Below are 95,391 nucleotides of genomic sequence, written 5' to 3' on the forward strand. Positions count from 1 at the left end.
CAAGCGCAACGCCCTCGAACCGGACGAGCTGATCCGGGCCGTGCACATCAAGAAGGCCGACGGGCCGCAGCAGTACTCCAAGGTCGGCACCCGCAACGCGATGGTCATCGCCGTCTGCGCCTTCGGCCTCGCCCTGCACCCCGAGACCCGCACGGTTCGCACCGGCATCGGATCGGCCGCCCCGACACCCGTACGGGCGAAGGAGGCCGAAGCATTCCTGAACGCCGCCCTCGAGGAGGGTGGGTTCTGGGACAGCCGCACCATCATCACGCCGTCCGTCGCCCAGCAGTTCGCCACCCTCGCCGCAGGCGCCTGCAACCCGATCGACGACGTGCGCGGCACCGCGAGCTACCGCCGTCACGCCGTCGGGATCATGGCCCGCCGCACCCTCGGCTGGGCCTGGGAGTCATACCGCGGCAACGGCCGCAGCACCGAAGGAGCCGCCTGATCATGCGTGTCAATTTCACGGTCAACGGCCGCCGCCACGAGGCCGACGACGTCTGGGAGGGCGAGTCCCTCCTCTACGTCCTGCGCGAGCGCATGGGCCTGCCCGGCTCCAAGAACGCCTGCGAGCAGGGCGAGTGCGGCTCCTGCACGGTCCGCCTCGACGGCGTCCCCGTCTGCTCCTGCCTGGTCGCCGCCGGCCAGGTCGAGGGCCGCGACGTCGTCACCGTAGAAGGCCTGGCCGACTTCGCCGCCCACCGCGCCGAGGCCCACCCCGGCACCGGCTGCGCCTCCGGCGCCTGCGGCACCTCGCTGGACCGGGCCAAGCGCTGGAAGGCCGAGCCCGCCGCGGGCGACGAGACCCGCGACACCGGCGAGCTCTCCCCGATCCAGCAGGCGTTCATCGACGCCGGAGCCGTACAGTGCGGCTTCTGCACCCCCGGCCTCCTGGTCGCGGCCGACGAGCTCCTGGAGCGCACCCCGCAGCCGTCCGACGCGGACATCCGCGAGGCGCTCTCCGGCAACCTCTGCCGCTGCACCGGCTACGAGAAGATCCTCGACGCGGTCCGCCTCGCGGCCGCCCGTGCGGAAGAGGCGGTCTGAGCCATGGGCGTCACCGGTTCCCCCACCAACATCAACCAGGGCAGCCGCACCAAGGGCGGCATCGGCGAGTCCACGCTGCGCCCCGACGGCATCCTGAAGGTCACCGGCGAGTTCGCGTACTCCTCGGACATGTGGCACGAGGACATGCTCTGGGGCCACACCCTGCGCTCCACCGTCGCGCACGCCGAGATCGTCTCCATCGACGTCTCCGAGGCGCTGGCCACCTCCGGCGTCTACGCGGTCCTCACCTACGACGACCTGCCCGCCGCGATGAAGAACTACGGCCTGGAGATCCAGGACACCCCCGTCCTCGCCCACGGCCGGGTCCGCCACCACGGCGAGCCCGTCGCGCTCGTCGCCGCCGACCACCCGGAGACGGCCCGCCGCGCCGCCGCGAAGATCCGGATCGACTACCGCGAGCTGCCCGTCGTCACCGACGAGGCGTCCGCGACCGCGCCCGGCGCCCCCCTCATCCACGAGGGCCGCGACGACCACCACATCGGCCATGTGCCGCACCCCAACATCGTCCACCGCCAGCCCATCGTCCGCGGCGACGCGGCCGCGGCCGAGGCCCGGGCCGACGTCATCGTCAAGGGCGACTACTACTTCGGCATGCAGGACCAGGCGTTCCTGGGCCCCGAGTCCGGCCTCGCCGTACCCGCCGAGGACGGCGGTGTCGACCTGTACGTGGCGACCCAGTGGCTCCACTCCGACCTGCGTCAGATCGCGCCCGTCCTCGGCCTGCCCGAGGACAAGGTCCGCATGACGCTCTCCGGCGTCGGCGGCGCCTTCGGCGGACGCGAGGACCTGTCGATGCAGATCCACGCCTGCCTGCTCGCGCTGCGCACCGGCAAGCCCGTGAAGATCGTCTACAACCGTTTCGAGTCCTTCTTCGGGCACGTCCACCGTCACCCGGCCCGCCTCCACTACGAGCACGGCGCCACCCGCGACGGCAAGCTCACGCACATGAAGTGCCGCATCGTCCTCGACGGCGGCGCCTACGCCTCCGCGTCCCCTGCCGTCGTCGGCAACGCCTCCTCGCTGGCCGTCGGCCCGTACGTCATCGAGGACGTCGACATCGAGGCCATCGCGCTCTACACCAACAACCCCCCGTGCGGCGCGATGCGCGGCTTCGGCGCCGTCCAGGCCTGCTTCGCCTACGAGGCGCAGATGGACAAGCTGGCCGCCCAGCTGGACATGGACCCGGTCGAGTTCCGGCAGCTCAACGCCATGGAGCAGGGCACCCTGCTGCCGACCGGACAGGTGGTCGACTCGCCCGCCCCGGTCGCAGAGCTGCTGCGCCGCGTCAAGGCCATGCCGCTGCCGCCCGAGCGCCAGTGGGAGAGCGCCGGCGAGCACGCCGACGTCCGCGCCCTGCCCGGCGGCCTGTCCAACACCACCCACGGCGAGGGCGTCGTACGCGGCATCGGCTACGCGGTCGGCCTGAAGAACGTCGGCTTCTCCGAGGGCTTCGACGACTACTCCACCGCCCGGGTCCGCATGGAGGTCATCGGCGGCGAGCCCGTCGCGACCGTCCACACCGCCATGGCCGAGGTCGGGCAGGGCGGCGTCACGGTGCACGCCCAGATCGCCCGTACCGAACTCGGCGTCGCCCAGGTCACCATCCACCCCGCCGACACGCAGGTGGGCTCCGCCGGATCGACCTCCGCGTCCCGTCAGACGTACGTCACCGGCGGCGCGGTCAAGAACTCCTGCGAGGCCGTCCGCGAACAGCTCCTGGAGCTCGGCCGCCGCAAGCTCGGCACCTACCACCCCGCCTGGGCGACCGCCGAACTCCTCCTGGAGGGCGGCAAGGTCGTCACCGACGGCGGCGAGGTGCTGGCCGACATCGCGGACGTCCTGGAGGACGAGGCGATCGACATCGAGCTGGAGTGGCGCCACCGGCCCACCGAGCCCTTCGACCTGCGCACCGGACAGGGCAACGGCCACGTCCAGTACTCCTTCGCCGCGCACCGCGCGGTGGTCGAGGTCGACACCGAGCTCGGCCTGGTCAAGGTCATCGAACTGGCCTGCGCCCAGGACGTCGGCAAGGCGCTCAACCCGCTGTCGGTCGTCGGCCAGATCCAGGGCGGCACCATCCAGGGGATGGGCATCGCCGTCATGGAGGAGATCATCGTCGACCCGGTGACCGCGAAGGTGCGCAACCCCTCCTTCACGGACTACCTCCTCCCCACCATCCTCGACACGCCGACCATCCCGGTCGACGTGCTCGAACTCGCCGACGACCACGCCCCGTACGGGCTGCGCGGCATCGGCGAGGCCCCGACCCTGTCGTCCACCCCGGCCGTCCTCGCGGCGATCCGGAACGCGACGGGTCTGGAGCTCGACCGGACGCCGGTCCGGCCGGAACACCTCACCGGCGTCTGACCGGGGCTCCGCCCCCACCGCTCTCCGGGCGGTGCGTGCCACCGGCGAACGTCACACTTCCCGGCCCGCACCGCCCGGAGGCCCAGGGTCCCGCCCCGCTCGCGGCCCCGAACCCCCCGCACCGGAACAGCACCACCCGTTCCGTTCCCTCCTGCATGAACAGTTCGTCTCGGGCCGTCCCCCGGGTCGTGCCGCCAGCGCAGTCATCCCAAATCCCGCATCTTGATTCTTCATCGCGGGTGCCCCTGTGAACCTTGGGAGTCAGGCATCATGACCCAGCAGTCAGTGCAGCCGAAGACCGGTGCGGAGGACGCGGGCCCCGGCTCGCGCGTTCCCGCCGGCAGATCGTGGCTCGACCGGTACTTCCACATATCCGACCGCGGTTCGACCGTGGCCCGGGAAGTGCGCGGCGGTGTCACGACCTTCATGGCCATGGCGTACATCCTTCTGCTCAACCCGCTGATCCTCGGCGGCAAGGACGTCGACGGCAATCTGCTCAGCCAGCCCGCCCTGATCACCGCCACCGCGCTCGCGGCGGCCGTGACCACCCTGCTCATGGGCTTCGTCGGCAAGGTCCCGCTCGCGCTCGCCGCGGGCCTCAGCGTCTCCGGCGTCCTGTCCTCGCAGGTCGCCCCCGAAATGACCTGGCCGCAGGCCATGGGCATGTGTGTGATGTACGGCGTGGTGATCTGCCTCCTGGTGGTCACCGGTCTGCGTGAGCTGATCATGAACGCGATCCCGCTCCCGCTGAAGCACGGCATCACCATGGGCATCGGCCTGTTCATCGCCCTGATCGGGCTCTACAAGGCCGGATTCGTCGGCAAGGGCACCGCGACCCCGGTGACCCTCGGCCCGGCCGGTGAACTCGCCGGCTGGCCGGTCCTCGTCTTCGCGGTCACCCTGCTGCTGATCTTCATGCTCCAGGCCCGCAACATCCCCGGCGCGATCCTCATCGGCATCGTCGTCGGCACCGTGGTCGCCTTCGTGATCAACAAGGTCGCGGACGTCGACCCCAAGATCTGGAGCAGCGGTCCGCCGGAACTCAAGGGCTCCGCGGTCTCCTCGCCGGACTTCTCGCTCTTCGGCGACGTCGACTTCGGCGGCTGGGGCGACGTCGGCGCGATGACCGTCGGCTTCATCGTCTTCACCCTGGTGCTCGCCGGCTTCTTCGACGCCATGGCCACCATCATCGGTGTCGGCACGGAGGCCGGGCTCGCCGACGACAAGGGCCGCATGCCGGGCCTGTCGAAGGCGCTGTTCATCGACGGCGCCGGCGGGGCCATCGGCGGTGTCGCCGGCGGTTCCGGGCAGACGGTCTTCGTCGAGTCCGCGACCGGCGTCGGCGAGGGGGCCAGGACCGGTCTGGCCTCCGTCGTCACCGGCCTCTTCTTCGCCGCCTGCCTCTTCTTCACCCCGCTCACCGCGATCGTGCCCGCCGAGGTGGCCTCCGCCGCTCTCGTCGTCATCGGCGCGATGATGATGCAGAACGCCCGGCACGTGGACTGGAGCGACCGCTCCGTGGCCATCCCGGTGTTCCTGACGGTGGTCCTGATGCCGTTCACGTACACCATCACCACCGGTGTGGCGGCGGGCGTCATCTCGTACGTCGCCATCAAGGCCGCCCAGGGCCGGGCCCGCGAAGTCGGCGCGTTCATGTGGGGCCTGACGGTGATCTTCGTCGTCTACTTCGCCCTGCACCCGATCGAGAGCTGGCTCGGCGTCAGCTGATCCGCCGCCCCACTCACCCGCCAAGGAGACCGAGATGCTGGACATCGCCGAAGAGCTCGACCGCTGGGCCGGGCAGGGACGCGATTTCGCCGTGGCCACCGTCGTCGCCGTCGGCGGCAGCGCGCCCCGCCAGCCGGGGGCCGCGCTGGCCGTCGACCGCGACGGCACGGCGATCGGCTCGGTCTCCGGCGGGTGCGTGGAGGGGGCGGTGTACGAGCTGTGCCAGGAGGCGCTGGAGGATGGCCTGACCCGCCTCGAACGCTTCGGCTACAGCGACGAGGACGCCTTCGCGGTCGGCCTGACCTGCGGCGGCGTCATCGACATCCTGGTGACCCCGGTCCGGGCGGATGACCCCGCCCGCCCGGTGTACGCCGCCGCGCTCGCCGCCGCCGTACGGGGGGAGGCGGCGGCAGTCGCCCGGATCACCGACGGGCCCGCCGAACTCCTCGGCCGACCGCTCCTGGTGCACCCCGACGGCCGTTACGAGGGCGGGCTCGGCGGACACCCCGAACTGGACCGCACCGCGGTGGCCGAGACCCGCGCCCTGCTGGACCAGGGCCGCACCGGCACCCTCACCATCGGCGCCGACGGCTCGCGCTGCGGGCAGCCCCTCACGCTGCTCGTGGAGTCCAGCGTGCCGCCGCCCCGGATGATCGTGTTCGGGGCCATCGACTTCGCCTCGGCCCTCGTCCGGGCCGGCAAGTTCCTCGGCTACCACGTCACGGTGTGCGACGCGCGGCCCGTCTTCGCGACGAAGGCCCGCTTCCCGGACGCCGACGAGCTGGTCGTGGACTGGCCGCACCGCTATCTGGCCCAAACCGCGGTGGACGCGCGCACGGTCCTGTGCGTCCTCACGCACGACGCCAAGTTCGACGTGCCCCTGCTGGAGGCGGCGCTCAAGCTGCCCGTCGCGTACGTCGGCGCGATGGGCTCCCGCCGCACCCACCTCCAGCGCAACGAACGGCTGCGCGAGGCCGGGGTCACCGAGCTGGAACTGGCCCGCCTGCACTCGCCGATCGGGCTCGACCTCGGAGCCCGTACGCCCGAGGAGACGGCCCTGTCGATCGCCGCCGAGATCGTCGCCGCCCGGCGCGGCGGCAGCGGCGCCCCGCTGACCGGCGCGCACACCCCGATCCACCACCCGGGCGGGCTGCCCCCGGCGGGGCGCATCGGCTCGGTGGCCTGAACTCGCCCTCGTAGCACCGCGTCCGCGACCGGCGGTTAGCCGCCACGGCACATTCGCGCCAGGCGCGGACCGCCCCGCGGCGGCCGGTTTACCGGTAGATCATCACCCATGACTTTCTCCCCCTCCACCGCGACCGGCCGGGCGAGACCCGCACGCGCCGGGCGACGCACCCTCGTCATAGCCACCGCCGCCGCCCTGATGAGCGGCGCGCTGCTGCCCCTCACGGGCGCTGCGTACGCCGCCCCCGCTTCCCCCACCGCGGCAACCACCCCCGCCGCGGAGCCCGTTCACCGCTACGACATCACCCTCGTCACCGGTGACGTCGTCCACTACGCCGACGGCGCGGGCAAGCAGGACACCGTCACCGTGGACCGCCCCGAGGGCGCGACCGGCGGCGTCCACGTCCAGCAGGCCGGGGACGACGTCTACGTCCTGCCCGACGAGGCGCAGAGCCTCCTCGCGGCCGGGAAGCTGGACCGCCGCCTCTTCAACGTCTCGGCGCTCGCGAAGATGGGTTACGACGACAAGAAGACCGGCGGCATCCCGCTGATCGCCACCTACCCCGCGTCCAAGGCCCGTTCGCTGCCCGTCGCCCCGCAGGGCAGCAGGACCGTCCGGCAGCTGGAGTCCATCCACGGCGCCGCCCTCAAGGCCGGCAAGGACACCGCCCGCGCCTTCTGGAACGACATCGCGCGCACCGCCACGGCCCGTTCGCTGGACAACGGCATCGCCAAGCTCTGGCTCGACGGCCGCGCCGAGGCCGCGCTCAAGGACTCGGTGCCGCAGGTCAACGCCCCGCAGGCCTGGGCCGAGGGCTACGACGGCAAGGGCATCAAGGTCGCCGTCCTGGACACCGGCATCGACGAGGACCACCCGGACGTCAAGGACCGCATCCTGGAGACGAAGAGCTTCGTCCCGGGTGAGGAGGTGGACGACAAGAACGGCCACGGCACGCACGTCGCCTCCACCATCGCCGGCTCCGGCGCCGCGTCCGACGGCGTCAACAAGGGCGTCGCCCCCGAGGCCGGACTGCTCGTCGGCAAGGTCCTCAGCAACGAGGGCTCCGGCGCCGACTCCGGCATCATCGAGGCCATGGAGTGGGCCAAGGCGGAGGGCGCCGACGTCGTCTCCATGAGCCTGGGCTCACCGGTCGCCGACGACGGCACCGACCCCATGTCCCAGGCCGTCAACACCCTCTCCGCGGACGGCGGCCCGCTCTTCGTGATCGCCGCCGGCAACGCGTACGGCGCGGGCACCATCGGCTCGCCCGGCTCCGCGGACCAGGCGCTCACCGTCGCCGCCGTCGACAAGCAGGACGGCCGCGCCGACTTCTCGTCCATGGGCCCGCTGGTGCGCAGCTACGGCCTGAAGCCGGACCTGTCGGCGCCCGGTGTCGACATCAACGCCGCCGCCTCGCAGTCCGTCCCCGGCATCGAGGGCATGTACCAGTCGATGTCCGGTACGTCGATGGCCACCCCGCACGTCGCGGGCGCCGCCGCCATCCTCAAGCAGCGCCACCCCGACTGGACCGGACAGCGCATCAAGGACGCGCTGATGACCTCGTCCAAGGTGCTGCCCGACTACACCCCGTACGAGCAGGGCACCGGCCGCCTCGACGTGAAGGCCGCCATCGACACGACCATCGAGGCCACGGGCTCCGTCGCGGTCGCCGCGTACGACTGGCCGCACAGCGCCTCCGACCCGGTCGCCGAACGCACCCTCACCTACCGCAACACCGGCACCGCCGACGTCACCCTCGACCTGGCGACGGACAGCGAATCGGACGCGTACACGCTGTCCGTGAAGCAGCTGACCGTCCCGGCCGGCTCCACCGCCGAGGCCGTCCTCACGCTCGACCCGTCGAAGGTCGACGCGGGCACCACGTTCTCCGGCCAGGTGATCGCCAAGGACGCCTCCGGCGCCGTCGTCGCGCACACCGGCTTCGCGCTCAACAAGGAGCAGGAGCTCTACGACCTCACGCTCCGGCTCCGCGACCGCTCCGGCAAGCCCATGGACGGCACCGTCGTCCTCGGCGCCCTCGGTGACCCGAACCTGTCGCCGGTCGCGGTGTCGGGCGAGACGACGCTCCGCCTGCGCCCGGGCAACTACACCGCCTGGGCCGCCGCCGACGTCAAGGGCGACACCGCCGACTCCAAGGCCGTCGCCTTCCTCGCGGCCCCCGAGATCATCCTGAACAAGCCGGTCACGGCCACCCTCGACGCCTCCAAGGCCCGCAAGATCAGCGTGAGCACGCCGAAGGAGAGCGAGACCCGGCAGCTGCGCTACGACATGGCGCGCACCTCACCGGACGGCACCGTCCTGCGCGACGCGTACCAGATCCCGCTGACGTACGACCAGCTGTGGGCGAGCCCCACCAAGAAGGTCACCCAGGGCGACTTCTCCTTCCTGACCCGCTGGCGCCAGGGCGAGAAGCTCATCGACCTGACCTCCGACGGCCGGGACGTCCCGGTCACCGCGCAGGGCGGCTCGGCGGTCGCCGAGGACAGCAGGGACAAGCTCCGCAGCGTCTTCGCGGGCAACGGCTCCGCCGCCGACTACAAGCGCGTGGACGCCAAGGGCATGGCCGTGGTCATCCGCGCCAGTGACACGGTGTCCCCGGCCGACCGCGCCGCCGCCGCGATCGCCGCCGGCGCCAAGGCGCTGTTCGTCGTCAACCGCGGCGACGGCCGGCTGATGGAGTCCTACGCCGACTACGGCACCCAGCTCCCCATCCCGGTGGCCACCGTGCAGCGCGTCGCCGGCGAGAGGCTGGTCAAGGCCGCGCAGCACGGCGAGAAGCTGACCGTCGAGCAGCACAAGTACGCCGGCTACGTCTACGACCTGGTCGACCGCCACGACGGCACCATCCCGAACCGCTCGCTCGCCTTCGACCCGGCCACCCGCGACCTGGCGAAGATCCAGAACACCTTCTACGGCCACCGCGACGTCGTCGGCGGAGGCTTCCGCTACGACATCCCCGAGTACGGCCCCGGGCTCGGCTTCGAGGAGTACGAGAAGTTCCCCGGCACCCGCACCGAGTGGGTCACCCCGCTGCCGGGCGCCTCCTTCTGGTACGAGAACCACTCGCAGTTCAACGAGGAGGGCAGCGACACCGCGCTGGAGGAGCGCGGCGGCGAGATGGACTACCGGGCCGGATCCACCAGCAAGGCCGACTGGTTCGCGCCCGTCACCCGGCCGCGCCTGGGCACCGCCTTCTGGGGCCCGAACCGCTCGCAGTACGGCGACATCCAGTACAACATCACCCCGTGGACGGACGGCGGCGCCGGGCACTCGGGCTCCATGCCGGACAAGGAGTACGACACCGGCAAGGTGACGGTCTACCAGGGCGACAAGGTGCTGGACGAGTCCCCGGGCCGGGCCGGCTACATCGGCGACCTGCCTGACGAGAAGCTGCCCTACCGCCTGGTGCTCGACGCCTCGCGCGACGCGGACACCTGGAAGACCTCCGTACGCACCCACTCGGAGTGGTCGTTCGTCTCGGGCGCCCTCGACCCGGAGGGTCCGTACCAGGTGGACATCCCGATGCTTCAGCTGGACTACGACGTCGCCACGGACCTCGCCGGTGACGTGCGGGCCGGGAAGTGGACCGAGGTCGGTCTGTCGTCCACCACGCAGGAGTGGCTGAACGGTGCCGTGAAGGCCACGAAGGCCCGCCTGTCGGTGAGTTACGACGACGGGAAGACCTGGAGCCCGGTGTCGCTCGACAAGGACCGGACGGGATCCTGGACCGCCCGGTTCAAGACCCCGAAGAAGGGCGCCAAGGCGGTCTCGCTCAAGGCCCACGCCGAGGCCGCCGGGGGCCTCGCGGTGGACCAGGAGATCATCCGGGCGTTCGGCCTGAAGTGACCCGCTGAACCCGCGTACGAGGCGGCCGCTCACCCCTTCCCGGGTGGGCGGCCGCCTCCGTGTGTCAGACCGTCTTCACCACCTCGGGCCCGGTCCGGACACCGGCGCCCCACATCGCCGCCGCGCACAGCAGCGCCGGGGCCGCCGCCAGCGCGCAGCACAGGGCGAGCGGCAGCCGGTCCACCAGCAGCCCGACCGCCGCCGTGCCGCCCGACGAGCCCGCGTTGAACGCGGTATTGACCCAGGCGCCCGCCCGGGTGCGCCGGGCCGCGTCCGCCGACTCGTCCGCGATCAGGTACGCGGTCGTGAGCGCCGGTGCGAGGAACAGCCCGGCCGCGCCGACCACGGCGATCAGCACGTACACGTTGCCCGCGAGACCGGCCGCCGCCACCGCGCCGGACAGCCCGGCGGCCAGCAGCGGCAGCCGCACCCCGAGCGGGGCCCGCCACCGCAGCGCCCCGTAGGCCAGCCCGCCGACGGCGCTCGTCGCCGACAGGGCGGCCAGCACCCAGGACACCGCCGACGCCCGGTGCATCGCCTCGGTGAGGGCCACCGCCAGCAGGTCGAGCGCCCCGAGGCAGAGCCCCACGGCCGCCGTCAGCAGCACGGCCCGCCGCAGCGCGGGCACGGCGCTCAGCCGCAGACCGGGCGCGGCCGGTCCGCCGGCCGCCGTGCGGTGGTCCGGCTTCCCGCGCGGCACGGCGGGCGAGGCCGCCAGCGCCCCCGCCCCCAGCGCGATCAGCACCGCACCGGCCAGCACGGCGGCGGCGGGCCCGGTCACCGTCACCGCGACGCCCACCAGCAACGGCCCGGAGACGTACAGCAGTTCCTCGGCCACCCCGTCCAGGCTGTACGCGCGGCGCAGCAGCTCCCGGTCGGGGACGAGGTCGCTCCACACCGTCCGCATGACCGGGCCGAGCGGCGGAGTGCAGACCCCGGCCGCCGTGGCGAGGACCCCGAGGACCACGGGGGAGGCGCCCGGCCGCCAGGTCACCAGGGCGAGGACGGTGAGCAGCACCGCGTACAGACCGGCCATCGGCGGCAGGGCGCGGCGCGCCCCGTACCGGTCGATCAGCCCGGCACGGGCGGGGGACAGGAACACACTGGCGGCCCCGAACAGGGCCATGACGGTGCCGGCGGCGGAGTAGGAGCCGGTGGCGTCCTTGACGGCGAGCAGCAGGGCGAGCGGGACGATTCCGTAGGAGAGCCGCCCGGTCAGCGCGGCGGCGAAGGCGCGCGCGGCGTGCGGCACGCGCAGGACAGCGACGTACGAAGGAGTGGACACGATGGTCTTCCTCGGGAGGGTGGCGCGGACTCGCCGCGCCACGGGTAAGCGGGGACACCGGAGCGCCGCACCCGGTACGCCGGGCGCGGTCTCGACGGGGTCCTACGCACGAGGAAGAGACACGCGGGCAAGGTAGCAGAGGTCCGGCTACCCGACTACCTCCGGATTGGCCGCCAGGATCTCCTCCGTGACCGCCCACAGCCGGGGCACGAAGCGCAGCACCCGGTCGCGGCGGGCGAGCAGGTCCGCGGTGTCCGCGATGCCGGTGAGGTCCGCGACGGCCTCCCGGAAGGCCGGGAGCCGGGCGGTGTGCAGCGCGGGCGCGTCCGCGGCCAGCACGGTGTGGCAGCGGGCGAAGGTCGCCAGGATCCAGAACACCGCCTCCCGGTGGTCGCCCCGGTCGACGAGCGCCCGGCTGCCGTCGACGGCGACGGGCCGCGCCCGCTCGGTGAGGTCACCGCCGAAGAAGAACGGCGTGCGCACGACGGGGACCGTGGCGTCGAACGTCCTTGTCAGCTCGGCGAGATGGTGCCGGACCAGCGGCGCGGACACCTCCGCGCAGCCCAGGAGCGCCAGCAGTTCCGGATACCGCGCCTGCTGCCCGTACGCGGTGAGCACGTCGCGCACGGCGGGGTAGCGCAGCCGGACGGTCGGGTTGCGCAGGGCGGCCACCAGCGGGAGGTGCGTGGTGACCCCGGTGGGGAAGAGCCAGGCCGTCACGCGGGTCGCGAACGGCTGCGCGGTGTCGAGGGCGGCGAGCCGGGCCTCGACGCGGTGCCGGGCGTCCAGGCACCGCCGCCGCACGTGGTCCCGCCGGGCGAAGCGCGGTGCGACGTACGCGTGCAGCGCGCGCAGCCGCCCCGTGGGGTCGTCGATGACGGTGTCCCGGCGGAAGCCGCCCGCCAGGTGGTACGCGCCCAGCACCGCTTCCGGGTCGGCCAGCAGGGACCACGGCTCGTAGGTGATCTCCAGCAGCGCGCCCCGGTGCGGGAGCTTGCCGGGCTTCGCCGGGGCCTCGGCCCCCTCCCTCACCACGACCACGTCCACGTCCGAGGAGACCGGCAGCTCGTCGTCGTCGGGCCGCCCGACCGTGGACCCGCTGAAGTACGCACCCAGGTAGCCCGGTGCGGGACGGGCGTGTGCGGCGACCCAGTGCGCGGCCGCGTCGCGCGCCTCTCCGACTCTCATCCCCGACTCCTATGCGCCGCTCCGGGGCGGCGTCAAGCGCGGACGGTAACGTCGGCGGCGTTCACCGCCCCGTCCCCGAACGCCCGGTGAGGTACCCGATGCGCAAGATCGTCTACTGGATGTCGATGTCCCTCGACGGCTTCATCGAGGGCCCGGGCCGGAACATCGACTGGCATACGGTGGACGAGGAGCTCCACCAGTACTTCAACGAGCAACTGGCCGGTATGGGCGGCATGCTGGACGGGCGCGTCACGCATGAGCTGATGGCGGGCTTCTGGCCCACCGCCGACCAGGACCCCGCCAACGAGGGCCCGATGGCCGACTTCGCCGTCATCTGGCGGAACATGCCGAAGTACGTCTACTCGCGGACGCTGGAGCACGCCGACTGGAACACCACCATCGTCCGCGAGGTCGTCCCCGAGGAGGTCCGGGCCCTCAAGGAGCAGCCCGGCGGCGACCTCTCCCTCGGCGGCGCCGACCTCGCCGCGTCCTTCGCCGCGCACGACCTGATCGACCAGTACCGCGTCTACGTCCACCCGGTCCTCATCGGCCGGGGCAAGCCGATGTTCCCGGCCGAGGAGACCCTGCGGCCCCTCCGCCTCACCGGCACCCGCACCTTCGGCACCGGGGTCGTGGAGCTCTGCTACGACCGCGCCGACCGCTGACGCCCCGGGGCGGGCCCGGGGCGCCACCGCTCCGTCAGCGGCCCGCCTGGAGGGCCGCCCAGGTGCCGGGGCCCACGATCCCGTCGGCCGTCAGCCCCCGCCCCGTCTGGTAGGAGCGCACCGCGGTCGCGGTCGCCGGGCCGAAGCTGCCGTCCGCGTCCACCGTCGAGCCCAGCGCCGCCGTCAGGGCGCGCTGGAGCCGCTTCACGTCCTCGCCCGTCGCGTCCTCGGCGAGCACCGGGGTCGCCCCGGCGGACAGCAGCGCGGTCCAGGTCCTGGCCCCCACGACCCCGTCCGCGTCGAGGCCGCGCGCCGACTGGAACGAGGTCACCGCCGCCGCCGTGGCGGGCCCGAAGCTGCCGTCCGCCTCGCCCGCCGCGTAACCCTGGTCGTTCAGCAGCCGCTGGAGGGCGGTGACCTGAGGCCCCGTCGAGCCGGACCGCTGGGTCGTGTACGTGGCGAAGCTCAGCCCGTCCCGGGTCTCGCCGCCCGTCCCGGTGCCCTTGACCAGCTCCATGTAGCGGTCCCAGTCCCAGTACGGGCCGGGGTCCGTGTGGTCGTTGCCCGGGGCCTCGCTGTGCCCGATGATGTGCGCCCGGTCCTTCGGGATGCCGTACTTGTCGCACAGCGACGCGGTCAGCGCGGCCGACGAGCGGTACATCGCGTCCGTGAACCAGGTCGGGTCGTCGATGAAGCCCTCGTGCTCGATGCCCAGCGCCGAGGCGTTGGCGCTGCGGGCGTGGTACGCGGTGTCGGCGTCCCGCACCATCTGGGTGATCTGCCCGTCCGACGACCGCACCACGTAGTGCGCGCTCACCTCGGACACGGGGTCCTGGAACCAACTGATCGAGCCCGCGTACGAGCCCTGCGTGACGTGGATGACGACCTTGTCGATCTTCGCGGTCCGGCCGGTGGTGTAGTTGTTCGGGTCGGCCGGGACCCAGAGCGCGGCCGGGTAGTCGGCGCTCCGGGCACCGATGTCCGCCGCCGGGACCCCGTCCCGCTCGGGGAAGACCGGCCGCCCGGGCACCGTGATCCGCTCGCCGTCCGGGGTGAGCGCGTCGAGCCCGTCGGCCAGGAAGGTGTAGACCGAGTCCGCGTAGAGCGCGGCGGCCGTGCCCCGCGTACCGCTGTAGCGGGCGACGGCCGGGTACCAGGCGTCGAGGTCGTCGCGGTCCGCCGCGTCGAGGCCCAGCCCGTCCGCGTAACCGCGCAGCAGGGCGGCGCCGCCCAGGATGTTGGCGGCGGTGTCGGTGCGCAGGGCGGCGGCCGGCTCGCCGGTGAGGGCGGCGGCGCGTTCCAGGGAGTGCCGCACCGGGTTGCTGACGAGGTGCATCACCCCGTAGCCGCCCGCCTGGCTGGGGTGTCCGGCGTGGCCGTCGAAGTGGGTCTCGCCGTACCCGACGGCGGCGAGCAGATCGCGCGGTACGTCGAACGCCTCGGCGGCCCGGGTGAACGCCCGGTCCATCGGGTGCGAGGGGTCCGCCGCCGCGAGGGCCGGGGTGCCGGTCGCGGCGAGGACGGTGGCGGTGAGGGCCGCGAGAAGGGCTGCGCGGGTCCGGGCGGTGCGTGGGGGCATGCCTGCTCCTGCTGTGTGGGGGAGGGCCGGCCGACGGGGCCGGGCGGCCGCGAAGCCTGCTCACGATAGAGAGCCGCCACGGGTATGACAATCAGCCCGCAGGCGTGTCGAAGCGCGTGCACTCCGGCGGAGTTGACGGGCTGTGAGCACACGCGCGCCGCGTGGGATTCGTACACCTGGACGGCAGCCCACCGCACGGGGGAACGCGGGCCGGGCCCGCCGCCGACAGGGCGTATAACAGAGAACTCCGGACCGGCCGGCGTCCCCGATGGCACTCACATCTCACGCGGCAAGGCGTCACCGCGTACGACAGCGGAGAAGCGCCCGATGAGCATGAGCACGGCAGACGAGATCAGCACCTTGCTGACGGCCAACTTCGGAACCGACCCCGTGGCGATCCGCCCCGACGTGCCCCTCAGGCAGCTCCGGCTGGACTCGCTGGCGCTGGAGGAGCTGCGGCTCCTCATCGAGGACCGGCTCGACGTCGACCTGGACGACGTCCAGCTCACCTCGCGCGACACCGTCGGCCAGCTGGTCGACGCCGTGCGCCGCAAGGCCGCCGCGTGACGGCCCCCTACCGCCTGCCGCCGTTCGCCGCGGCCGTCACCGGCATCGGCCTCGTCACCTCGGCGGGCGTCGGCGCCGAGGCCACCTGGCGTGCCGTGAACGACCCCGCGACCGCGCCCTGCGTACCGCACCGTCCCGAACTGGCCGGGCTGCCCTGCGACTTCATGTACAGCGTGACCGGCCTCGACACCCGGGCCGTGCTCGGCGTCGCCGCACACCGGCTGATGGACCGCTTCTCGCACCTCGCCGTCATCGCCGCCCGCGAGGCCGTCGCCGACGCGGGCCTGGACCCCGCCGTCTGGGACAGCGGCCGGGTCGCCGTCGTCATCGGCTCCGCCCACGGCGGCCTGCCCTTCTACGACGAACAGCACACCGCCCTCACCGAACGCGGGGCCCGCCGCGTCTCGCCCAAGCTCGCCCCGCTCACCGTCGTCAACGGCGCCGCCAGCAGCGTCGCCACCGACCTCGGCGCCCATGGCCCCAGCCAGGCCGTCTCCACCGCCTGCTCCTCCGGCACGGTCGCCATCGGCACCGCCCACCAGATGCTGCGCACCGGCGCCTGCGACATCGTCGTCGCGGGCGGCGCCGAGTCCGTCTGCTCCCGGCTCCTGATCGCCAGCGCCTGCCGCCTGAAGGCCGTCTCCACCCGCCTGGACGACCCGCAGGCCGCCTGCCGCCCCTTCGACACCCACCGCGACGGCTTCGTCGTCGGCGAGGGCGCCGGGCTCCTCGTCCTGGAACGCCCCGAACACGCCCGCGCCCGGGGCGCCACCGTCCGCGCTCACGTCACCGGCTACGGCTCGTCCAGCGACGCCTACTCGGCCGTCGCCCCCGACCCCGACGGGCTCGGCATCGAACGCGCCCTGCGCACCGCCCTCGCGGACGCCGGGACCGACCCCGCCGCCATCGGCCACGTCAACGCGCACGGCACCTCCACCGTCTCCAACGACCTGATCGAGACGGCCATGCTCCGCCGGGTCCTGGGCGAGCACCCCCTCGTCACCTCCACCAAGGCGATGACCGGCCACACCCTGGGCGCCGCCGGAGGCATCGAGACCGCGCTCACCGTCCTCGCCCTCCAGCACCAGCTCGTCCCGCCGACCGTCAATCTCGACGCCCCCGACCCGGACATCCCGGTCGAGGTGGTGAGCAAGGAGGCCAGGCCCGCCGCGTTCGAAGCGGCCGTCAAGACCTCGCTCGGCTTCGGGGGCCACAACGCCGCCCTCGTCCTCACCAGGTGACCGACGCCCATGACCGATGAAATCATCCGCACCCTCACCGTCGGCGGGTTCCGCTACCGCTACCGCGTCCTGCCGCAGCCCGCACCCCGCACCGAACCGGTCGTCGTCCTCGGCGGCGCCCTCCAGGGCATCCACGGCTGGCCGCAGATGGACGAGCACCTCGGCCCGCACGCCTCCGTGATCACCCTCGACCTGCCCGGCATGGGCGGCGCCGACCCGCTGCCGCCCGGCACCGGTGACGGCCTCCTGTGCGCCGCCGTCACCGGGGTCATGGACGACCTGGGCGCCGACCGGGTCAACCTCTTCGGCTTCTCCTACGGCACGTCCATCGCCTTCGGCTGCGCCCGGCGCGACCCCGGCCGGATCGCCCGCCTGGTCCTCGGCGGCGTACCGTCGCACCTCAGCGACGCCCAGCGCGACGACTGGAGCCGGGCCGTCGAGCGGCTGGAGGCCGGGGACGCGGATGGGCTCGCCGCCCTGACCGCCGAGGCGCTGATGTGCCTGGACCCCGAACGGCCGGTCCACCGGCGGGAGCTGGCCCTGCGCTACGTCCGCCGGTCCTTCGTGCACGCCCTCACGCATTCCCCGCACGCGGAGCGCTCGCTGCGCCGTTCCCTGGAGCACCGCCCGGACTTCTCCGGCGGGCTGACCGGGGTCCCGGCGCTCGTCTTCGCGGGCGAGCACGACACCGTGACCTCGCCGGAGCGCCAGCGGGCCTTCGCGGCGACGATCGAGGGCAGCCGCTTCCTGACCATCGGCGAATCGGACCACTGGGTCGTCCTGGAACGGCCCGACGACGTGGCGGACCTGGTGGCGCGCTTCCTGACCGACCGGCCGCTGGAACCCGCCCCCGCGCTGCGGCCGGTCGCCCCGCTGCCGCGCCCGCGCACGGAGGCGGTGGACGCGGTGCTGCCGCGGGCGGGCGGCTGAACCGCCCGCCCGCGGGCCGGATCAGTGGTGCCCGTGGTGCCCGCCGCCGTGGCCGTGGCCGTTCCCGTGGCCGTTTCCGTGCTCCGGGGAGTTCACGTCGACGCGGACGATCTGCGGGTCGTGGTCGCTCGCCTGGTCGGCGAACTCCGCGTTGATGTGCACCACGTCGTAGTCGAAGCGGCGCACGCCCGGGCTGGTCAGGATGTGGTCGAGGGTCTGCGAGTTGCCCTCGTACACATAGCTGTACTGCTCGTTCTTCGGCAGCGTGGTGATCAGCGGCTTGAGGACCTTGCCGTCGGTCAGCGCGCCGACGGTCGGCGAGAACGCGAAGTCGTTGAGGTCGCCGAGGACCACGACCCGCGCCGACTTGTCCGCCGCCAGCAGCGACTTGACGAAGGTGTTGACCTCCTTCGCCTGCTGCACCCGCTTGGTCTCCGAGCTGCGCACCGGCTCCTGGTAGCGGCCGTGCAGGGGCTGGTCGCCGCCCTTCGACGCGAAGTGGTTGCCGACGACGAAGACGGACTCCCCGCGGAAGCGGAACTCGCCGACGAGCGGCTTGCGGCTGTCGTCCCAGGCCGCGCTCGCGGGCGCGATCCGGCCCGGAGACACCGACAGCGTGACGCCCTTCCTCGTCTTCACGGCCGCGACCGGCGTCGTCGCGTCGCCGCCCGGACGGTCCACGAAGTCGACCCGCTTCGGGTTGAAGAGGAACACGTTGCGGATGTTGCCGCCGGGCTCGCCGCCGTCCTTCCCGTCCTGCGGGGCGACATAGCGCCACGAGTAGCGCGGGCCACCCGCCGCGACGATCGCGTCCGTGAACCGCTTCAGCGTGGCCTCGGAGCCCACCGTGCCGTCGTTGACCGCGCCGTTGTCGTCCTGGATCTCCTCCAGCGACACGATGTCGGGCGAGGAGAGGTTGACGGCGATGCCCTCGGCCAGCGTGTCGAACTTCGCCTGGTCGTCCAGCGCGTCGAGGTTCTCCACGTTGTACGTGGCGACCGCGAGCTCCTTGCCCTTCTGCTTGCGCGTGACCTCGCGCTTCAGGTGGTGGTCGGTGACCTTGCCGAGCGCGGTGGCCTGGAGGTTGTAGCCGCCGTACGAGTCGTAGTCCAGGACGCCCGAGGTGGTCCCGGCGAGCACGTCGCCCACGTTCGCGGTCGGCACCGGCGCGGCCGGGTCCAGCGAAACGACCTTGATCCGGCCGGTGTTCTGGTTGGTGTACGAGGCGTAGAGCGTGCCGCCGCGCCGGGTGGGGTTCTGCTTCGGCTCGACCGTCACCCAGACCTCGTGGTACTTCGTCGTCGCGCCCGTGACCCTGGTGTCGGCGATCTGGACCCGGGTGCCCTCCAGGGACTCGTACAGGTCCAGCGCGTACGTCGACGGCTCCAGGGGCAGCGCGTCGATCGAGCCGCCCCCGGCCGAGGGCACGTACTTCGACGGGACCGCCTTCGCGTCCAGCACCACCGGCGCGGGCAGCGCGTTGCCGGAGGAGACGACCGTGACCTTCGGGGCGGTGATCTCGGTGACCGACTGCGTGGTGGACGACGGGTAGTACTCGTCCACGGTCCCGCTGACCAGCACCGAATCGCCCACCTGGACGGCCGGGGCGGCGGAGCCGGTGTATACGAAGACGCCCTCGGCGGTGCGCGGGTCGGCGTCCGGGGCGGTGTCCTGGATCCAGAAACCGCGCGAACCCGAGGTGCGCACGGCCGTGACGACGCCGGGCACCCCGGTGACCGCCCGGCCGTCCAGCGGGGAGACCCGGGTGGTGCCCTGGATGTCGTGGATCCGCACGGTGCCGGGCTCGGTGGGGTTGCCCGGGTCGCCAGGGTCCTCGCCGCCGCCCGAGGTCTCACCGGCCGCGTTCACCGGGGAGGGGGTGCCCGCGGTCAGGTCGGTGGCGTTGTCGTCGGTGTCCGCCAGCGAGGCCGCGCGCGCCACGGAGGCGGTGGCCGAGGTGCCCTTGGCCGGTCCGCTGCCTTCCCGGACGACCGCGGTCCCGTAGCCGACCAGGTCCACGATCCGGGTGTCGGCGGCGCAGTCGGCGGCCGTCTTGCAGGTCAGCGGCGCCGTCCCGGAGACCAGGGCCACGGTGCCGGCCGTGGCGGACATCGCGACGGTGCCCGTGGCGTCCGGGGTGGGCAGGGCCACCGTGCCGCCGGTGCCCGCCGCCTCCGCGACGAGATAGCGGCCGCCCGGCGCGACGGAGCCGGTCAGCGCGGACACCTGCCACAGCGAGCCCGCCGACGGGGCGCCCGGCAGGTACTGGACGCTGAGCCCGTCCAGGCCGTACGCGGCCGAGCCGGCGTTGGCCAGCTCGATGAAGTCGCGGGTCAGCGTCGCACCGGAGTTCCCGCCGCCCCCGTACACCTCGGAGATCACGGCGGTCGCGGACGGGGCCGCGAAGGCGGCGGGCAGCGCGGTCGCCGAGAGCGTCACGGCTACCGCGCCGGCCAGCAGGGCGGAACGGGTGGTGGATATGCGCACGGAGAATGCCCCTCAGAGTGTGGTGAGGGAGCACAAGCTATGCGCGTAGAACAGGCGATGACAAGGCATCAGAGGTGAATTCCGGAAAACGTTCGGTCACGTCCGGAGCTGTCCAGGATGCGGCGATGGTTTGACCGGGTTGCGCCGGTCCGGCTACGTTGCGCGGCATGCAGCGATCCGCACATCTCACGACGCGGGGTCACATCGACCTCAAGCGGGTGTGCTCCGCCGTGTGTCACCGCGCCTGAGGCACCGAGCCCCGCGCCCTCCCGCGCCCCGGTCCCGTGCCGCGCCGACACCGCGCCCATCGCCGCCCCCGAGGTCTGGAAGACACGGTGAAACGTCTCTCCGCCCCCGCCCGCCGCCCCCAAGAGACCCGCACCACCCCGCTGCGCCGCGCCGACATACCGGCCGCCGTGCCCGGCCGCCGCCCGACCGGGACCGGCTCCGTCCTCGGCGCGATCCTCGACCACGGGCCCGTCGCCCGGTCCACGGTCGCCCGGCTCACCGGCCTCTCGCCCGCCTCCGTCAGCGGGCACGTCGGCCGGCTGCTCGCCCGCGGACTGGTCCGGGAGGCCGCCGAGACCGCCGGGCCCAAGGGGCTCGGCCGCCCGCACATCCCCGTCGAGATCGACACCGGGAGCTATCTGGTGGCCGGGGCCCACATCGCCGTCGCCCACTCCACCCTCTCGCTGATGGACCTGCGCGGCCGGATCGTCGCCGAGGACCGGCGGCCCCACGGCTCCACCGACCCCCACCGTCTCCTCGCCCAACTCGCCGACCGGCTGCCCCCGTTGGTCGCCGCGCACGCGGGCGGGCGGACCGTCCTCGCCCTCGGCCTGGCCACCGGCCACCGCGTCGACCCGGTCGACGGGGTGATCGTGGCGCATCCGCAGCTCGGCTGGCACGACGTCCCGGCCCGCGACCTGCTCGCCGCCGCGACCGGGCTGCCCGTCCATGTGGACAGCCACTCCCGCGCCCTGGCCCGGGCCGAGCAGCTGTTCGGCCAGGAATCGACGCGGGCCAGCACCGTCCTGCTCTTCGTCGGCGCGGTCGTGGACGCCGCCTTCGCCACCGACGGCGCCCTGCACCGGGGACCGCGCTCCGGCGCGGGCAGCGTCGCCCATCTGCCCCTGGGGGCCGGGGGATCGGGCGGTGCGGAGCCGTGCTCCTGCGGGCGGTCCGGCTGCCTCCAGTCGGAGGTCTCCGAGCGGGCCATGGTGCGGCGCGCCGCCGCCCAGGGGCTGGTGACCGGGTCCTTCCCGGAGCTGCTGGACCGGGCGCTGGCCGGGGACGCGCGGGCGGTGGAGCTGTTCCGCCGGCGGGCCCGGCTGGTGGGGCGGGCGGCGGCCCTGCTCCTCGACATGTTCGACCCGGAGGTCCTGGTCGTGGTCGAGCCGGGGGCCGGGCGGATGCCGGAGTGCCTGGCCGGTCTGCGGGCGGAGGTGGCCGAGCGGTCGGTGGTGTGCGACGACCCCGAGCGGGCCGTGGTGCCGAGCAGCTTCACCGGGTCGGTCCTGGCCGTGGCGGGCGGGGCGGTGGCCCTCGGCTCCCTGTACACGGACCCGCTGGGGCCGTGGCCCGCGCTGCCCGCGGTGTCCTGACACCGGACCCGCCGCGCCCCTCCCGTAATCCGACTTAATTCAGTCAGTTGCATTGTTGACCGGCCGCGAACGCCGACGGGATGATGGATTCATGACCAGCCGACAGCGGAATTCAGCGAAAGCGTCCTCGATGACGCCGCGCTTCCGCTCGTCCGCGCCCGCCGCGCCGCGTTCCTGTCGCGGCCGCTGTCCGGGTCTCCGGTAAACACCCGCTGATATCCGGCGAACGTTCCGCGCGTCCGCGCGCGCCTCGCCGTGCTCATGCACGCCTTCGCGTAATTCCAGCTGCCTATTTCGTGCTGCCCTTTTCCGGGCTTTTCACCTTCGGGAGACACGTTGACCGTCACTGTGCCCTCGTACGCGGCCCAGGCCGCCGCCCCCGCCCCGGCGGGGATCGCCCCCGACCGCTTCCGGCAGGCGTTCCGCCGCTACCCCGCCGGGGTCGTCGTCATCACCACCGACTCCGGCCGGGGCCCGGTCGGCTTCACCGCGACCTCGCTCACCTCGCTCTCGCTGACCCCGCCGCTGATCTCGTTCGGCATAGGGACCACCACCTCGTCGTGGCCGCATTTCGAGCACGCCCGTACGGCCGTGGTGCACTTCCTCGGCGCCGAGCAGCAGCCCCTGGCCGCCACCTTCGCCACCAGCGGCATCGACCGCTTCGCCGCCCCCACCCGCTGGCACCGCCTGCCCGGCGGCGAGCCCCTGCTCGACGGGGTGGCCGGCCATCTGCGGGTGGAGACCGAGCAGATCGTCCCGGCCGGTGACCACCGCATCGTCATCGCCCGGGTGGTGGACGCCCAGCTCGACGAGGGCCGCGCCCCGCTGCTCTTCCACGACGGCTCCTACCTCTCCCTCTGACCGGATCAGGACCTCTTCCCATGCCACGCCACCACACATCCCCGGTCCTCGGCCGCCGCTCGTTCCTCGCACTCGGCGGCACCGCCCTCATCGGTACGCTCGCCGCCTGCTCGCCGCAGACGCAATCCGCCGCGAGCGCCGAACCGGCCGGAAAACTGCCGTCCGGAGCGCCGCCACCCGGCACGAAACTCTCCGTCGCCGTGCGTTCCACCCGTCTCCAGCTCGGCCCGGCGGGGCTGGAGAAGGACCTTCCCTTCACCGTTTCCCAATGGCCCAACCTGAGCGCGGGCCCCGATATCATCCAGGGATTCCGAGCCCATTCCATCGACCTGGCCGTCAACGCCGGAATTCCACCGATCCAGGCCCACGCCATCGACGTCGGCGCGAAGATCGTCGCCGTGCAGGTGCGGAACAACCCGTCGTACGTCTTCGCCACCGCACCCGGCTCCGACATCCGGTCCGTCGACGACTTCCGGGGCAAGAAGATCGGGTTCTCCCAGGGGCAGGCGCAGGGCGTCGTCGTGCTGCGGGCCCTGAAGCAGGCGGGCATCGGCAACAAGGACGTGGAGCTGGTCGCCCTGCCCAGCACCCAGTTCCTCACCGCCCTCCAGTCCAAGCAGGTCGACGTCGCCCCGCTGGGCGAACCCACCCTCACCAAGTACCTGACCCAGTACGAGAAGGACGGGGCACGCGGCGTGAAGACCGACGTGGTGGACCTGCTCTCGGTGCTCTGGGCGCCCAACGAGGTGCTGAACGACCGGGCCAAGGCCGCCGCCGTCCGCAGCTTCGTCCCGCTGTGGGCCCGGGGCCAGGTCTGGGCGTGGGAGAACACCGACGAGTGGATCGACACGTACTACGTCAAGGACCAGGGCGTCTCCCGGGAGGACGGCAAGCGCATCGTCGCCTCGCTCAACAAGCCGCTCTTCCCGGCCTCCTGGGACGCGGCCATCGCCTGGGAACAGGAGACCGCCGACCTGCTCGCCGCCGGCGGATTCGTGCCGGAGCAGGACGCCTCCGAGCTGTTCGACCGCCGCTTCGAGGCGCTGGCGGCCCAGGCCGTACCCGCCGAGTACCGGGAGAAGTCATGACCGAGCTGCTGACCCACACCACCCGCCCCGCCCCGCCGCCCGCCGCGGTCGCCGCCCCGGCGAAGGCACCATCGGCGGCACCGAGGGGCACCCGCAGACGGCTTGGCCCAGGCCGGGCCGTCCCCTTCGGGCGGCTCATCGGCCCGGTCCTGGTCATCGCCCTGTGGTGGGCCGCCTCCGCCACCGGCTATCTCGACCCCCGGATACTCTCCGGCCCCGGCACGGTCCTCTCCACAGCCTCGGACCTCGTCTCCAGCGGCCGGCTCCAGGACAACGTCCTCATCTCGCTCCAGCGCGCCGGGCTCGGCCTCTTCTTCGGGGTGAGCGCCGGGGTCCTCCTCGCCGTCGCCGCCGGGCTGAGCCGGACCGGCGAATACCTCCTCGACGGACCGCTCCAGATCAAGCGGGCCATCCCCTCCCTGGCCATGCTGCCGCTGCTGATCCTCTGGCTCGGCATCGGCGAGCAGATGAAGGTCACCGTCATCGCGCTCGGCGTCGCGGTGAACATGTACATCAACACGTACGCCTCGCTCACCGGCATCGACAGCCGCTACGTCGAACTCGCCGAAGGGCTCGACCTGAGCCGCGCGCAGTTCATCCGCAAGGTCGTCGTCCCCGGCTCGCTGCCCGGCTTCTTCGTCGGGCTGCGCCTCGGCGTCACTGCGTCCTGGCTCGGGCTGATCGTGGTCGAGCAGATCAACGCCACCAGCGGCATCGGCTACATGATGTTCCAGGCCCAGCAGTACGCCCAGTCCGACGTGATCATCGTGGGCCTGGTGGCCTACGGGATCTTCGGCTTCGCGTCGGACGCGGCGGTACGCGCCGTGGAGAGGAAGGTCCTGTCATGGCGACGCACCCTGGCGGGCTGACCGCCCCCGGCGCGACGGCCCTCGCGCACCCCGCCATCCGCACCCGCAAGCTCGTCCGCCGCTTCGGCGACCGCGACATCCTCAAGGAACTCGACCTCACCGTCGCCCCCGGCGAGTTCACCGCACTGCTCGGGCGCAGCGGCTCCGGCAAGTCCACCCTGCTGCGCGCCGTCGCCCGCCTCGACCACACCGTCGAGGGCTCCGGTGAACTCAGCGTCCCCGAACGGGTCTCGCTCTCCTTCCAGGACTCCCGGCTGCTGCCCTGGCTCCGGCTCATCGACAACGTCACCCTCGGGCTGCGCGGCCCCGGCGCCCGGGAACGCGGCCTCACCGCGCTCGCCGAGGTCGGCCTGGAGGGCCGCGACCGCTCCTGGCCGCACGAGCTGTCCGGCGGTGAGCAGCAGCGCGCCGCGCTCGCCCGCGCCTTGGTCCGCGAACCCGAACTCCTCCTCGCGGACGAGCCGTTCGGTGCCCTGGACGCGCTCACCCGGATCAAGATGCACGACCTGCTCCGCGAACTCTACGAACGCCACCGCCCCGCGGTGCTCCTGGTCACCCACGACGTGGACGAGGCCGTCGAACTCGCCGACCGCGTCCTGGTCCTGGAGGACGGCCGGATCTCCGTCGACCTCACCGTCGACCTGCCGACCCCGCGCTCCCGCCGCGACCCCCGCTTCCAGGAATACCGCGACACCCTGCTCACCGCCCTCGGGGTCGCCTTGCCGGTCAGGGCCGGGTCCGCGACGCCTGGCACGGCACCTCGCGGCGTTGCCGAAACGCCCCGATAGCTCCGCTATCGAGACGCCTCGGCGCCTTGCGATGCACCGCACCAGACGCCGCGGCCTGATCCGACCCTGACCGGCAAGACGCCCCCAGGGGTCGCCCAGCCCCAGCCCCAGCCCCTCATCGACGCGAAGAAGGACTCCCATGCCCCGCACGCCTGAGCGCAAGCAGCTCCACCTCAACGCCTTCCTCATGTCCACCGGCCACCACGAGGCGTCCTGGCGGCTGCCCGAGAGCCCGGCCGAGGCCAACTCCGACATCGAGCACTACAAGAACCTCGCCCGGATCGCCGAACGCGGGCGCCTCGACTCGCTGTTCCTCGCCGACAGCCCCGTTCTGATGGGCGACCCCGGCCGCCGCCCCGCCGCCAAGCTGGAACCCACCGTCCTGCTCACGGCGCTCGCCGGGGCCACCCGCCACATCGGCCTCATCGCCACCGCGTCGACCAGCTACAACGAGCCGTACAACCTGGCCCGCAGGTTCGCCTCGCTCGACCACGTCTCGGGCGGCCGGGCCGGCTGGAACATCGTCACCACCGCGGGCGCCGACGCGGCCCGCAACTTCGGCCTGGACGACACCCCGCTGCACCACGACCGTTACCGGCGCGCCGGGGAGTTCGTGGAGGTGTCCACCAAGCTCTGGGACAGCTGGGCCGACGACGCGGTGATCGCCGACAAGGAACGCGGGGTGCACGCCCTGGCCGAGCGGGTCAAGCAGATCGGGCACCGGGGTGAGTTCTTCCGGGTCGACGGACCGCTCAACGTACAACGCCCCCCGCAGGGCTACCCGTTGCTCGTGCAGGCCGGTTCCAGCGAGGACGGCAAGGACTTCGCCGCCCGGTACGCGGAGGCGGTGTTCACCGCGCAGCAGACGCTGGAGGAGGGCATCGCGTTCTACAAGGACGTCAAGGAGCGCACCACCGCCCTCGGCCGCAACCCCGACGGCATCAAGATCCTGCCCGGCATCGTCCCCGTCATCGGGGAGACGGAGGCCGAGGCGCTGGCGCTCGACGCCGAACTCGAAAACCTCATCGTCCCCGAGTACGCCAAGCTCCAGCTGGCCAAGCGGCTGAAGATCGCCCCCGACGACCTCGATCTGGACGCGGAACTCCCCGAGGACATCCCCACCGAGGACGACATCGAGGGCGCCAAGAGCCGCTACACCCTCATCGTGGAGCTGGCCAGACGCGAGAAGCTGACGGTGCGTCAGCTCATCGGACGGCTCGGCGGCGGGCGCGGCCACCGCACCTTCGCCGGGACCGCCGAGCAGGTCGCGGACACCATCGAGCACTGGTACGACAGCGGGGCCGCCGACGGCTTCAACATCATGCCCGCCGTCCTCCCCTCCGGCCTGGAGGTCTTCGTGGACCGGGTGGTGCCGATCCTCCAGGAGCGCGGCCTGTTCCGCACCGAGTACACCGCGAGCACCCTGCGCGGCCACTACGGGCTGCCCCGCCCCGCCAACCGCCTCTTCGACGACATCGTCCGCGGCGCCGGCGAGTACGGCATCGGCCTGGCGGAGGCCCGGTGACCGACTGTCCGCACCCGGGGACCGGTCCGGGCGGGGGCACGGCCGAGCAGCCCCCGCCCGGCTGGGCGCGGCGGCTGCTGGGCTACTGCCTGCGCCACCGCACCGATCTCCTCATGGCCTTCGGCGCCGCCGTGACCGCCGCCGTCGCCACCGCCGCCCTGCCCCTCGTGCTGCGGCACGTGGTGGACGGGGTGGCGGCCGGCACCACCGCCTCGCTCGTCCCCTGGACCGGGCTGCTCGCCGCACTCGGCGCGCTCCGGTTCGGCGCGAGCTTCACCCGCCGCTACCGCTCGGGGCGGCTCTCCCTGGGAGTCCAGTACGACCTGCGCAACGACGCGTTCGCCGCGCTGCTCCGGCTCGGCGGCGCCCAGCAGGACGATCTGCGCACCGGGCAGGTGGTGAGCCGGTCCATCTCCGACATCACCCTCATCCAGACCCTGCTGCAGTTCCTGCCCAACCTCACGGGCAACGCCCTGATGTTCCTGTTCTCGCTGGCCGTCATGGCGTTCCTGTCGCCGCTGCTGACCGTCGTGGCGCTCGTCGTCGGCCCGCTGCTCTGGCTCATCGCGCTCCGCAGCCGCCGCGACCTGTTCCCCGCCAACTGGCACGCCCAGCAGGAGGCCGCCGAGGTCGCCTCCACCGTCGAGGCGACCGTCACCGGCGTCCGCGTCGTGAAGGGCTTCGGCCAGGAGCAGCGCGAGCTCACCGGCCTCGAAGCGCGCGCCCGCCACCTCTTCGCCTCCCGGCTGCGCGTCGTCCGCTTCACCAGCCGCTACAACCCCGCCCTCCAGGCGGTCCCGGCCCTCGGCCAGGTCGCCGTGCTGGCGCTCGGCGGCTGGATGGCCCTGCACGGCCGGATCTCGCTCGGCACGTTCCTCGCGTTCACCACCTACCTGGGCTCCTTCGTCACCCCCGTACGCCAGGTCGCCACGCTGCTCACGGTCTGGCAGCAGGCCCGGGCCGGCGCCGAACGCGTCCTGGAAGTCGTGGACGAGGCCCCCGTCATCACCGACGCGCCGCACGCCCGCGCACTGCCCGACGCACCCCCGGCCCTCTCCTGGGACGACGTCACCTTCGGATACGGCGACGGCGCCCCGCTCCTGGACGGCTTCACCCTGGACATCCGCCCCGGCGAGACCCTGGCCCTGATCGGTCCGGCCGGCTCCGGCAAGTCCACCGCCGCCGCGCTGCTGCCGCGCTTCTACGACGTGCCCTCCGGCGCGGTACGGGTCGGCGGCACCGACGTCCGCGACCTCACCCTCGCCTCGCTGCGCTCCCGGATCGGCTACGTCTTCGAGGAGAGCCTGCTCCTCTCGGACACCGTGCGCGCCAACATCGCGTACGGGATGCCGGACGCCACCGACGAACAGGTGCGCGCGGCGGCCCGCATCGCCCGCGCCGACGAGTTCATCGAACGGCTCCCGCAGGGCTACGACACCCTCGTCGGCGAACAGGGCCTCACCCTGTCCGGCGGACAGCGCCAGCGCATGGCCCTCGCCCGCGCCCTCATCGGCGACCCGGCCGTGCTCGTCCTGGACGACGCCACCTCCGCCATCGACGCCCGGGTGGAGGCCGAGATCCACCACCGGCTGCGCGCGGACGACCGCCGCCGCACCACCCTGATCATCGCCCACCGCCGTTCCACCCTGGAGCTCGCCGACCGCGTCGCGATCGTCGACGGCGGCCGGGTCACGGACACCGGCACGCCCGACGAACTGCGCGGCCGGTCCGCCCTGTTCCGGGACCTCCTGGCCACGGACGACCGCGCCGACGACCACCCGGACACCCCCCTTGCCCCCGACCCCGGCTGCCCCACCCCGCACCTGTGGCTGCGCCCCGAGGAGGACGAGGACGAACAGCTGGAGGGCACCGCAGTCCGGGCCGCCCAGGCGCTCGCCGAAGCCGCCGCCACCTCCGGGCCGGGACGCGCGGGCCCCGGCGGCGGGGTGCTCGGCTCGGCCCCGCCCAGCCCCGAACTCCTCGCCGGTCTGGCCCGCCTCCCGCTGCCCGCCGCCGACCCGGAGGTGCCCACCGAACAGGCCGTCGCCGCCGACGCCCGCTTCGGGCTCGGCGCCCTGCTCAGGCCCTTCCGGCTGCCGCTGCTCCTCGGCCTGCTGCTCGTCGCGCTCGACGCGGGCGCCCAGATCACCGTGCCGGTCCTCGTCCGGTACGGCGTGGACCGGGGCGTGGCCCACCAGGCCGGACACGTCCTGCTCGCCGCCGCGGCGGCCGCCGGTCTCGTGGTGGCCGCGAACTGGCTGATCGGCGTGGCCCAGGTGCGGACCACCGGACGCACCGGCGAACGCCTCCTCTACACCCTCCGGGTGAAGACCTTCGCCCAGCTCCAGCGCCTCGGCCTCGACTACTACGAGCGCGAACTCGGCGGCCGGATCATGACCCGGATGACCACGGACGTGGACGCCCTGTCGAACTTCCTGCAGACCGGCCTCATCACCGCCGTGGTCAGCCTGCTCACCGTCACCGGAGTGCTGGTCGCCCTCCTGGTCATCGACGCGGAACTCGCCCTCGTCCTGCTCGCCGCGCTCCCGCTGCTCATCGCGGCCACCGCCGTCTTCCGCCACTACTCGGTCCCCGCCTACCGCGAGGCCCGGGAGCGGATCAGCGCCGTCAACGCCTGCCTCCAGGAGAACGTCACCGCGATCCGCGTCACCCAGGCGTTCCGCCGCGAGCAGCGCAACGCCGCCGACTTCGCCGTACTGGCCCGCTCCTTCCGCGACTCCCGGCTGCGCGCCCAGCGGTACATGGGCACGTTCTTCCCGTTCGTGGAGTTCCTCGGCACGCTCTGCTCGGCGGCGGTGCTCACCGTGGGCGCGGCGCAGGTCCGCTCGGGCGAGCTGAGCGCCGGGACCCTCATCGCGTTCCTGCTGTACGTGGAGCTGTTCTTCTCGCCGATCCAGCAGCTCTCGCAGGTCTTCGACGGGTATCAGCAGGCGGTGGTCGGCCTCGGCCGCCTCCGCGCCCTGATGAACACCCCCGCCGGCACCCCGCCCGCCGCGAGCCCCCGCCCGGTGCCCGCGCTGCGCGGCGAGGTCGAGTTCGACGCGGTGTCCTTCGGGTACGCGGGCGGCGGCGGCCGGCAGGTCCTGCACGGGGTGAGCCTGCGCATCGAACCGGGCGAGACCGTCGCGCTCGTCGGCGCCACGGGCGCGGGCAAGTCCACCGTGGTCAAGCTCCTCGCCCGGTTCTACGACCCCTCGGCGGGCGCGGTCCGGGTGGACGGGCAGGACCTGCGCGACCTGGACCTGACCGCCTTCCGGCGCAGGCTCGGCGTGGTCCCGCAGGAGGCGCACCTGTTCAGCGGCACCGTCCGCGACGCCATCGCCTACGGGCGGCCCGACGCCACGGACACCGAGGTGGAGCGGGCGGCCCGGGCGGTCGGCGCGCACGAGATGGTCGCCGGGCTCCGGCTCGGCTACCTCACCCCGGTGGGGGAGCGGGGCCGCAACCTCTCCGCCGGACAGCGCCAGCTCCTCGCCCTGGCCCGGGCCGAACTGGTCGACCCCGACGTGCTGCTGCTCGACGAGGCGACCGCCTCGCTGGACCTGGCCACGGAGCGCCGGGTCGCCGCGGCCACGGAGGTCCTGGCCCGTCGCCGTACGACCGTCGTCGTCGCCCACCGGCTGACCACGGCGGCCCGGGCGGACCGGGTGGTGGTGCTCGACGCGGGAACCGTGGTCGAGACCGGCACCCACACCGAACTGCTCGCCGCCCGGGGGCCCTACCGGCGGCTGTGGGACGCCTTCCGGGAGACCGGCCCCGGCGCGGCCGTCGACCACCTGAATGTCAGTGAACTCGTCAAGGAGAACGCACGATGACGCAGTACCGCGATTTCGGCCGCACCGGAGTGAAGGTCAGCCCGCTGTGCCTGGGCACCATGATGTTCGGCGCCCGCGGCAACCCCGACCACGCCGACAGCGTCCGGATCATCCACCACGCCCTGGACTCCGGCATCAACTTCGTGGACACCGCCGACGTCTACTCGGCCGGGGAGTCCGAGACCATCGTCGGCAAGGCGCTGGCGGGCGGCCGCCGCGACAACGTCGTGCTCGCCACCAAGTTCCACGGCAGCCTCGGCACCGACCCCAACGAGCAGGGGAACAGCCGCCGTTGGATCATCCGCGAGGTGGAGAACAGCCTGCGCCGGCTGGGCACCGACTGGATCGACCTCTACCAGGTGCACCGCCCGGAGCCCGGCACCGACTTCGATGAGACCCTGGGCGCCCTCTCCGACCTGGTCCACCAGGGCAAGATCCGCTACATCGGCACCTCGACGTTCGAGCCGTCCGCGATCGTGGAGGGCCAGTGGACCGCCGAGCGGCGCGGCCGCGAACGCGTCGTCGCCGAGCAGCCCCCGTACTCCGTCCTCGCCCGGGGCATCGAGCGCGAGGTGCTGCCCACCGCCCGGCGGTACGGCCTCGCCGTGCTCTCCTGGAGCCCGCTGGCCGGCGGCTGGCTCTCCGGCCGCTACCGCAAGGGCGCCGGCCAGCCGGACTCCAGCCGCGCCGCACGCCAGGCGGGCCGCTTCGACATCGCGTCCCCGGAGAACACCGCCAAGCTCGAAGCCGCCGAGGCGCTCGCCCAGCTGGCCGACGAGGTCGGGCTCACCCTCGTCCAGCTCGCCCTGGCCTTCGTGCTCGAACACCCCGCCGTCACCTCGGCGATCATCGGCCCGCGCACCCTGGAACAGCTGGAGGGCCAGCTCGGCGCGGACCGGGTGCGGCTGAGCCAGGACGTGCTGGACCGGATCGACAAGATCGTCCCGCCCGGCACCAACCTCTCGTCCCGGGACGCCGGTTACCACCCGGCCGACCTCACCGACCCGGCCCTGCGCCGCCGTTCGCACCCCGCCGCGTGATCAGGCGGCCGGCACCCGGTCCAGGAAGCCGCTGACCGAGGCGATCCGGCCGTCATCGGCGAGCGTCGCCACATCGAACCCGGCCACGGGCGCCGAGCCGTCGGGCGCGACCAGCTCCCACCCGAAGCGGACCAGCGCGTGGTGCCCGTCCACCGCGCCGAGCGGGCGGAACGTGAATCCGGGGAACTGCTGCTGGGCCCCGCCGATCGCGGCCGCCAGCTGCTCGTGGCCGCGTACGTCGGCCAGCGGGTCGGTGTACGCGGCCTCGTCGGTGAACGCCGCGGCGACGGCCTTCTCCAGCTCGTCCGGACCGGCGTTCCAGGCGGCGAAGTAGCGCTGCACGGCGTCGTCGTACGTGGTCATCGTGGGTCCCTCCGGTAGGGCTCCCGGCCGGTGGGCCGGGAGCGCTGTGCTCGTGAGGAACACGATGTCCGAGGCCGCGCGGGGCGTCGATTACCTCCGGGGTAAGGGAGAACGGGCCGCCCTACGCCTCGTCCGCGATGACGTGCACCGCGGCCTCCTCGGCGGAGGCGGCGGCGCCGTCGATCCCGACGTCCTCGCCCGCCGTGCTGTCCGGGTCGTCGATGTCCAGGTCCCGGGTGAGCCGTCCGGCGCGTACGGTGCCGACCTCGCGGTCCCACGGTTCGCCGTCCCCGTCCACGACGTCGCCCACCCCGTCGCCGGGCGGCCCGTCGTCCTCGGGCCGCTCGCGCGCCAGCCGGCTCTCCAGGGATTCGCCCCGGTGCTGCTCGGCGGCGGTGGTGCCCACGTCGTCCACCGCGTAGGGGCGCTCGGGCGGTGAATAACCCCGGTCCAGGACGTCGTCCACGTCCGGATCGGCCAAGGTGTCCTCCGTGTCGAGCTGCTCGACCGGATCGGATGCCTCCGACTCCTGCTGGGGCTGATAGACGTCGTCCCCCAGGCCGGCCTCGTCCATGGCGCTTCCCTTCCCGCGGCGGGGCTCTCCTTCAGCATAGGCAGCCCCGGCCCCGGCCCGCAGGACGCGCCCGCCCCTGCGTCCGGGCCGGGTCTGCGCAACCATGGAGGGTGCAGGCCGGGTGTGCCCGAGGGGCCGGCCCGGGGAAAGTCGTCTGGAGAGCCCGTCATGGATTATCCGGAAAGCTACGAGCTCGTCTTCCAGTCCTCGGCAGTGGAGGACGATGCCGTCACCGTCCACCGGACGGCACAGAGCGGCGCGGGCGGACACCCCGTCTACGAGGACGACACCGGAATCGTTCGCGCCGAGATCAGCGATCACGCGGAGGTGCGCATGCTCGCCAGCGGCGGTCATCAGCACCTCGGAGCCCCGATGGTGGTGCGCGAGGACGCCGCCTGACACGGCCGACAACCGACGCCCGGTCCACACCTCGGACCGGGCGTCGTCGCCGTGTCCGTATCACGTGGACACGTACCCGTACATCATGCCGAGGCAGGACAATCCGGCCGGGGGTCTCCCACACTTGGTCGAAATTTTGCCCCTGGTGAGGGGGAGCGGGAGGACACCAGGCAGACTCACCCTGTAGGAATCTCGCCACGAAGAGGATCACGCATGATCACGTTGAAGAAGGAAGACGGCCCGGCGGACCTGGACGGGGTGACCCACCTCTCCATCGGCGTCTCCTGGGACCCCACCGTCGGCAGCAGTGGCGGGCTGATGGGGAAGCTGAAGCAGAAGAAGGGCACCGACCTCGACCTGATCGCCATCGCGATGCAGGGCGCGGACCCGGTCCGGCTGGCCGGCCTGGACTCCCTGGACCCGCTGGGCAACGGCTCGCTGCTGCACAGCGGTGACAACCAGACCGGGAAGGGCGAGGGCGACGACGAGACGGTCACCGTCGACTTCGCGAAGGTCCCCTCGAACGTCACGGCGATCGTCTTCGTCGCCGCCGCGTACAAGAAGGGCAGCTCCTTCCAGAACGCGCGCAACGTCAGCATCAAGGTCTACGACGCCACGGGCGGCAGCAGCCAGCAGGTCGCCGACATCTGGCCGAGCCTGCTCACCAACGACAACGGCTGCGCCGTGGCGAAGGCGATGCGCGTCGGCGCCGGCTGGAAGCTCCAGGTGATCAACGAGACCGGCAAGATCAAGCAGGGCGACGAGCACGCCCTGATGCGTTTCGCGATCAGCAAGTAGTACGCGTACGTCCCGGCCCCGGTCCGTGCGCGCCCGGTCAGTCGACCCGGCGTGCGCGGGCCGGGGCCGTCGGGTTCCCGGTGGCCAGCGGCGACCGCGCCAGCTCCACGCACCCCGCCGCGATCAGCCCCAGGGCCAGCAGCTCGGGCAGCACCCACCAGCCGGTGCGCACCTCCTCGCCGAACAGGGTCACCCCGTACAGGACGCTGATCAGGGCGTCGCCCAGCGTCAGACACGGCTGTACGGCGACGAGCGTGCCCGCCTGAAGGGCGTTCTGGAGCAGGAACAGCGCCCCGACCCCCGCCACCGCCATCGCGTACAGCTGCCAGGAGCTGAACAGCGCCCCCGCGCCGCCCGTGTCGAGCCGCGCCATCGCGTCCTTCATCAGCGCGGCGGTCAGCGCGTAACCGCAGGCGGCGGCCGTGGCCAGCAGGGCGGCCCGGACATCGCCCCGGGTGGCCAGCGCGCCCGCGATCAGCAGCGCCTCGGCCACGCCCGTCAGGATCAGCGCCGGCACCCATGCCGCCCCGTGCACGCTGTCGCTGCCACCGCCCGGCGCGGCCGTCGCCATCCCGAGGGCCAGCCCGGCCGTCACGGCGGCGACCCCCAGCCAGACCGTCCGGGGCAGGCGCGCCCGCATCATGAAACCGGCCAGGAGCAGGGTCGCCGGAAGCTCGATCACGAAGATCGGCTGCACCACGGAGATCGGCCCGGTGGCCAGCGCGACGGCCTGGCAGACGGCGGCGACGATGACCAGGGCGATCCCCGCGAGCCACACCTTCTGGCGCAGCAGATGGCCGATGAGCGACACCCGCATGGCCTCGCTCTGCGGCACGTCGAGGGCGGCCCGGCGCTGGAGCACGGAGGCGGAGCCGTTGCTGAGGGCGGTCAGGACGGCGAACAGGACGGCGATCACGGGACCATGATGCGGGCGGCCCCGCCACGATTCCGGCTTCGCCGGGGGAGGGCGTGGCGCCCCCGCGCATCGTCCAGTAGGACGGAATCCGTCCTCATGGCCGCGTACCGTGCCGTCATGGCCGCGAAGAAGAGGACCCCCGCCGGAGTCGCCCCCGTCCCCGTGCTCACGCCCAGGGCCCTCGGCCGGGCGACCCTGGACCGCCAGCTCCTGCTGCGCCGGACCGCGATGAGCGCGAAGGACGCCGTCACCCACCTCGTCGGCCTCCAGGCGCAGAACACCAAGCCGCCGTACTACCAGCTCCTGGCCCGGCTCCGGGGCTTCCGGCCCGCCGATCTGTCGCTGCTGATGGAGGCGCGCGAGGTCGTCCGCATCGTCTCCCTGCGCTCGACCATCCACACCCACACCGCCGAGGACGCCCTGACCCTGCGCCCCCTGATGCAGCCTGCCGTCGACCGCGAGCTGAACATGTTCCGCAAGCGGCTCCCTGGCGTGGACCTGGACCGGCTGCGCGAGCTGAGCCGGGCGTACGTGGAGGAGGCGCCGCGCAGCCCGAAGGAGATCCGCGAGCGGCTGCTCACCGAGTGGCCCGACGCGGACCCGCAGGCCCTCGGCATCGCCGCCCGCTGCCTGCTGCCCCTGGTCCAGGTGACCCCGCGCGGCCTCTGGGGCGTCAGCGGCGGCGTCGCGCTCACCACCGTCGAGCGCTGGCTCGGTCACGCGGGTGAGGCGGCGCCCGACATCGAGCGCGCCGTGCTGCGCTACCTCGGCGCGTTCGGACCCGCGTCGGTGAGGGACATGCAGAGCTGGGCGGGCCTGACCCGCCTGACGGAGGTCTTCGAGCGGCTGCGACCCCGCCTCGTCACCTTCCGCGACGAGCACGGCACCGAACTCTTCGACCTGCCCGACGCCCCGCGCCCCGCCGAGGACACCCCCGCCCCGCCCCGCTTCCTGCCCGAGTTCGACAACGTCCTCCTCGGCCACGCCGACCGCACCCGGGTCATCCCGGCGGCCCTCAAGGGCCTCAACGGGGTGGGCAACCAGACCTACGGCAGCGTGCTGGTGGACGGGTTCTTCGCGGCGGTCTGGCGGCTGGACACCGCGCGCGACGCCCCCGCCGTGGTCACCGTCCAGGAGGTGCGCCCGCTGACGTCCGCGGAGTGCGAGGCCGTAGAGGGGGAGGCGAAGGACCTGATGGCGGCGATGACCTCGGCGACGGAGCACGACGTCCGCTTCGGGGCGTTCGTGGACCTGGGGCGCTGACGGGGGCGCGGATGTGGGGGGAGGGTTTACGGGGCGGGGGGACGGCCTTCGGCGTGGGGGACGCCCGACGGTGCGGGGGACGCCCTACGGCGTGGGGGACGCCCGACGGCGTGCGGGACGCCAGACGGTGCGGGGGACGCCCGACGGCGCGGGACGCGCCCACCTACGGCAGCAGCCCCGCCCGCCGCGCCGCCACCACCGCCTCCAGCCGGGTGTGCGCCCCCAGCCGCCGCATCGCGGACCTCAGATAGCCCTTCACCGTCTCCGGGCGCAGCCCCAGCCGGTCCGCCGCCACCGCGTTCGTCGCGCCCGCGGCCACGCACGCCAGCACATCGATCTCCCGAGGCGCGAGCCGGACCTCGCGTTCCCCGGGCTCCCGGGTGCCCGTCGCCGAGGCCAGCCGCCCGCACACCGCGAGCAGCTCGTCCCGGAGCGCCGGGTCGAGCACCTTCGGCATCAGGGCGCGCAGCTCGCGGTGCGCCTCCCGGACGTCCTCCCAGGCCCCCGCGGCCCCCGCCGCCGCATCCGGCTCCGGTCGGCTCACGGCCAGCAGCTGCCGCACCTCGTCCCGCACCACCAGCGCCTGCTCCACATCCCGGGCCGCGGCCACCGCCGCGTCGAACGTGCGGTCCCCGAGCGTGAGCGGCTCGCGCAGCGCCCCGTACAGCACCCCCCGCACCTCGCGCCGCACCACGACGGGGACGGCGACCACCGAGCACAGGCCCTCCGCCGCGACGGCCGTGTCGTACTCGTGGCTGATGTGGCGCGAGGAGCGGTAGTCGGTCACCGCGCACGGCCTCGACAGGGCCATGGACTTGCCGCCCAGGCCGCTGCCCGACGAGATCACGAGCCCGCGCAGCGCCGCCGTGCGCGCCCCGTTCACCTCCGCGATCCTGGCGTGCCGGCTGTCCGCGAGCAGCCCGCCGAAGGCGACCGGCAGCCCGCTCGTCCGGCGCAGCCGAAGCAGCGCCGCTTGCATTTCGACCGCGTCGACCGATTCCGGCACCCTGCCGCCTCTCTGCCCGGCCCCCCGATGGAATGGCGGCCCCGCGACACCCCCGTCCGGGGGTGGTGAGACCTGGCTCACTGTTTACATGATGTGAGGAGCCAATGAACCGGCCGGGTCGGTAAAGAGGAGGGCACATGCCGGAAACGAGTGCGACGGAGACGTTCCGGGCGGCCCGGGACTTCCTGCTCCGGCACCGCGAGGACTACGCCGCCGCCTACGAAGGCTTCCGCTGGCCCCGCGACGACCACTTCAACTGGGCGCTCGACTGGTTCGACGTCATCGCCCGGGACAACGACCGCACCGCCCTGCACATCGTGGAGGAGGACGGCACCCGCACCGAGGTGTCGTTCGCCGAGATGTCCGCCCGCTCCGACCGCGCCGCGAACTGGCTGCGCGCCCAGGGGGTGCGCGAGGGCCACCGCGTCCTCGTCATGCTCGGCAACCAGGTCGAGCTGTGGGAGACCGCGCTCGCCGCGATGAAGCTGCGCGCCGTCGTCATCCCGGCGACCCCGCTGCTCGGCCCCGCCGACCTGCGCGACCGGGTCGAGCGCGGCCGGGTCCGGCACGTCCTGGTCCGCGACACCGACACCGCGAAGTTCGCCGAGGTGCCCGGCTCCTACACCCGGATCTGCGTCGGCGCCCCGGCCGAGGGCTGGCTCGACTACGCGGAGGCCGCCGAGGCGCCCCGCCCGTTCACGCCGGACCGCGAGACCGACGCGGACGAACCGCTGATGCTCTACTTCACCTCCGGCACGACCGCCAGCCCCAAGCTGGTCGAGCACACCCATGTCTCGTACCCCGTGGGCCACTTGGCGACGATGTACTGGATCGGGCTCAAGCCCGGCGACGTGCACCTCAACATCTCCTCGCCCGGCTGGGCCAAGCACGCCTGGTCCAACCTCTTCGCGCCGTGGAGCGCCGAGGCGACCGTCTTCATCTTCAACTACACCCGCTTCGACGCCGGCCGCCTGATGGCCGAGATGGACCGCTCCGGCATCACGAGCTTCTGCGCCCCGCCCACCGTGTGGCGCATGCTCATCCAGGCGGACCTGACCCAGCTCAAGACCCCGCCGCGCGAGGTCGTCGCGGCCGGCGAGCCGCTGAACCCCGAGGTCATCGAGGCGGTCCGGCGCGCCTGGGGCGTCACCATCCGCGACGGCTTCGGCCAGACGGAGACCGCGGTCCAGGTCGCCAACACCCCCGGCCAGGTCCTCAAGCCCGGCTCGATGGGACGGCCCAGCCCCGGCTTCCGGGTGGTCCTGCTCGACCCGGTGAGCGGGGAGCCCGGCGCGGCCGAGGGCGAGATCTCGCTCGACCTGTCGGCGCACCCGGTGGGCCTGATGACCGGCTACCACGGCGACCCGGACCGCACGGCCGAGGCGATGGCCGGCGGCTACTACCGCACCGGTGACATCGGCTCCCGCGACGAGGACGGCTACATCACCTACGTGGGGCGCGCCGACGACGTCTTCAAGTCCTCCGACTACAAGATCTCCCCGTTCGAGCTGGAGAGCGCCCTGCTGGAGCACGAGGCGGTGGTCGAGGCCGCGGTCGTCCCGGCCGCCGACGAGGTCCGCCTCTCCGTCCCGAAGGCGTACGTGGTGCTCGCCGAGGGCTGGGAGCCCGGACCCGACACCGCCAAGGTGCTCTTCGCTCACTCCCGGTCCGTGCTCGCCCCGTACAAGCGGGTGCGGCGGCTGGAGTTCGCGGAGCTGCCCAAGACCGTCTCCGGCAAGATCCGCCGGATCGAACTGCGCGAGCGCACCGCCCAGGGCGGCGGCACCGAGTACGCCGAGGGGGACCTGGCATGACCGAGCTCTCGTACGCACACGGCACGGGCACCACCGCCCTGCTCGGCGACACCATCGGACGCAACCTGGACCGGGCCGTCGCCGCCTGGCCCGACCGCGAGGCGCTGGTCGACGTGCCGTCCGGGCGGCGCTGGACGTACGCCGAGTTCGGCGCGGCCGTCGAGGAGCTGGCGCGGGCGCTGATGGCGTCGGGCGTGGCCAAGGGGGACCGGGTCGGCATCTGGGCGGTCAACTGCCCGGAGTGGGTGCTCGTCCAGTACGCCACCGCCCGCATCGGCGCGATCATGGTGAACATCAACCCCGCCTACCGGGCGCACGAGTTGGAGTACGTGCTGAAGCAGGCCGGGATCTCCCTGCTGGCAGCCTCCCTCGCCCACCGCACCAGCGACTACCGCGCCCTGGTCGAGGAGGTCCGCGCCGACTGCCCGGACCTGCGCGCGGTGCACTACATCGGCGACGGATCCTGGGACGAACTCCTGTCCGAGGCACCTCGGGTGACGGCCGCTCAGCTCGCCGCCCGCGAGGCGGAGCTGTCCTGCGACGACCCGATCAACATCCAGTACACCTCGGGCACCACCGGCTTCCCGAAGGGTGCGACGCTCTCGCACCACAACATCCTCAACAACGGCTACTTCGTGGGGGAGTTGGTCGCCTACACCGAGCAGGACCGGGTCTGCCTCCCCGTCCCCTTCTACCACTGCTTCGGCATGGTGATGGGCAACCTCGGCATCACCTCGCACGGTGCCTGCATCGTGATCCCCGGCGGCTCGTTCGAACCGGCCGCCGTGCTGAGCGCCGTGCAGCAGGAACGATGCACCTCGCTGTACGGGGTGCCCACGATGTTCATCGCCGAGCTCAATCTGCCGGACTTCGCCTCGTACGACCTGTCCTCGCTGCGCACCGGCATCATGGCCGGGTCGCCGTGCCCGGTCGAGGTGATGAAGCGGGTGGTGGCCGAGATGCACATGGACGAGGTGTCCATCTGCTACGGGATGACGGAGACCTCCCCGGTCTCCACCCAGACCCGCCGCGACGACGACCTGGAGCGCCGCACCGGCACCGTCGGCCGCGTCATGCCGCACATCGAGGTCAAGGTCATCGACCCGGCGACGGGCGTGACCCTGGAACGCGGGCAGTCGGGCGAGCTGTGCACCCGGGGCTACAGCGTGATGCTCGGCTACTGGGACCAGCCCGAGCGCACTGCCGAGGCCATCGACGCGGGGCGCTGGATGCACACCGGCGACCTCGCGGTGATGCGCGAGGACGGCTACGTACAGATCGTCGGCCGCATCAAGGACGTGATCATCCGGGGCGGCGAGAACATCTACCCGCGCGAGATCGAGGAGTTCCTGTACCGCCACCCGAAGATCGCCGATGTGCAGGTGGTCGGCGTGCCCGACGAGCGTTACGGGGAAGAGGTGCTGGCCTGCGTCATCCCCGCCGACCCGGCCGACCCGCCCGCCCTGGACGACGTACGGGCGTTCTGCGAGGGGCAGTTGGCGCACTACAAGATCCCGCGCCTGCTCCGGATCCTGGAGACCTTCCCGATGACGGTCAGCGGCAAGGTCCGCAAGATCGAACTGCGGGAGACCTACAGTCGCTAACGGCTCAGGCCGCCTCGATCACGTCCCCCGCGTCGCCGCGCGTCGCCGCCGCCCACTGGAGGAGAAGCACCTCGTATGCGGCGGACTCCACGGGGGACCAGTCCTGGCCCGCGCGGGCGTCCACGAGCGCGCGGATCGCCTCGTTGGCCTCCAGGGCGGAGCGCCTGGGGAGCGCGGGGGCGTGCGCGGGCGTGTCCGAGGGTGGTGAAGTCCGTGGAGTTAAGACCATGCGCTCCACTGTAGGGCCCGCCACTGACAACGAACCGCACATCGGGGGCCGTTGGCCAGAACGTGACGGATCACACGCAGGGTGGCCGGGCGGTTTCTGTGAGGCACGACACGTCACCGGGCCCGGGTGTCCGATTCTGATGGGTTGCGCGCGGTCAGGCCCCGGTGCTGACGAGCTCGTCGGCCGCCCCGTTCACCGGCTGCGGCGTGCCGGTGAGGTCCAGGACGAACAGCGGCATGCGCAAGGTGTCCGCCCGCTTCCGGGCCTCCGGCGTATAGCCCGCGAGCGAGAACAGCACCCCGCGCACCGAGCCGTTGAGCGCGTTGAGCCACAGGCACTCGACATCGCGGAGCGCGGTCGGCCGGGTCGTGGAGTCGACCTCGGCGATCAGCCCGGACGCCCGCAGGTCGATCCGGGACGCCGGCCTGTTCACCGGGTGCGTCACGTCCTCGAAGCCCAGCCAGGTCAGATAGAGCGCCGCCGCCGCGACCGCGTCCCGCGCGGTACGGATGGTCAGCGGCCGGAACGCCGGACGGGGCGCCGCCGCCGTGCGCGGCAGCGGTATGTGCGCGGGCCGGACCGCCCCGGCGGACGCCACCGGCCGCACCGGCACCCGCAGCACCGCGCCGCACGGGCAGCACAGCTCGGGCTGCGGCCACTGGTCGTGCCGCCCGCAGCCCCGGCACCGTACGGTCACCCAGTCGTCGTTCCAGGTGCGATGGGTGATCGGGACGACGGGGGCGCCGCGCAGCAGCGGCGGGGCCGTCGGCTCCCCGCACGGGCACGGGTAGATGGGGGTCACGTACGCGTGGTCGCGGCGACAGGCCGGGCACCGTACCGGCACTGACTCCACCCCGTGCTCCCTCCGTACCACTTCCGTAATCCGTCCATGCTCCCCCAAGAGCCCGCCGCCGGGTGCGGATTCGCGTCACTCGGCGCCCTTCTCCGTGCCGCTCCCCGCTCCCTTGACGGAGGTCCGGACGCGGCTTAGATTTGCTTCCACATAACAGAAGAAGTTTTCCGCAATGCGGAATCGGTGATTTGGTGCTCTCAGGTGGCGCGACAGAGCCCGACTCCATCCCCGACTCCACCCAGGGACGAGCAGGAGCACTCAATGCCTCGTATGACCGCTGCCCGCGCGGCAGTCGAGATCCTCAAGCGCGAAGGCGTCAGCAACGCGTTCGGTGTGCCCGGCGCCGCGATCAACCCCTTCTACGCGGCCCTCAAGGCGGCCGGCGGCGTCCACCACACGCTCGCCCGCCACGTCGAGGGCGCCTCCCACATGGCGGAGGGCTACACCCGGGCCCGCCCGGGCAACATCGGCGTCTGCATCGGTACGTCGGGGCCCGCCGGCACCGACATGATCACCGGCCTGTACTCCGCGATCGCGGACTCGATCCCGATCCTGTGCATCACCGGCCAGGCGCCGACCGCCGTCCTGCACAAGGAGGACTTCCAGGCCGTCGACATCGCCTCGATCGCCGCCCCGGTCACCAAGGCCGCGACGACCGTCCTGGAGGCCGCGCAGGTCCCCGGCGTCTTCCAGCAGGCGTTCCACCTGATGCGCACGGGCCGTCCCGGCCCGGTCCTCATCGACCTGCCGATCGACGTGCAGCTCACCGAGATCGAGTTCGACCCCGACCTGTACGAGCCGCTGCCGGTGCACAAGCCCGCCGCGACCCGCAAGCAGATCGAGCGCGCCCTGGACATGCTCGACGCCTCGGAGCGCCCGCTGCTCGTCGCGGGCGGCGGCATCATCAACGCCGACGCCTCCGAACTCCTGGTGGAATTCGCCGAGTTGACCGGCGTCCCGGTCGTCCCGACCCTGATGGGCTGGGGCATCCTGCCCGACGACCACGAGCTGAACGCCGGCATGGTCGGCCTCCAGACCTCGCACCGCTACGGCAACGCGAACTTCCTGGAGTCCGACTTCGTCCTCGGCATCGGCAACCGCTGGGCCAACCGCCACACCGGCAAGCTGGACGTCTACACGGCGGGCCGCACCTTCGTCCACGTGGACATCGCGCCCACCCAGATCGGCAAGATCTTCGCCCCGGACCTCGGCATCGTGTCCGACGCGAAGGCGGCGCTGGAACTGTTCGTGGAGGTCGCCCGCGAACGGAAGGCGGCGGGGAAGCTCGCGGACCGCTCGGCGTGGGCGGCGTCCACCCAGGAGCGCCGTGCGACCCTGCAGCGCCGTACGCACTTCGACAACGTCCCGCTGAAGCCTCAGCGGGTGTACGAGGAGATGAACCGCGCGTTCGGCCCGGAGACCCGGTACGTCACGACGATCGGCCTCTCCCAGATCGCGGGCGCCCAGATGCTCCACGTCTACCGCCCGCGCCACTGGATCAACTGCGGCCAGGCGGGCCCGCTGGGCTGGACGATCCCGGCCGCGCTCGGCGTCGCCACGGCCGACCCCGAGGGCTCGGTGGTCGCGCTCTCCGGCGACTACGACTTCCAGTTCATGCTGGAGGAACTCGCGGTCGGTGCCCAGCACCGCATCCCGTACGTGCACGTCCTGGTCAACAACTCGTACCTCGGCCTGATCCGCCAGGCCCAGCGCAACTTCGACATCGACTTCCAGGTCAACCTGGAGTTCGAGAACCTCAACTCCCCGGAGCTGGGCGTCTACGGCGTCGACCACGTCAAGGTCGTCGAGGGCCTGGGCTGCAAGGCCATCCGCGTCACCGAACCGGACGCCCTCCTCCCGGCCTTCGAGGAAGCCAAGAAGCTGGCCGCGGAACACCGCGTCCCGGTGGTGGTCGAAGCGATCCTGGAACGCGTCACGAACATCGCGATGAGCGGGTCGGACATCGCGTCGGTCAACGAGTTCGAGGACGTGGCGACGGACCCGTCCCACGCGCCTACGGCGATCCGGCCGTACGCGGGGGCGTGACGGCGTAGAGCCCGTGACCGGACGCGAGGAGCACCTGCGGAACTCCGCAGGTGCTCCTCGGTCTGTGCCCGACACCACGCGAACCCGCCGCAACCGCTTCAGCGTTCGCTCTCCCTGGAGGTGAAGGCGAGGGCGAAGGCACCAGCGACCCCGGCCGATGAGCAGCAGAAATTGGCTATCTTCGACGAGGGCCATGGCGTAACGTCGCGCTCTTCGCCGCTGGGCGGCGGAGTACCACCAGGAGACTGTCATGGCTGATCCGCAGCAGCGGTTGCAGCGGGCGTTGGATGAGCTGGACAAAGCATTCGTACCGGAGCAGGACTTCGTCCTCGACGGGTGTCTGTACTGCTATGGCGAGGCCGACATCGCCGCGCTGGCCGGGCCACCGGAGGCGGTGCCCGACGATCTCGTGACGACGCCGCTGAGCGAGGTGCCATCGCACTGGGACAAGCCCCAGGAATTGCTGCGCCGGATGGTGCCTCGGATCGCGCGCCTACTGGTGAAGGGTGAGACGCACCTCGACGCGGGGCTGATCGGGACGCGGTTCGTCGAGGCGAACTGGACGGGGTGGCCGCCGGCCGAGACGGCCGCGCTGCGGGAGCTGTGGGCGTCCTGGTGGGCGGCGACGCTCGACCAGTACCCGGCCCCGACGGCGGCGTACGACGTCCTGAACATTGTCACGGTCGTCACCGGCGCACTGAGCCCGTGGCTGGAGGTGTGGGAGCACGCCCGCACCCCGAGCGCGGACAGGCATCTGGAAGAGCTTGTCGATCTCTGGTGCTTCGAGGACCAGCTGTCCGAGCTGAAGCTCGGCTTCCTCGATGAGTACGACGCAACCCCGGAGCTTCTGCCGTGGGTGCTCGGTCACGGACGCACGCGGATCGGACCGAGCTACGTCGCGCAGTTGGACGAGCTGGAGCAGTACTCGTCGTACCTGCATGCGCCGGGTTGACCGCACGCCGTATGCCTGTCGCGTGCCGCACAGGGTGACACCCTCGGCGGTCGTGAACACAGGAGAGAAGCGGCTCGGTCATCGTCGAGCAACCCGAGGCAGTTGTCGCCTAATCGATCGAGAAGACCGCACCAGGTGCGGCATAAGTGACAGGACCGTCGAACCGGGCCGAGGCGCGTGCCACCGCCTGTTGCGGCGTGAGGAACCGGCCGACGTGCGTGACGATCAACCGGCCTGCCTGGGCCGCGCCGGCCGTGGCACCGGCGTCTTCGGGTGTGTGGTGCACCTGTTCGCCCTCGGTCGGCGCCTGGGCGCTCTCGGCCTCGCACAGCAGCACGTCACATCCCTCCGCCAGCCGCGTGAGGTTCACGCACGGTGCTGTGTCCCCGGAGTAGACGAGCGATCGGCCCTTGGTCTCGATGCGTACGGCGAAGGCCGGGATGCCGTGTGCCACTGCCCGGCTGGTCAGGGTGAGTGAGCCGACGCGCGCCTGGTGCCCATCATGCAACTCATGGACGGCGAAGGCGGACTCGACCGGGCTGCGCGTCGAGGTGTTGGTGAGGAAGTGGGCCAGCCGGTCGGCGATGCCCGGCGGCCCGTACAGGGGGATGGGTGCGGCAAGCCGAATATCCGCAAAGAGCGCCGCGTAATACGCGGTGAGCAGGTCCGCGCTGTGATCGGCATGCAGATGCGAGATCCAGATCGCATCCACCTCATCGAGCCTGACATGCCGCTGCAACTGCGCCAGCGTCCCGCTGCCCGCATCGACCCACACGCGAGTGCCTCCGCTCGACACCAGGTAGCCGGAGCACGGGTTGTCCACGCTCGCGTAGGGCGTCGCAGACCCCAGGACGGTGAGACGGAGCAGATGGCTGGTCATCCGGGGAGTCTACAAACGCTCGGTTCACAGGTTTGCGCGATTCCGGCCGTCGATGGCCGCCCGCATGGCCGACGAGCGGAATGCGGCTCCGGAGGTTGAGTGCCTCGACGGCGAGGTCTGCGGCCTGCTCCTCCTGGGGCTGCGGCAGCGGCAGCCGCTGCCGCGATGCCGCCTACGAGGGCGCGGCGCTTCAGGTCGGTGTCCTCACCCGGCAGCTGCCCCCTCCCTGAAGAGCCCCCACGGATCCCCGTAGGGGCTCTTCCGCCTGCGCCACCGCAGGGACCGAGTGCGCGCCTGCCGCCCCGTGACTTGTCAGCCCCGCAGTGCGACGCGGATACGGTTCCCGTCGGGGTCTGCCGCGAGGAAGGTCAGCCCGAACCCGGCATCGTGAGGCTTGCGCAGGATCGTGACGCCCTTGGACTGCCACTGCCGGAAGATCGCGTCGACCTCTCCGGGACCACTGTCGGTGGCCACGCACACCTCACCGGTGCGCGGGACGTCCGGTGACAGATCCTCGAACTGGCCGGACCACAAGCCGAGGTCAGCGCCTGGCCCGAGGTCGAAGGTGATGTATCCCGGAGTCTCGAACGAGGGACTCATGCCGAGGAGGTCGCTGTAGAAACGTGCCGCGGCGGGAGCGTCGTTCACGTAGACGATGGATACGACGGATGTGGTCATGGTTCTCCTTCTCGCAGGTCGTGGTAAGCACCCACCAGCCTCACCGGGATATGCGCCGCATCGTGTCGCAATTCCTGGAAAACTTGGTGTGTGACCCCAGACCGCTTCTTCTCCCTGATGCTGCTCCTGGCATCGAGAAATGCCGTGACCACGCAGGAAATCGCTTCGGCGCTCGGGGTGTCCCTTCGAACCGTCACCCGGGACCTGAACTGGCTTCGTGACGCCGGTCTGCCGGTCACCGGGCAACGGGGCCGCCTCGGAGGCGTGACCATGCTGCCCGGGTCCGGGCCCGACCTCGCACGACTCACGCCGGCCGAGCGTGACCATCTTTCGCTCGCCGGGCTGGACGAGAAGCAACGGGCGGAGCTCGACGGATCGATCGAAACCCGGCGCGCGCTCGCCAAGCTCGCCGCTGCCCAGGCGCTGGAGGTGACCAGCCTCCGCCAACAAGGGCGGTGCCTGGATCCCTCCGACAGAACTCCACCGCCCGCGTAGTCGTCCCGGAACTGTTCATGCCGTCATCCGCGTCCTGCCCTGGCCCAGCGCCGCCGTTATCGGCCTCGGGCTGCTCGATGCCTCAACTGATACGAGCCTCTACGTGCCCGTGTCCGGGCCGGTGTGCGGATGCATCCCACCCAGAAGCAGCATGTGACCGACGCGTTCCTCGCCGGTGACCGCACTCCGCTTCCCCGATCAGCTCGAATTCTGATGCCGCAGGCCGGGGAACGGGTTGCCTCGGCGGCGCGTTGGGTCGGCAGAGCTCTAGGAGGAGAACCTTGTCGAGTGCGAGCTTCCCGTCGACACGGGCGGTCGGGCGCGGTGCTGCCTGGTACCGCGGGGACTGCCATGTCCACTCCGTCCACTCGGACGGGGAACTCACTCCCGAGGAAGTGGCCGTCCGAGCGCGCGCGGCCGGACTCGACTTCATCGCGACGACGGAGCACAACTCAGCTGCGGCTCCGGGCGTCTGGGGGCACCTGGCGACCGAGGACTTCTTGATTCTTCTCGGCGAAGAGGTGACTACGAAGTCCGGTCACTGGCTCGCGCTCGGCCTCGATCCCGGCGAGGTCGTCGACGGGAACCACCGGGTCGGGGACGGACTGGTGGACACGCGCCTGGACCAGGTTCACCGAGGAGGTGGGCTGTGCGTTGCCGCGCACCCGCATGCGCCCTACCCCTCAGGAGACTTCATGTTCCCCTTCCTCGGCTTCGACGTGGTGGAGGTGTGGAACGGACTGTGGGCGTCGGACCGGCCCTGGAACGCTGACAACGAGACGACACTGGCCGAGTGGGGGAGGAGCCTCTCGGTGGACCTTCGGGCGGGCTCGTGGCGGCCGGCGATGGGTAACAGCGACACCCACTTGGAGGGACAGATCGGGATTCCTCACACTGTGGTCTTCGCCGAGGAACTGAGCACAGAGGCAGTCCTGGCCGGGCTCCGTGCCGGCCGCAGCTGGATCGCCGAATCAGCGGGTGTGGACGTGTCGTTCACCGCCGAGGCCGATGGGTGCGGTGCCGGGGTCGGGGAGCGGCTCGCCGCTCATGGTGGGCTCGTGGCAGTCCGTGCGGCAGTCCGGGGTGTGCCCGAGGGGACCGTCAGCTTCAACACCGATCGAGGTGAGGTCCACCGATCGCCTCTCCCCCGTGACGGGGCGGGGGCGGTGCAGTGGGACACGACAGCGGAAGACTCGGCGTTCGTCCGCATCGAGGTCCGCCATCCCAACGGGCACGTTGCCGCACTCACCAATCCGATCATCGTTACCTGACCTGTCGCGCGCCTTCGTCTCAGCCGATGGTGAAGCGCTGGTTCTGGGCGTTTCGGTCGCAGGCGGCGGTTCGGTAGTAGCCGTTGTCCTGCTGGTAGAGGCAGCGGGCCGTGCCGACGCTCTGGAGCATGACGGCGCTGCGGGCGGCGGGCTGGACCGTGCGCCACTTCTGGTACGAGCCGCCGTTGCAGCGCTGGGGGTAGACATCGCCCTTGTCATTGCTGTCGAGGCAGCGACCCCAGTAATTGTTCTTGAGAGTGGTGATGGTGTTGAGCTTGCCGTTCCACTGCCACAGGAGGCTCCCGCGTCCGGTGGTGCAGCGGTCGCCCTTGAGGCCGGTTTCGGAGTTCTCGCGCAGGCAGTCACCGTAACGGTAGTTCGCGAAGCGGCTGGTGGTCGTGGTGGCGGCGGAGGCGGGTGTGGGGGTGAGGAGGGGGAGGGCGAGGGCGGCTGCGGCGATGAGGGCGGCGAAAGCCTTCCGGGGTGGGCGGCGCACTGTGTGTCTCCTTGCGGTGGATTTCGGAGGTGCCTCAGCACGCTTCCCGAACGTCACCCCTCCCACGCCTGAAGGGGGAGAAATGCCCGCTTACGGCTGACGAGGCTTTCCTCGGCCTTGACGCCTGCGTCATCACCGTCGCCGCGGGGTGATGCTCACCGCGCGGTAGTCGTAGCCGTCCTGTTTGAAGCCGGGAGCTTCCCAGACGAGATCGACCTCTTGTCCCGGTGAGAGCGTGCGGAAGCCCGGCGCCTGGATGTCGGAGTAGTGGCCGAAGCACCCTCCGGGAGTCTCGGGTGAGTCGAGGACGCCCCACCCCTCTTCGTCGCTCCACTCGCGCACCGTCGCGGTCACGGCCGCGGTACGACGGCTCATGTGCCGCTCCCTTCGCTCGTGGCCGCAGAAGTCGGCCACGCGGTGATCATTCCAGCTCTCCTGTCGCTTCGGATTCCATTTCCTTGGCCCAGCGTCGGCTCCAGGCGTTCAGTGGGCTCAGCGCCTCGATGAGATCGCGGCCGAGCCGGGTGAGGCGGTAGCCGTCGCCGTCCAGGACGAGCAGGCGGGCGGCGGTCAGCTCCTCGATCCTGGTGCTGAGCACGCTGGAGGACATGCGCTCGCACCGGCGCTGCAACTCGCGGAATCCGGCCGGGGCTTGGCTCAGTTCCCACAGGATCCGCATCGTCCACCGCCGTCCGAGCAGGTCGAGTGCGGCCATCACCGGGCGACCCGATGCGGATCCCCGTACCGGCTGACCCGGACGTGGCGTTCCGGCTTCCATGCTCACTCCTTGCGCTTCGGTTCTCGAAGCATATAGTGGTTCGAAAATCGAAGCAGGAGGTGTTCGAGATGCCCCGCATCGCACCGCTCACCCCGCCCTATACCGTCGACGTAGACCGGGCTCTCCGCCGCTGGATGCCGCCGGGTGTGCCGCACGAGCCGCTCGCGCTGTTCCGCGTCCTGCACCGCAACCCGGAGCTGGCCTCACGCATGTTCACCCTCGGCGCCGGGCTGCTGGGCCACGGGCTCCTGCCCGCCATGGACCGGGAGATCGTCATCGCCCGTGTGACCGCGCGATCCGGATGTGCTTACGAGTGGGGTGTCCATGCAGCGACCCTGGCGCCGCAGGCCGGACTAGCCCCTGAACTGCTCCGGGCAACTGCCCAGCCCGACGCGCTGGCCAGCGCCCCATGGTCGCCACGCCATACGGTGCTGCTCCACGCGGTTGACGAACTCAACGACATGGCTCAGCTCACGCAGTCGGCCTGGGACGCTCTGCGCACGCACTACGAGGACGACCAGATCCTCGAACTGTTCGTGCTGATCGGCTGGTACCGCACCATCAGCCTTCTGGCCAACGGGCTTCTCCTGGAGGAGGAGTCCTGGGGCGCTCGCTTTCCCGAGCCCACCGCGTAAGCCGTACGCATTCATCACCGCACACACCGGAGGTTCCATGCCCAAGGGCTACTGGGTCAGCGTCTACCGCACCATTGCGGACCCCGAGAAGCTGGCCGCCTACAACAAGCTGGCCCCTCCGGCCGTCAAAGCCGGGGGCGGCCGGGTCCTCTCCCGTGGCACTCGGGTCGAGGCATACGAGGCGGGCATCGCCGAACGCACCGTCCTGGTCGAGTTCGACAGCTTCGAGCAGGCCGTCGCGGCGCGCGAGAGCCCGGCCTACCAGGAGGCGCTGGCCGCCCTCGCCGACGGTGTCGAGCGCGACTTCCGGATCGTTGAAGGCGTTGACTGACCGCGGTTCAGAGGGGCTTCACCGAAGTTCCTTGGAACAGGTCGGGGATGCACGGGAGCGCGTGCTTGGTTACGTCGACGCTCCGAAGGCGGTTGGCATGGCGGTGAGGGCGGTCGGGGGCACGCGGCCCGCGGACGTCTCCGTAGCCGCGTGGGAGACAATGACGCCGTGGAGCCAACCAGTCGGATCATCGTTGCTTTGGATTTCGACAACCGCCGAGCGGCTGAGGAAGTCGTCGACCGGTTGGGTGCGGAGTGTCGTTTCTACAAGGTCGGGTTGGAGCTGCTCACCGCGGCCGGGCCGGACCTGATCGAGCACCTCGTAGCCAAGGGCAAGGAGGTCTTCCTGGACCTGAAGCTCTTCGAGATCCCGAACTCCGTGGCCGGCGCGGTCCGTGTCGCCGGTTCTCTGGGTGTCTCCATGGTGACCGTCCACAGCATGGGCGGCACCGGCATCATGTCCGCCGCTGTCGCCGCGGCTCGCGACTTTCCGGGCCTTCGCGTGCTGGCTCTGACCGTCGTCACCAGCATGACGAGGTCCGATCTTGCTGACATCGGTGTCGCCGGCGCGACCTCGACCGAGGAGCAGGTGCTACGTCTGGCCCGGCTGGCGGAAGGCGCGGGTTGCCACGGCGTGATCGCATCGCCACAGGAAGCCGAACCGCTGCGTGGCGTGCTGGGAGCCGGAGCCCTGATCGTCACACCGGGAGTCGCCCTCCCCGGCGCGTCCTCGGGTGAGCACGCCCGGTCCGGCACGCCGCGTTGTGCCATGTCTGCCGGTGCGACACATGTTGTCGTGGGTCGGGCGGTGACCCGTGCCGCAGACCCGGTGGCGGCGTTGCGGCTCGTCCGCGCCGACCTGGAGCCGTAAGCGCGAGAGAACGCCGGGCTGACTGGTCAAGCGGCTGCCGGCGCGAGTGGCTGGCCGCTCCGACGAGGACCCCCGACTCGAGCTCCAAGCCCTCCTGGACGCCCTCGCCACCGGCAGTCCCCTTGATCATCTCTACCGCCGGGTTTTGCGAACTGCCGGAAGGGACGTGTCCAGGGGCACTCCCGCCGCTGCTGTCGACATACCAAGCAGCGGTGTGGCACAGCAGAGCAGGAACACGGCCAGGCAGCACGCGAACCCGAAGGCTTCGGAACTGATGAGGTTCGCCGTGCCATCGGCGAAGACGCATTCGACAGCCGGGGGCATGACAGTGCGTTTGGTTGTCGCCAGTTCGCCGGACGGCGCCGAGTTCAGGTGAGCTACTTGCCAGCGAAAGCATTCGTTGTCGAGATCAATGGTCGACAGGCGCATCAGCGGGGCGACTTGCCGGATCCAGAGGACGGCAGATGTAGCGGGCGCAAGAACCATGCCTGCTCGCGCCCAGCGTGGCATCGGGGAGTCCAGGGACACCGCCCAGGCTGCCGCACCTGCCACCAGCAAGGCGGCCCCGCACCACATCAGCACGGTGCCCGCGGCCGTGGGGTGGCTGGGGCCGTGCACTGCCGAATCCGACCAGTAGCACGCCAGGCGCGGAGGAAAGGCATTCACGCTTACATGCGTCAGCGGATAGTCGTTGTCCAGGGTGCGCTGCCCGCAAAGGTCCGTCGGCCGGGTCAACGCGAAGCCATAGGCGAGCGTGTGGGCGTACCCCAAGACGCACGCAGTCGTTCCCAGAACCCACCTGCGCCGGTGCAGCGGGGGATGGCGTCGACGTTTCCAGAACGCGTAGGCCAAGAGCCCGCACGATAGCTCAAGGCCCAGCACCATCAGCAGGAACAACCACGCCAACACCTTCCGCCTCCCTCGGTCTCATACCCAGACCGCGAAGTTCCGCTGATGGTTGCAGTACGGGCACCTGCCGAACGCGGCATGGCACGGCTGGGTCCTGGCGGACCTTCCGCAGATCCCGCATGGGAAGACGCTCATTGAATGATCAAGTGGTTTCCATCCCGGCCTGGTAGAACCGGGTTCGGAGGGCTGCCGAATCGTGGCGGCGATGAGCCGGGCTTGGGGGGTGCTACCCGGCTCGTAACGCGCCGGGAAAAGTGGTGTGGGCCGAGATCGCGCTTGCTGCCACGGGGCCGAATGCGGGCCGCGACGCTTCGACGTCGTCTCCGGGGGCTAGGCCCTGTGCCGGGTGGTTGCCGCCTGCGGTTGACCCCCTCTGCCGCTTACCCCTGGACGCACGGAGACGTGCGGCCCCACTTGCTCGCCGAGGGCGTCGTCGCCCAGGTCGCACATCGCGAACAGCCCTTGCCGTACCCCGGCCACGAGCTGGTCCTCACACTGCTTTCGGAGCAGGAAGTCCACTCCCTGGGACGGCTGTTCGCGCATTGCCTCGGTGAGGTGCAGAAGGCGGCACTGCAGTTGCATCGCACCCTTGCCCACGTCGGCGTCGAACGGCATCTCGAAATCGAGACCGTGGGGAGCCGGGCCCTCATCGACATCGGCATGTTCGATACGGGCGCGGCCACACGGCTCTGCCGCAGTCTCGGCGGTGACGAGTCGGTTCTGCGTGCCCTCGACCTCGGGCACTGGCATGTCCATGAGCGGTTCGCCAGGGAACTGGAGCGGATGATCGCCGCGACCGGCCACGTGCTGCCCGTCGAGTCGGTGCCCACCTGCGGGCACTGCCGGAACCGGCACGGCGGCCACCACACATCCGCTTCGACTGCCTGGACGCCGACGATGCGCTGCTCCTCGCGGACACGCTCTTCCGGACCGCCGCATCGGCAGACTACCCGTTGCCGGAGCGGCCCCAGGCGCATTCGCTGCGTCCGGGCGCCGTGGTGCTGGCCGGACAGTCCGCCTTCTTGTTGTCGCTGGACGAGTTCAGCGATGACCGGCACGGCTGGTTCTGGGACCTCGTCACTCGCCGACTGGTCATAGAGGTCCGTTACGAATCCCTATAGGGCGGCGAGAACTTCACGGTGAAACCGCCGGTCTTCTGAGGTGAACGCCCGCAGCACGTGAAAGGGCGCGGAGTACGGGACCGTATCCGTACTCCGCGCCCTGGTTCAGGGGGGAACAGGGGCCGCGGCGGAGGCGCGAAGGGGGGGGGGCTGCACGGGCCTTCAGGTCTGGTGACCGGGCCGCCCTCCCGCGTACCACCGCACTGGCATCGCGCCAACGCCGCGGCCTCGTCCTGCCCGCACCGTGCAACTACCCCTCATCCGGGTGGACGCGTCGGCGCGGGCAGGGTTCGGGGGGTGAGGTCAGTCCTCGCGGAGGGCGCGGACCGCCTCCTCCACGCGCTTGCCGTACTCGGGGTCGGCCGCGTGGAAGTGGGCGAGGTTCTTCTCGATGACGTCGTCCCGGGAGACCTGGGACAGGCCGCCCGCGATGTTCGCGATCAGGCGGTCCTTCTCGTCGGCCGACATCAGGCGGTACAGCTCGCCGGCCTGGAAGAAGTCGTCGTCCTTGGTGTGGGCGGGCGCCTCGTGGGTGCCGGTCCAGCCCTGGACGGGGAGCGGGGCGGAGAGCGCCGTGTCCGTCTGGGCGGGGCCCGCATACGAGTTGGGCTCGTAGTTCTTGTCGTGGCGCGAGCCGTACCGCGTGGCGTGGAGGCCGTCGCGGCCGTAGTTGTCCGCGGTGGCGGCGCGCGGCGCGTTCACCGGGAGCTGGGTGTGGTTGATGCCCAGGCGGTAGCGCTGCGCGTCCGCGTAGGCGAACAGGCGGCCCTGGAGCATCTTGTCCGGGGACGGGCCGATGCCGGGCACGAAGTTGTTCGGCGAGAACGCGGCCTGCTCGACCTCGGCGAAGACGTTGTCCGGGTTGCGGTCCAGCACCAGCCGGCCCACCCGCTGGAGCGGGTAGTCCGCGTGCGGCCACACCTTGGTGACGTCGAACGGGTTGAAGCGGTAGTCCGCCGCCTCCGCGGCCGGCATGAGCTGCACGTACAGCGTCCAGGACGGGTTCATGCCGCGCTCGATGGCCTGGAGCAGGTCCGTCTGGTGCGAGCTGCCGTCCTTGCCGACGAGCTCGGCGGCCTGGTCGGCGGAGAGGGAGCGCACACCCTGGTTGGTCTTGAAGTGGTACTTCACGAAGTACGCGTCGCCCGCGGCGTTCGTCCACTGGTAGGTGTGCGAGCCGTAGCCGTTCATGTGGCGGTACGAGGCGGGGATGCCCCGGTCGCCCATCAGCCAGGTCACCTGGTGCGTGGCCTCGGGGGCGTGCGCCCAGAAGTCCCAGACATTGTCCGGCTCCTGACGGCCCGTGAAGGGGTCGCGCTTCTGCGAGTGGATGAAGTCGGGGAACTTGATCGGGTCCTTGATGAAGAACACCGGGGTGTTGTTCCCGACCAGGTCGTAATTGCCGTCGTTCGTATAGAACTTGAGCGCGAAACCGCGCGGGTCGCGCACCGCGTCCGCGCCGCCCAGCGAGTCGGCGACGGTCGAGAAGCGCAGGAACGTCTCGGTGCGGCGGCCCACCTCGGAGAGGAAGTCGGCGCGGGTGAAGGCGGTGACGTCGTCGGTCACCTCGAAGTAGCCGTACGCGCCGGAGCCCCGGGCGTGCACCACGCGCTCCGGGATGCGCTCCCGGTTGAAGCGGGCGAGCTTCTCCAGGAGGTGGCCGTCCTGGAGGAGGATCGGGCCTCCGGCACCCGCGGTGGCGGAGTTCTGGTTGTCGGCGACCGGGGCGCCGGACTCGGTCGTAAGCACACGCTGCGTCATGGTGTCGGGGCGACCTTCCGTACGGGAGCTGCTGAACTGCGACGGCCAGGGGGCAGATTCCTGGGGGCGTGTCCGGAGCGTAAAGAGACCCCGGTTGCGGCGTCAACAGTTTGTTGAAATTCGTGGTGGGGGGGGGTGTTCCGGACGGTGCCGGCGCCTGGGCGCGACAGGACAGGTGTCAGCGACGGCACCGTCCGGAAGTCTGGGAGGGCGGGGGAGCGGGCGGGATCAGCCCTTGACGGGCTGACCAGACAGGCGCTCGACCGAGCGCAGCAGCGCCGAGTGGTCCAGGCCGCCGTCACCCTGCGCGCGCAGCGAGGCGACGAGCTGGGCGACCACACCGCCGACCGGCAGCGCGGCACCGACGTTGCGGGCGGCGTCCGTGACGATGCCCATGTCCTTGTGGTGCAGGTCGATCCGGAAGCCGGGCGCGAAGTCCCGGTTCAGGAAGTTGTCCTTCTTGCGGGTCAGCACGGTCGAACCGGCCAGGCCGCCGTTCAGCACGTCCAGCGCGGCGGAGAGGTCCACGCCGGACTTCTCCAGGAAGACCACGGCCTCGGCGCACGCCTGGATGTTCACCGCGACGATCAGCTGGTTCGCGGCCTTCACCGTCTGGCCGGAGCCGTGCGGGCCGCAGAGCACGATGGTCTTGCCGAGCGCTTCGAGCAGCGGCTTCGCGGCGTCGAAGTCCGCCTGCTCGCCGCCCACCATGATGGAGAGGACGGCCTCGATCGCACCGGCCTCGCCGCCGGAGACGGGGGCGTCCAGGACCCGGATGCCCTTCTCGGCGGCGTTCTTCGCGAGGTCCACGGAGGTCTGCGGGGTGATCGAGGACATGTCGATCAGCAGCGCGCCGCGCTTCGCGTTCTCCAGGATGCCGTCGGGGCCGTACGCGATGGCCTCGACCTGCGGGGACGCGGGCACCATCGTGATGACCACGTCCGCGTCCTTGACCGCCTCGGCGATCGAGGAGGCGCCGGTGCCGCCGGCCGCGGCCAGGCGGTCGACCTTGTCCTGCTCCAGGGTGTAACCGGTGACGTCGTAACCGGCCTTGATCAGGTTCTCCGACATGGGCGAACCCATGATGCCGAGACCGATCCACGCAACCTTGGGGAGGTTGTTGCTCATGAGGGTGCCTTCCGATCAGCGTGTACAGGGGCTCCTGGGAAGCCTCAGCGGGCGGGCCGCGCGGCGGCCGGGAGCCAGTCGAAGGAGTCGGCGCTCGGGCGGTCGCCGGGCTTGTACTCCAGCCCGACCCAGCCCGCGTAACCGGCCTTCGTCAGCTCGTCCAGGAGCTGCTCCAGGGGGAGCGAGCCGGTGCCGGGCGCGCCGCGGCCCGGGTTGTCGGCGATCTGGACGTGGCCGGTCCTGTCGGCGTACGCGGTGATGACCTGGCTGAGGTCCTCGCCGTTCATCGACAGGTGGTACAGGTCCAGCAGGAACTTCGCGTTGCCGAGGCCGGTGGCGGCGTTGACCCGGTCGACGACCTCGATGCCTGCCGGTGCGCTCACCAGCGGGTAGCGCGGGGACTCCGGCGCGTTCAGGGTCTCGATCAGCAGCACCGCGCCGATCCGGTCGGCGGCACGGGCCGCCAGGACCAGGTTCTCCAGGGCGAGTTCGTCCTGGGCGGCGGGGTCGACGCCGTCGACCCGGTTGCCGTAGAGCGCGTTGAGCGCCTTGCAGCCGACCGAGGCGGCGAAGTCGGCCGCCACCTCGATGTTGGCCCGGAACCGCTCCGACTCCGTGCCGGGCACGGAGAGCGCGCCGCGGTCGGGGCCGGGGAGCTGTCCGGCGTAGAAGTTCAGGCCCACCAGCTGGGTGCCGGCGTCGTCGAGCGCCTTCTTGAGGGCGTCGAGCTCGGCCTGCTCGGGGGTGGGGGTCTCGATCCAGGGCCACCACAGCTCGACCGCCGTGAAGCCGGCCGCGGCGGCTGCCGCGGGACGCTCCAGGAGCGGGAGTTCCGTGAAGAGGATCGAGAGGTTCACATCGAAGCGCTGGTCCGGGTAGCCCATGAGGGTTTCGGCGCTCCTTCCGTATTGCGGAAGTTTGTTTCTGCTTAATGGAAGATTGCCCGGCGGGTGGCGGGGCTGTCAAGGGGGTGCCCGGAATTTGTGCCGGTCAGGGAGGTGGCGCGCGCCTCCCGGGAGGCATACGAAAGGCGGGGCGGAGGCCCGTCGGCCTCCGCCCCGCCCGTACGTCCCGCTACCGGATCACCCGGCCGGGACCGTGTCCTGGAACGTCGTCCCCGCCGACCGGTACGCGGCCACCTTCGCGTTCACCTGCGAAGGCGTGAGGACCTTGTCCTTCACGTGCAGCACGTAGTCCACCTGCTGGTCGTACGCGCGCGGGCTGGTGCTCGTCTGCCCGGCGAGGTCGATCAGCCACTGGTTGAAGTTGATCGACATCCCGCGCTCCGGCAGATAGGCCGCGCCGTGCGTGCCGAAGAGCTGGCCGTCGATGTAGTACGTGATCGCGCTGTTGTCGATGGTCACGACCAGGTCGTGCCAGCCGGCGTAGCTCTGCCGGGACTCGGTGTGCTGGTTGACGGCCTCCCACGGGTCGGGCCGGTAGGTCTCCCACGAGGTCGTGTAGAGGATGTTGCCGCTCTCGCCCCAGCCGCCGTTGGGCAGGTACTCGAAGTCGTACTCGGCGTAGTCGTCCGCCATCGGGGCCTTGAGGTCGTTGATGGTGAAGAACGTCTGGACGAGGTGGTCCCCGTCCGGGCCCGACTTCGGCGCGTCGTTGAACTTGACCCGCGCCGCGTAGGTGCCGTTGCGGAACTTCATCGACTGGGTCAGGATCTCGGTCTGCTTGGTCGACTCGCCGCTGCCCGCCGTCGACGTCTCCAGGTTCATGATGGAGTTGCCGCTCTGCGTGGCGAACGTGACGTTCTCCGGCGCCCAGGTGGCTCCCGGCACACCGGGCCCGCCCGCGTTGGAGCGGACGCTCCAGCCGTGCGCGGCGATCTGCGGGTCGCTGTGGTTGCTGTAGTTGAAGTCGTCGAAGAGCGTCGGCCCGTCCTCGCCCGGGTCACCCGGGTCGGTCGGGTCCGTGGGGTCGGTCGGATCGGTCGGATCGGTCGGGTCGTTGCCCTCCGGGGCCGTGCCCCAGACCGTGGCGCCGCCGAGCTGCGCGGTCACCTTCGTCCAGTCGGCGTACGAGGTCGAGCCGGCGCCGAACGAGTAGTCGTCGCTCTGCACCAGCGGCTGCCAGTTGGACCGGTAGAACCGCAGCTGCATGTCACCGGAGTCGGCACCCGGTGCCAGGGAGCCCGCGCCGGAGGTGAAGCCGATCTCCAGATAGCGGTCGGCGGTGGCGGTCGGGTGCGCCAGCGTGCCGAACGTGCCCGTGATGTTCCCGCAGCCCTTCACCGCCCAGGAGCAGGCGAACCGGTAGACCTCGCCCACCGCGTCGCCCTTGAAGTAGTAGCGGATCTTCACGTCGCTGAGCTGCACGGACTGGCTGCCGGTGTTGCGCACCTTCAGCCAGGGCTCGCTCTGGTCGGCGCTCGCGCCGGACGCGCCGGTGCGGTACTGCACGGCGATCGGCTCGCCGGCGGCGCTCGCCGTCGTGGGGACGGCGGCCAGGGCCGTACAGCCGAGGGCCACGGTGACGGCGGCAGCCGCGGCGGCGCGCAGCCGGCTCTTCGCGTGTGACTTCATGCGTCTGTTCCTTCCGGGAACGTCGTGGGGGAGCGGGGATTCACGAAGTTGGCGCTGTTCCTGGGGATGCCGCGGTGAGCGGCCGGGGGGTCAGGGGGCGGTAGCGGACGCCGAGCGCGTCCAGGCGGGTGGTGTGGTGGCCGAGGCGGGCGAGGAAGCCGGGCCAGCCGTCGCCGCCGCCGGACCAGGCGCGGTCCGCGAGGGCGCACAGCCTCGGATACGTCTGGTACTCGATCCGGCCCGGAGTGGGCGCGTACTCGGTCCACAGCTGGGCCTGCGTGCCGAGCAGCCGGACCGCGTCGCCCGGCTCCCAGTCGTCGGTCAGCGAGCGGTCGCCGTGCACCGTGCGCAGCTCGACGGGCGGGCCCGGCTGCGTGAGCGGTTCGCCGGGGGCGTCGGACTCCGCGTAGTCGAGGTAGGTGGCCCGGTAGTGGGCGGCGACCACCTGGTGGCCGCGGCGGGCGGCGGCGCGGGCGTGGGCCGGGTCGCGCCAGGTCATCACCGTGAATTCCGGGGGGAGTTCGGTGCCGGTCTCGGCCCAGCCGACCGGGATACGGCCCCGCTCGGCGACGTACGCCCCGATGCGGCCCATGAACCAGCCGTGCAGGGCCCGCGCGTCGGGCAGCCCCTCGGCGGCGGCCCGCTCCCGGGCGGCCGGGCTGTTCTCCCACTCGGTGGTCGGGCATTCGTCGCCGCCGACGTGGATGTACGGCGACGGGAAGACGTCCATGACCTCGTCCAGCACGGTCCGGCAGAAGTCGAAGACCTCCTCGTGCACCCCGAACACCGTGTCGCAGACACCCCACTTGGTCCACACGCCCAGCCGCCGCGACGGGTCGTTGCCCAGCTCCGGATGGGCGGCCAGGGCCGCGCGCACATGCCCGGGCATCTCGATCTCCGGCACGATCCGCACCCCGCGCGCCTCCGCGTACCGGACGAGGTCGCGCAGCTCCCGCGTGGTGTACGCCCCCGAGTGCGGGACGCCGTCGAAGCGCTCGACGGGGCCGCCCGGCGGACCGGCCATCGACTGGGACCGGTGGCCGCCGATCCCCGTCAGCCTCGGGTACGCGGCGATCGGCATCCGCCAGCCCTGGTCGTCGGTGAGGTGGAGGTGCAGCGTGTTCAGCTTGTGCAGGGCCATGAGGTCCACGTAGCGACGCAGGTAGGAGACCGGCTGGAAGTGCCGGGCCACGTCGAGCATCGTGCCGCGCCACGGATGCGCCGGGACGTCGCTGATCTCCACGCACGGCAGCGACCACGCGCCGCCCCGCCCGGCCCCCGCCGCGAGCGCCTCGGCGGGCAGCAGCTGGCGCAGCGTCTGGACCCCGCACAGCAGGCCGGCCGGGCGGGCGGCCCGCAGCAGCACCGTGTCCGGGCCGATGGTGAGCCCGTACCCCTCCTCGCCGAGGCCGCTCAGCTGCGGGTCCAGGGCGAGCACGATACGGCCGGTGGCGGAGGGGGCGAGGGGGAGTCCGGTGCCGGGGGCGAGCAGGGTGCGCAGCAGGTCGGCGGCGCCCTCCGCGCCGGGGTAGGCGCGGATGCCGGTGTCCGGGGTCAGGGTGAAGCGGCCGGGGCGCGCGGATACCTTGCGGGGGCGGGGGACGAGGGAGTGTTCGGGGCGGGGTGCGGGCATGCGGGGCCTCCGGGAGGGGGTGCGGGGTCGTCGGTCAGCCCTTGACGGCGCCGGCGGCGAAGCCGGAGGTGACATGGCGCTGGAGCAGCAGGAAGACCACCAGCGCGGGCAGGGCGAAGAGGGTGGAGGCGGCCATCGTGGCGCCCCAGTCGGTGCCGAAGGTGTTCTGGAACGAGGACAGCCAGACCGGCAGGGTGCGGCTGTCCTGGTGCTTGATGATCAGGAAGTTGGCGTACGCGAACTCGTTCCAGGCGGTGATGAAGCCGAACAGCGAGGTGGCCATCAGACCCGGCGCGAGCAGCGGCAGGGCCACCTTCCGGAAGGCGGCGGTCCGGGTGCAGCCGTCGACCTGCGCGGCCTCCTCCAGCTCCGGCGGGATCGTCCCGATGAAGCCGCGCAGCACGATCACCGAGAACGGCAGCGTGACCATGAAGTAGACGAGGGTCAGCGTGGGCAGCCGGTCCAGCATGTCCGTGTCGCGGGAGATGATGTAGATCGGGATGATCAGCGACTCCCAGGGCGCCATCTGCGCGATGAACACCATGAGCATGAACTGCCGCCGCCCCTTCCAGCGCAGCCTGGCCACCGCGTACGCCGAGGCCAGGGCGACGATCAGCGCCAGCAGGATCGAACTCACCGTCACCAGGACGCTGTTGCGCCAGAACATCCCGAAGCCGTCGGCCTGCACGGCGGTGCGGAAGTGGTCGAGCGTCCAGGTGTGCGGGAAGAGCTGCGGGTCGGAGGACTGGATGTCCTTGGACGGTTTGAACGCGGTGGAGATCATCCAGTAGACGGGGAACAGGCAGACCAGGACGGTCAGGGTGGCGGCGGCGTTCAGCGGAAGCCGCCGCAGTCGGGCGCTACGGGCACGGCTCATCGGATCTCGTCCTCCTGGCGGAGCATCTGGCGGAAGTAGAGGACGAGCACCCCGGACATCAGGACCACGGTGACCATCGAGGCGGCCGAGCCCAGGTCGTAACGCTGGCCGGCGAGTGCGGTCTGGACCGCGTACACGGGCAGGATCGTCGTCGCGTCGCCCGGGCCGCCCCGGGTCATCACCCAGATCTGGACGAACGCCTTGAACGTCCAGATCACCTCCAGCGAGAACACCAGCAGGAAGATCGGCCGGAGCACCGGCAGGGTGACCGAGCGGAAGATCCGGGCACCGCTCGCGCCGTCCAGCCGCGCCGATTCGTACAGCTCGGTCGGGACCGTGGTCAGACCGGAGTAGAGGGTGATCGCCGCGAACGGCACCGACTGCCAGACGACCAGGAGGACCAGGATGGCGAAGGCGGCGGTGCCGTGTGCGAACCACGGATACCGGTCGAACGAGGAGAAGCCCGCGCCGGTCAGTAGATGGTTGACGATGCCGAACTCGGAGTGGAACAGCCACTGGAAGACCGTGGTGGCCGCGATCACCGGCATCGCCCAGGCCAGCACCAGCGAACTGAGCACCACCGTCCGGGCGATCCTGCCCAGGCGCTCGGTCATCAGGGCGACCAGCGTCGCGATCACCATGATCAGGACCACGTTGACCGCCATGAACAGGAAGGTGCGCCGGACCACCTCCCAGAACCGCGGATCGCTCAGCAGGGTGCGGTAGTTGCGCAGCCCGACGAACTCCGCGTCCCCCGTGATCAGCTGCCGCAGCCGGAAGTCCTGGAGCGAGATCAGGACCGCCCGCAGCAGCGGATAGACGAGCAGGTAGAGCATGCCGCCGACGGCCGGTGCGATCAGGGCGTACGGCCAGATGCCGCGCGGTTCCCCGGACCGCCGCCGGCGGGGCGGCGGTCCGGACGTGCCGGGTACGGCCCGGCGCTTGGGGCTGGGGGGTGCGGTCCGTTCCCGGATGACCGACACGGCACGCCTCCTCTCGACGGTGTGGGTAGGGGCGGGGGGTCAGGAGCCGGAGTTCATGGCCCGGGTGATGTCGGCGGACGCCTTCGTGGCCTCCTTCGCCGGGTCACCGCCGGTGAGGACGGCGGTCATGTAGTCCTTGATCGGGTTCTCCGCCTCGACCGCGGCCCAGCTCGGGGTGTTGGGCGTGGCGTGGCCGTTCGCGGCGCCGACCGCCATCGCTGCGGCGCCCGGGTCGGCCGCAACCGCGGAGGCGAGGGTGGTCCGGTTCGGCACGTAGCTCATGGCGACGGCGAGCTTCTTCTGCCAGGCGTCACCGGTGAGTTCCTTGATGAAGGTCAGCGCCGCCTCCTGCTTGCCGGATGCGGTGGGGATCACCAGGTCGGAGCCGCCGGTGAAGACGGCACCCGGCGTTTCGGCGGTCTTGCCGGGGATCGGGAAGAAGCCCAGCTTCCCCTTCAGGTCCGGGTTCTTCTCGATGACGACGTTGGCACCGCCCGGGGTCGAGATGACCTGGGCGACCTTGCCCTGCGCCATCACATCGGCCTGCGGCGGGTCGGCCTCGTCGGCGTCCTTGGGCCCCTTGCCGAGCGCCTGGAGCTTCCCGTAGAACTCCATGCCGCGCAGCGCCTCCGGGGTGTCCAGGGCGCCCTTCCACTTGCCGCCCGACTCGGTGGCGAGGTCGCCGCCCTCGTCCCAGACGAAGCCGGCCAGCGCGTACCAGGTCTGGCCCGGCAGGTAGATGCCCTGGTTGCCGCCCTTGTTGAGCTTCTCGGTGGCGGCGATCCACTGGTCGCGGGTCTTGATGGTCTTCGCGTCGATGCCGGCCTTCTCGAAGAGGTCGGTGCGGTAGATGACCACCCGGTTGGCCGCGTAGTACGGGATGCCGTACTGCTTGCCCTCGTACGCCCCCGGCTCGGCCAGGCCCTTGAGCCAGTCCTTGCCGTTCAGCTCGTCCACCTTGTCGCTGAGGTCGAGCAGCCCGCCGCTCTCGGCGAACTGGGCGACCTGGGTGTTGCCGCTCTCGATGACGTCCGGGGCGTCGTTGCTGGCGAGCGCGGCGGTGATCTTCTCGCCGATGCCGTCCCACTCCTGGATCTGGACCCGGGCCCGGATGTCGGGGTGAGCCTTCTCGAAGCCCTGGACGAACTCCTTCTGGAACTGCGCCGAGACGCTGTCGCGCATCAGCCAGACGTCGATGCTGGTCCGGCCGTCACCGGACGCGTCGGAGGAATCGTCGGACGAGCCACAGGCGCTGAGGACGGCGGCCAGCACGAGCGCGGACCCACCGGCAAGCAAGCGGTACTTCACGGTTCACCTCTGGGAGAACAGGACCTGACCACCTGACCAGTGAAGGCCGCTGGACAGCTCACCTCTTGTTGGTGGATGAAGGTGGCATGGACCAATGGAGCCGTCAAGCCCCTTGTATTCAACGGATTTTGGCGACCTCCCGGAGAGGTGGCCCGGAAAAGCGGCTACACTCCACCTGACCAGTGGTCCAGTGGTCAGGTACGTAACCCGCCAGAAGGGGGCAGCTCATGGACGCCGACGCATCGGGGACGGTGCTCAAACGGGAGCGGGCCCGTGACGCCATCCTGGAAATGATCGAGTCCCGGCGCCCCGGCGACGCGATCCCCTCGGAGCGGTCCCTGTGCGCCACGCTCGGCGTCTCCCGGCCCACCCTGCGCGCCGCGGTGGACGAGCTGGTCGCGACGGGGCTCCTCGTGCGGGAGCACGGCCGGGGCATGTTCGTCGCGCCCGAGAAGATCACCCAGGAGCTCATCTCGGCCGACCTCGCCCTGTCGGTGCCGCAGGCGGCCGGCGCCTGGTCGAGCCGGCTGCTCGAATTCACCACCGTGCAGGCCGGCGCCCGGGTCGGCCGGAAGCTGCGCATGTCACCGGCGGCCGACATCGTGTACGTCGCCCGGCTGCGGCTGGTCGACGGCGCGCCCATGGCCATCGAGCACCTGCACATCCGGGCCGAGCTGGTGCCCGGGCTCTCCGCCGAGGAGCTGGAGAGCGGCGACCTGTACGAGCACCTGCGCGAGCGCCACGACGTGCACGTCCACGAGGCGGTCCAGGCGATCGAGCCGACCGTGGTGACCCGCGCCGAGGCCCGCCTCCTGGACGTGCCCGAGCTGTCCCCGGCGCTGCTCTTCGAGCGGCTGACCTCGGACACCACGGGCCGCCCCGTCGAGTACGTGCACTCGCTCTACCGGGGCGACCGCTACCGCATCGTGTCCCGGCTGGCCCTCGGCCCGGCCGCCGCCGTCGAGCCGGTCGAGGGCGCCCACCACCCGGGCATCCCGCCGGGCGACTTCGCACAGCGCGAGCCGATCACGTCCTCGACGCGGGGGGACATCCAGTCCGGCGACTGAGGGGGGCGGGACGGGTGACGGTCCGCCACGGCCGGTCCCCGCCGCGCCCGCACAGGGGGCCCTGGCGTTGCGCCCTGTGCAATGGCCGGTGCACCTCTTGCGGTGGGCCCCGGGTAGGGCCACTGTGGCTGCCACATCGACGCAACCGACCCCACGAGGTGCCTCGCATGACGTCCCCCACCAGCCGCCGCACCCTGCTCGGAGCCCTCCTGGCGGGCGGCGCCCTCGCCGCCGCCCCCAGCCTCCCGCGCTCCGCGCACCACCCCGCGCCCCGGCACCCCCACCACCCGCCGCACCCCGCCCGCCCCGCGGCCCTGAGCACCCGCACCCTCTACCTCGGCACCTACACCTCGACCAGCCCGGGCGGCACCGGTGTCGGCGTAGCCGCGTACGACCCCGAGACGGCGGGCATCACCGCCCGCACCGTCGTCACGGGCGTCGAGAACCCCTCGTACCTCGCCCTCCACCCCACGGGCGCCACGCTCTACGCGGTGGACGAGCAGCAGAACGGCGGCGTCACCGCGGTCGCCCTCGCCGATGACGGCACCTTCAGCGTCCTCGGCACCCGGTCGACCGGCGGCGCCGGACCCTGTCACCTCTCGGTCCATCCGGGCGGGCGGTGGCTGCTCAGCGCCAACTACACGTCCGGCAGCGTCGCCGTGCACCCGCTCGCCGAGGACGGGTCGGTGGGGGAGCGCACCGACCTGGTCGCCCACAGCTCGCCCGCCCCCGGACCCGGGCAGGACGGCCCGCACGCGCACCAGATCATCACCTCGCCCGACGGCGGCCATGTGCTCGCCGTCGACCTCGGGAACGACACGGTGTACACGTACCGGCTCGACGAGACGCAGGGCACCCTGGAACAGGTCTCGTACGCCGCGCTGCGGCCGGGCGCGGGACCCCGCCACCTCACCTTCCACCCCGACGGGCGCCACGCCTACCTGGCCTGCGAGCTCGACAACACGGCGGTGGTCTGCGGTTACGACCCCGCTACGGGCGCGCTCACCCCGGGCGACCCGCAGTCCACCGGCACGGGGTCCGGCACCAGCTACCCCGCGCAGTTCCTGGTCACCGGCGACGGCCGGTTCGCCTACCTCGCGAACCGGGGGCACAACAGCATCACCCGGTACGCGATCGAGGACGGCGGGGCCGCGCTGCGCCTGCTCGACACCGTGCCCGTCGGCGGCGACTTCCCTCGGCACACCGCGTTCTCGCCGGACGGCACCCTGCTCTTCGCCGCCAACCAGAAGTCCGGCACGGTCACCGCCTTCCGGGTGGACACCGCATCGGGCTCCCTGACCTCGGCCGGAACCCCGTACGCGGCCCCGGCGGCCGTCTGCGTGCTGCCGGTGTAGGGCGCTAGGGTCTGTCCGGTGGATCAGGGTCGGGTAGGGCGCGGCGTCTGGTGCGGTGCATCGCAAGGCGCCGGAGCGTCCTCATCGCGGAGCGATTAGGGCGGTTCGGCAACGCGGCGAGGTGCCGTGCCAGGCGTCGCGACCCCGGCCATGATCCACCGGACAGGCCCTAAGGTCGAGCCCGAGCCGTATAGGGAGGCACCATGCGCTTGAGAGTGGAGTTCACCACCGAGCCCTTCGATCTGGACGAGGCGCCCGCGCACGCGGTCGTGGCGCGCGAGGTCATCCAGGGGGCAGGGCTGGACGCCGTCGACGTCGGCCCGTTCGGCAACACGGCGGAGGGCGGGGCCGACCAGGTGCTCACCGCCGTGGACAGCCTGCTGCGGCAGGCGCTGGCATCGGGTGCCACCCGGGTCTCGCTCCAGGTCAACGTCATAGGGGAGGACCCGAAGTGACCGGACCGGTGGACCACCCTCTCGTCAGCGCCGTGAAGCCGCTCGTGGACGCCATGGGGGCCGAGCTCGTCGGCCCCGGTGAGGCGCACCCCGATGACGTGGTGCTGGCCTGGGAGGGCGAGGACGTCGTGGCGGTCCGGCTGCCCCAGCTCTCGGAGTCGCTGGACCACATCCTGGCCGCGATGGAGCGCCGGCACGGCATGCCGCTGGCCGAGCTGGACCGCAAGGCCAAGCAGGAGGCGGTCCGGCTCCTGGAGGCACGCGGTGCCTTCTCCGTACGCCATGGGGTCGAGACCGTGGCGGGGGCGCTGGGCGTCTCCCGGTTCACCGTTTACAACTACCTGAACCGCGAGAACGGGGCCAAGAGCGGGTAGTTGGACCACGCACGTACCGGCTGCCGATGCATGATCGATCAAGCCGCCGCCCAGGTCACCGGGCGGCGGCTTTTTCTGTATACGGAATTTCAACAAACTGTTGACGTCGTGTTGCGGAGGGCGTTAGCTATCCGCAGCCCGACCAACGCACAGCGAAGAACAGCCACGGAGGCTCCCGTGACTTCGAGCTCCACGCCGGGCCTCGCCCGGTTCAACACCCAGGCGGACGCCGAGGCGGCCGCCGCACTGCACGAGGTGTGTGCCAGTGCGGCATGGGGACGAGCGATTCTCGCCCACCGCCCGTACGCCACCACCGAAGCCCTGCTCTCCGCGAGCGACACCGCCACGGCGGCACTCGGCGCGGAGGACCTGGCCGAGGCCATGGCCGGTCACCCGCCGATCGGCCGCCCGAAGCCCGGGGACCCGACCTCCTCCCGCGAACAGCGGGGCATGGCCGGGGCCTCCGAGGAGCTCAAGGCCGAGATGCTCGAACTCAACCTGGCCTACCAGGAGCGGTTCGGACATGTCTTCCTGATCTGCGCCACCGGCGCCACCGGTGAGCAGATGCGCGACGCGGTGAAGTCCCGCATCGGGAACTCGCCCGAGCAGGAGCGGGGGATCGTGCGCACCGAACTGGGCAAGATCAACCGCATCCGCCTCACCCGCCTCGTCACGGAAGACGCGTAACAGAAGGAGAGGGAAGGTCTTGAGCACCTTCGCCACCGCATCGGTGTCCACCCACATCCTGGACACCAGCATCGGCCGCCCCGCCGCCGATGTCGCCGTCTCGCTCGCCGCCCGCCGGGGCGCCGACGCCGAGTGGGTGACGCTCGGGGGCTCCGCGACCGACGCGGACGGGCGCTGCAAGGACCTGCCGGCCCTGCCGGAGGGCACCACCCATGTACGGCTCGACTTCGAGACCGAGCCGTACTTCACAGCCAAGAAGCAAGCCGAGGCGCAGCAGGACGCCCCCCGCGTAAGGGACAGCGGCGCGTTCTTCCCCGAGGTGGCGATCACTTTCGCCGTCACCCCGGGCGAGCACTACCACGTACCGCTGCTGCTCAACCCGTTCGGCTACTCCGTATACCGAGGGAGCTAGCAGACACATGCCCACGATTCTCGGCCAGAACCAGTACGGCAAAGCAGAGAACCGCGTCGTCAAGATCACGCGGGACGGCGACACCCACCACATCAAGGACCTGAACGTCTCGGTCGCGCTCTCCGGCGAGATGGACGACGTCCACTACTCCGGCTCCAACGCGCACGTCCTGCCCACGGACACCACCAAGAACACGGTGTTCGCGTTCGCCAAGGAGCACGGGATCGAGTCCGCCGAGCAGTTCGGCATCCACCTCGCCCGTCACTTCGTGACCTCGCAGGAGCCGATCAAGACGGCGCGCATCCGCATCGAGGAGTACGCCTGGGAGCGCATCGCCACCTCGGACGCCAACTCCCGCTTCATCGGGTCCGACGAGGTCAAGCACTCCTTCGTCCGCAAGAACCAGGAGATCCGCACCGCCCAGATCACCTTCGACGGTGAGAAGTGGCAGGTCATCTCCGGGCTCAAGGACCTGACCGTGATGAACTCGACGAACTCCGAGTTCTGGGGCTACGTCAAGGACAAGTACACGACGCTCAAGGAGGCGTACGACCGCATCCTCGCGACCGACGTCTCCGCCCGCTGGCGCTACAACTGGACCAGCGACGAGCAGCGCATGCCGAACTGGGAGAAGTCGTACGAGCAGGCGCGCAAGCACATGCTGCACGCATTCGCCGAGACGTACTCGCTCTCGCTCCAGCAGACCCTGTACCAGATGGGTTCGCGCATCATCAACAACCGCAGCGAGGTCGATGAGATCCGCTTCTCGCTGCCGAACAACCACCACTTCCTTGTGGACTTGGAGCCGTTCGGCCTCAAGAACGACAACGAGGTGTACTTCGCGGCCGACCGTCCGTACGGGCTCATCGAGGGCACCGTGCTCCGGGACGGTGTCGAGCCGCAGATCCCGGTCGACATGACCAACCTCTGACGCGGCGCCGCGCCGGTGCCCGCCCGTTCCTCACGGACGGGCACCGGCCGGGCCGGAGGGAACCCTCATGGCACAGCCAGCATCCGGGCCCGCGGAAGCAGAAGGCCCCTGTTCCACCCCGCCGGAGCGTGCGGTGCATCCGGTGGACGAGAAACTCACCCCCTCGCGGCTCCTGCCGGCCGCGCTCCAGCACATCGCCGCCATGTACGCGGGCGTCGTCACCCCTCCGCTGATCATCGGTCAGGCCGTCGGCCTGGACGCGGCGGGCATGACCCGGCTCATCGCGGCGAGCCTCCTCATCGCCGGCTGCGCCACCCTGCTCCAGACCCTCGGCATCGGCGGCTTCGCAGGCAACCGGCTGCCGTTCGTCAACGCCGCGTCCTCCGCCGGGATCGCCCCGATGCTCGCCATCGCCGAGACCAGCGCGCCAGGACACCAACTCCCGGCGATCTACGGCGCGGTGCTCGTCGCCGGAGTGTTCTGCCTGGCCGTCGGGCCGTTCTTCGGCAGACTCCTGCGCTTCTTCCCGCCCCTGGTCACCGGCGTCGTCATCACCCTCATCGGGGTCACCCTGATGCCCGTACCGGTCTCCTGGGCGCAGGGCGGCGACAAGAACGCCACCGACTTCGGCGACATGAAGTACCTCGCGCTCGCCGCGTTCACCCTCGTCGTGATCCTGCTGATCCAGCGCTTCGGCCGGGGCTTCCTGCGCCAAGTCGCGCTGCTGATGGGCCTGTTGGTCGGCACACTGGCCGCTGTGCCGTTCGGCCTCGCCGACTTCTCCGCGCTGCGCGACGCACCGCTCGCGGCCGTGCCGACCCCGTTCGCCTTCGGCGCGCCGGAGTTCCAGCCGGCCGCCATTCTCTCGCTGTGCATCGTGATGCTCGTCCTTATGACGGAGTCGTCCGCCGGGATGCTGGCCGTCGGTGAGATCTGCGACCGCCGCACCGACGGACGCACCCTCACCCGCGGGCTGCGCACCGACGGCCTCGCCACGCTCATCGGCCCCGTCTTCGGCGGCTTCCCCACCAGCGCCTTCGCGCAGAACGTGGGCGTCGTCTCGCTGACCAAGGTCCGCAGCCGTTACGTCGTCGCCGCGGCCGGAGGCGCCCTGCTGGTCCTCGGGCTCTTCCCGGTGCTCGGCGCGGTCGTCTCGCTCGTCCCGATGCCCGTCCTCGGCGGCGCCGGCATCGTCCTCTTCGGCTCGATCGCCGTCAGCGGCATCCGTACGCTCTCCGAAGCCGGCCTGGACGACAGCTCCAACATCATCCTGGTCGCCGTGGCCCTCGGCGCGGGCATCGTCCCGCTCGCCGCGCCCGGGTTCTACGCCGACTTCCCGTCCTGGGCCCAGACCGTCCTGGGCTCCGGAATCAGTGCGGGAGCGCTCGTCGCGGTCCTGCTCAACCTGTTCTTCCACCATCTCGGCACCCACGGCCGCACCGCCGTGGCACTCAAATCCTCCTAGGGTCCTGCCGTGCCCACATCCCGCATGAGAGAAGGAAGCACCATGGCAGCACCGGCAGCCCCCGACCGGGTGGAGCGCATCGTCATCGAGAACTGCTCGATCGCGACCGTCGACGCCGCCGACACCGAGTACGCCTCGGGCTATGTCGTCGTCGCCGGGAACCGCATCGAGTCCGTCGGCGCCGGCCGGGCACCCGAGGGCCTGGAGAACGTCGTACGCCGGATCGACGGAACCGGCCACCTGGCCACCCCCGGCCTGATCAACACGCACCACCACTTCTACCAGTGGATCACCCGGGGCCTCGCCACGGACCACAACCTCTTCAACTGGCTGGTCGCGCTGTACCCGACGTGGGCGCGTATCGACGAGCCGATGGCCCGCGCCGCCGCTCAGGGCTCGCTCGCCATGATGGCGCTCGGCGGCGTCACCACCGCGATGGACCACCACTACGTCTTCCCGAAGGGCTCCGGCGACCTGTCCGGCGCCATCATCGGGGCCGCCCGCGACATGGGCGTACGCTTCACCCTCGCCCGGGGCTCCATGGACCGCAGCGAGAAGGACGGCGGGCTGCCCCCGGACTTCGCCGTGGAGACCCTGGAAGGCGCGCTCGCCGCCACCGAGGCGACCGTCGACGCCCACCACGACGCCTCCTTCGACGCGATGACCCAGGTCGCCGTCGCGCCCTGCTCGCCCTTCTCCGTGTCCACCGAACTCATGCGCCAGGGAGCCGAACTGGCCCGGCGCAAGGGCGTGCGGCTGCACACCCACGGCTCGGAGACCGTGGAGGAGGAGAAGTTCTGCCACGAGCTGTTCGGCATGGGCCCGACCGACTACTTCGAGTCCACCGGCTGGCTCGGCGAGGACGTGTGGATGGCGCACTGCGTCCACATGAACGACTCCGACATCGCCGCCTTCGCCCGCACCGGCACCGGCGTCGCCCACTGCCCGTCCTCCAACGCCCGCCTCGCCGCAGGCATCGCCCGCGTCCCGGACATGCTCGCCGCAGGCGTCCCGGTCGGCCTCGGCGTCGACGGCACCGCGTCGAACGAGTCCGGCGAGCTCCACACCGAACTGCGCAACGCCCTCCTCATCAACCGCCTCGGCCCGCACCGCGAACGCGCCCTGAACGCCCGTCAGGCGCTGCGCCTCGGCACCTACGGCGGCGCCCAGGTCCTCGGTCGCGCCGCGCAGACCGGCTCGCTGGAGGCCGGCAAGCTCGCCGACCTGGTCCTGTGGAAGCTGGACACCCTCGCCCACGCCTCCATCGCCGACCCGGTCACCGCGCTCGTCTTCGGCGCCGCCGCCCCGGTCACCCTGTCGCTGGTCGACGGCAAGCCGGTCGTGGAGTCCGGCCGCCTGGTCACCGCCGACGAGGAGGCCATCGCCCGCGCCACCCGCGACGAGGCCCGCCGCCTCGCGCAGATCGCCGCCGGAGCCTGACGGCCCGGCGGCCCCTGAAACGGCCGGACGAGGGGGACGGCCCTCGTCCCGGCCGCCGCGGACCCGAGCGGGGTCCGCGGCAACCGGTGCGGGAGGCGCGCCGCCCACGCGCACGCGCCTCCCGCACCGGCGACCCCGGCTGCCCGCACCAGCCGTTCGACCTGCCTCACCGCACCACCGCAGCAACGGGGCCCGGTCCGGCGGACCGGCCCCGGCACCACCTCCCTGAACCCCACGTCACCGCCGACGTGTAACCGACCGGAGGAACCGCCGTGGCAGCTACGCCCAGGTTTCGCGACGACGCAAGTGCGACCCCCCACAACGACGGTGTGCCGGAGACGGCCCCGTCCGACCGGAAGCATCCGGTCGATGAGACCCTCCCCCCGCTGAAGATGTTCACCAGCGGCCTCCAGCACGTGGCCGCGATGTACGCGGGCGTGGTGGCCCCGCCCATGATCGTGGGGCCCGCCGTGGGCCTCACCCCCAAGGAGACCGCGTTCCTGATGGGGGCGAGCCTGTTCACCGCGGGCATAGCCACCCTGCTCCAGACGCTCGGCTTCTGGCGGATAGGCGCCCGGCTGCCGTTCGTCAACGGCGTCTCGTTCGCCGGGGTGACCCCGATGGTGGCGATCGGCAAGGACCGGGGGCACGACGGGATCGCCGTCATCTTCGGCGCGATCATCGTGGCGAGCCTCCTCGGCTTCGTCCTCGCGCCCTACTTCTGCAAACTGGTCCGCTTCTTCCCGCCCGTGGTCACCGGCACGGTCATCACCCTCATCGGTGTCTCGCTGCTGCCGGTCGCCTTCAACTGGTCCCAGGGCGGCAACGCGACCGCCCACGACTACGGGTCCACCACCAACATCACCATGGCGGCGGTCACCCTCGTCGTCGTGCTGGCCCTGCGCAAACTGCTGCGCGGCTTCCTCCAGCAGATCGCCATCCTGCTCGGCCTGATCATCGGCACGCTCATCGCGATCCCCGTCGGCATCACCGACTTCGGCGCCATCAAGAACGCGGACGCGATCGGCTTCCCCACCCCGTTCCACTTCGGTGCCCCGCAGTTCGAGATCGCCGCGATCGTTTCGATGAGCATCGTGATGCTGGTCTGTATGACCGAGTCCACGGCGGACATGCTGGCCCTCGGCAAGATCGTGGACCGCCCCGCCGACGAACGGACCATCGAGGGCGGGCTGCGCGCCGACACCCTGGGCAGCGCCATCAGCCCGCTGTTCAACGGCTTCATGTGCAGCGCCTTCGCGCAGAACATCGGCCTGGTCGCGATGACCAAGGTGCGCAGCCGCTTCGTGGTCGCGGCCGGCGGCGGCATCCTGATCCTGCTCGGCCTGGTCCCGGTGGCCGCGTCCGTCATCGCGCTGGTGCCGCTGCCGGTGCTCGGCGGCGCGGGCATCGTGCTGTTCGGCTCGGTGGCCGCGAGCGGCATCCAGACCCTGGCCGGCGCCGCGCTGGAGAAGGGCGAGAACGCGCTGATCGTCGCGGCGGCCGTCGGGGTCGGGCTGATCCCGATCGCGGCGCCGGACTTCTACCACGCCTTCCCGAAGGACCTCCTGGTCGTCCTGGACTCCGGGATCTCGACGGGCTGCGTGGTGGCGATCGTCCTCAACCTGGCCTTCAACCACCTCGGCCGCAAAGCGGAGCCGGAGGCGGCGGGGACCGCGCCCGGCGGCCACGACCCGGCGAAGGCGATGGAGGTGGCCGCGCACTGACGTACAGTCAGCGAGCCGTGGCGCGTACGGGGGTTGGCCGTACGCGCCACAGCCGGTCTCAGCCGATGTGGAAGCTGTCCCCGTAGACCTTCCAGTCCAGCGGCGGGTCCAGGTTCAGATTGCCGTTGCGCAGGAAGACCCGCTGGGCGGTGTCCACCCGGCTGGTGTCCGAGTGGGCCTCCTCCTGCTCCATGGCCCAGACCCGCGCGTCCAGGAACGCGTCGAGGTAGGCCACCTCGTCACCGCCCTGGGACGGCGGCTGCGCCTGCGCCAGGGCCCGCTGCCGGATGGACCCGAAGCTCGTGCTGTCGCCGCCGTCGCCGTGCATCACGATGGCGTCGTAGTACGCGAACTGGCCCAGCGTGCCCAGCCCGTCGCTCTTGGCCCGGCTGACGGCCGGGTCGAAGTACACCCGGTCGCGCTCGTCGTTCTGCGCCTGCTGAAAGTCCGGATCCTGGGCGGCCGTCTCCCAGGCGTCCTGGAAGCCCGGGTCGAGACCGTCGTGCGAGTCGCTGCCGTCCACCTCGCGGAGGGCCGGCAGATATCCGGCCAGTGCGTTGTCCGGCTTGCGCTGCGTGTACAGCTCGACCAGGTCGAGCATGTCGCCGGTGCCGGAACAGAAGCCGATGATGCCCGCGGTGTAGCCGCGGCCGTCGCCGATGTCCTCGATGTAGCCGTACTGCGCCTTCCAGTCCAGCGAGGAGTTCTCCGCGCTGGAGACCAGTTGCATGGCGATGTCCTTCTTCGCCGGATCGTCGAGACCGGTCGAGGCCGCCTCCTGGTGGTGAGCCACCGCCGTGGGGGCGGAGGTGGTGCCGGCGAAGGCGGTGGCGGGCACCGCCGTGAGGGTCAGTCCGAGCGCGACGAGCGCGAGGCGCACGGATCGGGTGGTGCGACGTGCGGTGCGCTTGTGGGGAGCGTACACCTGTCCTCCAAGGGAGTTCGTCGTTCCGCTGTTCTGTTAGGAAGCTTTCCTATCAGGATCGAACGGTGGTCGTACACCCCTTCGACACAGGTGAGTTGAGCGGTACGGGCCGGGCTAGGAGCGCTTGATCTCGTGGCTGTCGCCGTACACCTTCCAGGCCAGCGGCGGGTCCAGGTCCAGATTGCCCCGGTCCAGGAAGACCCGTTGCGCGGTCTCGACCCGGCTGGTGTCGCTGTGCGAGGGCTCCTCGCGGATCGCGTCGACCCGGGCGTCGAGGAAGGCGTCGAGATACGCGGTCTCGTCGCCGCCGTCCGCGGGGGCCCTGGCCGCGTCGAGCGCCCGGCTCCGGATCGTACGGAAACCGGTGGTGCCCTCCGCGTCGGCCTCCCCGTGCATCACGTACGCGTCGTAGTAGACGAACTGGCCCAGCGTGCCCAGCCCGTCCTCCTTCGCCCGGCGCACCGCCGGATCGAAGTACGAGGCGTCCCGCTCGGCGTCCTGCGCCTCCCGGAACCTCGCGTCCTTCGCCGCCTCGGCCCAGGCCCGGGTGAACGGGGTGCCCAGCCCCGTGTGCGCGTCGCCGCCCTTCACCTTCCGCAGCGCGGGCAGGAACCGTTCCAGCGGGTTGCCCGGCCGGGACTTCGCGTACCGCTCCACGACCCGGAGCATGTCGCCGGTGCCGGAGCAGAAGCCGATGATGCCGCCCGTGTAGCCGCGCCCGTCCCCGATGTCCTCGATGTACTTGTACTGCGCCTTCCAGTCCAGCGTGGAGTTCTCCGCGCTGGAGACGAGTTGCATGGCGATGTCCTTCTTCGCCGGGGCGGCGAGCCCGTCCGCCGGTCCCTTGCCGGAGGAACCCCCGGCCTGGGCGCAGCCGGTGAGCGTCGTGGCGGACATCAGGAGGGCGGCGAGCGGGGTGACCAGGGCGCGCGGGGTGAGCTTCACCGGTCCAGCCTGCCAGGCCAGCGGCGTGATCCCGGCGCATTCGGCGGTAGCGTCGGGGGCATGGATGATCAGTCTGTGGTGGATGTCGGCGATGTGCGGCTGGCGTACCGGAGCTGGGGTGACCCGTTCGGGTCCCCCGTCGTACTGCTGCACGATCTCGGCGCGAGCGCGGCGAGCTGGGAAGCGGCCGGGAGCCTGCTGGGGCGGGAGTGGCGGGTGTACGGAATCGACCTGCGCGGCCACGGCGAGAGCGACTGGCCCGACGAGTACGACCTGGAGCTGATGCGCGACGACGTGCTCGGGTTCCTGGACGAGTGCGAACTGGACCGGGCGGGCGTGGTCGGCCACGGCATGGGCGGGGTCGTCGCCCACCTCCTCGCCCAGGAGTACCCGGACCGGGTGGAGCGGCTGGTGCTGGTGGAGACCCCGCCGCCGTTCCCCGGGGCGGCGGGCCCCGCCGTCGAGCCGGACGGGCCCGCCGACTACGACGAGGCGGTGCTCGCGTCGGTCAACGGCGAGCTGGCGGACCCCGATCCGGCGTGGGCGCGGGGCCTCGGGGAGATCGTCGCGCCGACGCTGATGCTGGCGGGCGGACCGGCGAGCACGATGCCGCAGGGGCGCCTCCAGGACATGGCGTCGATGATCCCGGACTGCCACCTGGTCACGATGGGCGGCGGGCACCGTCCGCACGAGGCCGATCCGGAGCAGACGGCTCAGCGGATCACGGAGTTCTTCACGAGCTGAGGGCGCGCGCTCCGGCGCGTACGCCGTGGGGCCGGGCCCGCCGCGGGACGGGGGCGTGCGCCGTTGGCCCGCGCCCCGACTCCCCGCTCCCCTCAGCCCTCCGGCCGCCAGTCCGGCCGTCGCCCGCCCCGTGCCACCGCCCGGTCCAGCAGCGGCGCGTCACCGGCGACCGGCACCGGCGGCCCGAACGGGGACGGGTCGTCGCCCTGGTCCGCCAGCAGCGCGAGCGTGTTGCGCAGGTGGGCGTCCTCGGCGTCGAAGGGCTGCCCGGTCGCCTTCGCCAGGTCCCAGCCGTGCAGGACCAGCTCGTTGAGCGCGACCATCCCGGCGACCTGGCCGGGCAGGTCCACGCCGCCCGCCCTGGTCATGCCCTCCCAGGCGTCGGGGGCGCGCCAGGCGGCCACCATCCCGTCGAGCGCGGTGGGCAGCGTGGTCCGCCAGCCGGTTTCGAGGACGCCGGACTCCACGGAGGGCGCCGAGTCGGTGGCCGGTCCCGGCTCCTTGCGGGCGGCGTCGCGGAAGGCGACGGCCAGGCCCTCGATATGGGCGAGCAGGGCGCCCACGGTCACCCCGGGGCAGGGGGTCGCGGCCCCCAGCGCGCCGTCGTCCACGGCGTCGAGCTGCGCGGTGATCCGGCGCGCGGCCGGTTCGAGGTCGAGCGGTTGTGTGTCCATACCGGTGCAGACTGCCCGACCGCCGCCACCTCATCGGTCAGCGCACCACGTGTCCCCGCAGAACGATCCGGCGGGGGTGGTCGAGCACCGCCGGATCGGCGGCCGGATCGGTGTCGTACGCGACCAGGTCGGCCGGGGCTCCGTCCACCAGACCCGGCAGGCCCAGCCACGACCGGGCCGTCCAGGACGCCGCGCCGAGCGCCGCCTCGGCGGGCAGCCCGGCCCGGAGCAGCCAGGACGCCTCGCTCGCGACGGTCCCGCAGGGGAACGAGTCGGTGCCGGCCAGCACCGTGACGCCCGCCTCGTGGGCGGCACGGACGTTGCCGAACATGGACTCCCAGCCGGCCAGCCACAGATCCCGGCGCACACTCGGCTCCCGCGCCCGCATCGCGTCCACGCCCCTGCCGAACGCCGCCAGTGTCGGCACGAACGCCGTGCCCTGCGCCGCCATCCGGTCCAGCAGCCCGGGATCCAGATGCATGCCGTGCTCCAGGCTGTCCGCCCCGGCGAGGACCGCGTTGCGGGTTCCCTCGGCGGTCTGGCAGTGCACCGCGACCTTGCCGCCCGCCGCGTGGACGGCGGTCACCACCTCGGTGAGCAGCGCGAGGGGCACCGGGGACTCGTCCTGCCGCCAGTCCCCGACGACCTTGCACCAGCCGGAGGAGGCCGCCGACTCCTCCACGGCGGCCCGGACGAGCTCCGCCTCGGTGATGTCCCGGCCGAAGCCGGGGATGAACCTGCCGGGGGTGGCCAGCCACCGGCCCGCCGATGTGACCCGGGGCAGCTCCCGGTCCTCGTCCACCCAGGACGGCATCCGCGCGGCCGTGCCCGGTGTGCGGACGGCGAGGACCCCGGCGTCCCGGTGCGCGCGCAGCTGTTCGCGCAGCAGCTCCTCGCTGAACGGCTCGCTCGTGTCGGTGGCCCCGGGGTGCGTGTGTACGTCGACCAGGCCGGGCAGCAGCCAGCCGCCGTCGACCACGGTCTCGGCGTGCCGCCCCGCGAATCCGCCCGGCGGTGCGCCCTCGCGCAGTACCTCGCCCTCGATCCAGAAGGACCGTTCCTCGCGCTCCGGCAGCACCACACCTCGTACGCACAGCATCCGCCGACGGTACGTCAGGCGCCGCGCCCGCCAAGGGGCGGGGCACACCGGCACATTGCGGAAGGTTCGGCTCCGTCCTCTTGTCGGCGACCCCCGGCCCATGCGATACAGGTCTGGACCATTGCTCCCGGATGGAAGGCAAGACCCGTGCGATCCCCCCACACGCATGCCGCATCGGCCTGCTCGGCCGCCCTGCTCCTCGCCGCGCTCACCACCGCCTGTGGCTCCGAGGCCCACGCGGACACCAGTGAGCCGACCGCACCGCACGGGGTGACCGCGCAGGCGAGCAGCGCCACCTCCGCGCACGTCATGTGGAAGGCCGCCACCGACGACACCGCCGTCACCGGGTACGACGTCTACCGCCAGGGCAAGAAGGTCAAGTCGGTGTCCGCGAGCCGGGTGATGATCGACATAGACGGGCTCACCGCGTCCACCGCCTACACCTTCACCGTCCGCGCCCGCGACGCGGCCGGGAACCTCTCCGCGCCGAGCGCCGCCGCGTCCGTCACCACCCCCGCCCCGACCCCCGCCGACCACGAGGCCCCCACCCGGCCGGTGAAACTGCGCGGCAAGGTGGACGGCAGCCGTGCCGCCACCCTGTCCTGGGGCGGCTCCACGGACGACGTCGGCGTCACCGCGTACGACATTTACCAGGAGGGCTCCCGCATCCACAGCGTGCCCGGTACGCAGACCACCGCGCGGCTCACCGGACTGCGCCCCGGCACCATCTACACGTTCACCGTGCGGGCCCGGGACGCGGCCGACACCTCGTCGCCGGACAGTGCGAGCCTCGACCTCACCACCGCATCGGCCCCCGGCGCGCCCGCCTCCACCGCCCCGACCGACCTGCGGATCACCGACCGGGCCGAGGGCAAGGAGCACACCGTCGAGTTGGACTGGAAGCAGCCCGAGACGGGCGGCAAGATCCCCGCGTACCAGCTCTACATCAACGGCAGGCTGACCACCACGATCGTCTGGGGAGGCGAGCCGCCCGCCGGCCGGGCGCACTACGAACTCACCGTCAACGACCCACGCGGCACCCGCTATGCGATGAAGCTCCGCGCCAAGCTCCCGGACGGCAAGTGGGGCGACTTCTCGGCGGCCCGCACCGTGGTCCTCGGTGACTAGAGGGGGACCCGGACCGTCTCGATCCACGACGGCGGCTGCGGGGCGTCCGTCCCGATGAGCGCGGCGACCAGTCGGCACGAGGGCGACTCGTCGGGCCACGGGGTGTGCCCGTCGGTGAGGACCACCACGATGCCGGGGCGCTCCGGCGCGGCCAGCGCCCGGGCGATGCCCACCCGCATGTCGGTGCCGCCACCCCCGCCCAGCGCGACCTGGTCGGCGGAGGTCACCCGGGAGACGGCGTGCACATCGGCGTCGCAGGCCAGCACGGAGACCCGGTTGCCCCGGATGCCCACCTCGCGCAGCACTCCGGTCACCTCGCCCAGCGCGGCCGCCAGTTCGTCGTCGCCCATCGAGCCCGAGGTGTCGACCACGACGGCCACCCGGGGCAGCGGGCGGCGCAGCGTCGGCAGGACGACGCCGCGCAGGGCCGCGCTGCGGCGGGACGGGCGGCGGTAGGTGTAGTCCACCGCCCCGGAGGCCCAGGCCGCCGCCTCCCGTACCGCACCGGCCAGCGCCTGCCGCCAGTCCACGGTCGGTTCCAGGACCTCCTCGGCCCACCGCCGCCAGCCCGCCGGAAGCGTGCCCCGGGTGCGCTGGTGGGCCCGCATCGACTCGGCCGTACGCCTCCGCAGCGCCTCCGCCTCCGTCGCGCCCAGCGGGGACGGCCCCTCCGCACCGGGCAGCTCCCACGGCTCGGGGTGGCCGTGCGCGCCCGAACCGCAGTTGTGCGGCGGCGGCCCCGGCGGCAGGGCGGGCAGATACGTCTCGAAGAGCTGACCGGACGGCAGCCCGAAGAGCCCCGGCTCCATCCGGCCCTCCGGCAGCGGGAGCCCGTCGCTGATCAGGTCGTCGTTGATCTCGCAGTCCTGGGCGACGTTGACCCGGTGCGCGTCGCGCTGGTCGGCCGCCGGGAGCCGGGCGGCCCGCCCGTGGTGGTCGCGCAGCAGATGCGCGACCTCGTGCACCCATACCCCGGCCAGCTCGGCGACGGGCGTCCGCTCCACGAACGCGGGCGACACATAGCAACGCCAGTGCCGGTCCACCCCCATCGTCGGCACCCTGTCGCTCTCCACCACCGACAGCGCGTACAACGCCGTTGCGAGGTAGGGCCGGTCGCTCGCCGCCCGGTAGCGCGCGGCGAGCAGCTTGGTGTGGTCCAGTGTGAGCCGCGCGGCGTGCCCTTCCGGTTGCTTCTCGGGTACGGGCACGGCCTCAGGCGCTTCCCGGCAGCGCGCCGGAGAGCTGGAGGAGTTCCAGGAAGGCGTCGATGCCCTCCGGCACCGGCCAGTCGGTGTCCCGCATCGCCGCCAGGTCCATCGCCGCCCGGGCCGCCACATCCGGGACGCCCGCCGCGACGGCCTTCGCCAGCACCGCCCAGCCCGCCTCCCAGCGGCGACGCGTCGGCTCGGCCTGCACGGCGGCCACCACCGCGATCAGGAAGGCCAGTTGCCGGTCGCCGCGGTCGGGCAGGGCGAAGGCCTCCGGATCGGCCAGCACCCGGTCCGGGTCGGGCAGGTCCAGATTCTCCAGATACGACAGGAGCTCGATGCCCGCCCCGTCCCCGACGGCTCCCGTCAGGGCGGCGGCGACGGCGTCCCGGCCGGTGCCGGTCGCGTAGCCGGTGGCGAGCAGCCGCAGCGCCATGTCCCAGGTCCGGGGCGACGGCCAGGCCCTGCCCCGGTTTTCCGCGTCGGCCGGGAGGTGGTGCACCAGACCGGGGCGCGCGGTGAGGAATCCGGAGACCGCGCCCCGCGCCCGGGCCACCGCTCCGGCGGTCCGGGCGGGATCGACCACGGGGACGGGCGCCTCGGGCCAGGTGCCGGCCATGCCGCGTGCCACGGTGCGCGGGTCGTGCGTCCAGTGCAGGTGCACGAAGCGGTTGGCGAGCGGGGGGCTCAGGTGCCAGCCGTCCGCCGCGCTCGACGGCGGATTGGCCGCCGCGACGATGCGCACGGCGTCGGGGAGCTTCAGGCTGCCCACCCGGCGTTCCAGGACGACCCGCAGCAGGGCGGCCTGCACGGCCGGGGGAGCGGACGACAACTCGTCGAAGAACAGCAGACCCTGGCCCTTCCGGGCGAGCCTGACCGCCCAGTCCGGCGGCGCCATCGGCACCCCGGTCGCGGCCGGGTCGTCCCCGACGACGGGCAGCCCCGCGAAGTCCGACGGCTCGTGCACGCTGGCGATGACGGTTTCCAGGTCCAGGCCGAGGCCCGCCGCGAGCTGTTCGAGCCCCGCCGACTTCCCGATGCCCGGCTCGCCCCACAGCAGCACCGGCTGATTGGCGGTCACCGCCAGGGCCAGCGCTTCGAGCTGGGGGTTGGCGACCGTCTCGGTCCGGGTGGCGCGCAGCCGCCCGTTGAGCGCGTCGGCGGCGTCCAGCGGGTGCGGCGGTGCCTGGGCGGGGACGCCGGGGGCCACGGTGCTCACGCGTCCTCACCTTCCTCTTCGTCGTACGCGTCGTCGTGGTCCTCGTCCTCGTCCCACTCGTCCCACCACTCCGAGCCGGCGTCCGGATGCTCCTTCAGCACCCGTTCCGCGAGGAACCTCAGATCGGTCCGCCGGTACTTGCGGATCATCTGTTCCAGCGAGAGTTCGGTCTGGTCGGTCACGTCGATCCGGGCGCCCGCGTCGAGCAGGTCCCGGACGAGCGCCGCCGTCCCGCGCCCCGAGACGGCGGCGCTCAGCGGGGTGCGCTCCCGGTGGTCCCTGGCCTCCAGGTCGAGCCCGGCCGCCAGCAGCCGGGGGAGCAGCACGGTGTGGTCGAGCAGGGGCAGGACGTGGAGCAGCGTGTGCCGGCCGCCGTCCCGGACGCGCGGGTCGACGCCCGCGTCCAGCAGCGCCACGACCCCCGCCGTGTCCCCGTGCTGGGCGCGCAGGAAGAGGTCGCGCCGCTGGGCGGCCAGCGCCCGGGGCAGCCGGCCGGTGCCGGTGAGGCAGGCGTGCTCGACGGCGAAGCAGCCGGTGACCGCCCCGCCGAACGCGCGCAGGGCGCTCTCGCGCTGCCGCTCCTGCGCGGTGTGCGGGGAGGCCAGCGTCCCGTCCCGGAAGCCGACTTCGTGCCACTCGCCCCGGCAGCGCACCCGCGCCGGGGCGGGCGGCGCGACCCCGGGCGGCCCGGACGGCCCCGCGTGGTCCGGGAAGAGCGACCGGGTCACCAGCGGGTGCAGGTCCGCGGGGGTCAGGATGCCGTCGGCCAGCAGCTCCAGGTCGGGCACCCTGCGCCAGACCGCCTCGGGCAGGAGGACCGCGCCGTCGGCCGCGTCGCGGGCGACGAGCCTGATCCGCAGTCGGCCACCGAGCCCCGGGCCGGTGAAGTCGAGCCGGACGCGCGCCCGCCAGTCCTGGCCGATCTGGAACAGCTCGGCCCCGGTGAGCTCCGCGAACCGGCGCACCTCCGCCTCCAGCCGCGCCACGTCCAGCGCGAGGCCGGCCACGATCGTCTCGGGGGTGGTCCGGTAGTACGAGGGCATCTCCGGCGGTGTCGGGTCCCACTCGATCCCGGCCGCCGCCAGCGCGTCGGCGATCCGCTCGTCCGCGTACAGCAGACTGATCCACTCGGCGCGGGCCACCGGGTCGCCGCTGCCCGGGTCCTCGTCCGGCGGGAGCAGGTCCGCCGGGAGCGGGGTGCCGTCGGCCGCGAGGAACGGCAGCCGGTCGGCGCCGCCGGCCCGGGCGCGCAGCTCACCGGCCTCGCTCGCGCGCCACAGGTGCCCGAGCGACCGCCAGTCGTCGGTGAGTCCGTACGCGGCCCGGCGCTTCGGCGGGCCGAAGCGCAGCGGGAGGCGTTGGGGGCCGTCGACCATGGCCGGGGTGGACAGCTGGAGATATGCGCCGGGCGCGGAGTCGTAGCCCGCGAGGAGGACGGTCCGGTCGGTCGCCAGGGTCGAGCGGCCCGCGAGGATCCGGGGCAGGTGCCAGCGCAGCAGGTCCGGCACCAGGTCCCGGAGGTCGGCGAGGAGGGCTTCGGCGGTCTCGGCGCCGTACCGGGCGGAGACCCGGTCCGGGTCGACGCGCACGTCGAAGCCCGCCGCCGCGCAGGCTCCGCGCCAGTCGCCGGCCTCCCGCAGCGCGGCCGACTCCTCGATCACGGAGCGCGGCACGGCGTAGCGGCGGACCTGGCGCCGGCTCGCCGCCTGCTCCGAGGAGAGGAACAGGGCGGTGCCACCCCGGCTCATCGGTACAGGCTCCTGACCGCGCGCAGATCGGCGTGGGCCCCGCCGTCCGGGCGCAGCAGCGTCGCGAAGGAACGCTTCACCCGGCGCGGCAGCCCGGGGCCGAGCCCCACGTACTCCAGCCGGGACCCGGGCGCGACGGCGGCGAGCAGGGTCTTCGCCCCACGGCCGGTCAGCCCGGTGTGGCTGAGTTCGAGGCGGCGCAGCGGGCTGCCGGGCAGCGCCTCGGCCAGCGCGTGCGCCCCGGGGTCCCCGGTGACGTTGGGCGGGGCGTCCAGGCTGCGTTCCGAGGGCGGGCGGCCCAGGTCGAGCGCCTCGATCCCGTCGAGCGCCCCGGCCAGGGCGCGGGCTCCCTCGGGTCCGATGCCGTTGCCGCCCAGGCCGAGCCGGACCGGGCGGGACGGGTCGGCGGCGCCCGCGAGGACGGCGGCGCCCTCGTCGCCGAGGTGGTTGGACGGCAGGTACAGCTCCCGCACCCCCGCGTCCAGGATCAGCCGGGCGAGCAGCGGCGCGGCGTCGGCGCCCAGCCCGTTGCCGCCGAGGAAGAGCCGTTCGACGGGGCGCGGACGGGTGGACAGGACGTCCAGCAGGGCGGCCAGACCCTCGGCTGTGATCCCGGTGTTGACCAGGTCGAGGGTGCGCAGTGCGGTGTTGCGGCGCAGCATCGGGAGCAGGGCGCGGACGCCCACGTCACCGAGCGGGTTGCGCTTGAGCCAGAGGGCCCGGACGGTGGTGTCGTCGGCCAGGGCGGTGGCGAGGGCGGTGGCCCCTTCGGCGCCGATGCGGTTGCAGCCGAGGTAGAGGGTGTGCAGCCCGTGCGCGGACCCGGCCGTCGCCGCCGCCACCGCCTGCGCGCCCTCGTCCCCGAGGGAGTTGGTGCCGAGGAGCGCGTGGGTGGCGTGCGGGGAGCGGGCGAGGGCGGGCATGATCCGGGCGGCGCCGGCCGCGCCGAGCCCCTGCTTGCAGAGATCGACGCGCCCGTCGGCGCGCAGCGCGCCCAGCGGGAACGTCTCGTCGGCCCCGACCGGCTCCGCCGCCGCCAGCCGTCCCAGCAGCGGCCCGAGCAGCACCGGGTCGGCGAGGGGCAGGTCCGGATGCTCAATGGCCGGACAGCGCACCGGAATCGGCCCAGACATCTCTTACCCCCGCGTCTACGAAAAGGTGGCAAGGCCGGTCGGATTCGAACCGACGTCCTCCAGCTTGCAGCTAGGGCGCGACGACCTCTGCGCTACAGCCTTGCCGTCGGTGATCCTAACCAGGACGACGATCAATTCGCACACCTGCACCCACGGTTGCGCGTGCGCCCATGACCGAGCCGCGCCCAATTCTCAAGTGGTCTGTACCTATTGACGACTTGGTCCAGACCAATTACGTTCCCGTGTGCTCCATGGAACGACATCCGCACCTCCCCGAGGACCGCCTCACCGGTCCCTGCCGTAAGGGAGAAACCATGTTCGAGCACATGCCACTCAGACGGAGAACGGCGACCGCACTGCTCGCCGTTCTCGGCCTCCTCCTCACGCTCCTGTCCCTGCAAGCGGTCCCCGCGCACGCGGCGGGCAAGCTCACGGCGACCTTCACCTCCGCCGACAACGGCCCCTGGTGGAAGGGCACCTACGTCCTGCGCAACGACACGGACACCGCCGTCACCGGCTGGAGCCTGGAGTTCGACCTGCCTTCCGGGGTCGCCATCCAGTCCTCGTACAACGGGACCACCACCGCCCAGGGCAGCCACATCACCGCCGTCAACGCGCACTACAACGGCACGGTCGCCGCGCACAGCAGCACCGAGCCGTACAGCTTCTGGTTCGTCGCCACCGGCCCGATCACCGCACCGACCGGGTGCCGGATCAACGGCGACAAGTGCGACGGCTCCGCGGACGCGCCCCCGGGCGTGCCCGGCGGGCTGAAGCAGACCGATGTCACCGCCCGCACCGCGTCGCTGTCCTGGACGGCCGCCACCGCGGGCGACTTCCCCGTGGCCTCGTACGACATCCTGGCGGGCGGCAAGGTCGTCGGCTCCGCCACCGCGGCCACCTCCGCCACCGTCACCGGCCTGACCCCGGCCACGGCCTACGCGTTCACCGTCCGGGCCAAGGACACCCGGGGCAACGTCTCCGCCGAGAGCGCCCCGCTGACCGTCACGACCGTCGACCCGGCCACCGACACCTCGGCCCCGACGGCCCCCGGCGCCCTGCACGCCACCGCCACCGACTCCTCGTCCGTGACGCTGGCCTGGACCGCGTCGACGGACAACCAGCGCGTCGCCGCGTACGACATCTACCGGGGCTCCGCCCTGGCCACCACGGTCTCCGGCACCACGACCACCGCGACCGTCGGGGGCCTGTCGCCCTCCACCTCGTACACCTTCACGGTGAAGGCCCGGGACGCCGCCGACAACGCCTCCCCGGCGAGCAACGCCCTCACCGTGAAGACCGACGACATCGTCGGCGCCGGGAACTACGCGAAGGTCGGCTACTTCGTCCAGTGGGGCATCTACGGCCGCCAGTACTTCGTCAAGAACCTGGAGACCTCCGGCGCCGCAGCCAAGCTCGACATCGTCAACTACGCCTTCGCCAACATCGACCCCAACAACCTCACCTGCCTCAACGGCGTCACCAAGGGCACCACCGCCGACCCCCAGGACCCGGAACAGGGCACCGGCGCGGGTGACGCGGACGCCGACTATGCCCGCCCGTTCAGCGCCTCGCAGTCCGTGGACGGGGTCGCGGACGACGGCTGGGGCAAGCTGCGCGGCAACTTCAACCAGCTGAAGAAGCTCAAGAAGCTCCACCCCGACCTGAAGATCGTGGTCTCGCTCGGCGGCTGGACGTACTCCAAGTACTTCTCGGACGTCGCCGCCACCGACGCCGCCCGCAAGAAGTTCGTCTCCTCCTGCATCGACATGTACATCAAGGGCAACCTGCCCGAGTACAACGGTGCGGGCGGCCCGGGCAGCGCGGCCGGGATCTTCGACGGCTTCGACATCGACTGGGAGTGGCCGGGCACCGGCACCGGGCACCCCGGCAACCACTACTCGCCCGACGACAAGGACAACCTCACCCTGCTGCTCGCCGAGTTCCGCAAGCAGCTCGACGCGCTGGGCGGCGGTCACCGCCTGCTGACCGCCTTCACCCCCGCCGACCCGCAGAAGATCGACGAGGGCTGGGACCTGTCCAAGGTCTTCGACTCCCTCGACGTCGCCAACGTCCAGGGCTACGACTTCCACGGCTCCGGCAGCGACAACTCCTGGGAACCGAACCGCACCGGCCACCAGGCCAACCTCTACAACGACACCCAGGACCCGTACGACTTCCACTTCAGCGCCGACACCGCCATCAAGGCGTACACCGACGCGGGCGTCGAACCCCGCAAGCTGACCCTCGGCATCCCCTTCTACGGGCGGGGCTGGCAGGGCGTCACCGACGGCGGCGTCGCGGGCGAGTGGCAGCCGGCGGGCGGGGCGGCCCCCGGGCAGTTCGCCGAGGAGGCCGGCACCCGGGGCTACTCGAACCTCATCGGCGCCTATCCGACGATGACGGTCCATCACGACGAGCAGTCCATCTCGACCTACGGCTACACCGGAAGCCAGTGGTGGTCCTTCGACGACACCTGGTCCATCGGCAAGAAGACGGACTATGTGAAGGACAAGGGGCTGCTCGGCGTCATGGTCTGGGAGATGTCGGGCGACACCACCCAGGGCACGCTGATGGGCGCCCTGGACAACGGGCTGAAATAGCCCGCTACCGTCTGATTTCCCTCAAATCGAGACTTACCGCCCATAGCGGTAGGCTGGTCGCGGCGGTGCCCCCGTGGTACCGCCGTGCCTCACCACCGGGCCCCGCTACGGGTCCGGCCCCAGCCGTTCGATGCGCGGGAGGAACCATGACCAGCCCCGAGCAGGACCCGAACCAGCAGGAAGGCCCCGCGGACGGGGGCGCGGCGGGCACGCCCGGCGTCCACGACGGCGGCGCCGACGGCGGGGCCGAGGGCCCTGCGGACGGCGGCGCGTCCGGTACGCCGGGCGTCCATGACGGTGGCGCGGACGGCGGTGCCGACGGAGGCGCCGACGGTGGTGCCGAAGGTCCGGCCGACGGTGGCGCCTCCGGTACTCCGGGCGTCCACGACGGCGGCGCGGACGGTGGCGCCGAGGGTCCGGCCGACGGCGGCGCCGCAGGCACCCCGGGTGTCCACGACGGCGGGGCCGACGGCGGCGCGGACCGTTCTTGAGCACAACCCCGACCGGCACCCAGGACCCCCCGGCCGCGAGCGCGGCCCCCGGGGTCCTGGAGTCGCGTCTGACGCCCGGCACGAGCCGGGAGGCGTTCGCCCGCGACTTCTGGGGCCGCGAGGCGCTGCTCACCCGCCGGGCCGGTGACTTCTCCGACCTGTTCCCGGCCGCCGCCGTGGACGAACTCGTTTCGCGGCGCGGACTGCGTACGCCGTTCCTCCGCGTCGCCAAGAACGGCGCCACGCTGCCCGACTCCTCCTTCACCTCGCCCGCCGGGGTGGGCGCCACCATCGGCGACCAGGCCGACGACACCGCCCTGTGGCGGGAGTTCGCCGACGGCGCCACCCTCGTCCTGCAGGCGCTCCAGCGCACCTGGGCCCCCGTCGGCGACCTCACCGCCGCGCTCGCCGCCGAACTCGGCCACCCGGTGCAGGCCAACGCCTATGTCACCCCGCCGCAGAACCGCGGCTTCGACGCCCACTACGACGTGCACGACGTCTTCGTGCTCCAGACCGAGGGCACCAAGCGCTGGATCGTCCACCGCCCCGTGTACCCCGACCCGCTGCGCGACCAGCCCTGGACCGACCACCGCGGCGCCGTCGCCGAGGCCGCCGGGGGCGAGCCGTATCTCGACACCGTGCTCGGACCGGGCGACGTCCTCTACCTCCCGCGCGGCTGGCTGCATGCCGCCGAGGCGCAGGGCGAGGTCTCCGTCCACCTGACGCTCGGCGTCCACACCTGGACCCGGTACGCCCTCGCCGAACAGCTGATGCGCGCCGCGCTCGCGGAACTGCGCGACGACCCCTGGATGCGCGGCTCCCTGCCGCTGGGCCCGGCGGACCCGGACGCGGAGACCGCTCCGGTACGCGAACGACTCCTCGCGGCCCTCACCGCCGCCGACCCCGCCCCGCACGTCCACCGCACCCGGCGCGCCCAGGCCCGCCCCGCCCCGCTCGGCCCGCTCGCCCAGCTCGCCGCCGTCGACGGCCTCGCCCCCGGCACCCCGGTCCGCCTCCGGGGCGCGCTGGAAGCCCGCCTGGAGGGCCATCGCCTGGTCACCCGCGTGGGATGGCTGGACTTCCCGGACGCGGACCTGCCCGCCCTGGCCCGCCTGCTCGCCGGTGAGGTGCGCACCGCGGGCGACCTCGGCCTCGCCTGCGCGGGGAGGCTGCTGCGCGCCGGTGTCCTCGTCCCGGCCGCTCAGTGAGCGCGGAACGCTTCTTCTGCGCCGACGCCGCCCGGGCCCGCGGCGACGCGCTCCCGGGCACCGCCCCGTACGGCCTGGTCTGGGTCCTCGTCGAGTACCACGCGCCCTGGCCGGCCAACGGCTACGACGGCCTCGCGCTGGACCCCGTGACGAAGTCCCTGCTCTACGAGGCGGCCCGGACGGTGCGCGCCCGCATCCTCCTGATCCGCCGCCACGGCCGCCGCCCCGAGGGCGCGGGCCCCCCGCGCTGGGCCGTCCTGCGCTACGACGGCACCGGCGCCCACCGCCAGCAGTGGGGGACCTGGGAGCGGGACGAGGATCTGGCGCTCGCCGCCGCCGCGCTCGGCTCGCCGGGGGAACCCGGGCACCCGCCGGTCGTCCTCGTCTGCGCCCACGGAAGGCACGACACCTGCTGCGCCCTGCGCGGCCGCCCGGCGGCCCGCACGCTGGCCGAGCGGTGGCCGGACCTGGTGTGGGAGTGCACCCATGTGGGCGGCGACCGGTTCGCCGCCAACGTCCTCGTCGCGCCCGACGGCGTCTACTACGGCGGCCTGGACGCCACCTCGGCCGTGACCGTGGTCGGACAGCACCTCGCCGACCGCGTCCACGCCGCCCACCTGCGCGGGTACACCGACCTCTTCCCGGCCCAGCAGGCGGCCGTCGCCGCGGTGCTCGCCCGCTTCGGCCCGGCGGGCCGCCACGCCTACACGGTCACCGGCACCTCCCGGGCCGGACAGCACTGGCTGATCCGCCTCACCGGCCCGGCTCCCGAGGCGACCGCGTACGACGTGGAGGTCACCGCCCACCGCGCCCCACCCCACCAACTCACCTGCAACGGCCCGGCGACGAGCGCGGCCATGGTCCACGAGGTCACCGCGATCCGGGTCGGCTGAACGCGGAAACCCCGCCCCGGAGGCGTATGCCAGGGGGCGGGGTCTCCGTGCGGAGGTACGGACGTCAGCGCAGCCGCTCGTACGCGGGCAGGGTCAGGAAGTCCGCGTAGTCCTGGTCCAGGGAGACCTGGAGGAGGAGGTCGTGGGCCTCCTGCCACTGGCCGGCGGCGAAGGTCTCCTCGCCGATCTCCTCGCGGATCGCGGCCAGTTCCTCGGCGGCGACCTTGCGGGCCAGGTCCGCAGTGGCGTGCTCGCCGTTCTCGAAGACCACGTCCGCGTTGATCCACTGCCAGATCTGCGAGCGCGAGATCTCGGCGGTGGCCGCGTCCTCCATCAGGTTGAAGATGGCGACCGCGCCCATGCCGCGCAGCCACGCCTCGATGTAGCGGATGCCGACGGCGACGGCGTTGCGCAGGCCCTCGTACGTGGGCTTGGCGTGCAGGGTGTCGATGGCGATCAGGTCGCCGGGCGCCACCGAGACGTCCTCGCGCAGGCGCTCCTTCTGGTTCGGCTTCTCGCCGAGGACCGCGTCGAAGGAGGCCATGGCGATCGGGACGAGGTCCGGGTGGGCGACCCAGGAGCCGTCGAAGCCGTCGTTCGCCTCGCGGTCCTTGTCGGCCTTGACCTTCTCGAACGCGACCTTGTTGACCTCGGCGTCGCGCCGGGACGGGATGAAGGCCGCCATGCCGCCGATCGCGTGCGCGCCGCGCTTGTGGCAGGTGCGCACGAGGAGTTCGGTGTACGCGCGCATGAACGGGGCGGTCATCGTCACCGCGTTGCGGTCCGGCAGGACGAACTTGGCGCCGCCGTCACGGAAGTTCTTCACGATGGAGAAGAGGTAGTCCCAGCGGCCCGCGTTCAGCCCGGAGGCGTGGTCGCGCAGCTCGTACAGGATCTCCTCCATCTCGTACGCGGCGGTGATCGTCTCGATCAGGACCGTGGCGCGGACGGTGCCCTGCGGGATGCCCAGCTCGTCCTGCGCGAAGACGAAGATGTCGTTCCAGAGGCGCGCCTCCAGGTGCGACTCCGTCTTCGGCAGGTAGAAGTACGGGCCCTTGCCGAGGTCGATGAGGCGCTGGGCGTTGTGGAAGAAGTAGAGGCCGAAGTCGACCAGCGCGCCGGGCACCGGGGTGCCGTCGAGCTGGAGGTGGCGCTCGTCCAGGTGCCAGCCGCGCGGGCGGGTGACGACGGTCGCCAGCTCCTCGGCCGGCTTCAGCGCGTAGGACTTGCCGGACTTCGGGTCCGTGAAGTCGATGGAGCGGTTGTACGCGTCCATCAGGTTGAGCTGGCCGAGGACCACGTTCTCCCAGGTGGGGGCCGAGGCGTCCTCGAAGTCGGCGAGCCAGACCTTCGCGCCCGAGTTCAGGGCGTTGATGGTCATTTTGCGGTCGGTCGGACCGGTGATCTCCACCCGGCGGTCGTTCAGCGCGGCCGGGGCCGGCGCGACCTTCCAGGAGTCGTCCGCACGGATCGCCGCGGTCTCCGGGAGGAAGTCCAGCGTGGAGGTGCGGGCGATCTCGGCGCGGCGCTCACCGCGGCGGGCGAGCAGCTCGTTCCGCCGGGGCGTGAACCGGCGGTGCAGCTCGGCCACGAACGCGAGGGCCGCGGGGGTCAGGACCTCGTCCTGCCGGGGCAGGGGCTCGGCATCGACGATGGCCAGCGAGGACGGCGCTGGTGCGGACATGAGCTGTCACTCCTTCAGCGGGCGGTGCGGACGGCGTCACGGCCGCCGGGCCGCCCGATTCGGCACGGCGTGCCAGGGCTCCGGGATACGGCTGTGGCCGCCGTCTGAGGTGCAGAGGGCTTCTGAACAGTGGATAGTAGTTTCCTCATGGTGGAAGTTCAATGGTTTGTTGATGTCGAGATTCTTCGGGTCGACAGAACGGCCCGCGCGCTGGCGCAGCGTGCCAGGGCGTTCACTCCAGGTGCGAGAGGTCCGCCGGGGTGTCGATGTCGTACGCCTGTGCCACGTCGCCGCACTCCACGAGCGCCAGCGCCGCCCGGTGTGCCCGCAGATAACCGCGTGCCCCCTGGTCGCCCACCGCACCCGCCGCGATATCCGCCCACCGGTCCGCCCCGAACAGCACCGGATGCCCGCGTTCTCCCGCGTACGAGGCCGCCGCCAGGCTCGTCCGGTCCCGGTACGCCGCGCACACCCGGGCCACCGCCTCAGCCCCGATCCCCGGCTGGTCGACCAGCAGCACGAGCGCCGCGTCCGCGCCCGTCCCCGCGAGGGCGTCGAGCCCCGTCCGCAGCGACGAGCCCATGCCCTCGGTCCACTCCGGGTTGACGCTCACGCCGCAGCCTTCCAGCCGGGCCCGGGCCCGCACCTCGTCGGCCGAGGCGCCGAGCACCACATGGACCGGGCCGCAGCCGCCCTCGCGCAGCGTGCGTACCGCGTGCTCGACGAGCAGTCCGCCACGGTGTTCCAGCAGGGCTTTCGGGCGTCCGCCGAGCCGGCGGCCGCCGCCCGCGGCGAGCAGCAGTCCGGCGATCTGTGCGTGTGTCATGCCGCCTGGATACCCCACGGCGGCCGCTCCCGCCCACCGCCTCGTACCTCTGCGGCGCGTGTTACGCACGCGGAGTGGCGCCCGACACCTTTTATGGCGTTAACTTGCCCGCATCCCCGGACACTTGACCACGGTCCCGGGACCGGTCGGAACGACACTGGCACAAGGACGTGCGAGGGGGAGCTTTGTTGAAGAGCGTCGGGCAGGAGCGGGTGACCGGCAGCGGTGAGGACCCCAGGGTGGCGGAGCTGCGTACCGCGGTCTCCCGGCTCCGGCGGGCCCTGGCCGGCCACCCCGGGCAGTTCCCCGACCGGGCCATCGCCGAGGACGAGCTCGCCGCGCTGGACGCGATGGCGCTCAGCGGGGCGCCCGAGATCCCCCGGCTGCGCCGCTCGCTGCTGCTGATCGCGGGGGCGATCGGCTCGGTCAGCGCCCTGGCAGCGGCCCTGCGCGACGTCCGGGTCGCCGTCGACCTCTTCGGCGAGCCGCCGCAGCGCTGAACGGGCGGGGGAGCCGGGCGCCTTCGGCCGTTCAGCGGCGGATGAGCCTGCGGGCCGTCGCCGCCGCCACGGCCGCCGTGCGCGAGTCGACGCCGAGCTTCGCGTAGATGTGCACCAGGTGGGACTTCACGGTCGCCTGGCTGAGGAACAGCCGCTTGCTGATCTCCGCGTTCGACAGCCCCTCGCCGACCAGTTGCAGCACTTCCAGCTCGCGCTTGGTGAGCGCCTGGGCGGGGGTACGCATCCGGTCCATCAGCCGGTGCGCGACGGCCGGGGCCAGCGCGGAACGCCCGGCCGCCGCCGTACGGACCGCGGCCGCCAGCTCCTCCGGCGGGGCGTCCTTCAGCAGATAGCCCGCCGCCCCCGCCTCGACCGCCGCCAGGATGTCCGCGTCGCTGTCGTAGGTCGTCAGGATCAGCACCCGGGGCGCGTCCGGCGCCGCCGTGATCGCGGCGGTCGCCTGCGAGCCGTGCATCCCGGCGCCGAACTGGAGGTCCATCAGCACGACGTCCACGCCGCCTGCCGCCGCCCGGGCGACCGCCTCCTCGGCGGTGGCGGCCTCCGCGACGACCCGGAAGTCCGGCTCGGTGTCCAGGACGGCCCGCAGCCCCGCCCGTACCACCGGATGGTCGTCGGCGAGCAGCAGCCGGACGGGCCCGCTCATGCCGCCTCCCGTCCGGCCCGGCCCACCGGAAGCGGCAGCGTCAGCGCGACCGCGGTGCCCTGGCCGGGCGCCGACTCGACGCTCAGGGTGCCGCCCAGCGACCGGGCCCGGGAGCGCATCGCGGGCAGCCCGAAGCCGCCGGACTCCGTGGCACCGGCCGCCGCGACGTCCTGCGCGAAGCCGCGTCCGTCGTCCACCACGTCCAGCGACACCGAGGTGTCCATGAAGCTCAGGGTGATCTCCGCCCGCCCCGCCCCGGCGTGCCGCACGGTGTTGGACAGCGCCGACTGGGCGGTCCGCAGCAACGCCACCTCATACGGCGTCGGCAGCTCGACCGGTGTGCCGCTGACCGCGAACCGCACGGTGAGCGCGGGCGTGGTGGAGCGGGCCGACAGCCGTTCCAGGGCGGCCGTCAGGGAGCCGTTCGCCAGGTCGGGCGGGGTCAGCGCACGGACGAAGCGGCGCGCCTCGGCGAGGTTGTCCTGCGCCGCCTCGCGCGCCCGGTGCACATGGGCGGCGGCCGGGGCGTCCTCGGGCAGCGCCCGTTCGGCGGCGCGCAGCAGCAGCTGGATGGAGGACAGGCCCTGGGCGAGGGTGTCGTGGATCTCCCGGGCCAGCCGCTCGCGCTCGGCCAGCGTGCCGGCGGTGCGCTCCGCCTCGGCCAGCTCCGCACGGGTCGCGACCAGCTCCTCGATGAGCTCGCGGCGCCGCTCGCTCTCCCGGAACAGCGCCTCGTAACCGAGGACGGTGGCGACGGCGACGGCCGCGCCGAGCAGCGGGCCGATGAACGTGCCGGGCGTGACCGCCTGCCCGTGCAGCAGGAAGCTCGCGATGGCGGCGGCCGCCGTCACCGCCACGGCGGGCAGGCCCCAGCGCGTCGGCAGCAGGTGCAGCTGGAGGAAGTAGAGCGGGAACGCCACCCACAGCGCGTCCGGCGACAGCACCAGCAGCGCCGCCCACAGCACCCCGAGCACCGCCAGCCACCCCGCGCCCGCCCGGGTCCCCGGCTGCACGGACCGGGCCGCCGCGCCCGCCCCGTACACCGCAGCGAGCACCCCGGCGACCGCCGTCACCGCACCGGGGTGCGGGTGGCCGTCGGTGAACGCCTTCGCGGCGGCGAGCGCCAGCAGGCCGAGCATCAGCCCGTGCAGGCACAGCCGCAGCGCGGCGGCGACCGGGGGATGGACACGCGTTTCCATGATGTTCCAGCGTAGGCGCGGGCCGCCCGGAGCCGGTCAATCGAAAGGTTGATGTCGTCACCAGCCCGGGGGCGATGTTTCCGGGGCGGGCGGAAACGACGCTGGACGCATGTTCGTCGCATGGAGAGACCTACGGTTCGCCAAGGGCCGGTTCGCGCTCATGGGCACGGTGATCGTGCTGATCACCCTGCTCGTGGGCCTGCTGTCCGGCCTGACCGCCGGGCTGGCCCGGGAGAACACCTCGGCCGTCACCGGGCTGAACGCCGACCACCTCGCGTTCGCCGCCCCGCCGGACGGCCGGTCGGTGTCCTTCACCGACTCGGCCGTCGGTGAGGACGCCGTACGCGCCTGGGCCGGGCGGCCCGGCGTGGAGTCCGCGCACCCGCTCGGCATCCGCACCCTGAACGCCACCGCCGGTACGGGGAAGCGCACCGCCGCCGTCTCCGCGTTCGGCGTCGAGCCCGGCAGCGGCCTGGCGCCCGCCCGGGTCGGCCCGGGCGAGGTGGTGCTCTCGCGCGGGGGAGCCGACGAGCTGGGCGTAGGCAAGGGTGACCGGCTGACCCTCGGCGGCCGGGAGGCCACCGTGGCCGCCGTCGCGGGTGACGCCTCGTACAGCCACACCCCCGTCGTATGGACCGACCTCGCCGACTGGCGGCGGTCCGGGAGCGGGGACGGGCGCGCCACCGTGATCGCCCTGACCACCACCTCCGCCGCCGATCTCGCCGCCGGTGACCGGGCGGCCGGCACCCGCACGCTCTCGCTGGACGACTCGCTGACCGCCATCGGCTCCTACCAGGCCGAGAACGGCTCCCTCCAGCTGATGCGCGGCTTCCTCTTCGCCATCTCCGCCCTGGTCATCGGCGCGTTCTTCACCGTCTGGACGATCCAGCGCAGCGGCGACGTCGCCGTGCTCAAGGCGCTGGGCGCCTCCACCCCTTATCTGCTCCGGGACGCGCTCGGCCAGGCCGTCGTGATGCTCGCCGTCGGTACGGGGCTCGGCACCGCCCTCGCCTCGGGCATCGGCGCCCTGGTCGCCGGAGGGGCCGTGCCGTTCGTCCTGGACGCGGCGACGGTCCTCGTCCCGGCCGCCGTGATGATCGCCCTCGGCGCGGCCGGGGCCGCCCTGTCCATCCGGCGGATCACCGCCGTCGACCCGCTCACCGCGCTCGGGAGTGCCCGATGACCCTCACGCTCACCGATGTCACCCTCACCTACCCGGACGGCGACGGGCGGCTCACCGCGCTGGACCGCGTCGCGCTCGACGTGCCCGCCGGCACCCTCACCGCCGTCGTCGGCCCGTCCGGCTCCGGCAAGTC

At 72.2% G+C, this 95,391-nt stretch carries 84 protein-coding genes, 1 tRNA gene and 2 pseudogenes (1 of these 87 running past the window's edge); 49 read left to right on the top strand and 38 right to left on the bottom strand.

Annotated features, from left to right (window positions below):
* From AMK18_RS02440 to AMK18_RS02470, 6 genes are all read left to right on the top strand, one after another.
* Window positions 1-448, top strand: the 3' portion of a protein-coding gene (locus AMK18_RS02440; protein ID WP_073861458.1) for an FAD binding domain-containing protein. Its footprint begins 443 nt before the window's first position; only the last 448 of its 891 coding nucleotides appear in the window; its start codon lies off the left edge, out of view; its stop codon occupies window positions 446-448.
* A 2-nt stretch (window positions 449-450) separates the two neighbouring features.
* Entirely contained in the window at window positions 451-1,047 is a 597-nt protein-coding gene (locus AMK18_RS02445; protein ID WP_018100576.1) for a (2Fe-2S)-binding protein, read from the top strand.
* 3 nt (window positions 1,048-1,050) lie between these two features.
* Window positions 1,051-3,435: a xanthine dehydrogenase family protein molybdopterin-binding subunit gene (locus AMK18_RS02450; RefSeq protein ID WP_018100575.1), complete on the top strand. Its 2,385-nt coding sequence runs from the start codon at window positions 1,051-1,053 to the stop codon at window positions 3,433-3,435.
* Window positions 3,436-3,705: 270 nt separating this feature from the next.
* Window positions 3,706-5,163, top strand: coding sequence for an NCS2 family permease (locus AMK18_RS02455; RefSeq protein ID WP_020207247.1), 1,458 nt, complete (start codon window positions 3,706-3,708; stop codon window positions 5,161-5,163).
* A gap of 34 nt (window positions 5,164-5,197) precedes the next feature.
* A complete protein-coding gene (locus AMK18_RS02460; RefSeq protein WP_073861459.1) occupies window positions 5,198-6,349 on the top strand; it encodes an XdhC family protein in 1,152 nt (383 codons plus the stop codon).
* A gap of 108 nt (window positions 6,350-6,457) precedes the next feature.
* Window positions 6,458-10,216 carry a S8 family peptidase gene (locus AMK18_RS02470; protein ID WP_241836431.1) on the top strand — a complete coding sequence of 1,253 codons (3,759 nt, stop codon included), beginning with the start codon at window positions 6,458-6,460 and terminating at the stop codon, window positions 10,214-10,216.
* Window positions 10,217-10,280: 64 nt separating this feature from the next.
* Here the strand turns inward: AMK18_RS02470 and AMK18_RS02475 are convergent, their stop codons facing one another.
* Together AMK18_RS02475 and AMK18_RS02480 are read right to left on the bottom strand one after the other, a co-directional pair.
* Complete coding sequence (locus tag AMK18_RS02475; RefSeq protein ID WP_073861462.1) at window positions 10,281-11,501, bottom strand: MFS transporter; 1,221 nt, start codon at window positions 11,499-11,501, stop codon at window positions 10,281-10,283.
* Between the two features lie 147 nt (window positions 11,502-11,648).
* Window positions 11,649-12,689 carry a hypothetical protein gene (locus tag AMK18_RS02480; protein WP_073861463.1) on the bottom strand — a complete coding sequence of 347 codons (1,041 nt, stop codon included), beginning with the start codon at window positions 12,687-12,689 and terminating at the stop codon, window positions 11,649-11,651.
* A 98-nt stretch (window positions 12,690-12,787) separates the two neighbouring features.
* On the opposite strand from AMK18_RS02480, the gene AMK18_RS02485 reads away from it, so the two are divergent.
* A complete protein-coding gene (locus AMK18_RS02485) occupies window positions 12,788-13,354 on the top strand; it encodes a dihydrofolate reductase family protein (protein WP_073861464.1) in 567 nt (188 codons plus the stop codon).
* A 34-nt stretch (window positions 13,355-13,388) separates the two neighbouring features.
* On the opposite strand, the gene AMK18_RS02490 is transcribed toward AMK18_RS02485, so the two are convergent.
* A complete protein-coding gene (locus AMK18_RS02490) occupies window positions 13,389-14,933 on the bottom strand; it encodes a peptidoglycan-binding protein (protein ID WP_073861465.1) in 1,545 nt (514 codons plus the stop codon).
* Between the two features lie 333 nt (window positions 14,934-15,266).
* Here AMK18_RS02490 and AMK18_RS02495 point away from each other — a divergent pair, with 333 nt between their 5' ends.
* From AMK18_RS02495 to AMK18_RS02505, 3 genes are read left to right on the top strand one after another with little or no spacing between them, the layout of a single operon-like run.
* Window positions 15,267-15,500 carry a phosphopantetheine-binding protein gene (locus tag AMK18_RS02495; protein WP_026171182.1) on the top strand — a complete coding sequence of 78 codons (234 nt, stop codon included), beginning with the start codon at window positions 15,267-15,269 and terminating at the stop codon, window positions 15,498-15,500.
* Window positions 15,497-16,741: a beta-ketoacyl-[acyl-carrier-protein] synthase family protein gene (locus AMK18_RS02500; RefSeq protein WP_018100566.1), complete on the top strand. Its 1,245-nt coding sequence runs from the start codon at window positions 15,497-15,499 to the stop codon at window positions 16,739-16,741. The genes AMK18_RS02495 and AMK18_RS02500 overlap by 4 nt, the downstream gene beginning before the upstream one ends.
* A gap of 9 nt (window positions 16,742-16,750) precedes the next feature.
* Window positions 16,751-17,671: an alpha/beta fold hydrolase gene (locus AMK18_RS02505; protein WP_073861466.1), complete on the top strand. Its 921-nt coding sequence runs from the start codon at window positions 16,751-16,753 to the stop codon at window positions 17,669-17,671.
* 21 nt (window positions 17,672-17,692) lie between these two features.
* On the opposite strand, the gene AMK18_RS02510 is transcribed toward AMK18_RS02505, so the two are convergent.
* Window positions 17,693-20,158 carry an endonuclease/exonuclease/phosphatase family protein gene (locus AMK18_RS02510; RefSeq protein WP_073861467.1) on the bottom strand — a complete coding sequence of 822 codons (2,466 nt, stop codon included), beginning with the start codon at window positions 20,156-20,158 and terminating at the stop codon, window positions 17,693-17,695.
* A 335-nt stretch (window positions 20,159-20,493) separates the two neighbouring features.
* On the opposite strand from AMK18_RS02510, the gene AMK18_RS02515 reads away from it, so the two are divergent.
* From AMK18_RS02515 to AMK18_RS02555, 8 genes are all read left to right on the top strand, one after another.
* Window positions 20,494-21,762: an ROK family transcriptional regulator gene (locus AMK18_RS02515; RefSeq protein ID WP_018100563.1), complete on the top strand. Its 1,269-nt coding sequence runs from the start codon at window positions 20,494-20,496 to the stop codon at window positions 21,760-21,762.
* A gap of 336 nt (window positions 21,763-22,098) precedes the next feature.
* Entirely contained in the window at window positions 22,099-22,623 is a 525-nt protein-coding gene (locus AMK18_RS02520) for a flavin reductase family protein (protein ID WP_073861468.1), read from the top strand.
* Between the two features lie 20 nt (window positions 22,624-22,643).
* Entirely contained in the window at window positions 22,644-23,711 is a 1,068-nt protein-coding gene (locus AMK18_RS02525) for an ABC transporter substrate-binding protein (protein WP_073861469.1), read from the top strand.
* Window positions 23,708-24,580, top strand: coding sequence for an ABC transporter permease (locus tag AMK18_RS02530; RefSeq protein ID WP_073861470.1), 873 nt, complete (start codon window positions 23,708-23,710; stop codon window positions 24,578-24,580). Before AMK18_RS02525 ends, AMK18_RS02530 begins: the two co-directional genes overlap by 4 nt.
* Window positions 24,556-25,368: an ABC transporter ATP-binding protein gene (locus AMK18_RS02535; protein WP_073861471.1), complete on the top strand. Its 813-nt coding sequence runs from the start codon at window positions 24,556-24,558 to the stop codon at window positions 25,366-25,368. The genes AMK18_RS02530 and AMK18_RS02535 overlap by 25 nt, the downstream gene beginning before the upstream one ends.
* 139 nt (window positions 25,369-25,507) lie before the next feature.
* Entirely contained in the window at window positions 25,508-26,893 is a 1,386-nt protein-coding gene (locus AMK18_RS02545) for an LLM class flavin-dependent oxidoreductase (protein WP_073861472.1), read from the top strand.
* The gene (locus AMK18_RS02550) at window positions 26,890-30,729 is read left to right on the top strand and encodes an ABC transporter ATP-binding protein (protein WP_073861473.1); all 3,840 of its coding nucleotides are present in this window, start codon (window positions 26,890-26,892) and stop codon (window positions 30,727-30,729) included. The genes AMK18_RS02545 and AMK18_RS02550 overlap by 4 nt, the downstream gene beginning before the upstream one ends.
* Window positions 30,726-31,769: an aldo/keto reductase gene (locus tag AMK18_RS02555; RefSeq protein WP_073861474.1), complete on the top strand. Its 1,044-nt coding sequence runs from the start codon at window positions 30,726-30,728 to the stop codon at window positions 31,767-31,769. Before AMK18_RS02550 ends, AMK18_RS02555 begins: the two co-directional genes overlap by 4 nt.
* Here the strand turns inward: AMK18_RS02555 and AMK18_RS02560 are convergent, their stop codons facing one another.
* Window positions 31,770-32,132 carry a nuclear transport factor 2 family protein gene (locus AMK18_RS02560; protein WP_018100555.1) on the bottom strand — a complete coding sequence of 121 codons (363 nt, stop codon included), beginning with the start codon at window positions 32,130-32,132 and terminating at the stop codon, window positions 31,770-31,772. It lies immediately after the preceding gene.
* 121 nt (window positions 32,133-32,253) lie between these two features.
* Window positions 32,254-32,706, bottom strand: a complete 453-nt coding sequence (locus AMK18_RS02565; RefSeq protein ID WP_018100554.1) for a DUF5709 domain-containing protein — start codon at window positions 32,704-32,706, stop codon at window positions 32,254-32,256.
* A gap of 168 nt (window positions 32,707-32,874) precedes the next feature.
* Here AMK18_RS02565 and AMK18_RS02570 point away from each other — a divergent pair, with 168 nt between their 5' ends.
* Window positions 32,875-33,105: a DUF6296 family protein gene (locus AMK18_RS02570; RefSeq protein WP_018100553.1), complete on the top strand. Its 231-nt coding sequence runs from the start codon at window positions 32,875-32,877 to the stop codon at window positions 33,103-33,105.
* 213 nt (window positions 33,106-33,318) lie between these two features.
* On the top strand, window positions 33,319-33,903 hold the full coding sequence (locus tag AMK18_RS02575) for a TerD family protein (RefSeq protein WP_018100552.1): 585 nt from the start codon (window positions 33,319-33,321) through the stop codon (window positions 33,901-33,903).
* Window positions 33,904-33,940: 37 nt separating this feature from the next.
* On the opposite strand, the gene AMK18_RS02580 is transcribed toward AMK18_RS02575, so the two are convergent.
* The gene (locus AMK18_RS02580; protein WP_073861475.1) at window positions 33,941-34,819 is read right to left on the bottom strand and encodes a DMT family transporter; all 879 of its coding nucleotides are present in this window, start codon (window positions 34,817-34,819) and stop codon (window positions 33,941-33,943) included.
* 117 nt (window positions 34,820-34,936) lie between these two features.
* Between AMK18_RS02580 and AMK18_RS02585 the strand changes: the two genes are divergently transcribed.
* Window positions 34,937-36,082, top strand: a complete 1,146-nt coding sequence (locus AMK18_RS02585) for a winged helix DNA-binding domain-containing protein (protein ID WP_073862283.1) — start codon at window positions 34,937-34,939, stop codon at window positions 36,080-36,082.
* A gap of 163 nt (window positions 36,083-36,245) precedes the next feature.
* Here AMK18_RS02585 and AMK18_RS02590 read toward each other — a convergent pair whose 3' ends face one another.
* The gene (locus AMK18_RS02590) at window positions 36,246-37,088 is read right to left on the bottom strand and encodes a helix-turn-helix transcriptional regulator (protein ID WP_073861476.1); all 843 of its coding nucleotides are present in this window, start codon (window positions 37,086-37,088) and stop codon (window positions 36,246-36,248) included.
* Window positions 37,089-37,225: 137 nt separating this feature from the next.
* On the opposite strand from AMK18_RS02590, the gene AMK18_RS02595 reads away from it, so the two are divergent.
* Window positions 37,226-38,902 (top strand): AMP-binding protein, encoded by a 1,677-nt coding sequence (locus tag AMK18_RS02595; RefSeq protein ID WP_018100548.1) that lies wholly within the window; start codon window positions 37,226-37,228, stop codon window positions 38,900-38,902.
* The gene (locus AMK18_RS02600) at window positions 38,899-40,506 is read left to right on the top strand and encodes an AMP-binding protein (protein WP_073861477.1); all 1,608 of its coding nucleotides are present in this window, start codon (window positions 38,899-38,901) and stop codon (window positions 40,504-40,506) included. Before AMK18_RS02595 ends, AMK18_RS02600 begins: the two co-directional genes overlap by 4 nt.
* A gap of 4 nt (window positions 40,507-40,510) precedes the next feature.
* Here the strand turns inward: AMK18_RS02600 and AMK18_RS02605 are convergent, their stop codons facing one another.
* Window positions 40,511-40,735, bottom strand: coding sequence for a hypothetical protein (locus tag AMK18_RS02605; RefSeq protein ID WP_018523791.1), 225 nt, complete (start codon window positions 40,733-40,735; stop codon window positions 40,511-40,513).
* 154 nt (window positions 40,736-40,889) lie between these two features.
* Window positions 40,890-41,588 (bottom strand): hypothetical protein, encoded by a 699-nt coding sequence (locus AMK18_RS02610; RefSeq protein WP_073861478.1) that lies wholly within the window; start codon window positions 41,586-41,588, stop codon window positions 40,890-40,892.
* 261 nt (window positions 41,589-41,849) lie between these two features.
* Between AMK18_RS02610 and gcl the strand changes: the two genes are divergently transcribed.
* Window positions 41,850-43,634: a glyoxylate carboligase gene (gcl, locus tag AMK18_RS02615; RefSeq protein ID WP_198956933.1), complete on the top strand. Its 1,785-nt coding sequence runs from the start codon at window positions 41,850-41,852 to the stop codon at window positions 43,632-43,634.
* 250 nt (window positions 43,635-43,884) lie between these two features.
* A complete protein-coding gene (locus AMK18_RS02620; protein WP_073861480.1) occupies window positions 43,885-44,586 on the top strand; it encodes a hypothetical protein in 702 nt (233 codons plus the stop codon).
* 109 nt (window positions 44,587-44,695) lie between these two features.
* On the opposite strand, the gene AMK18_RS02625 is transcribed toward AMK18_RS02620, so the two are convergent.
* Window positions 44,696-45,466: an MBL fold metallo-hydrolase gene (locus AMK18_RS02625; protein ID WP_073861481.1), complete on the bottom strand. Its 771-nt coding sequence runs from the start codon at window positions 45,464-45,466 to the stop codon at window positions 44,696-44,698.
* 312 nt (window positions 45,467-45,778) lie between these two features.
* Window positions 45,779-46,144: a VOC family protein gene (locus AMK18_RS02630; protein ID WP_073861482.1), complete on the bottom strand. Its 366-nt coding sequence runs from the start codon at window positions 46,142-46,144 to the stop codon at window positions 45,779-45,781.
* Window positions 46,145-46,234: 90 nt separating this feature from the next.
* On the opposite strand from AMK18_RS02630, the pseudogene AMK18_RS02635 reads away from it, so the two are divergent.
* Both AMK18_RS02635 and AMK18_RS02640 read left to right on the top strand, forming a co-directional pair.
* A pseudogene (locus AMK18_RS02635) lies at window positions 46,235-46,567 on the top strand (helix-turn-helix transcriptional regulator); the annotation flags it as partial.
* A 353-nt stretch (window positions 46,568-46,920) separates the two neighbouring features.
* The gene (locus AMK18_RS02640) at window positions 46,921-47,910 is read left to right on the top strand and encodes a CehA/McbA family metallohydrolase (RefSeq protein ID WP_073861483.1); all 990 of its coding nucleotides are present in this window, start codon (window positions 46,921-46,923) and stop codon (window positions 47,908-47,910) included.
* Between the two features lie 19 nt (window positions 47,911-47,929).
* Here the strand turns inward: AMK18_RS02640 and AMK18_RS02645 are convergent, their stop codons facing one another.
* The 3 genes from AMK18_RS02645 to AMK18_RS02655 form a co-directional block, all read right to left on the bottom strand.
* Complete coding sequence (locus tag AMK18_RS02645; protein WP_073861484.1) at window positions 47,930-48,406, bottom strand: RICIN domain-containing protein; 477 nt, start codon at window positions 48,404-48,406, stop codon at window positions 47,930-47,932.
* A gap of 132 nt (window positions 48,407-48,538) precedes the next feature.
* Entirely contained in the window at window positions 48,539-48,781 is a 243-nt protein-coding gene (locus tag AMK18_RS02650) for a cold-shock protein (protein ID WP_026171177.1), read from the bottom strand.
* Between the two features lie 46 nt (window positions 48,782-48,827).
* The gene (locus AMK18_RS02655; RefSeq protein WP_241836432.1) at window positions 48,828-49,121 is read right to left on the bottom strand and encodes a winged helix-turn-helix transcriptional regulator; all 294 of its coding nucleotides are present in this window, start codon (window positions 49,119-49,121) and stop codon (window positions 48,828-48,830) included.
* Between the two features lie 131 nt (window positions 49,122-49,252).
* On the opposite strand from AMK18_RS02655, the gene AMK18_RS02660 reads away from it, so the two are divergent.
* The 3 genes from AMK18_RS02660 to pyrF all read left to right on the top strand — a co-directional run bounded on the left by AMK18_RS02660 (window position 49,253) and on the right by pyrF (window position 51,020).
* A complete protein-coding gene (locus AMK18_RS02660; protein ID WP_073862284.1) occupies window positions 49,253-49,819 on the top strand; it encodes a carboxymuconolactone decarboxylase family protein in 567 nt (188 codons plus the stop codon).
* A 37-nt stretch (window positions 49,820-49,856) separates the two neighbouring features.
* The gene (locus AMK18_RS02665) at window positions 49,857-50,150 is read left to right on the top strand and encodes a DUF1330 domain-containing protein (RefSeq protein ID WP_073861486.1); all 294 of its coding nucleotides are present in this window, start codon (window positions 49,857-49,859) and stop codon (window positions 50,148-50,150) included.
* Between the two features lie 168 nt (window positions 50,151-50,318).
* On the top strand, window positions 50,319-51,020 hold the full coding sequence (pyrF, locus tag AMK18_RS02670) for an orotidine-5'-phosphate decarboxylase (RefSeq protein ID WP_073861487.1): 702 nt from the start codon (window positions 50,319-50,321) through the stop codon (window positions 51,018-51,020).
* 132 nt (window positions 51,021-51,152) lie between these two features.
* On the opposite strand, the gene AMK18_RS02675 is transcribed toward pyrF, so the two are convergent.
* The 10 genes from AMK18_RS02675 to AMK18_RS02725 all read right to left on the bottom strand — a co-directional run bounded on the left by AMK18_RS02675 (window position 51,153) and on the right by AMK18_RS02725 (window position 63,274).
* Window positions 51,153-51,917 carry a hypothetical protein gene (locus AMK18_RS02675; RefSeq protein WP_143202252.1) on the bottom strand — a complete coding sequence of 255 codons (765 nt, stop codon included), beginning with the start codon at window positions 51,915-51,917 and terminating at the stop codon, window positions 51,153-51,155.
* Window positions 51,918-52,259: 342 nt separating this feature from the next.
* Window positions 52,260-52,673, bottom strand: coding sequence for a hypothetical protein (locus AMK18_RS34730; protein ID WP_158071796.1), 414 nt, complete (start codon window positions 52,671-52,673; stop codon window positions 52,260-52,262).
* 680 nt (window positions 52,674-53,353) lie between these two features.
* Window positions 53,354-54,811, bottom strand: coding sequence for a catalase (locus AMK18_RS02690; protein ID WP_018100527.1), 1,458 nt, complete (start codon window positions 54,809-54,811; stop codon window positions 53,354-53,356).
* A 228-nt stretch (window positions 54,812-55,039) separates the two neighbouring features.
* Window positions 55,040-55,939: a 2-hydroxy-3-oxopropionate reductase gene (locus tag AMK18_RS02695; RefSeq protein WP_073861489.1), complete on the bottom strand. Its 900-nt coding sequence runs from the start codon at window positions 55,937-55,939 to the stop codon at window positions 55,040-55,042.
* A gap of 44 nt (window positions 55,940-55,983) precedes the next feature.
* Window positions 55,984-56,823 carry a TIM barrel protein gene (locus tag AMK18_RS02700; protein ID WP_073861490.1) on the bottom strand — a complete coding sequence of 280 codons (840 nt, stop codon included), beginning with the start codon at window positions 56,821-56,823 and terminating at the stop codon, window positions 55,984-55,986.
* 198 nt (window positions 56,824-57,021) lie between these two features.
* Entirely contained in the window at window positions 57,022-58,473 is a 1,452-nt protein-coding gene (locus AMK18_RS02705; protein ID WP_073861491.1) for a cellulose binding domain-containing protein, read from the bottom strand.
* A gap of 40 nt (window positions 58,474-58,513) precedes the next feature.
* A complete protein-coding gene (locus AMK18_RS02710) occupies window positions 58,514-60,106 on the bottom strand; it encodes a beta-N-acetylhexosaminidase (protein ID WP_073861492.1) in 1,593 nt (530 codons plus the stop codon).
* Window positions 60,107-60,140: 34 nt separating this feature from the next.
* On the bottom strand, window positions 60,141-60,983 hold the full coding sequence (locus AMK18_RS02715) for a carbohydrate ABC transporter permease (protein WP_018100522.1): 843 nt from the start codon (window positions 60,981-60,983) through the stop codon (window positions 60,141-60,143).
* The gene (locus AMK18_RS02720; RefSeq protein ID WP_018100521.1) at window positions 60,980-61,966 is read right to left on the bottom strand and encodes a carbohydrate ABC transporter permease; all 987 of its coding nucleotides are present in this window, start codon (window positions 61,964-61,966) and stop codon (window positions 60,980-60,982) included. The genes AMK18_RS02715 and AMK18_RS02720 overlap by 4 nt, the downstream gene beginning before the upstream one ends.
* Before the next feature lie 39 nt (window positions 61,967-62,005).
* On the bottom strand, window positions 62,006-63,274 hold the full coding sequence (locus AMK18_RS02725) for an extracellular solute-binding protein (protein ID WP_073861493.1): 1,269 nt from the start codon (window positions 63,272-63,274) through the stop codon (window positions 62,006-62,008).
* Window positions 63,275-63,501: 227 nt separating this feature from the next.
* On the opposite strand from AMK18_RS02725, the gene AMK18_RS02730 reads away from it, so the two are divergent.
* The 10 genes from AMK18_RS02730 to AMK18_RS02780 all read left to right on the top strand — a co-directional run bounded on the left by AMK18_RS02730 (window position 63,502) and on the right by AMK18_RS02780 (window position 73,184).
* Entirely contained in the window at window positions 63,502-64,341 is an 840-nt protein-coding gene (locus AMK18_RS02730) for a GntR family transcriptional regulator (protein WP_018100519.1), read from the top strand.
* A gap of 167 nt (window positions 64,342-64,508) precedes the next feature.
* Window positions 64,509-65,696, top strand: coding sequence for a lactonase family protein (locus tag AMK18_RS02735; protein ID WP_073861494.1), 1,188 nt, complete (start codon window positions 64,509-64,511; stop codon window positions 65,694-65,696).
* Window positions 65,697-65,899: 203 nt separating this feature from the next.
* Window positions 65,900-66,151 (top strand): hypothetical protein, encoded by a 252-nt coding sequence (locus AMK18_RS02745; protein WP_073861495.1) that lies wholly within the window; start codon window positions 65,900-65,902, stop codon window positions 66,149-66,151.
* Window positions 66,148-66,525, top strand: a complete 378-nt coding sequence (locus AMK18_RS02750) for a helix-turn-helix domain-containing protein (protein ID WP_018100516.1) — start codon at window positions 66,148-66,150, stop codon at window positions 66,523-66,525. The genes AMK18_RS02745 and AMK18_RS02750 overlap by 4 nt, the downstream gene beginning before the upstream one ends.
* A gap of 177 nt (window positions 66,526-66,702) precedes the next feature.
* Window positions 66,703-67,212 carry a 2-oxo-4-hydroxy-4-carboxy-5-ureidoimidazoline decarboxylase gene (uraD, locus tag AMK18_RS02755; RefSeq protein ID WP_018100515.1) on the top strand — a complete coding sequence of 170 codons (510 nt, stop codon included), beginning with the start codon at window positions 66,703-66,705 and terminating at the stop codon, window positions 67,210-67,212.
* 19 nt (window positions 67,213-67,231) lie between these two features.
* Complete coding sequence (gene uraH / locus AMK18_RS02760; protein ID WP_018100514.1) at window positions 67,232-67,624, top strand: hydroxyisourate hydrolase; 393 nt, start codon at window positions 67,232-67,234, stop codon at window positions 67,622-67,624.
* A gap of 7 nt (window positions 67,625-67,631) precedes the next feature.
* The gene (pucL, locus tag AMK18_RS02765) at window positions 67,632-68,555 is read left to right on the top strand and encodes a factor-independent urate hydroxylase (RefSeq protein ID WP_073861496.1); all 924 of its coding nucleotides are present in this window, start codon (window positions 67,632-67,634) and stop codon (window positions 68,553-68,555) included.
* A 67-nt stretch (window positions 68,556-68,622) separates the two neighbouring features.
* On the top strand, window positions 68,623-70,020 hold the full coding sequence (locus AMK18_RS02770) for a nucleobase:cation symporter-2 family protein (protein ID WP_073861497.1): 1,398 nt from the start codon (window positions 68,623-68,625) through the stop codon (window positions 70,018-70,020).
* 42 nt (window positions 70,021-70,062) lie between these two features.
* Window positions 70,063-71,460, top strand: a complete 1,398-nt coding sequence (locus tag AMK18_RS02775) for an 8-oxoguanine deaminase (protein WP_073861498.1) — start codon at window positions 70,063-70,065, stop codon at window positions 71,458-71,460.
* A gap of 329 nt (window positions 71,461-71,789) precedes the next feature.
* The gene (locus AMK18_RS02780; protein ID WP_073861499.1) at window positions 71,790-73,184 is read left to right on the top strand and encodes a nucleobase:cation symporter-2 family protein; all 1,395 of its coding nucleotides are present in this window, start codon (window positions 71,790-71,792) and stop codon (window positions 73,182-73,184) included.
* Between the two features lie 58 nt (window positions 73,185-73,242).
* Here the strand turns inward: AMK18_RS02780 and AMK18_RS02785 are convergent, their stop codons facing one another.
* Window positions 73,243-74,109 (bottom strand): chitosanase, encoded by an 867-nt coding sequence (locus AMK18_RS02785; protein WP_073861500.1) that lies wholly within the window; start codon window positions 74,107-74,109, stop codon window positions 73,243-73,245.
* Window positions 74,110-74,223: 114 nt separating this feature from the next.
* Window positions 74,224-75,054 (bottom strand): chitosanase, encoded by an 831-nt coding sequence (locus tag AMK18_RS02790; protein ID WP_079199211.1) that lies wholly within the window; start codon window positions 75,052-75,054, stop codon window positions 74,224-74,226.
* A 60-nt stretch (window positions 75,055-75,114) separates the two neighbouring features.
* On the opposite strand from AMK18_RS02790, the gene AMK18_RS02795 reads away from it, so the two are divergent.
* Window positions 75,115-75,798, top strand: a complete 684-nt coding sequence (locus AMK18_RS02795) for an alpha/beta fold hydrolase (RefSeq protein ID WP_073861501.1) — start codon at window positions 75,115-75,117, stop codon at window positions 75,796-75,798.
* A 92-nt stretch (window positions 75,799-75,890) separates the two neighbouring features.
* Here the strand turns inward: AMK18_RS02795 and AMK18_RS02800 are convergent, their stop codons facing one another.
* Both AMK18_RS02800 and AMK18_RS02805 read right to left on the bottom strand, forming a co-directional pair.
* Complete coding sequence (locus tag AMK18_RS02800; protein ID WP_073861502.1) at window positions 75,891-76,472, bottom strand: TIGR03086 family metal-binding protein; 582 nt, start codon at window positions 76,470-76,472, stop codon at window positions 75,891-75,893.
* Window positions 76,473-76,509: 37 nt separating this feature from the next.
* Window positions 76,510-77,571, bottom strand: a complete 1,062-nt coding sequence (locus AMK18_RS02805; RefSeq protein WP_241836433.1) for an amidohydrolase family protein — start codon at window positions 77,569-77,571, stop codon at window positions 76,510-76,512.
* A gap of 147 nt (window positions 77,572-77,718) precedes the next feature.
* Here AMK18_RS02805 and AMK18_RS02810 point away from each other — a divergent pair, with 147 nt between their 5' ends.
* Window positions 77,719-78,699: a fibronectin type III domain-containing protein gene (locus AMK18_RS02810; RefSeq protein ID WP_073861504.1), complete on the top strand. Its 981-nt coding sequence runs from the start codon at window positions 77,719-77,721 to the stop codon at window positions 78,697-78,699.
* Here AMK18_RS02810 and AMK18_RS02815 read toward each other — a convergent pair.
* The 5 genes from AMK18_RS02815 to AMK18_RS02835 all read right to left on the bottom strand — a co-directional run bounded on the left by AMK18_RS02815 (window position 78,696) and on the right by AMK18_RS02835 (window position 84,109).
* Window positions 78,696-79,907: a vWA domain-containing protein gene (locus AMK18_RS02815; RefSeq protein ID WP_073861505.1), complete on the bottom strand. Its 1,212-nt coding sequence runs from the start codon at window positions 79,905-79,907 to the stop codon at window positions 78,696-78,698. The two genes, AMK18_RS02810 and AMK18_RS02815, sit on opposite strands and share 4 nt — an antisense overlap.
* Before the next feature lie 4 nt (window positions 79,908-79,911).
* Window positions 79,912-81,126, bottom strand: coding sequence for an AAA family ATPase (locus AMK18_RS02820; protein ID WP_073861506.1), 1,215 nt, complete (start codon window positions 81,124-81,126; stop codon window positions 79,912-79,914).
* The gene (locus AMK18_RS02825) at window positions 81,123-82,874 is read right to left on the bottom strand and encodes an ankyrin repeat domain-containing protein (protein ID WP_073861507.1); all 1,752 of its coding nucleotides are present in this window, start codon (window positions 82,872-82,874) and stop codon (window positions 81,123-81,125) included. The genes AMK18_RS02820 and AMK18_RS02825 overlap by 4 nt, the downstream gene beginning before the upstream one ends.
* The gene (locus AMK18_RS02830) at window positions 82,871-84,007 is read right to left on the bottom strand and encodes a gala protein (RefSeq protein WP_073861508.1); all 1,137 of its coding nucleotides are present in this window, start codon (window positions 84,005-84,007) and stop codon (window positions 82,871-82,873) included. The genes AMK18_RS02825 and AMK18_RS02830 overlap by 4 nt, the downstream gene beginning before the upstream one ends.
* A 26-nt stretch (window positions 84,008-84,033) precedes the next feature.
* Window positions 84,034-84,109 (bottom strand) — tRNA-Cys (locus AMK18_RS02835).
* Between the two features lie 212 nt (window positions 84,110-84,321).
* On the opposite strand from AMK18_RS02835, the gene AMK18_RS02840 reads away from it, so the two are divergent.
* The 4 genes from AMK18_RS02840 (at window position 84,322) to AMK18_RS02855 (ending at window position 89,202) form a co-directional block, all read left to right on the top strand.
* The gene (locus AMK18_RS02840; RefSeq protein WP_073861509.1) at window positions 84,322-86,610 is read left to right on the top strand and encodes a glycosyl hydrolase family 18 protein; all 2,289 of its coding nucleotides are present in this window, start codon (window positions 84,322-84,324) and stop codon (window positions 86,608-86,610) included.
* A 146-nt stretch (window positions 86,611-86,756) separates the two neighbouring features.
* Window positions 86,757-87,101, top strand: a complete 345-nt coding sequence (locus tag AMK18_RS35580) for a hypothetical protein (RefSeq protein ID WP_018100499.1) — start codon at window positions 86,757-86,759, stop codon at window positions 87,099-87,101.
* The gene (locus tag AMK18_RS02850; protein ID WP_073861510.1) at window positions 87,098-88,309 is read left to right on the top strand and encodes a cupin domain-containing protein; all 1,212 of its coding nucleotides are present in this window, start codon (window positions 87,098-87,100) and stop codon (window positions 88,307-88,309) included. Before AMK18_RS35580 ends, AMK18_RS02850 begins: the two co-directional genes overlap by 4 nt.
* Window positions 88,306-89,202, top strand: coding sequence for a sucrase ferredoxin (locus tag AMK18_RS02855; RefSeq protein ID WP_018100497.1), 897 nt, complete (start codon window positions 88,306-88,308; stop codon window positions 89,200-89,202). The genes AMK18_RS02850 and AMK18_RS02855 overlap by 4 nt, the downstream gene beginning before the upstream one ends.
* A gap of 64 nt (window positions 89,203-89,266) precedes the next feature.
* Here AMK18_RS02855 and aceB read toward each other — a convergent pair whose 3' ends face one another.
* Window positions 89,267-90,886, bottom strand: a complete 1,620-nt coding sequence (aceB, locus tag AMK18_RS02860; RefSeq protein ID WP_018100496.1) for a malate synthase A — start codon at window positions 90,884-90,886, stop codon at window positions 89,267-89,269.
* Between the two features lie 232 nt (window positions 90,887-91,118).
* Complete coding sequence (locus tag AMK18_RS02865; protein ID WP_073861511.1) at window positions 91,119-91,712, bottom strand: nucleotidyltransferase family protein; 594 nt, start codon at window positions 91,710-91,712, stop codon at window positions 91,119-91,121.
* A 185-nt stretch (window positions 91,713-91,897) separates the two neighbouring features.
* Between AMK18_RS02865 and AMK18_RS02870 the strand changes: the two genes are divergently transcribed.
* Window positions 91,898-92,212 carry a DUF5955 family protein gene (locus AMK18_RS02870; RefSeq protein ID WP_026171170.1) on the top strand — a complete coding sequence of 105 codons (315 nt, stop codon included), beginning with the start codon at window positions 91,898-91,900 and terminating at the stop codon, window positions 92,210-92,212.
* 31 nt (window positions 92,213-92,243) lie between these two features.
* Here AMK18_RS02870 and AMK18_RS02875 read toward each other — a convergent pair whose 3' ends face one another.
* Complete coding sequence (locus AMK18_RS02875) at window positions 92,244-92,876, bottom strand: response regulator (RefSeq protein WP_018100493.1); 633 nt, start codon at window positions 92,874-92,876, stop codon at window positions 92,244-92,246.
* The gene (locus tag AMK18_RS02880; RefSeq protein ID WP_073861512.1) at window positions 92,873-94,075 is read right to left on the bottom strand and encodes a sensor histidine kinase; all 1,203 of its coding nucleotides are present in this window, start codon (window positions 94,073-94,075) and stop codon (window positions 92,873-92,875) included. Before AMK18_RS02880 ends, AMK18_RS02875 begins: the two co-directional genes overlap by 4 nt.
* 109 nt (window positions 94,076-94,184) lie before the next feature.
* On the opposite strand from AMK18_RS02880, the gene AMK18_RS02885 reads away from it, so the two are divergent.
* Together AMK18_RS02885 and AMK18_RS35650 are read left to right on the top strand one after the other, a co-directional pair.
* Complete coding sequence (locus tag AMK18_RS02885; RefSeq protein ID WP_073861513.1) at window positions 94,185-95,258, top strand: ABC transporter permease; 1,074 nt, start codon at window positions 94,185-94,187, stop codon at window positions 95,256-95,258.
* Window positions 95,255-95,391, top strand: a pseudogene (locus AMK18_RS35650) (ABC transporter ATP-binding protein); the annotation flags it as partial. The gene AMK18_RS02885 and the pseudogene AMK18_RS35650, both read left to right, overlap by 4 nt.

It is taken from the genome of Streptomyces sp. CB01249 (genome assembly GCF_001905735.1).
Classification (GTDB): Bacteria; Actinomycetota; Actinomycetes; order Streptomycetales; family Streptomycetaceae; genus Streptomyces.

Coding starts and splice junctions, on each gene's coding strand:
- AMK18_RS02655 (WP_241836432.1), bottom strand. CDS start 49,121: ATGGCCGCACTCGACCTGCTCGGACGGCGGTGGACGATGCGGATCCTG.
- AMK18_RS02715 (WP_018100522.1), bottom strand. CDS start 60,983: ATGAGCCGTGCCCGTAGCGCCCGACTGCGGCGGCTTCCGCTGAACGCC.
- AMK18_RS02470 (WP_241836431.1), top strand. CDS start 6,458: ATGACTTTCTCCCCCTCCACCGCGACCGGCCGGGCGAGACCCGCACGC.
- AMK18_RS02695 (WP_073861489.1), bottom strand. CDS start 55,939: ATGAGCAACAACCTCCCCAAGGTTGCGTGGATCGGTCTCGGCATCATG.
- AMK18_RS02560 (WP_018100555.1), bottom strand. CDS start 32,132: ATGACCACGTACGACGACGCCGTGCAGCGCTACTTCGCCGCCTGGAAC.
- AMK18_RS02570 (WP_018100553.1), top strand. CDS start 32,875: ATGGATTATCCGGAAAGCTACGAGCTCGTCTTCCAGTCCTCGGCAGTG.
- AMK18_RS02595 (WP_018100548.1), top strand. CDS start 37,226: ATGCCGGAAACGAGTGCGACGGAGACGTTCCGGGCGGCCCGGGACTTC.
- gcl (WP_198956933.1), top strand. CDS start 41,850: ATGCCTCGTATGACCGCTGCCCGCGCGGCAGTCGAGATCCTCAAGCGC.
- AMK18_RS02605 (WP_018523791.1), bottom strand. CDS start 40,735: ATGGTCTTAACTCCACGGACTTCACCACCCTCGGACACGCCCGCGCAC.
- AMK18_RS02495 (WP_026171182.1), top strand. CDS start 15,267: ATGAGCACGGCAGACGAGATCAGCACCTTGCTGACGGCCAACTTCGGA.
- pucL (WP_073861496.1), top strand. CDS start 67,632: ATGCCCACGATTCTCGGCCAGAACCAGTACGGCAAAGCAGAGAACCGC.
- AMK18_RS02735 (WP_073861494.1), top strand. CDS start 64,509: ATGACGTCCCCCACCAGCCGCCGCACCCTGCTCGGAGCCCTCCTGGCG.
- AMK18_RS02825 (WP_073861507.1), bottom strand. CDS start 82,874: ATGAGCCGGGGTGGCACCGCCCTGTTCCTCTCCTCGGAGCAGGCGGCG.
- AMK18_RS02545 (WP_073861472.1), top strand. CDS start 25,508: ATGCCCCGCACGCCTGAGCGCAAGCAGCTCCACCTCAACGCCTTCCTC.
- AMK18_RS02745 (WP_073861495.1), top strand. CDS start 65,900: ATGCGCTTGAGAGTGGAGTTCACCACCGAGCCCTTCGATCTGGACGAG.
- AMK18_RS02575 (WP_018100552.1), top strand. CDS start 33,319: ATGATCACGTTGAAGAAGGAAGACGGCCCGGCGGACCTGGACGGGGTG.
- AMK18_RS02630 (WP_073861482.1), bottom strand. CDS start 46,144: ATGACCACATCCGTCGTATCCATCGTCTACGTGAACGACGCTCCCGCC.
- AMK18_RS02555 (WP_073861474.1), top strand. CDS start 30,726: ATGACGCAGTACCGCGATTTCGGCCGCACCGGAGTGAAGGTCAGCCCG.
- AMK18_RS02480 (WP_073861463.1), bottom strand. CDS start 12,689: ATGAGAGTCGGAGAGGCGCGCGACGCGGCCGCGCACTGGGTCGCCGCA.
- AMK18_RS02690 (WP_018100527.1), bottom strand. CDS start 54,811: ATGACGCAGCGTGTGCTTACGACCGAGTCCGGCGCCCCGGTCGCCGAC.
- AMK18_RS02600 (WP_073861477.1), top strand. CDS start 38,899: ATGACCGAGCTCTCGTACGCACACGGCACGGGCACCACCGCCCTGCTC.
- AMK18_RS02585 (WP_073862283.1), top strand. CDS start 34,937: ATGGCCGCGAAGAAGAGGACCCCCGCCGGAGTCGCCCCCGTCCCCGTG.
- AMK18_RS02620 (WP_073861480.1), top strand. CDS start 43,885: ATGGCTGATCCGCAGCAGCGGTTGCAGCGGGCGTTGGATGAGCTGGAC.
- AMK18_RS02775 (WP_073861498.1), top strand. CDS start 70,063: ATGGCAGCACCGGCAGCCCCCGACCGGGTGGAGCGCATCGTCATCGAG.
- AMK18_RS02660 (WP_073862284.1), top strand. CDS start 49,253: ATGCCCCGCATCGCACCGCTCACCCCGCCCTATACCGTCGACGTAGAC.
- AMK18_RS02485 (WP_073861464.1), top strand. CDS start 12,788: ATGCGCAAGATCGTCTACTGGATGTCGATGTCCCTCGACGGCTTCATC.
- AMK18_RS02445 (WP_018100576.1), top strand. CDS start 451: ATGCGTGTCAATTTCACGGTCAACGGCCGCCGCCACGAGGCCGACGAC.
- AMK18_RS02830 (WP_073861508.1), bottom strand. CDS start 84,007: ATGTCTGGGCCGATTCCGGTGCGCTGTCCGGCCATTGAGCATCCGGAC.
- AMK18_RS02880 (WP_073861512.1), bottom strand. CDS start 94,075: ATGGAAACGCGTGTCCATCCCCCGGTCGCCGCCGCGCTGCGGCTGTGC.
- AMK18_RS02530 (WP_073861470.1), top strand. CDS start 23,708: ATGACCGAGCTGCTGACCCACACCACCCGCCCCGCCCCGCCGCCCGCC.
- AMK18_RS02535 (WP_073861471.1), top strand. CDS start 24,556: ATGGCGACGCACCCTGGCGGGCTGACCGCCCCCGGCGCGACGGCCCTC.
- AMK18_RS02665 (WP_073861486.1), top strand. CDS start 49,857: ATGCCCAAGGGCTACTGGGTCAGCGTCTACCGCACCATTGCGGACCCC.
- aceB (WP_018100496.1), bottom strand. CDS start 90,886: ATGTCCGCACCAGCGCCGTCCTCGCTGGCCATCGTCGATGCCGAGCCC.
- AMK18_RS02455 (WP_020207247.1), top strand. CDS start 3,706: ATGACCCAGCAGTCAGTGCAGCCGAAGACCGGTGCGGAGGACGCGGGC.
- AMK18_RS02730 (WP_018100519.1), top strand. CDS start 63,502: ATGGACGCCGACGCATCGGGGACGGTGCTCAAACGGGAGCGGGCCCGT.
- AMK18_RS02505 (WP_073861466.1), top strand. CDS start 16,751: ATGACCGATGAAATCATCCGCACCCTCACCGTCGGCGGGTTCCGCTAC.
- AMK18_RS02800 (WP_073861502.1), bottom strand. CDS start 76,472: ATGGACACACAACCGCTCGACCTCGAACCGGCCGCGCGCCGGATCACC.
- AMK18_RS02490 (WP_073861465.1), bottom strand. CDS start 14,933: ATGCCCCCACGCACCGCCCGGACCCGCGCAGCCCTTCTCGCGGCCCTC.
- AMK18_RS02705 (WP_073861491.1), bottom strand. CDS start 58,473: ATGAAGTCACACGCGAAGAGCCGGCTGCGCGCCGCCGCGGCTGCCGCC.
- AMK18_RS35580 (WP_018100499.1), top strand. CDS start 86,757: ATGACCAGCCCCGAGCAGGACCCGAACCAGCAGGAAGGCCCCGCGGAC.
- AMK18_RS02805 (WP_241836433.1), bottom strand. CDS start 77,571: ATGCTGTGCGTACGAGGTGTGGTGCTGCCGGAGCGCGAGGAACGGTCC.
- AMK18_RS02460 (WP_073861459.1), top strand. CDS start 5,198: ATGCTGGACATCGCCGAAGAGCTCGACCGCTGGGCCGGGCAGGGACGC.
- AMK18_RS02795 (WP_073861501.1), top strand. CDS start 75,115: ATGGATGATCAGTCTGTGGTGGATGTCGGCGATGTGCGGCTGGCGTAC.
- AMK18_RS02770 (WP_073861497.1), top strand. CDS start 68,623: ATGGCACAGCCAGCATCCGGGCCCGCGGAAGCAGAAGGCCCCTGTTCC.
- AMK18_RS02650 (WP_026171177.1), bottom strand. CDS start 48,781: ATGAGCCGTCGTACCGCGGCCGTGACCGCGACGGTGCGCGAGTGGAGC.
- AMK18_RS02450 (WP_018100575.1), top strand. CDS start 1,051: ATGGGCGTCACCGGTTCCCCCACCAACATCAACCAGGGCAGCCGCACC.
- AMK18_RS02885 (WP_073861513.1), top strand. CDS start 94,185: ATGTTCGTCGCATGGAGAGACCTACGGTTCGCCAAGGGCCGGTTCGCG.
- AMK18_RS02710 (WP_073861492.1), bottom strand. CDS start 60,106: ATGCCCGCACCCCGCCCCGAACACTCCCTCGTCCCCCGCCCCCGCAAG.
- AMK18_RS02840 (WP_073861509.1), top strand. CDS start 84,322: ATGTTCGAGCACATGCCACTCAGACGGAGAACGGCGACCGCACTGCTC.
- AMK18_RS02865 (WP_073861511.1), bottom strand. CDS start 91,712: ATGACACACGCACAGATCGCCGGACTGCTGCTCGCCGCGGGCGGCGGC.
- AMK18_RS02625 (WP_073861481.1), bottom strand. CDS start 45,466: ATGACCAGCCATCTGCTCCGTCTCACCGTCCTGGGGTCTGCGACGCCC.
- AMK18_RS02700 (WP_073861490.1), bottom strand. CDS start 56,823: ATGGGCTACCCGGACCAGCGCTTCGATGTGAACCTCTCGATCCTCTTC.
- AMK18_RS02565 (WP_018100554.1), bottom strand. CDS start 32,706: ATGGACGAGGCCGGCCTGGGGGACGACGTCTATCAGCCCCAGCAGGAG.
- AMK18_RS02525 (WP_073861469.1), top strand. CDS start 22,644: ATGCCACGCCACCACACATCCCCGGTCCTCGGCCGCCGCTCGTTCCTC.
- AMK18_RS02875 (WP_018100493.1), bottom strand. CDS start 92,876: ATGAGCGGGCCCGTCCGGCTGCTGCTCGCCGACGACCATCCGGTGGTA.